This window comes from Azospirillum sp. (genome assembly GCF_035628975.1).
GTDB lineage: Bacteria > Pseudomonadota > Alphaproteobacteria > Azospirillales > Azospirillaceae > Azospirillum.
Genome location: NZ_DASPIS010000054.1, coordinates 1 through 113,880, shown reverse-complemented (window position 1 = coordinate 113,880; position 113,880 = coordinate 1). Strand labels below are relative to the sequence as shown.

The 113,880-nt window shown below is 67.0% G+C and carries 103 protein-coding genes, 4 tRNA genes, 1 pseudogene and 1 riboswitch; of the genes and pseudogenes, 66 read left to right on the top strand and 42 right to left on the bottom strand.

Features of this window, described 5'->3' with window-relative positions; genetic code table 11:
• Positions 1-186: 186 nt before the first annotated feature.
• The 4 genes from VD964_RS12520 to VD964_RS12505 all read right to left on the bottom strand — a co-directional run bounded on the left by VD964_RS12520 (position 187) and on the right by VD964_RS12505 (position 3,309).
• The gene (locus VD964_RS12520) at positions 187-615 is read right to left on the bottom strand and encodes a DUF1489 domain-containing protein (protein WP_324868915.1); all 429 of its coding nucleotides are present in this window, start codon (positions 613-615) and stop codon (positions 187-189) included.
• A 76-nt stretch (positions 616-691) separates the two neighbouring features.
• A complete protein-coding gene (locus VD964_RS12515) occupies positions 692-1,720 on the bottom strand; it encodes an ion channel (protein ID WP_324868914.1) in 1,029 nt (342 codons plus the stop codon).
• A gap of 135 nt (positions 1,721-1,855) precedes the next feature.
• Positions 1,856-2,470, bottom strand: a complete 615-nt coding sequence (locus VD964_RS12510; RefSeq protein ID WP_324868913.1) for a 2-hydroxychromene-2-carboxylate isomerase — start codon at positions 2,468-2,470, stop codon at positions 1,856-1,858.
• Positions 2,471-2,595: 125 nt separating this feature from the next.
• Positions 2,596-3,309 (bottom strand): response regulator, encoded by a 714-nt coding sequence (locus tag VD964_RS12505; RefSeq protein WP_194914381.1) that lies wholly within the window; start codon positions 3,307-3,309, stop codon positions 2,596-2,598.
• Between the two features lie 251 nt (positions 3,310-3,560).
• On the opposite strand from VD964_RS12505, the gene VD964_RS12500 reads away from it, so the two are divergent.
• From VD964_RS12500 to VD964_RS12490, 3 genes are all read left to right on the top strand, one after another.
• Positions 3,561-3,746, top strand: coding sequence for a hypothetical protein (locus tag VD964_RS12500; RefSeq protein ID WP_324868912.1), 186 nt, complete (start codon positions 3,561-3,563; stop codon positions 3,744-3,746).
• Between the two features lie 22 nt (positions 3,747-3,768).
• The gene (locus VD964_RS12495; RefSeq protein ID WP_324868911.1) at positions 3,769-4,020 is read left to right on the top strand and encodes a hypothetical protein; all 252 of its coding nucleotides are present in this window, start codon (positions 3,769-3,771) and stop codon (positions 4,018-4,020) included.
• 111 nt (positions 4,021-4,131) lie between these two features.
• Complete coding sequence (locus tag VD964_RS12490; protein ID WP_324868910.1) at positions 4,132-6,333, top strand: hypothetical protein; 2,202 nt, start codon at positions 4,132-4,134, stop codon at positions 6,331-6,333.
• A gap of 86 nt (positions 6,334-6,419) precedes the next feature.
• Here VD964_RS12490 and VD964_RS12485 read toward each other — a convergent pair whose 3' ends face one another.
• Positions 6,420-8,483 carry a methyl-accepting chemotaxis protein gene (locus tag VD964_RS12485; protein WP_324868909.1) on the bottom strand — a complete coding sequence of 688 codons (2,064 nt, stop codon included), beginning with the start codon at positions 8,481-8,483 and terminating at the stop codon, positions 6,420-6,422.
• A gap of 235 nt (positions 8,484-8,718) precedes the next feature.
• Positions 8,719-8,818: riboswitch (TPP riboswitch) on the top strand.
• On the opposite strand from VD964_RS12485, the gene thiO reads away from it, so the two are divergent.
• From thiO to VD964_RS12460, 5 genes are all read left to right on the top strand, one after another.
• Entirely contained in the window at positions 8,810-9,991 is a 1,182-nt protein-coding gene (gene thiO, locus VD964_RS12480) for a glycine oxidase ThiO (protein ID WP_324868908.1), read from the top strand. It overlaps the preceding riboswitch by 9 nt.
• Positions 9,988-10,197, top strand: coding sequence for a sulfur carrier protein ThiS (thiS, locus tag VD964_RS12475; protein WP_324868907.1), 210 nt, complete (start codon positions 9,988-9,990; stop codon positions 10,195-10,197). The genes thiO and thiS overlap by 4 nt, the downstream gene beginning before the upstream one ends.
• Before the next feature lie 206 nt (positions 10,198-10,403).
• Positions 10,404-11,210 carry a thiazole synthase gene (locus VD964_RS12470; RefSeq protein WP_324868906.1) on the top strand — a complete coding sequence of 269 codons (807 nt, stop codon included), beginning with the start codon at positions 10,404-10,406 and terminating at the stop codon, positions 11,208-11,210.
• Positions 11,211-11,317: 107 nt separating this feature from the next.
• Positions 11,318-11,761 (top strand): PaaI family thioesterase, encoded by a 444-nt coding sequence (locus tag VD964_RS12465; RefSeq protein ID WP_324868905.1) that lies wholly within the window; start codon positions 11,318-11,320, stop codon positions 11,759-11,761.
• Positions 11,762-11,790: 29 nt separating this feature from the next.
• Positions 11,791-12,264: a hypothetical protein gene (locus tag VD964_RS12460; protein ID WP_324868904.1), complete on the top strand. Its 474-nt coding sequence runs from the start codon at positions 11,791-11,793 to the stop codon at positions 12,262-12,264.
• 34 nt (positions 12,265-12,298) lie between these two features.
• Here VD964_RS12460 and mgtE read toward each other — a convergent pair whose 3' ends face one another.
• A complete protein-coding gene (gene mgtE, locus VD964_RS12455) occupies positions 12,299-13,735 on the bottom strand; it encodes a magnesium transporter (RefSeq protein WP_324868903.1) in 1,437 nt (478 codons plus the stop codon).
• A gap of 343 nt (positions 13,736-14,078) precedes the next feature.
• On the opposite strand from mgtE, the gene VD964_RS12450 reads away from it, so the two are divergent.
• Both VD964_RS12450 and VD964_RS12445 read left to right on the top strand, forming a co-directional pair.
• Positions 14,079-14,381, top strand: coding sequence for an STAS domain-containing protein (locus tag VD964_RS12450; RefSeq protein ID WP_310117469.1), 303 nt, complete (start codon positions 14,079-14,081; stop codon positions 14,379-14,381).
• Positions 14,382-14,532: 151 nt separating this feature from the next.
• Entirely contained in the window at positions 14,533-15,246 is a 714-nt protein-coding gene (locus VD964_RS12445) for a phosphatase PAP2 family protein (protein ID WP_324868902.1), read from the top strand.
• Positions 15,247-15,347: 101 nt separating this feature from the next.
• Here the strand turns inward: VD964_RS12445 and VD964_RS12440 are convergent.
• Positions 15,348-15,432: transfer RNA gene (locus VD964_RS12440), tRNA-Leu, on the bottom strand.
• Between the two features lie 162 nt (positions 15,433-15,594).
• On the opposite strand from VD964_RS12440, the gene lipB reads away from it, so the two are divergent.
• Entirely contained in the window at positions 15,595-16,302 is a 708-nt protein-coding gene (gene lipB, locus VD964_RS12435) for a lipoyl(octanoyl) transferase LipB (RefSeq protein WP_324868901.1), read from the top strand.
• Here the strand turns inward: lipB and VD964_RS12430 are convergent.
• The 5 genes from VD964_RS12430 to VD964_RS12410 all read right to left on the bottom strand — a co-directional run bounded on the left by VD964_RS12430 (position 16,299) and on the right by VD964_RS12410 (position 21,055).
• Positions 16,299-16,811, bottom strand: a complete 513-nt coding sequence (locus VD964_RS12430) for a hypothetical protein (protein ID WP_324868900.1) — start codon at positions 16,809-16,811, stop codon at positions 16,299-16,301. The two genes, lipB and VD964_RS12430, sit on opposite strands and share 4 nt — an antisense overlap.
• Complete coding sequence (locus VD964_RS12425; protein ID WP_324868899.1) at positions 16,798-17,667, bottom strand: hypothetical protein; 870 nt, start codon at positions 17,665-17,667, stop codon at positions 16,798-16,800. The genes VD964_RS12430 and VD964_RS12425 overlap by 14 nt, the downstream gene beginning before the upstream one ends.
• 72 nt (positions 17,668-17,739) lie before the next feature.
• Positions 17,740-18,030 (bottom strand): acylphosphatase, encoded by a 291-nt coding sequence (locus VD964_RS12420; RefSeq protein WP_324868898.1) that lies wholly within the window; start codon positions 18,028-18,030, stop codon positions 17,740-17,742.
• Entirely contained in the window at positions 18,027-19,775 is a 1,749-nt protein-coding gene (locus VD964_RS12415) for a long-chain fatty acid--CoA ligase (protein ID WP_324868897.1), read from the bottom strand. The genes VD964_RS12420 and VD964_RS12415 overlap by 4 nt, the downstream gene beginning before the upstream one ends.
• Before the next feature lie 173 nt (positions 19,776-19,948).
• Positions 19,949-21,055, bottom strand: a complete 1,107-nt coding sequence (locus VD964_RS12410) for a serine hydrolase domain-containing protein (protein ID WP_324868896.1) — start codon at positions 21,053-21,055, stop codon at positions 19,949-19,951.
• Between the two features lie 189 nt (positions 21,056-21,244).
• Here VD964_RS12410 and VD964_RS12405 point away from each other — a divergent pair, with 189 nt between their 5' ends.
• Positions 21,245-22,099, top strand: coding sequence for a hypothetical protein (locus VD964_RS12405; RefSeq protein ID WP_324868895.1), 855 nt, complete (start codon positions 21,245-21,247; stop codon positions 22,097-22,099).
• A gap of 22 nt (positions 22,100-22,121) precedes the next feature.
• Here VD964_RS12405 and VD964_RS12400 read toward each other — a convergent pair whose 3' ends face one another.
• From VD964_RS12400 to VD964_RS12385, 4 genes are all read right to left on the bottom strand, one after another.
• Entirely contained in the window at positions 22,122-23,675 is a 1,554-nt protein-coding gene (locus VD964_RS12400) for a SpoVR family protein (RefSeq protein ID WP_324868894.1), read from the bottom strand.
• 65 nt (positions 23,676-23,740) lie between these two features.
• Positions 23,741-25,033: a YeaH/YhbH family protein gene (locus tag VD964_RS12395; protein ID WP_149228036.1), complete on the bottom strand. Its 1,293-nt coding sequence runs from the start codon at positions 25,031-25,033 to the stop codon at positions 23,741-23,743.
• A 144-nt stretch (positions 25,034-25,177) separates the two neighbouring features.
• Positions 25,178-27,124, bottom strand: a complete 1,947-nt coding sequence (locus VD964_RS12390) for a PrkA family serine protein kinase (protein WP_324868919.1) — start codon at positions 27,122-27,124, stop codon at positions 25,178-25,180.
• A 920-nt stretch (positions 27,125-28,044) separates the two neighbouring features.
• The gene (locus VD964_RS12385; protein ID WP_324868893.1) at positions 28,045-28,488 is read right to left on the bottom strand and encodes a response regulator; all 444 of its coding nucleotides are present in this window, start codon (positions 28,486-28,488) and stop codon (positions 28,045-28,047) included.
• Positions 28,489-28,661: 173 nt separating this feature from the next.
• Between VD964_RS12385 and VD964_RS12380 the strand changes: the two genes are divergently transcribed.
• Positions 28,662-29,528, top strand: coding sequence for an NUDIX hydrolase (locus VD964_RS12380; protein WP_324868892.1), 867 nt, complete (start codon positions 28,662-28,664; stop codon positions 29,526-29,528).
• Between the two features lie 277 nt (positions 29,529-29,805).
• Here the strand turns inward: VD964_RS12380 and VD964_RS12375 are convergent, their stop codons facing one another.
• Positions 29,806-30,345: a cytochrome c family protein gene (locus VD964_RS12375; RefSeq protein ID WP_324868891.1), complete on the bottom strand. Its 540-nt coding sequence runs from the start codon at positions 30,343-30,345 to the stop codon at positions 29,806-29,808.
• A gap of 313 nt (positions 30,346-30,658) precedes the next feature.
• Here VD964_RS12375 and VD964_RS12370 point away from each other — a divergent pair, with 313 nt between their 5' ends.
• From VD964_RS12370 to VD964_RS12355, 4 genes are all read left to right on the top strand, one after another.
• A complete protein-coding gene (locus VD964_RS12370; RefSeq protein WP_324868890.1) occupies positions 30,659-31,432 on the top strand; it encodes a 3-deoxy-manno-octulosonate cytidylyltransferase in 774 nt (257 codons plus the stop codon).
• A 32-nt stretch (positions 31,433-31,464) separates the two neighbouring features.
• Positions 31,465-32,331, top strand: coding sequence for a prephenate dehydratase (locus tag VD964_RS12365; protein WP_310117455.1), 867 nt, complete (start codon positions 31,465-31,467; stop codon positions 32,329-32,331).
• A gap of 240 nt (positions 32,332-32,571) precedes the next feature.
• Entirely contained in the window at positions 32,572-32,880 is a 309-nt protein-coding gene (locus tag VD964_RS12360) for a hypothetical protein (RefSeq protein ID WP_324868889.1), read from the top strand.
• A gap of 111 nt (positions 32,881-32,991) precedes the next feature.
• The gene (locus VD964_RS12355; RefSeq protein ID WP_324868888.1) at positions 32,992-33,195 is read left to right on the top strand and encodes a hypothetical protein; all 204 of its coding nucleotides are present in this window, start codon (positions 32,992-32,994) and stop codon (positions 33,193-33,195) included.
• Between the two features lie 4 nt (positions 33,196-33,199).
• On the opposite strand, the gene nudC is transcribed toward VD964_RS12355, so the two are convergent.
• On the bottom strand, positions 33,200-34,108 hold the full coding sequence (gene nudC / locus VD964_RS12350; RefSeq protein ID WP_324868887.1) for an NAD(+) diphosphatase: 909 nt from the start codon (positions 34,106-34,108) through the stop codon (positions 33,200-33,202).
• 187 nt (positions 34,109-34,295) lie between these two features.
• Between nudC and hisN the strand changes: the two genes are divergently transcribed.
• The 10 genes from hisN (at position 34,296) to rpmB (ending at position 46,117) form a co-directional block, all read left to right on the top strand.
• Complete coding sequence (hisN, locus tag VD964_RS12345; protein ID WP_324868886.1) at positions 34,296-35,078, top strand: histidinol-phosphatase; 783 nt, start codon at positions 34,296-34,298, stop codon at positions 35,076-35,078.
• A 34-nt stretch (positions 35,079-35,112) separates the two neighbouring features.
• The gene (locus VD964_RS12340; protein ID WP_324868885.1) at positions 35,113-35,613 is read left to right on the top strand and encodes a hypothetical protein; all 501 of its coding nucleotides are present in this window, start codon (positions 35,113-35,115) and stop codon (positions 35,611-35,613) included.
• Between the two features lie 80 nt (positions 35,614-35,693).
• Positions 35,694-37,559, top strand: a complete 1,866-nt coding sequence (locus VD964_RS12335; protein WP_324868884.1) for an extracellular solute-binding protein — start codon at positions 35,694-35,696, stop codon at positions 37,557-37,559.
• A gap of 73 nt (positions 37,560-37,632) precedes the next feature.
• Positions 37,633-39,498 carry an extracellular solute-binding protein gene (locus VD964_RS12330; protein WP_324868883.1) on the top strand — a complete coding sequence of 622 codons (1,866 nt, stop codon included), beginning with the start codon at positions 37,633-37,635 and terminating at the stop codon, positions 39,496-39,498.
• A gap of 72 nt (positions 39,499-39,570) precedes the next feature.
• Positions 39,571-40,680: a microcin C ABC transporter permease YejB gene (locus tag VD964_RS12325; RefSeq protein WP_324868882.1), complete on the top strand. Its 1,110-nt coding sequence runs from the start codon at positions 39,571-39,573 to the stop codon at positions 40,678-40,680.
• Positions 40,677-41,765 carry an ABC transporter permease gene (locus tag VD964_RS12320; RefSeq protein WP_414637137.1) on the top strand — a complete coding sequence of 363 codons (1,089 nt, stop codon included), beginning with the start codon at positions 40,677-40,679 and terminating at the stop codon, positions 41,763-41,765. Before VD964_RS12325 ends, VD964_RS12320 begins: the two co-directional genes overlap by 4 nt.
• 172 nt (positions 41,766-41,937) lie before the next feature.
• Positions 41,938-43,578 (top strand): ABC transporter ATP-binding protein, encoded by a 1,641-nt coding sequence (locus tag VD964_RS12315; protein ID WP_324868881.1) that lies wholly within the window; start codon positions 41,938-41,940, stop codon positions 43,576-43,578.
• A 98-nt stretch (positions 43,579-43,676) separates the two neighbouring features.
• Positions 43,677-44,675 (top strand): methylmalonyl Co-A mutase-associated GTPase MeaB, encoded by a 999-nt coding sequence (gene meaB, locus VD964_RS12310; protein WP_324868880.1) that lies wholly within the window; start codon positions 43,677-43,679, stop codon positions 44,673-44,675.
• A 212-nt stretch (positions 44,676-44,887) separates the two neighbouring features.
• A complete protein-coding gene (locus VD964_RS12305; protein ID WP_324868879.1) occupies positions 44,888-45,583 on the top strand; it encodes a hypothetical protein in 696 nt (231 codons plus the stop codon).
• A 234-nt stretch (positions 45,584-45,817) separates the two neighbouring features.
• On the top strand, positions 45,818-46,117 hold the full coding sequence (rpmB, locus tag VD964_RS12300; RefSeq protein ID WP_012973047.1) for a 50S ribosomal protein L28: 300 nt from the start codon (positions 45,818-45,820) through the stop codon (positions 46,115-46,117).
• A 321-nt stretch (positions 46,118-46,438) separates the two neighbouring features.
• On the opposite strand, the gene VD964_RS12295 is transcribed toward rpmB, so the two are convergent.
• Complete coding sequence (locus VD964_RS12295; protein ID WP_324868878.1) at positions 46,439-47,017, bottom strand: regulatory protein RecX; 579 nt, start codon at positions 47,015-47,017, stop codon at positions 46,439-46,441.
• 98 nt (positions 47,018-47,115) lie between these two features.
• Here VD964_RS12295 and VD964_RS12290 point away from each other — a divergent pair, with 98 nt between their 5' ends.
• The 8 genes from VD964_RS12290 (at position 47,116) to VD964_RS12255 (ending at position 53,064) form a co-directional block, all read left to right on the top strand.
• The gene (locus tag VD964_RS12290) at positions 47,116-47,919 is read left to right on the top strand and encodes an ABC transporter permease (protein ID WP_324868877.1); all 804 of its coding nucleotides are present in this window, start codon (positions 47,116-47,118) and stop codon (positions 47,917-47,919) included.
• Between the two features lie 139 nt (positions 47,920-48,058).
• A complete protein-coding gene (locus tag VD964_RS12285) occupies positions 48,059-49,216 on the top strand; it encodes an aspartate aminotransferase family protein (RefSeq protein WP_324868917.1) in 1,158 nt (385 codons plus the stop codon).
• Entirely contained in the window at positions 49,213-50,169 is a 957-nt protein-coding gene (argF, locus tag VD964_RS12280) for an ornithine carbamoyltransferase (protein WP_324868876.1), read from the top strand. Before VD964_RS12285 ends, argF begins: the two co-directional genes overlap by 4 nt.
• 245 nt (positions 50,170-50,414) lie before the next feature.
• Positions 50,415-51,350, top strand: coding sequence for an Hsp33 family molecular chaperone (locus VD964_RS12275; RefSeq protein ID WP_324868875.1), 936 nt, complete (start codon positions 50,415-50,417; stop codon positions 51,348-51,350).
• A 115-nt stretch (positions 51,351-51,465) separates the two neighbouring features.
• Positions 51,466-51,729, top strand: coding sequence for a type II toxin-antitoxin system ParD family antitoxin (locus tag VD964_RS12270; protein ID WP_324868874.1), 264 nt, complete (start codon positions 51,466-51,468; stop codon positions 51,727-51,729).
• The gene (locus VD964_RS12265; protein WP_324868873.1) at positions 51,726-52,040 is read left to right on the top strand and encodes a type II toxin-antitoxin system RelE/ParE family toxin; all 315 of its coding nucleotides are present in this window, start codon (positions 51,726-51,728) and stop codon (positions 52,038-52,040) included. Before VD964_RS12270 ends, VD964_RS12265 begins: the two co-directional genes overlap by 4 nt.
• A 103-nt stretch (positions 52,041-52,143) precedes the next feature.
• The gene (locus VD964_RS12260) at positions 52,144-52,740 is read left to right on the top strand and encodes a hypothetical protein (protein WP_324868872.1); all 597 of its coding nucleotides are present in this window, start codon (positions 52,144-52,146) and stop codon (positions 52,738-52,740) included.
• Positions 52,741-52,809: 69 nt separating this feature from the next.
• Complete coding sequence (locus VD964_RS12255) at positions 52,810-53,064, top strand: hypothetical protein (RefSeq protein WP_324868871.1); 255 nt, start codon at positions 52,810-52,812, stop codon at positions 53,062-53,064.
• A 141-nt stretch (positions 53,065-53,205) separates the two neighbouring features.
• Here VD964_RS12255 and VD964_RS12250 read toward each other — a convergent pair whose 3' ends face one another.
• Positions 53,206-55,098, bottom strand: coding sequence for a potassium transporter Kup (locus tag VD964_RS12250; RefSeq protein ID WP_324868870.1), 1,893 nt, complete (start codon positions 55,096-55,098; stop codon positions 53,206-53,208).
• A gap of 297 nt (positions 55,099-55,395) precedes the next feature.
• Between VD964_RS12250 and VD964_RS12245 the strand changes: the two genes are divergently transcribed.
• The 6 genes from VD964_RS12245 (at position 55,396) to VD964_RS12220 (ending at position 62,495) form a co-directional block, all read left to right on the top strand.
• A complete protein-coding gene (locus tag VD964_RS12245) occupies positions 55,396-56,457 on the top strand; it encodes a diguanylate cyclase (protein WP_324868869.1) in 1,062 nt (353 codons plus the stop codon).
• 135 nt (positions 56,458-56,592) lie between these two features.
• Entirely contained in the window at positions 56,593-57,159 is a 567-nt protein-coding gene (locus tag VD964_RS12240; RefSeq protein WP_324868868.1) for a hypothetical protein, read from the top strand.
• 25 nt (positions 57,160-57,184) lie between these two features.
• On the top strand, positions 57,185-57,706 hold the full coding sequence (locus tag VD964_RS12235; protein ID WP_324868867.1) for a hypothetical protein: 522 nt from the start codon (positions 57,185-57,187) through the stop codon (positions 57,704-57,706).
• Between the two features lie 246 nt (positions 57,707-57,952).
• Positions 57,953-61,243: an error-prone DNA polymerase gene (locus tag VD964_RS12230; RefSeq protein WP_324868866.1), complete on the top strand. Its 3,291-nt coding sequence runs from the start codon at positions 57,953-57,955 to the stop codon at positions 61,241-61,243.
• A 131-nt stretch (positions 61,244-61,374) separates the two neighbouring features.
• Complete coding sequence (locus VD964_RS12225) at positions 61,375-61,752, top strand: VOC family protein (RefSeq protein WP_324868865.1); 378 nt, start codon at positions 61,375-61,377, stop codon at positions 61,750-61,752.
• A 23-nt stretch (positions 61,753-61,775) separates the two neighbouring features.
• Positions 61,776-62,495 (top strand): YafY family protein, encoded by a 720-nt coding sequence (locus VD964_RS12220; RefSeq protein WP_324868864.1) that lies wholly within the window; start codon positions 61,776-61,778, stop codon positions 62,493-62,495.
• Here the strand turns inward: VD964_RS12220 and VD964_RS12215 are convergent.
• Positions 62,479-62,895 (bottom strand): DUF2141 domain-containing protein, encoded by a 417-nt coding sequence (locus VD964_RS12215; protein ID WP_324868863.1) that lies wholly within the window; start codon positions 62,893-62,895, stop codon positions 62,479-62,481. The genes VD964_RS12220 and VD964_RS12215 overlap by 17 nt on opposite strands.
• A 99-nt stretch (positions 62,896-62,994) precedes the next feature.
• Between VD964_RS12215 and VD964_RS12210 the strand changes: the two genes are divergently transcribed.
• On the top strand, positions 62,995-63,843 hold the full coding sequence (locus tag VD964_RS12210) for a LytTR family DNA-binding domain-containing protein (protein ID WP_324868862.1): 849 nt from the start codon (positions 62,995-62,997) through the stop codon (positions 63,841-63,843).
• A gap of 6 nt (positions 63,844-63,849) precedes the next feature.
• Here VD964_RS12210 and VD964_RS12205 read toward each other — a convergent pair whose 3' ends face one another.
• Together VD964_RS12205 and tsaD are read right to left on the bottom strand one after the other, a co-directional pair.
• Complete coding sequence (locus VD964_RS12205; protein ID WP_324868861.1) at positions 63,850-64,869, bottom strand: NAD(P)H-dependent glycerol-3-phosphate dehydrogenase; 1,020 nt, start codon at positions 64,867-64,869, stop codon at positions 63,850-63,852.
• Positions 64,870-65,158: 289 nt separating this feature from the next.
• Positions 65,159-66,232, bottom strand: a complete 1,074-nt coding sequence (gene tsaD, locus VD964_RS12200) for a tRNA (adenosine(37)-N6)-threonylcarbamoyltransferase complex transferase subunit TsaD (protein WP_324868860.1) — start codon at positions 66,230-66,232, stop codon at positions 65,159-65,161.
• A gap of 158 nt (positions 66,233-66,390) precedes the next feature.
• On the opposite strand from tsaD, the gene hemC reads away from it, so the two are divergent.
• From hemC to VD964_RS12180, 4 genes are all read left to right on the top strand, one after another.
• Entirely contained in the window at positions 66,391-67,329 is a 939-nt protein-coding gene (gene hemC / locus VD964_RS12195; protein ID WP_324868859.1) for a hydroxymethylbilane synthase, read from the top strand.
• A 26-nt stretch (positions 67,330-67,355) separates the two neighbouring features.
• On the top strand, positions 67,356-68,126 hold the full coding sequence (locus VD964_RS12190; RefSeq protein ID WP_324868858.1) for a uroporphyrinogen-III synthase: 771 nt from the start codon (positions 67,356-67,358) through the stop codon (positions 68,124-68,126).
• 136 nt (positions 68,127-68,262) lie between these two features.
• Entirely contained in the window at positions 68,263-70,059 is a 1,797-nt protein-coding gene (locus VD964_RS12185; RefSeq protein ID WP_324868857.1) for a mitofilin family membrane protein, read from the top strand.
• On the top strand, positions 70,056-71,405 hold the full coding sequence (locus VD964_RS12180; RefSeq protein WP_324868856.1) for a heme biosynthesis protein HemY: 1,350 nt from the start codon (positions 70,056-70,058) through the stop codon (positions 71,403-71,405). The genes VD964_RS12185 and VD964_RS12180 overlap by 4 nt, the downstream gene beginning before the upstream one ends.
• A 178-nt stretch (positions 71,406-71,583) precedes the next feature.
• On the opposite strand, the gene VD964_RS12175 is transcribed toward VD964_RS12180, so the two are convergent.
• The gene (locus VD964_RS12175) at positions 71,584-73,569 is read right to left on the bottom strand and encodes a right-handed parallel beta-helix repeat-containing protein (protein WP_324868855.1); all 1,986 of its coding nucleotides are present in this window, start codon (positions 73,567-73,569) and stop codon (positions 71,584-71,586) included.
• 256 nt (positions 73,570-73,825) lie between these two features.
• Here VD964_RS12175 and VD964_RS12170 point away from each other — a divergent pair, with 256 nt between their 5' ends.
• Together VD964_RS12170 and VD964_RS12165 are read left to right on the top strand one after the other, a co-directional pair.
• Positions 73,826-75,235: a hypothetical protein gene (locus tag VD964_RS12170; protein WP_324868854.1), complete on the top strand. Its 1,410-nt coding sequence runs from the start codon at positions 73,826-73,828 to the stop codon at positions 75,233-75,235.
• Entirely contained in the window at positions 75,232-76,182 is a 951-nt protein-coding gene (locus tag VD964_RS12165) for a glycosyltransferase family A protein (RefSeq protein ID WP_324868853.1), read from the top strand. Before VD964_RS12170 ends, VD964_RS12165 begins: the two co-directional genes overlap by 4 nt.
• Here the strand turns inward: VD964_RS12165 and VD964_RS12160 are convergent.
• Positions 76,121-76,687: an MAPEG family protein gene (locus VD964_RS12160; RefSeq protein WP_324868852.1), complete on the bottom strand. Its 567-nt coding sequence runs from the start codon at positions 76,685-76,687 to the stop codon at positions 76,121-76,123. The genes VD964_RS12165 and VD964_RS12160 overlap by 62 nt on opposite strands.
• Before the next feature lie 268 nt (positions 76,688-76,955).
• Between VD964_RS12160 and VD964_RS12155 the strand changes: the two genes are divergently transcribed.
• A complete protein-coding gene (locus VD964_RS12155) occupies positions 76,956-77,084 on the top strand; it encodes a hypothetical protein (protein WP_256379242.1) in 129 nt (42 codons plus the stop codon).
• Positions 77,085-77,161: 77 nt separating this feature from the next.
• On the opposite strand, the gene pspC is transcribed toward VD964_RS12155, so the two are convergent.
• The 4 genes from pspC to VD964_RS12135 form a co-directional block, all read right to left on the bottom strand.
• Positions 77,162-77,563, bottom strand: coding sequence for an envelope stress response membrane protein PspC (gene pspC / locus VD964_RS12150; RefSeq protein ID WP_149227975.1), 402 nt, complete (start codon positions 77,561-77,563; stop codon positions 77,162-77,164).
• Positions 77,564-77,744: 181 nt separating this feature from the next.
• Entirely contained in the window at positions 77,745-77,972 is a 228-nt protein-coding gene (gene pspB, locus VD964_RS12145) for an envelope stress response membrane protein PspB (RefSeq protein WP_324868851.1), read from the bottom strand.
• 75 nt (positions 77,973-78,047) lie between these two features.
• Positions 78,048-78,719 carry a phage shock protein PspA gene (gene pspA, locus VD964_RS12140; protein WP_014246713.1) on the bottom strand — a complete coding sequence of 224 codons (672 nt, stop codon included), beginning with the start codon at positions 78,717-78,719 and terminating at the stop codon, positions 78,048-78,050.
• A gap of 28 nt (positions 78,720-78,747) precedes the next feature.
• Positions 78,748-78,912, bottom strand: a complete 165-nt coding sequence (locus VD964_RS12135) for a hypothetical protein (RefSeq protein WP_310117418.1) — start codon at positions 78,910-78,912, stop codon at positions 78,748-78,750.
• Positions 78,913-79,090: 178 nt separating this feature from the next.
• Between VD964_RS12135 and pspF the strand changes: the two genes are divergently transcribed.
• Both pspF and aceB read left to right on the top strand, forming a co-directional pair.
• Complete coding sequence (gene pspF / locus VD964_RS12130; RefSeq protein ID WP_324868850.1) at positions 79,091-80,116, top strand: phage shock protein operon transcriptional activator; 1,026 nt, start codon at positions 79,091-79,093, stop codon at positions 80,114-80,116.
• Between the two features lie 91 nt (positions 80,117-80,207).
• Positions 80,208-81,812 carry a malate synthase A gene (aceB, locus tag VD964_RS12125; protein WP_324868849.1) on the top strand — a complete coding sequence of 535 codons (1,605 nt, stop codon included), beginning with the start codon at positions 80,208-80,210 and terminating at the stop codon, positions 81,810-81,812.
• A gap of 61 nt (positions 81,813-81,873) precedes the next feature.
• Here aceB and VD964_RS12120 read toward each other — a convergent pair whose 3' ends face one another.
• A complete protein-coding gene (locus VD964_RS12120) occupies positions 81,874-82,446 on the bottom strand; it encodes a demethoxyubiquinone hydroxylase family protein (protein ID WP_324868848.1) in 573 nt (190 codons plus the stop codon).
• Positions 82,443-82,961 carry a disulfide bond formation protein B gene (locus VD964_RS12115; protein WP_324868847.1) on the bottom strand — a complete coding sequence of 173 codons (519 nt, stop codon included), beginning with the start codon at positions 82,959-82,961 and terminating at the stop codon, positions 82,443-82,445. The genes VD964_RS12120 and VD964_RS12115 overlap by 4 nt, the downstream gene beginning before the upstream one ends.
• A 233-nt stretch (positions 82,962-83,194) precedes the next feature.
• Between VD964_RS12115 and VD964_RS12110 the strand changes: the two genes are divergently transcribed.
• A tRNA-Leu gene (locus tag VD964_RS12110) sits at positions 83,195-83,279 on the top strand.
• 2 nt (positions 83,280-83,281) lie between these two features.
• Here VD964_RS12110 and VD964_RS12105 read toward each other — a convergent pair.
• Entirely contained in the window at positions 83,282-83,698 is a 417-nt protein-coding gene (locus VD964_RS12105) for a metalloregulator ArsR/SmtB family transcription factor (RefSeq protein ID WP_324868846.1), read from the bottom strand.
• 94 nt (positions 83,699-83,792) lie between these two features.
• Between VD964_RS12105 and VD964_RS12100 the strand changes: the two genes are divergently transcribed.
• A complete protein-coding gene (locus VD964_RS12100; protein WP_324868845.1) occupies positions 83,793-84,176 on the top strand; it encodes a rhodanese-like domain-containing protein in 384 nt (127 codons plus the stop codon).
• Positions 84,177-84,212: 36 nt separating this feature from the next.
• Here the strand turns inward: VD964_RS12100 and VD964_RS12095 are convergent.
• Positions 84,213-84,297, bottom strand: a tRNA-Leu gene (locus tag VD964_RS12095).
• Between the two features lie 254 nt (positions 84,298-84,551).
• Between VD964_RS12095 and VD964_RS12090 the strand changes: the two genes are divergently transcribed.
• Entirely contained in the window at positions 84,552-84,731 is a 180-nt protein-coding gene (locus VD964_RS12090; protein WP_014246704.1) for a hypothetical protein, read from the top strand.
• A gap of 63 nt (positions 84,732-84,794) precedes the next feature.
• Here the strand turns inward: VD964_RS12090 and VD964_RS12085 are convergent, their stop codons facing one another.
• Entirely contained in the window at positions 84,795-85,040 is a 246-nt protein-coding gene (locus VD964_RS12085; RefSeq protein WP_324868844.1) for a hypothetical protein, read from the bottom strand.
• Between the two features lie 106 nt (positions 85,041-85,146).
• Positions 85,147-85,932, bottom strand: coding sequence for a competence/damage-inducible protein A (locus VD964_RS12080; protein WP_324868843.1), 786 nt, complete (start codon positions 85,930-85,932; stop codon positions 85,147-85,149).
• Positions 85,933-85,998: 66 nt separating this feature from the next.
• Here VD964_RS12080 and sfsA point away from each other — a divergent pair, with 66 nt between their 5' ends.
• From sfsA to VD964_RS12055, 5 genes are all read left to right on the top strand, one after another.
• Positions 85,999-86,757 carry a DNA/RNA nuclease SfsA gene (sfsA, locus tag VD964_RS12075; protein ID WP_324868916.1) on the top strand — a complete coding sequence of 253 codons (759 nt, stop codon included), beginning with the start codon at positions 85,999-86,001 and terminating at the stop codon, positions 86,755-86,757.
• Positions 86,758-86,813: 56 nt separating this feature from the next.
• Complete coding sequence (gene map / locus VD964_RS12070; protein WP_324868842.1) at positions 86,814-87,623, top strand: type I methionyl aminopeptidase; 810 nt, start codon at positions 86,814-86,816, stop codon at positions 87,621-87,623.
• A 407-nt stretch (positions 87,624-88,030) separates the two neighbouring features.
• The gene (locus VD964_RS12065; protein WP_324868841.1) at positions 88,031-89,392 is read left to right on the top strand and encodes a tyrosine-type recombinase/integrase; all 1,362 of its coding nucleotides are present in this window, start codon (positions 88,031-88,033) and stop codon (positions 89,390-89,392) included.
• Positions 89,393-89,492: 100 nt separating this feature from the next.
• Positions 89,493-89,678, top strand: a complete 186-nt coding sequence (locus VD964_RS12060; RefSeq protein WP_324868840.1) for a helix-turn-helix domain-containing protein — start codon at positions 89,493-89,495, stop codon at positions 89,676-89,678.
• A gap of 129 nt (positions 89,679-89,807) precedes the next feature.
• Entirely contained in the window at positions 89,808-92,117 is a 2,310-nt protein-coding gene (locus tag VD964_RS12055; RefSeq protein WP_324868839.1) for an AAA family ATPase, read from the top strand.
• Positions 92,118-93,425: 1,308 nt separating this feature from the next.
• Here the strand turns inward: VD964_RS12055 and VD964_RS12050 are convergent.
• Positions 93,426-94,127 carry a hypothetical protein gene (locus VD964_RS12050; protein WP_324868838.1) on the bottom strand — a complete coding sequence of 234 codons (702 nt, stop codon included), beginning with the start codon at positions 94,125-94,127 and terminating at the stop codon, positions 93,426-93,428.
• Positions 94,128-94,611: 484 nt separating this feature from the next.
• Between VD964_RS12050 and VD964_RS12045 the strand changes: the two genes are divergently transcribed.
• From VD964_RS12045 to VD964_RS12025, 5 genes are read left to right on the top strand one after another with little or no spacing between them, the layout of a single operon-like run.
• Entirely contained in the window at positions 94,612-96,126 is a 1,515-nt protein-coding gene (locus VD964_RS12045) for a DNA cytosine methyltransferase (protein WP_324868837.1), read from the top strand.
• Entirely contained in the window at positions 96,114-98,849 is a 2,736-nt protein-coding gene (locus VD964_RS12040) for an ATP-binding protein (protein ID WP_324868836.1), read from the top strand. The genes VD964_RS12045 and VD964_RS12040 overlap by 13 nt, the downstream gene beginning before the upstream one ends.
• On the top strand, positions 98,849-101,215 hold the full coding sequence (locus VD964_RS12035) for a Z1 domain-containing protein (RefSeq protein ID WP_324868835.1): 2,367 nt from the start codon (positions 98,849-98,851) through the stop codon (positions 101,213-101,215). The genes VD964_RS12040 and VD964_RS12035 overlap by 1 nt, the downstream gene beginning before the upstream one ends.
• Complete coding sequence (locus tag VD964_RS12030) at positions 101,208-102,200, top strand: PD-(D/E)XK motif protein (RefSeq protein WP_324868834.1); 993 nt, start codon at positions 101,208-101,210, stop codon at positions 102,198-102,200. Before VD964_RS12035 ends, VD964_RS12030 begins: the two co-directional genes overlap by 8 nt.
• Positions 102,201-102,207: 7 nt before the next feature.
• The gene (locus VD964_RS12025) at positions 102,208-102,648 is read left to right on the top strand and encodes a very short patch repair endonuclease (protein WP_324868833.1); all 441 of its coding nucleotides are present in this window, start codon (positions 102,208-102,210) and stop codon (positions 102,646-102,648) included.
• An 86-nt stretch (positions 102,649-102,734) separates the two neighbouring features.
• Here the strand turns inward: VD964_RS12025 and VD964_RS12020 are convergent, their stop codons facing one another.
• Complete coding sequence (locus VD964_RS12020) at positions 102,735-105,569, bottom strand: SEC-C metal-binding domain-containing protein (RefSeq protein ID WP_324868832.1); 2,835 nt, start codon at positions 105,567-105,569, stop codon at positions 102,735-102,737.
• Positions 105,570-106,026: 457 nt separating this feature from the next.
• On the opposite strand from VD964_RS12020, the gene VD964_RS12015 reads away from it, so the two are divergent.
• On the top strand, positions 106,027-106,818 hold the full coding sequence (locus tag VD964_RS12015) for an ADP-ribosylglycohydrolase family protein (RefSeq protein ID WP_324868831.1): 792 nt from the start codon (positions 106,027-106,029) through the stop codon (positions 106,816-106,818).
• Between the two features lie 300 nt (positions 106,819-107,118).
• Here the strand turns inward: VD964_RS12015 and VD964_RS12010 are convergent.
• The 5 genes from VD964_RS12010 to VD964_RS11990 all read right to left on the bottom strand — a co-directional run bounded on the left by VD964_RS12010 (position 107,119) and on the right by VD964_RS11990 (position 112,540).
• Positions 107,119-107,193: transfer RNA gene (locus VD964_RS12010), tRNA-Thr, on the bottom strand.
• 103 nt (positions 107,194-107,296) lie between these two features.
• On the bottom strand, positions 107,297-109,225 hold the full coding sequence (gene recQ, locus VD964_RS12005) for a DNA helicase RecQ (protein WP_324868830.1): 1,929 nt from the start codon (positions 109,223-109,225) through the stop codon (positions 107,297-107,299).
• A 411-nt stretch (positions 109,226-109,636) separates the two neighbouring features.
• On the bottom strand, positions 109,637-110,080 hold the full coding sequence (locus VD964_RS12000; protein ID WP_324868829.1) for a (deoxy)nucleoside triphosphate pyrophosphohydrolase: 444 nt from the start codon (positions 110,078-110,080) through the stop codon (positions 109,637-109,639).
• A 6-nt stretch (positions 110,081-110,086) separates the two neighbouring features.
• Complete coding sequence (argJ, locus tag VD964_RS11995; protein WP_324868828.1) at positions 110,087-111,325, bottom strand: bifunctional glutamate N-acetyltransferase/amino-acid acetyltransferase ArgJ; 1,239 nt, start codon at positions 111,323-111,325, stop codon at positions 110,087-110,089.
• Positions 111,326-111,568: 243 nt separating this feature from the next.
• Positions 111,569-112,540, bottom strand: a complete 972-nt coding sequence (locus VD964_RS11990) for a peptidylprolyl isomerase (RefSeq protein ID WP_324868827.1) — start codon at positions 112,538-112,540, stop codon at positions 111,569-111,571.
• A 447-nt stretch (positions 112,541-112,987) separates the two neighbouring features.
• Between VD964_RS11990 and VD964_RS11985 the strand changes: the two are divergent.
• Positions 112,988-113,880 (top strand): annotated as a pseudogene (locus tag VD964_RS11985) (preprotein translocase subunit SecA); the annotation flags it as partial.

Here is a 113,880-nt window from a genome sequence, read left to right as displayed (position 1 = left end):
GGTCGAAGCCGGAAGATTAAACAGCTAAGCTGCTGTTCTTGCTTCCGTTTCTCCTCCGGCGCCGCGCTGTCGTTCAGCGCCCCGCCGTCGGTGGACCGGGTTATAGGCGCCCTCCCCCAAAACTGGCAAGCGGTTTTTTCGTCGCCCATTGCACTTTTATGTTGGATGACCGGACGGATGGTTTCGTCAGAGCAGGCCGAGCGCCCGCAACTCCGCCGCCATCTCGGCCGGCAGTTCGTCCCCCGACCCGCCCGCGGCGGACAGATCCTGGGGAGCGGCCTCCGCCGCCAGGTACCGCCAGCCCTGGAACGGACGGTGCGCGGTCGGCACCGTCGGGACACGGTCGGCGGCGAGATGCAGGGTGCAGTAGCTCTCCCCCTCCCCGTCCGTATCGGTATCGATGGCGAGGATCGGCTGGCGGACCAGGACGCTGCCCTTGATCACCCAGTAGATCGAACCGCCGGCCAGCAGTTCGTCGCCGCGCTTGGGCAGGCGGCGGGTGTAGACGGGGATGCGGGTCTCACCGCCAACGGTGGTGGCGCGGCGGTCCTGAAGCTCCGCCAGATGGTCCAGATCGCGGACACCGACGGCGAGCTTGATGAGGTGGAGAGGCATGAAGGCTGTGACGTCTCTGACGTGAAGAACGGAAGAGCCCTTAACATAGCGCGCTATGCGCGAATGTCGCCCGCCTTCAGAGAGGATCGTTGCGGTCCTGGCGTCCGACCGGCCGGGCATGGCCGATGATGGCGCTGAAGCCGAACAGAAGCAGCAGCACGCCCATGATGATCTCGACACCGCAGATCAGGCGCACCGGGCCGGACACCGGATGGATGTCGCCATAGCCGACCGTGGCGAAGGTCACGATGGAAAAATAGATGCCCTCGGCGAAGCTGATGTCGCGCCGGACGCCTTCGATCACGAAGTTCGGCTCCGCCATGAAGCGGTCCATGATGGTGTAGATGGCGCCGAACAGGATGATGCAGAGCGAATAGAAGGTCAGGAAGGCGAAGGCCGGCAGGACGAGACGGGACGATTGCTGGAAGAAGCCTTCGAACAGCAGGCCGGCATCGAGCAGGAAGATCGCGATGTCCCGCGACACCAGCGCCACGATGGCGGCGATGGCCGACATGGCCAGCAGGAAGACGGCGCCGACCGCCTGCGCTTCCATGTCCTGTCCCGGCACCAGGAAGGTCAGGGCGCCGATGCCCCAGACCGGCGCCATCCACAGGAAGATGCGGTCGAAATGACCACCCTCCCGCAGCCGCCGCGACATTACGATCCGCCGGATGTCCTCCGCCCGCCACCAGGCGCCGCCCAGGAAGGCGATCAGCGGCAGCACGAAGGCGATCGCCTGGGTCAGCGGGTTGATGTTGTGGAAATTGCTTTCCAGAAAAAAGACGAAGATGCAGGCGTAGACGCCGATGAAATTCGTCAGCGCCAGCGTGAAGAACTGGCTGCCCGGAAACAGGTAGTGGAAGGCGCCGACCACCAGGCCGACCGACCCCAGCAGGACGAAGGTCAGGTTACCCGAGACCGAACGGATCGACAGCGCGATCAGGCCCAGCAGCAATGCCGTCAGCAATGCCCCGCCCAGCCAGGATTTGGAGGCGCCCCGGTTGCCATGGGGGCCGCCGTGGGCCCCGCCATGTGAACCGGAGGGAGCCGCCGCGGGAGACGGGCTGGCCGTCCGGGGACGGCGGTCGGGAACGATCTGGTCCATGGGGCGGCAAACCGGAACTGGAGCTGGCGCCGTCGCCGACGCCACGACGAAAGTCTTACTCCACCGTTATAGCGGTTTGCCCGCCCCAACCGTCAGTGTTTTCCGCAGCTGCGACAAGGTGCGGAGCCTTCGCAGTCACCAGCCGCCGGTGGACAGCCAGCGGTCGACCATGTCGAGCCGGTCCCAGCCCCAGAAGGGCTCGCCGTCGACGATGATGAAAGGAGAGCCGAAGACGCCGCGCTCCACCGCATCGTCGGTTTCCGTGCGCAGCCGATCCTTGACCATGGGGTCCTGCAGCGCCGCCGTCACCGCCGCCCGGTCGATGCCCAGGCTGCCCAGCGTCCGGCCGGCGATCTCCGCCACCGTTTCGGCCGGGCCGATATCGCGCCCTTCGGCGAAATGCGCATGATAAAGCGCGCGGGCCAGCAGCTTCGCCTGCTCGGGATGCTCGTCGGTCAGCCAGTAGAAGGCGCGCGAGGCGGCGACTCCGTTGACCGGGGCCGAGTCGGGGAAAGTGAAGGGCGCGCCGGTCAGCCGGGCGATGCGGCCGACGTCGTGGGTCAGATACTCGCCCCGCAGCGGCTGCTGCAGGTTCGGCTTCATGCCCGTCACCTTGAAGATGGCGCCGAGCAGGACCGGGCGCCAGGTGACGGCGCGGCCATGCTTGGCCGCAAGTTCGTCGATGCGCAGGCTGGCGAAATAGCCGTAGGGCGAGGCGAAGTCGAAATAGAAATCGATGGGATCCGGCACGCGCGTTTCCTCTCCGCTGCTTGATTGGGCAGTTTTGCGGAAAGGCTAACGCGGGCGGGATTCAGCGTCCAGGGGGCGTAGGGAGCATCGGAGGGGAGGATCGCCGTTCCCCGGCCCGGGAGCTGTCAGACCGTACGCACCTTGGCGTCGAAGACATAGCCGGCGCCGCGTTCGGTCTTGATGATGCGGGGTTCCTTCGGGTTCGCCTCGATCTTGCGGCGCAGGCGCAGGATCAGCACGTCGATGGAGCGGTCGAACACCTCCGCCCCGTCGACGCGGGTGAGGTCGAGCAGCTGGTCGCGGGTCAGCACCCGCTGCGGCCGCTTCACGAAGGCGGCGAGCAGGCCGAACTCCGCCTTGGTCAGCTCCACCTCGCGCCCCTCCTGCCCGCGCAGGCGCTGGGCGGTGAGGTCGAGTTCCCAGTTGGCGAACTGGACGACGGCGCGCAGTTCATCCGGGTTGCGCGGCGGACGCGCGTCGTTGGAAACGCGGCGCAGCACCGCCTTGATGCGGGCCAGCAGCTCGCGCGGGTTGAAGGGCTTGGTCAGGTAGTCGTCGGCGCCCAGCTCCAGCCCGACGATGCGGTCGACATCCTGGTCCTTGGACGACAGGATGATGACGGGGATCTGCGATTCGGTGCGGATCTGACGGACGAGTCCAAGTCCGTCGCCATCGGGCAGGCGCAGGTCGCAGACCACGAGGTCGACAGGATCGCCGTCCAGGGCCTGCTTGGCCGACGCGGTGTCGTGCGCCGTGGTGACCCGGTAGCCTTCACCTGCCAGATATGAGGCCAAAAGCTCCCGAATCGGCTCATCGTCGTCGACCGCGAGAATGTGCATGCCTGTTACCTCCCCAAACCTTCTTATCTCACGCGCGAGCGCCACGCAATGCGTTACAACCCCGTAACGGCTGCGGCCGCCTTGCCTTCCGCATGAGTTGGTTGAAATCGCATTCTGCACCGGCGACACAAAATCACCCTTTCACGGACATTAACCAGAAACACGCTGCGGTTTAAATGCCGACCATCGAACAGGGGACGGCCGCCCGCCGCAGGGCGCCGGACCCATGCCGTGATGGGAGAAGCACAGCCATGTCGAACGTCGATCATTGCCTGGAGCGTCTGGCCCTGCTCGACCGCGCCGATCGCCTGCTGAACGAGGTGCGGGTCTATGGACAGCACGGGTCGGTCCGCGAAACGCTGGCGCAGCACCGGCTGCTGCTGGGCGAAGCGAGGCGCCACCTCGACTCGGCGCGCTCGGTCGGCCGGTTCGGCTGACGGACGGCGAGGGACCGCGACCATGCCCGGCTGCAACGCCCCGGCGCCGCTGGCGCCGCCCCAGCGCGCCCCGTCCCCGACCGCCAGGACGGCACGGCGCCTGCCCGCCGACGGCAACCGCCGTCCGGCGCAAGAGCGTTGCGCCCACCATTCCACTCACCATGCAGCCCATCATACGCCCTGCGGACCGGCCGCCCTGCCCCGCCCGGTCGCGCCGGCTCCCGCACCGCTGTGGCATATGATGATGGAACGCTGGCTGGCAGCCACGCCCTGACGGCATCCTGCCTCCCGGCACCCGATCGCCGGGCTGCGACGCTCTCCCTATTCCCGCCCGATTTCACGCCTAAGCCGGTGATCGGGAGTCACAGAAACGGAGAGACCCATCATGACCCGCGCCATCCTTCTCGCCTCCACCGCCCTGCTGATGGCGGCACCGGGCGCCCTGGCGGCGACCGGAGCGGCCAATGGACCGGGTGGCAACGGACCGGGGGGCGGGCAGCTGGCGCTGACGCGGGTCCTGCTGTCCACCGGCGGAGTCGGTTACTTCGAATACGAGGCGACGGTGACCGGCGATGCCGACCTGTCGCTGGAGGTGCGGCGCGATCAGGTCGACGACGTGCTGAAGAGCATCGTGGTCTATGACGACAAGGGCGGCGTCGGCACCATCGGCCTGCCCGGGGCGGAGCCGCTGGACACCGCCTTCCGCGAACTGCCCTTCTCGCCAGGCGACCTGACCTCTCCCGCCGCGCTGCTGAGCGCCATGCAGGGGGCGGAGGTCACGGCCGGCGGGTCGCGCCAGCTGACCGGCCGCCTGATGTCGGTGACCGAGGAGACGGTGCGGCTGCCCGGCAACGACGGCGCCACCGCCACCCGGCACCGGGTGACGCTGATGACCGCCGAGGGCTTGCGCCAGCTGGTGCTGGAGGAGGCCGACACGCTGCACTTCACCGATCCGGCGGTGCAGGCCCAGATCGACAAGGCGCTGTCGGCGGTGGCGGACAATGCCCGGCGCGAGCGGCGGCGGCTGACCGTTCACAGCAACGCGCCCCGCGATGCGCAGGCGAGCGGCGAGCGCCGGGTCCGCGTCGGCTATGTCGCGGCGACTCCGCTGTGGAAGGCGACCTACCGGCTCAGCCTCGGCACCGACGGCGCTGCCGCACAGGAAGGGAAAGCCCAGGATGGGCCGGCACAGAATGGAAATGGCGCGCTGCAGGGCTGGGCGGTGCTGGAGAATCTCAGCGGGGAGGACTGGCGCGGCGTCGACCTGACGGTGGTGTCGGGCAACCCGGTCACCCTGCGCCAGGCGCTCTACACGCCATATTTCGTCGAGCGGCCGGAAGTGCCGGTGGAGGTCCTCGGCCGGGTGCTTCCCAGCGCCGACGAGGGCACGGTGACCCTGGACGATGCCCGCGCGGCGATGCGCCCGCAGGCGGAATCGTCGCGGGCCGCGCCGCCGCCGGCCGCCGCCATGGCCGCTCCCACGCCGATGGCGCCCGCCCCCGCTCCGATGGCCGAGCCGCTGGCGAAAACGGCGCCCTATGGTTCCGCCGCCGGGACGCCGGCCGTCGCCGCCGTCCGCAGTGCCGAGGCCGGGGCCGCCGAGGGAGCCCAGGTGCTGTTCCGCTATCCGCAGCCGGTCAGCGTGCCGAACGGCGGGACCCTGATGATGCCGATCGCCGCGCGCGCCCTGCCGGTGGAGCGGGTGGCACTTTACCAGCCCGCCAGCGATGGCCGCCACCCGCTGGCCTCGCTGCGGCTGCGCAACGACGGCGACACCGCCTTGCCGCCGGGGCTGCTGACCTTCTACGACCGCGCTTCGAAGAGCGATGGCACCGGTGCTGCAACCAGCGCTTATGTCGGCGACGCCCGCATGGCGACGCTGCCGGCGGGCGACAGCCGGCTGCTGTCCTTCGCCGTCGATCAGGCGGTGACCATCGACCGCGAGGAGAAGCCGGGGCGCCGTCTGTCCCGCGCCAGCATCGCCGACGGTGTGCTGACCCTGTCGGTGACCGACCGGCAGAGCACCACCTACACCGTTGCCGGCGCCCCCGACGGTGACCGCAGCCTGATCATCGAGCACCCGCGCCGCCCCGGCTGGGAGCTTGCCGAACCGGCGGGCAACAAGCCCGACGCGACCGCCGCCGCCTACCGCCTGCCGCTGGCGGTGCCGGCCGGCAAGACGGTGACGCTGACCGCCACGCTGGAACGGCCGCGGCAGGAGCGGATCGTCCTGACCGACCTGACGGCCGACCAGATCGCCGCCCGCGCCGACGCGGCCGAACTGCCCGCGGAGGTGCGTCAGGCGCTGACCACGCTGGCCGGCCTGCGCGCCGCCGTCGCCGAGAAGGAGCGCCGCATCGCCGAGCTGGAGCGCGACCGGGCGGAGCGCATCGCCGACCAGGACCGCCTGCGTGAGAACCTGAAGGCCCTGCCGGCCGGCAGCGACCTGCACAAGCGCACGCTGGCGAAGATGGCGGAGGCCGAAAACCGCCTCGACGCGCTGGCCCGCGACCTGACGACCGCCCGAGGCGAAGCGGAGGCCGCCCGCCAGACCCTGCGCGAGCGGGTGAAGGCGCTGGCGATCTGAGGGCACGGCAGTCGCTTGAAGCCCCTCTCCCCTTGCGGGAGAAGGGCTACTCGCGTCCAGAAGTCTCGGCCCCCTCGAGGCACCCCTCAGCCGGCGCGGTCGAGCTGCTTGAGGAAGCTGATGTAGCGGTTGATGTCCTCCATCCGCCGGGCGTGGTCGTTCAGGTCGGACAGGCGGCCTTCGATGGCCCGCTGTGCGCCGTCCACCTCGTCGATGACGGCGTTGATGTCGGTCTGCAGGGCGTGGGCGGCGGTGGCGGCCTCGTCCATGCGGACGCTGGTGTCGTCCAGCTGGCTGCCGACCGAGCGGACGGAGGTCACCACCTGATCGATGGCGCGGCGGGTGTCGCCCAGCGTCTGCTTGGTGTCGTTGGCCAGCTTGCGCACCTCCGCCGCGACCACCGCGAAGCCCCGCCCCGCCTCGCCGGCCCGCGCCGCCTCGATGGTGGCGTTCAGCGCCAGCAGGTTGGTCTGGCTGGCGATGCCGTCGATCACCGACAGAACCTTTTCGATGCTCTTCACCACGGTGGACAGCTGGCTGAATTCACGGACCAGCTCCTCCTTCCGTTCGGCGTGGCCTTCGAACAGGCCGGCATGGCGGGTCAGCGTCGCCTCGATGGCGGACATGGAGCCGCCGATGCGCGCGGCGTAGCTGGCGGTTTCCTGGACGCCGCTGTTCAGCGTGACCAGGGCGTCGAGGTAGCTGTGCATCCGCTCGATCACGCTGTTGCGGATGCGGCTCAGCAACTCAAGCCGGTTGTAGCGGGTGGCGATGAAATAGCTCTGAAACCGGGCGTAATGGACCGGAAAGCGGTCGACCATGTCGTCGGAAAAGGTGGTGCCGGGCGGGACCTCGAAGAACATCAAGGCCGACAGGGTCTGGTTGATGTTGATGCCCAGCAGTTCGCCGAAGGTGGAGAAGCCGGCGGCAGCCAGCCCGTCGAAGGCATGCACCCGCGACAGCTGGTCCGGGTTGTTCAGACGGCGCAGGATGCAGTCGTTCAGGATGGCGCCCACCGGCCGCGGCTTGTCCCGCAGATAGGCGGCGAGGTCGTCCTCCGTCTGGCGGACGAAGTCGGTGGCCTCCACCAGGCACAGCGAATCGCCGGGGTTGACGTCGCAGTAGAAGGCGACCTCCCCCTTCTCGAAATCGAAGCCGGAGATGGAGCGCACGAACAGCTCCCCCTCCATCTCGATGGCGAAGGTGTTCTTGGCGAGCTTGGCCGGAAGCTCCTGCGGCTTGCAGCGCAGCGCCTTGGCCAGCGCGTCGATGAAGCTCACCACCTCGAAGCCGTCGCGATCGATCACGCCGCGCACGATGCGGCGCATCGGGTCGGCGTCCACCACCGCGAAGCGGGTCTGGGTCGGACGGAAATTCTGCGACTTGAAGATGCCGTAACGGATGCCGGGCGCCATCTTCAGGAAGATGGTCAGCGCCGAGTTCTCCAGCACGCGCTGGCCGTCGAACAGGCGGGTGTGGCGGAAGTCCAGCGTGCCGCCGGCCGAACCGCCGATGAACAGGCAGGGGAAATGGCCGGAGCGGTAGACCGCCTCCATGAACCAGCTTTCGCTGGCCGACAGCCCGTCGATGAAGGTCAGCGCCACCGTGTCGTGGCTGTCGACCGCGAAGGGAACGCGGACGCGGTCCAGTTCGCCGCGGATCACCTCCACCCGTGCAGGGACGTCACGGGTCGGCCGGCCGCCGCGCAGATCCTCGCAATGCAGCGGGACGGCATGGATGCTGATCCCCGCGAACAGGCGCGGGCTGAAGGATTGCAGGACCACGCTGTCCCAGCGGTCGCCGGCCTTGCGGTAGAGCGGCTGTCCGTCCGCCGCGCACAGCTCGCCCGCGGTGGAGACCAGCACCAGCTGCGTGGCCGGCGGCAGGGCGGAGCGCACCGCGCGGGCGGTGGCCGCAAAATCGACATGCGGCGAGACGAAGCCGACCACCAGCGCCGGGGCGCCGGCGGCGAAACCCAGCCCGTCCAGTGCCGCGGCGCCGATCTGTGCGGCCGGCAGGCAGAGGCTGCAGATCGGCGCCTCCGCCGGTCCGGCTGCGGCGGTCGCGATGGCCGTATTGCCGGACTCGGCAGCATTCGGAACGGTACCGGAGGCGGCGGTCGCGGAGTCGGAGCGGAAGAAGGACAGCATGGCGGGCGATTCCTCGGACGTCTTGTTTGATTCCGCATGCCAGCCGCGTCGATCGTTTCGCCGACGCCCTGCCACCGGAAATTTTGCGGATAGTTTAGCTCCCGATCGGTGGCTTCGCTCATCGGGGGAACTCCTTATCCAGCCGTGGCATGGGGTCGCACGCCTTGATGGGCCGGGCAGATGGGCCGGGTGCCGATTCCGCTTGTAGGGCCAGCGAAACATTGGCATAAGGCAAACCATAGGCCTGGGGTGCCGTGCGGTGGTCGCGCGGCTGAGAACACACCCATCGAACCTGTCTGGGTAATTCCAGCGAAGGGAGCCGCCGCATGATCCATGCGCCAGATCCGCATCCATTTTCCGTTCCCGATTCCGGAATCCGTCCCTCCGTCGCCGTCATCGGTGCCGGCTGCATCGGCCTTGCCATCGCCTGGAGGCTGGCGTCGGCCGGCTGCCGCGTCGATCTGTTCGAACGGGGACAGGCGGGCCGCGGCGCCACCCATGCAGCCGGCGGCATGCTGGCCGCCTGCGTCGAAACCGAACCGGGAGAGGACGGGCTGCTGCCGCTGACCCGCGCCTCCCAGGCGCTGTGGCCGGACTTCGCCCGCGACCTGGAGGCGGCGAGCGGCATGGCGGTGGACCTGCGCACCGAAGGCACCATGGTCATCGCGCTCAACGCCGACGATGCCGCCAAAATCCGCTTCCTGCACGGTTTCCAGCGCGACCTCGGCCTGCCGGTGGAGTGGCTGGGCGGGGCCGAGGTGCGGCGGCGCGAGCCCTTCCTGCAGCCGGGCGTGGCCGGCGCCCTGTTCTGTGCTGGCGATCATCAGGTCGACAACCGCAAGGTCGCAGCCGCCCTGCAGCGCGCCGCCCTGGCCGCCGGTGCCCGCCTGCATGAGCAGTGCGGCGAGGTGGCTCTGGCGGTGGAGGGCGGTCGCGCGGTTGGTGTGCGTGTTGCTGCAACTCTGCACCGGGCCGACCGAGTGGTTCTGGCCGCCGGGGCCTGGTCGGCCGGCGTGCCGGGCCTGCCGCCCGCCGCGAAGCCGCCGGTGCGGCCGGTCAAGGGGCAGATGGTCTGCCTGCGCATGGACGCCCGTCTGCCGCTGCTGCGCCATGTGGTGTGGACGCCCGGCACCTATCTGATCCCGCGGCTGGACGGCCGTCTGCTGATCGGCGCCACGACGGAGGAGCGCGGCTTCGACGACCGGCTGACCGCCGGCGGCCAGTTCGCGCTGCTGGAGGGGGCATGGCGCGCGCTGCCCGGCATCGCCGAACTGCCGATCGAGGAGGCCTGGGCCGGTTTCCGCCCCGGCAGCCGCGACGACGCGCCGATCCTGGGCGAGAGCGGCATTCCCGGACTGATCCACGCCACCGGCCACCACCGCAACGGCATCCTGCTGACCCCGGTGACCGCCGACGGCATCGCCCGGCTGGTGCTGACCGGCGAGACCGACCCGCTGTTGCGCCCCTTCGCCGCCGACCGCTTCGTTGCGGCGGGAGCCGCCGCATGAGCGCCGTCCTCCGCATCAACGGCCGCGAAGAGCCGCTGTCCGCCGCGTCGGTGGCCGAACTCCTGGCCGCGCGCGGCATCGCCGCAGGCGCGCCCGGCGTCGCCGTCGCCCTGAACGGCGCCGTGGTTCCCCGCCGCCGCTGGCTTGAGACCCCGCTCCAGCCCGGCGACAGCCTGGAAATCGTCCGCCCCATCCAGGGCGGCTGACCCCCTGATCCTCCCTCTCCCGCCCCGCGACACGGGAAGAATCCCCTCTCCCCCCTGGGGAGAGGGTTAGGGTGAGGGGGATGCGCTGCAGGACTTTCCCAAAGGTCCCGCCGTGCACCCCCTCACCCCGACCCTTTCCCCGGGGGGAGAGAGGGGATTTCCCCGGGCTGGTCGCCGAAGGAGAGGGCCTTTGAAAGGCTCCCACCATGCCCCAATCCACCCCCGACACCCTCACCATCGCCGGACGCGGCTTCGGCTCGCGGCTGTTCCTCGGCACCGCCGGCTATCCGAACCAGCAGGTGATGCTCGACGCGCTGGAGGCCAGCGGCAGCGAGCTGGTCACGCTGGCGATCCGGCGCATCAGCCTGGACGGTTATTCGGAAAGCCTCGTCGACGTGCTGGCCCGCGCCACCGCCGGGCGGCCGACCGGCCCGGTCGGGCTGCTGCCCAACACCGCCGGCTGCATGACCGCCAAGGAGGCGGTGCTGACCGCCCAGCTGTCGCGCGAGGCGCTGGACACCCCCTGGATCAAGCTGGAGGTCATCGGCGACCGCGAGCTGCTCTATCCCGACGTGGAGGAGCTGCTGCGCGCGACCGAGGAATTGGTGAACGACGGCTTCGTCGTGCTGCCCTATTGCAACGACGATCCCGTCACCTGCCGCAAGCTGGCCGACCTGGGCGCGGCGGCGGTGATGCCGCTGGGCGCCTTCATCGGGTCCGGCCTGGGCATCCGCAACCCGCACGCCATCGAGACGATCTGCGCCCGCAGCCCGGTGCCGGTGGTGCTCGATGCCGGCATCGGCACAGCGTCCGACGCGGCGCTGGCGATGGAACTGGGCTGTGCCGCGGTGCTGCTGAACACCGCCGTGTCGAAGGCGCGCGATCCGGTGCGGATGGCGGCGGCGATGCGCGACGCGGTCGCTGCCGGGCGCGGCGCCCATCTGGCCGGCCGCATGCCGATGCGCGCCTATGCCGAACCCTCCAGCCCGCAGATGGGCCTGATCGGCAGCTGACGGCGAAGGGGCGTGCCTCTTGCGGTTGTCCAATCGGCCGCTTGATCCGGCGCGGCGGCTGACGCAGGCTGTCGCGAACCGCCCCTCAAGCCGGAGACCTTCCGACCGTGCCCGCCACCTTCGAACCCCGTACCCACGACTGGAAGGCGCGCTGCCTCGCGTCCTTCGAACAACAGCCGATCTGCAGGACGCTCGGCATCGAGATGGCGGCGATGGAGCCCGGCTTCTGCGAGATGCGGCTGCCCTTCCGCGCCGACCTGACGCAGCAGCACGGCTTCTTCCATGCCGGCATGGTCAGCACGCTGGCCGACAATGCCGGCGGCTATGCCGCGCTGAGCCTGATGCCCGCCGGGGCGGAGGTGCTGGCGGTGGAGTTCAAGATCAACCTGATGTCGCCGGCCAAGGGCGACGTCATGATCGCCCGCGCCCGCGTGGTGAAGCCGGGCCGCACCCTGGTCATCACCCAGGTGGAGGTGTCGATGCTGGACGGCGGGGTGGAGAAGGACTGCGCCCTGATGCAGCAGACCACCTTCTGCGTGATGCCGAAATGACGGTCCAACCGGTTCGAAAGGAGTTTCCCATGCTGTCCGCAAACCTGCCGTCCGCCCGCAAGGCCGCCCTTCTGCTGGCCGGCGGCCTTACCGTTTTCGCCGCGGTCTCCACCCCGGCGGAAGCCAAGGATCCGCCCTCCTGTGCCGCCATCTCCTTCCGTCCGCTGCCGACCGGCACCCCGGACGGCGAGCAGGAAACCGGCCTCTACAAGTCGCGCTTCGGCAAGATCGAGGTGAAGGCCGACGTCAAGGGCGGTCTGGCCACCAACTATTACATGGTGCTGAACGGCAAGAAGGTGGACGGCCCGGCCACCCCGCCGAAGTTGTCCGACGCCTGCCTGGAATCCAAGCACGTCAAGCTGCCCTTCGCCAAGCAGGCCCAGGGCGCCTGCACCGGCAGCCGGTTCCGCGTCGTCGTCGACCGATCCGGCGCCAAGCCGGTCGCCGCCTTCTTCGGGCTCCAGGGCGAGGACTGGGCCTACTGCAGCGCCACCACCCTGTAAGGCGCGCCGCTTCCCAGCCATCCCGGGGCTGCGCTCACAGCAGGAACGCCGACGCCAGCCCCAGGAAGGCCAGGAAGCCGATCACGTCGGTGATGGTCGTCAGGAACACCGCGCTGGACACCGCGGGATCGACGCCCAGCTTTTCCAGCCCCAGCGGGATCAGCGCGCCGCTGAGCCCCGCCACCACCAGGTTGATGATCATGGCGAGTCCGATGACGATGCCGATCATCGGGCCGTACCAGACCAGCGCGATCACTCCGACCATCACGGCGAAGATGCCGCCGTTGATCAGGCCGACCAGCAGTTCCTTGCCCACCACCCGCATGGCGTTGGCCGACGACAGCTCGTGCGTCGCCAGCGCGCGGACGACGACGGTCAGCGTCTGGGTCCCGGCATTGCCGCCCATGGAGGCGACGATGGGCATCAGCACCGCCAGCGCCACGATCTGCTCGATGGTGCCCTCGAACAGCGAGATGACGCCCGACGCCAGGAAAGCGGTGGCGAGGTTGACGGTCAGCCAGCCGACACGGCCGCGGGCGATGTCGGCGATGCCGCTGAACACGCCGGTGTCGCCCGACCCGCTCAGCTTGCGCAGGTCGTCCTCCGCCTCCTCGTCGATGATGCGGACGACGTCGTCGACGGTGATGACGCCGATCAGCCGGCCGGAAGGATCGACCACGGGGGCGGAGACCAGGGCATATTGGCGGAACAGGTTGGCGACCTCCGCCCGCTCCATGGTGGCGGGGATCGCGTCGACCTCGCCGGTGACCAGATCGGCGATGCGCACGGCCCGGCGCTGGCGCAGCAGGCGCGACAGCGGCACCGCCCCCACCACCCGGTGCATCGGGTCGACGATGAAGATGTCGTAGAAGTCCTCCGGCAGCGTGTCGGTCGCCGCCCGGACGAAGTCGATGGTCTTGCCCACCGTCCAGAATTCCGGCACCGCGACCAGCTCTCGCTGCATCATGCGGCCGGCGCTGTCCTCGTCGTAGGTCAGGTTCTCCTGCACCAGGGCGCGTTCGGCGTCGGGCAGGTTCGCCAGGATCTGCGCCCGCGTCTCCGCGTCCAGATCCTCGATCAGCTCGACGGCGTCGTCGGTGTCGAGGTCGGCGACGGCGGCGGCCAGCTCCTGCGGTTCGAACCGTTCGATCAGCGCTTCGCGCAGGTCCGGGTTCAGGTAGGACAGCACCTCGCCGTCCAGCTCCGCCGGCAGCAGGTCGATCAGGTCGGCGCGCTCGGCCGGATCGGCCTGCTCGATCAGGTCGGCGATGTCGGCGGCGTGCAGTTCCTCCAGCCGCGCCAGAACGGCGTCGCGTTCGCGGGCGCGCAGCAGGGCGACGATCTCTTCCACGAATTCCGGATCGACGCCGTAGGGACGTTCGTCCTCCGCCTCATGACCCACGGCATGATGTCCATGGGGATGGGCGGCGCTGTCCGGCCGCAGGTCCGGCGTGTGGGGATCGGTGTGCATGCCGGCACCCTCCCTTCGACGATGGCAACGCCCGAATGCCGGCACGGACACCGACGGCACGGCAAAGGCGACGCGGCTCCGCGGCAACGGACGGCAGGCCGGCGGCGTTCGGGGTTTGCGGGTTGTGGAAGGCCTCCGCGCGGTACCATGGTCCCGGCGCAGAGGACGGGAACTGCACCGGCGGGGCGCCCCCGACATAGAGCCGCCGCCCCCGTTTGTCCAGCCCGGTCGGGCAAGGAACGGCCGTTCCCGGTGCTTTTCCCACCATACTCTTGCGCCGCAACAACCCTTCGTGTTCCCATCACGGCGTGCCGCATCATGGGGAGAGGGGCCGGACGCGCCTATGGAGTATGCCTTCACCACCGTCGGCGACCGCGACGGCATCCTGCTGTCGGGCCGTTGCACCTACGAGGACGGCAACCGCTTCCACGACATGCTGCGCGATTGGGACTTTGCCGCCAGCCCGGTGGTGCCGATCGACCTGCGCTTCGTCACCTTCATCGACTCCGCCGCCATCGGCATGATGTTCATCCTGGCGAACCGCTGCCGCGAGGCCGGCGGCCACATCGTCGCCAGCGGCGCCGCTCCCCACATCGTCCGCGCGCTGCGCCGCGCCGCACTCGACCGTTACATCGAGTTCCGCTGAGGGGAACTGCCGCCAGCGGTCCGAATTCGGGGAGGGTGGCACCCCGAACCGCTCCGTTCAGGGCCCGGACGGCGCCTTCGGATGCGCCGTTGACCCGCCTTGTCATAAAACCGCAACACTGGCCGGCACCCCATCCACCCGTGGAGTCGCCGTGGAGACCCTGCATCGTCTCGACCAGACCCTGCTCCTGTGGCTGAACCAGTTTGCGGGCCACAGTGCGGCGCTGGACATGGCGGTGCGCGGGATCGCCAACATCTATCTGATAAAGCTGGGCGTGCTCTGCGCCGCCCTGTGGTGGCTGTGGTTCCGCCGCGACGACATGGAGGGCGGGCGCCGGCTGGTGGTGGACGCCCTGACCGCCGTGGTCCTGGCGGTGGCGGCATCCATCGTGATCCAGGCGGTGATGCCGGCGCGGCCCCGCCCGCTGCATGATGCCGGCCTTGCCTTCGTCCCGCCCATCGGCCAGAGCCGCGAGGCCCTGAAGAACTGGAGTTCCTTCCCCAGCGACAACGCCGCCCTCGCCTTCGCGCTGGCCGCGACCTTCGTCCGCGCCTCACGCCCTTGGGGGTTGCTGGCCTGCCTGTGGGCGGCGGCGATCGTCAGCCTGCCGCGGGTCTATCTGGGCCTGCATTACCCCGGCGACGTGACCGGCGGCGCCCTGATCGGCATCGCCAGCGCCTATGCCACCGCAAGGCTGCTGCCGATGGGCGGCATCCACCGGCTGGCGGCCTGGGCGGAGGAGCGCTGGCGGCCCTGGTTCTACAGCGGCGCCTTCCTGGCGATCTACGAGATGATGGTGCTGTTCGAGGATGTCCGCCGCGCCGCAGGAGGTGCGGCCAAACTGCTGCGCGCACTGATCGGATAGGCGTGGGAAAACGCGGATACGAAAAAGCCCGCTCGGTCTTGCGACCTGCGGGCCTTTCGTCTTTCCCGTATCCCCGGGATGGTCCCATCTGCATGGGAGAGTGGTGCGGTCGAGAAGACTCGAACTTCCACGGGTTGCCCCACAGCGACCTCAACGCTGCGCGTCTACCAATTCCGCCACGACCGCATCAGGCTGGTAGTTCCCGACGTCCGCTTGCGCGCCTCATCGGGTGGAGCGGGTAGATATCAGCTTCCCGACGGTCGATCAAGCGCTACAATCATCGTTCGCGAAGAAAAATTCGGAACGGCCCTCCGGCCGCTCCGCCGACATCGTTAGAGACCGGATCGAATGACCTCCCCGACAAGCCCGCCTGCCAGCCTGTCCGTCAGTCAGCCCATCGAGTGGCGCATCTCCGACGAGCCGGTGCCCTACCCCGACGCCATCGCCGAGATGGAGGCGCGCGTCGAGGCGATCCGCGCCGGCACCGCGCCGGAGATGGTCTGGCTGCTCGAACACCCGCCGCTCTACACCGCAGGCACCAGCGCGCGGGACGAGGATCTGCTGGAGGCCGACCGTTTCCCCGTCTACCGCAGCGGCCGGGGCGGCCAGTACACCTATCACGGGCCGGGACAGCGCGTGGCCTACGTCATGCTGGACCTGAAGGCGCGTGGCGCCGACATCCGCGGCTTCGTCCGCGACCTGGAGGACTGGATCATCCGCACGCTCGCCTCCTTCAACATCAAGGGTGAGCGGCGGGAGGGCCGTGTCGGCATCTGGGTCGACAAGCAGCCCTATGGCGGGCTGAAGGGCCAGGAGGACAAGATCGCCGCCATCGGCGTGCGGGTGCGGCGCTGGGTCAGCTTCCACGGCATCGCCCTGAACGTGGAGCCAGACCTGTCCCATTTCGGCGGCATCGTCCCCTGCGGCATCGCCGAGCATGGCGTCACCTCCATCGTCGCTCTGGGCCAGCTGGTGACGATGGAGGATGTCGATTCGGCCCTGATCGCGGCCTGGCCGGAGGTGTTCGGCGGCGCGATGCGGGGGGAAGACGCCTAGTATTTCTGGAACCCGCCGGCGGCCGGGGTACCGGCCTGATCGCCGGCGGGGTTCACCCGCGGATCCTTGTTGTCCATCGACTGCACGGTGCAGGCGGTCGAATCGCCGTTGCGGAACAGGTAGATCTTCTTCCGGTCCGCCTTCCGGTCGGGATCGTTCAGGTTCAGCCCATGGCCGAAGGCGACGCCCAGCACCTCCCCCTTGAAATAGGCGCGGAAGCGCAAAGGCGTGATCTCGGTGAAGCGCAGGGCGGCGCAATCCCGGCTCAGCTCCTTCTCGAACTTGCCGGCCTTGCGCCAATCCTCCTTGGAGCGGATCGTCATCCATTGCGGCGGCAGCGGGAACTGCACGATGGGCGGCGCGATGGGCAGGGTGGAGCCCGGCTGCGGCGGCGCCTGATGGCCCGGCTCCGTCCGCTCCAGCGCACCGGCCAGCGCCGGAGCGGCGCCCGGCAGCATCAGCCCGCACAGCAAGCCGGCGGCGATGAGGCGCGCCTCAAATCCGGACATCGAACCCACGCTCCCTGATATCGCCGGCCGGCTTTTCCGTCGCCGGCACCGGTTTGGCAGATGCTGCGGTCGCCACGTCTGCCAGCAGCCCGGAGAGCGACAGGGTCAGTTCCAGCGCCCCGCCATCCTCCTCCGGCGCGCCCAGCGGCGACAGGGTCAGCGTGCCTTCCAGCCCCTGCGGCGGCTTCGTCATCGCCTGGGACAACGCCTCCATGACGCGGCCCAGATCGTCGATGGCGACCCGGTCGGTCCCGACCGTCAGCCCCTTCCCCGGCCGGATGGCGGAGCGAAGGACGCCGAGCACGCCTGCCAGCCCCTCCCCCTTTTCCTCCGCCGGCACCCGCGCCAGCATCAGCGCGGCATCGTCCAGCCTCACATCCACTTGCCCGGCGGCGAGGGTGAGGCCGATCCCGCTCACGTCGACCGCCACATCCTGCCGGTCACCCTCCGCCAGCGGCCGCAATTCGCCTGCCCGTCCATCCAGCGCCGCGACGGCAGCCCGGCGCTCCGCGTCGCCGAAACGGGCGACCAGCGCCGTCTCCACGGCATCGGTTCCATCCATGCCGAAGGCGGCCAGCAGCCGGCCCAGGTCGCGGGCCAGCGCCTGGATCGCCGGTTCCAGCCGGTCGGCAAGATCGACGCCCGGCGGTTCGGACGGCCGCGCCGGCGCATCCTCCACCGCCTCCGCCCCAAGGCTGAGGCGGACGGCCGCGTCACGCCCCGGCACGCCCGCGGACTTCGGTGCCGGTGCAGCCGCGGCTCCGCGCGCAGCCTTGCCCTTCGCCTCCGCCGCCTTGGCGAAGACGCCGGTGAGCATTGCCTTCATGCCGGCCACATCCGGCTTCCTTGCGGTCATCCTGGCGGTTCCTCAAACCACGGCGACAGCCAGCATGCCGTCGTCATGGTTAGCGGAACGCTAATGCGGACCTTACGCCGTCGGCCGCTGTTCGAAGCCGGCCATGCCCGGATCCTGCTCCGGTTCGGAGACCACGTCGCGGACGATGGCCGACGGCGGGCCGCGGCGGCAGGCCACCAGCATGCGGTCGACGGCGTCGGCGGGGCCGGCGAACAGCGCCTCTACCGTGCCGTCGGTGCGGTTGCGGACCCAGCCGGTCAGGCCCAGCCCGCCCGCGGTATCGACGGTCCAGCCGCGATACCACACCCCCTGCACCTTGCCCTGGACGCGGACACGGACCGCCTTCCGTTCGGCGCCGCTCATGCGGAACCGCCAGTCGCCGCGGCGGCGTCACGCTTGCTCCGCTCCTCGTCCAGCAGGGCCTTGCGGGACAGTTTTCCGATCATCGTCTTGGGCAGCTCCCGGCGGAATTCCACGAATTTCGGCATCTCGATGGGCGACAGTTTGTCCTTCAGGAAGGCGTGCAGTTCCTCGGCGGTCAGGCTCTGCCCCTCGTCCAGCCGGACATAGGCCTTCACCGTCTGGCCGCGATATTCGTCCGGCACGCCGGCCACCACGCATTCGGCGACGGCGGGGTGCAGGTAGATCGCCTCCTCCACGTTGCGGGGATAGACGTTGAAGCCGCTGCACAGGATCATGTCCTTGATGCGGTCGACGATGGTGGTGTAGCCGTCCTCGTCCATCACCCCGACGTCGCCGGTATGCAGCCGGCCGTCGACCAGCGTCTCAGCCGTCTCGGCCGGGCGGCGCCAATAGCCCTTCATCACCTGCGGCCCGCGGATGCAGACCTCGCCCTTCTCGCCGGGCGGCAGCACCCGGCGCGGCTCCTCCAGGCTGACGATCTCCACGATGGTGCCGGGCAGAGGCAGGCCGATGGAGCCCTTCTTCTCGCTGTGCAACACTGCCGGGTTGACCGTGGCGACGGGCGAGCTTTCCGACAGGCCGTAGCCCTCGACCAGCGTGCAGCCGGTGGTGCGCTCGAACGCCTCCTTCACCTCCAGCGGCAGCGGGGCGCCGCCCGACATGCAGAAGCGGATGGAGGACAGGTCGAACTCCTTCAGGCGCTTGTGGTGGTTGATCGCCGTGTAGATGGTGGGAACGGCGGGGAACAGGGTGATCCGCTCCTTCTGCAGGGTACGCATCACCTGCTCCAGCTCGAAGCGCGGCAGCAGGACGATCTCCGCCCCCAGATGCAGGCCGAAATTCATCACCGCGGTCATGGCGAAGACATGGAACAGCGGCAGCACGCCCAGCATGCGCTCCTGCCCGTCGTCGTCGCCCTCGCCGGGCTTGCGCTCCTTCGCCGCGTACCAGGTCGCGCACTGGATCGTGTTGGCGTAGAGGTTGGCGTGGGTCAGCATCGCGCCCTTCGGCACGCCGGTGGTGCCGCCGGTGTATTGCAGGACCGCCACGTCCTCGCGCGCGTCGATGGCGACCGGCGCCGGCCGGCCGTCGTTGGCGACCAGCTGGGCGAAGGGGATGTGGCGGTCGTCGCGCGGGACCGCGGCGATCTCCGCCTTCTTGGCGATGGGAAACAGCCAGTTCTTCGGGAAGGGCAGGATATCGGCCATGCGGCAGATCACCAGCCGCTTCAGCCCGGTCTCGGCCAGCATCCGCGCCATCTTGTCGTACAGCAGCTTCAGGTCCAGCGTGACCATCAGGTCGATGTCGCTGTCGCCGATCTGGTGGACCAATTCGCGTTCGGCATAGAGCGGGTTGAAGTTCACTACCGTGCCGCCGGCCTTCAGGATGCCGAAGAAGGCGATGACGTAATAGGGGGTGTTGGGCAGGAACAGCCCGACCCGCGTGCCCTTCCCCACCCCGATGGCCTGGAAGCCGCGGGCGGCGCGGTCGACCAGTTGCCCAAGCTCGCGGTAGCTGGTGCGCTTGCCCAGGAAATTCAGGCAGGGCTTGGCGCCATGGCGGGCGACGGCGCCGTCCAGCAGCTCCGTCAGCGGCCGGGCCGGGATCGGCATCGCCCAGTCCACCGTCGGCGGGTAGGAGGCCAGCCATGGATGATCGGGCAGTGTGCGGGCGGCTTCTCCCATGCGCGTTTCCTCCCCAATGTTCGTTTCCGGATGCCGGTTTGCCCCGGCTCCGCCACACCCCGAAGTCTATGCGCCGGAGTGGAGGATTGTCCCCTGGAGAGGAGATGGTTACGCGCAAAGTCCGAACAAGCGGGGGCACCGGCGGGAGATGAACGGAAAGGCGCAAGTGCCCCCTAACGCCCGCCACGCAGCCGGTGCAGCACCTCCACCGCCATCCATTCGGCGAGGTTTCCGTCCTCGCCGTCCAGGAAGACGGCGACGGAAACCGGGACCGGCCCCGGCGTATGATAGGCGACGGGCGTCACCCCCGGACCGCCGCCGGTGTGGCCCCAATAGGGTCCGGCCGCCGGGTCCAGTTCCATCATCAGGCCCAGGCCATAGGACGGCTCCACCCAGGGCCTGCCGGCCATCGGTCCGCCGACCGGCAGGGCATCGCGCATCCGCCGCAGCAGCGCACCGGGCAAATAGTCCTCGGTCAGCCCATGGACCAGCCGGCAGGCATCGGACACCGTCATCGCCACCACCCCATGCGATACCCAGCCGGGATGATAGGCCTTCGCCACCGGTGCGCCGCCGAAGGTCGGGCTCGGCCCGAAGAACAGCCCGTCGAGGTCGGAGCGATCGCGCAGCAGCGCTGCGCTGGACAGGCCGAGCGGGGCGAAGACCTCGCGCGCCAGCATCTCCGCCAGCGGGAGGCCGCCCGCCCGCTCCAGCAGCCGGCCGACCAGCAGGTAGCCGATGTTGGAATAGGCGAAGCTGCCGACCGGCGGTCCATCGGTTCCTCCGATCACACCGCAGCGGGCCAGGAACTCGTCACCGTTCCACGGCTCGCCGCCGGCGGCGACGGCGGCGTGATAATCGGCCCGCCCGCCATAATCGGGCAGCCCGGCCCGGTGCATCAGCAACTGTGCGACGGTGACCGCCCCCGGCCGGCCCGCCAGTTCGGGCAGCCAGCGCTCCGCCGCCCCGTCCAGATCGACGGTGCCGCGCGCGGCCAGCCGCAGCACGGCGGCGGCCAGGATGGTCTTGGTCAGGCTGTAGACCAGGGCACGCCGCTCTGCCGCGTCCTCGACTCCCTTCTCGCCGCGCAGCGCGCGCCGCCGCAGCACCAGCGTGCGCAGTGGCTCCGCATCGGCGCCGCGCCCGCGGAGAATGGCGACCAGCGCGGTGCCGGCAGGGGCCGGGCTCGTGCTCTCCTCCTCCAGCAGGCCGGCCAGGGCGGTTTTCAGCAGCCCCAGGTCCATATCGGCCTTCGCCGCGTTGCTGTCGTCCTTGCCCATCGCCTGCCCGCTCCCGTCCGCTTGGTCCTGCTTGTCGTCACCGATAAGAAGGCTGTTTCGCGGCAAAAGGAAATCCGGTCCGGTCCCACTGGGGCGCCCATCAGGTTGGCCGTTAACCAGAACTGCCGGCTGTCGCCTGCCGGTCACCTGCGCTATCCTTGAGCGACAGCCCCTGTGGAGGGCCGGGCCATGCCCGTGATGGATGCCGACCAGCGCCGTAAACTGGAAGACCAACTGCTCCGCAAGGCGGAGGAGTCGATCCGGAGCCTGCGCCGGGAGGCGGAAACCGGCGACCCCCCCCCCCGCGTCGACTCGCTTGCCGAAGGTCTGGCCGGGCTGCTGAAGACCCGCGAATTCCCAAGCCTGCGCGCCGCCGAGTTCCGCGAACTGGCCCGCGCCATCCAGCGTGGCGCCTATCAGCGCAGCGTCGATTCGCTGCTGGTCCAGGCCGAGCGCTGCGGCCATCGCGGCGACGAGAAGGGACGCAACGCCCTGCTGACCCGGGCCAAGGACCATTTCGCCAAAGCGCTGCGCTTCGGCGCCGACGACGAGTTCCGCCACGGTGTCGAACGGCGCGTGCAGGCGACGCTGATGACCAGCAAGGACGGAGTGGACGACCGCACCAAGCAGGCGGCCAAGCGCAAGCTGGACCAGCATGACGTCGGCGCCAAACCTCCGAACGGCATCGAACGCCGCCGCGCCATCCGCTACATGGACCCCGTCCTGGTGGTGGAAGCGGAGGGCCGGCGCTGCCGGACGATCAACTGGTCGACCCGCGGCCTGCTGGTCGATCTGCCGCCGGAGGACTTCGCCCACGCCGTCGGCGACAAGATGCGGCTGGAGCTGCATTGTCCGGACATACCCCAAGCCGGTGGCCCGGAAACCGCCGGCCACCCGGTCGGCGGCCGCCAGATCGCCCATGTGGTGCGGCTGGATCCCGACCGCCGGGCGGTTGCCCTGTCCTTTCCCGACATCAGCACCGTTGTGCTGGACCTGACGCACGCGATGAAGGAGGCCGGCATCAAACCCGAACCGGAACGATGAGAGACCTCCTTCTCGTCTCCGGTTACACCACGCCGATTCCGCTCGGCGCGGTGACGGCATGCTCCTTCAGGATTGCCTCGGAGATGGCCGACACCTCGATCAGCTGCACCTCGTAGCCCCAGAGGTTGGCGATGTGGCGCAGCACTGCCTTGGCGTCGCTCTCGTCCAGCAGCACGCCGTTGGTGACGCGGTGCTGCAGGATCAGCTTGCGGTCGCCGGCAAGGTCGACGTCGACGATCTGGATGTCCGGCTCCAGATAGCCAAGGTCGTATTGGCGGGCCAGCTTCTTGCGGATGTCGCGGTAACCACGTTCGTTGTGGATGTGATCGACCAGCAGATAGGGGTCTTCCGCGTCGTCGCGCACGCTGAACAGCTTCAGCTTCCGCATCAGGTGCGGGCTGAGATACTGCAGGACGAAGCTCTCGTCGCGGAAGTTGGCCCAGGCCTCGCGCACCGCCGCCATGCCGTCGCCGCGCCCGGCGAGGTCGGGGAACCACTGGCGGTCCTCGTCCGTCGGCTTTTCGGCGATGCGGGCGATGTCCTGCATCATCGCGAATCCCAGCGCATAGGGGTTCAGGCCGGAGAAGCGCTTGTCGTCGAATTCCGGCTGGAACACCACCGAGGTGTGGGAGTGCAGGAACTCCAGGAAGGCGCCTTCGCTGATCTGTCCGGTCTCGTGCAGGCGGCTCATGATCTGGTAATGGACGTAGGTGGCGCAGCCCTCGTTCATCACCTTGGTCTGTTTCTGCGGATAGAAATACTGTGAGATATGGCGGACGATGCGCAGAAGCTCGCGCTGCCAATGCTCCAGCCGCGGCGCCTTCTTCTCCAGGAAATAGAGGATGTTCTCTTCCGGCAATCCCAGCAGCTTCTTGCGCTCTGACACCGATTTGCTGGGCCGCTGGCCGGCGGCCGGCTTCGGCACCGTACGCCACAGATCGTTGAAGGTCTGGTCCTGGTATTCCTGCCGCTCGCGCTCGCGCCGCTGCTCGGTCCGCAGGTCGGAGCGCTTCTTCGGGTATTTGTGCACGCCCTGGCTCATCAGCGCGTGGGCGGCGTCCAGCACCCGCTCCACCGCGGCATGGCCGTAGCGTTCCTCGCAATGCGAGATGTAGGTCTTGGCGAATTCCAGATAGTCCAGGATGCCCTGGGCATCGGTCCATTGCTGGAACAGCTGGTTGTTCTTGAAGAAATGGTTGTGGCCGAACGCGGCGTGGGCGATCACCAGCGTCTGCATCGTCATGGTGTTCTCTTCCATGATGTAGCTGATGCAGGGGCTGGAGTTGATGACGATCTCGTAGGCCAGGCCGCGGTAGCCCTTGCGGTACATCATCTCGTCGCGGGCGAAATGCTTGCCGAAGGACCAGTGCTTGTACATCAGCGGCATGCCGATGGACGAATAGGCGTCGAGCATCTGCTCGGCGGTGATGACCTCGATCTGGTTGGGATAGACGTCGAGGCCCATCTCCTTCAGCGCGATATGCTCGATGGCGTCGTAGACGCGCTTGATCTTATCGTAATCCCACTCGACGCCGTCATACAGCAGCGCGTCGGGCCTGGTGATCACAGCGGTCATTCTCGATCTCCCCCTACCGCCCCGGCCCCCGATATGGGATGGGGCGGTGATTTCCTTATGACCCCTTACGCCCCTGCCTTCTCGCGGGCGAACAGCTCGCGGAAGACCGGGAAGATCTCCCGGCGGGAGCGGACGCGGCGCATGGCCAGCGGGCGTTCCGGGCTCTGCACCTGCTTGTAGGTGCGCCACAGCTCGGTCTCGCGGCCCAATGCCGACAGGCCCATGTTGTGTTCCGCCGCCACCTCGATGTAGGCGAAATACTGGCACATCGGCAGGATGACGTCGCGCAGCAGGGTCGCCGACTTGGCGTTGTCCGACGACATGTTGTCGCCGTCCGACGCCTGGGCGGCGTAGATGTTCCATTCGCTGTCCGGGTAGCGCTCCTGCACCACCTTCTGCATCTCCTCCAGCGCGGTCGACACCACGGTGCCGCCGGTCTCGGTGGAGTAGAAGAAGGTTTCCTCGTCCACCTCCTTGGCCTCGTGGGTGTGCCGGATGAAGACGATGTCGACCGACCGGTAGCGCCGCCGCAGGAACAGGTACAGCAGCATGAAGAAGCGCTTGGCCAGATCCTTCATGTGCTCGGTCATCGAACCCGACACGTCCATCAGGCAGAACATCACGGCCTGGGCGATCGGCTTCGGCACCGATTCGAACCGGTTGTAGCGGACGTCGATCGGGTCGATGAATGGAATGCGGCGGGAGCGCAGGACGATGTGTTCCAGCTGTTCGCGCAACGCCTGGATCTGCTCGGCATCCTCGCCGGCCTCCTCGGCCTCGCGCAGCATCTCCTCCAGTTCGCGGATCTCGTCGCGCTTCGGGCGCTTCAGCGCGATGCGGCGCGACAGGCTGTTCCGCATGGTGCGGACGAGGTTCAGGTTGGCGGGCGACCCCGACACCGAATAGCCGGCCCGCGTCAGCGAGTGCGATTCAGATTGCTTGACCTTCTGCTTCACCAGATCGGGAAGCTCCAGATCCTCCAGGAAGATATCCAGGAACTCGTCGCGCGACAGGACGAAGCGGAACTCGTCCTCGCCCTCGCCGTCGGCGCTGCCCTCGCTGCCGCGGCCGCCACCGCCGCCGTCCGGGCGCTGGATGGTGTCGCCTTCCACATATTCCTTGTTGCCGGGCACGACATAGTCGCGCACCCCGCCCTGGCTGGCGCGGTGGAAGGACGGCTCCCGCACCCCGCCGGCGGCGATCGTCACCTTCTCGCCGTTCTCGATATCCTGGATGCCCCGTTTGCCGGAGGCGTCGCGGACCGCCTTGACCACCTGCTCCTTGGCACGGCGCAGGAAGCGCTGGCGGTTGGCCAGGCTCTTGCCCTGCGGGTTCAGGCGACGGTCGATGATGTTCATCAAGGGGCTGGCCCTCCCACCCGTTTCGTCACGCGGCCTTCAGACTTCGACAGCACTCTATGACAGTGGGGTTGCCGCGGGGCGTTGCAACACCCTGCCCCGCGGCAATTAAGCCCCTCGGTCCATTGCCTCAGCCGACTGGCTTCAGCCCGCCTGCTTCACCCGCATGTACCACTCGACCAGCCGGCGAACCTGCCGCTCGGTGTAGCCGCGCGTCATCATGCGCGAGACGAACTCGGTGTGCTTCTTCTCGGTCTCGCCGTCCTTCTTCGAGCCGAAACTGATCACCGGCAGCAGATCCTCGACCTGGCTGAACATCCGCTTCTCGATGACCTCGCGGATCTTCTCGTAGGAGGTCCAGGACGGGTTGCGGCCGGAATTCGCCGCCCGCGCGCGCAGGGCAAATTTGACCACCTCGTTGCGGAAGTCCTTCGGGTTGGCGATGCCCGCCGGCTTCTCGATCTTGGTCAGCTCCTGGTTCAGCAGTTCGCGGTTCATCAGCTGGCCGGTGTCGGGATCCTTGAAGTCCTGATCTTCGATCCAGGCATCGGCATAGTCGACATAGCGGTCGAACAGGTTCTGGCCGTAGTCGGAGTAGGATTCCAGATAGGCCTTCTGGATCTCGTTGCCGATGAACTCGGCATAGCGCGGGGCGAGTTCGGCCTTGATGAACTCGACGTACTTCTTCTCAGTCTCCTCCGGGAACTGTTCGCGCCGGATCGCCTGTTCCAGCACATACATCAGATGCACCGGATCGGCCGAGATCTCGGTCGAGTCGTAGTTGAAGGTCGAGGCGAGCACCTTGAAGGCGAAGCGGGTGGAGATGCCGCCCATGCCCTCGTCGACGCCGCCCTGGTCCTTGTACTCCTGCATCGACTTGGCCTTGGGATCGGTCTCCTTGACGCTTTCGCCGTCATAGACCCGCATCTTGCTGTAGACGCTGCTGTTCGGATGCTCGCGCAGGCGCGACAGCACCGAGAAGCGGGCCAGCATCTCCAGCGTCGCCGGCGCGCAGGGTGCCGTCGCCAGATCGGAGGTATTGACCAGCTTCTCGTAGATCTTCTGCTCCTCCGCCACCCGCAGGCAGTAGGGGACCTTGATCACGCAGATGCGGTCGATGAAGGCTTCGTTGTTCTTGTTGTTCTTGAAGGTCTGCCACTCCGCCTCGTTGGAGTGGGCCAGGATCACGCCCTGGAAGGGGATGGCGCCGATGTTCTCGGACCCGACATAGTTGCCCTCCTGCGTCGCGGTCAGCAGGGGGTGCAGCATCTTGATCGGGGCCTTGAACATCTCGACGAATTCCAGCATGCCCTGGGTCGCCCGGTTCAGGCCGCCGGAGAAGCTGTAGGCGTCGGGATCGTTCTGGCTGTAGATCTCCAACTTGCGGATGTCGACCTTGCCGACCAGGGACGAGATGTCCTGGTTGTTCTCGTCGCCCGGCTCGGTCTTGGTCACGCCGATCTGGCGCAGCTTGCTGGGGTGAAGCTTCACCACCTTGAAGCGGTTGATGTCGCCGCCGAACTCGTCGAGGCGCTTGACCGCCCAGGGGCTCATCAGCCCGGTCAAGCGGCGCTTGGGAATGCCGAAGCGTTCCTCAAGCTCGTCGCCGATCTCGTCCGGGTTGAACAGGCCGAGCGGGCTTTCGAAGATCGGGCTGATCTCCTTGCCGGCCTTCAGGACGTAGATCGGGCACTTCTCCACCAGCGACTTCAGCCGCTCGGCGAGAGAGGATTTGCCGCCGCCGACCGGACCCAGCAGGTAGAGGATCTGCTTGCGCTCCTCCAACCCCTGCGCCGCGTGCCGGAAGAAGCCGACGATCCGTTCGATCGTCTCCTCCATGCCGTAGAACTCGGAGAAGGCGGGATAGACCTTGATGGTCCGGTTCATGAAGATGCGGCCCAGGCGCGGGTCGCGGGCGGTGTCGACCACCTCCGGTTCGCCGATGGCGGCCAGGATCCGTTCGGAGGCCGAGGCGTAGGACATGGGGTCGTCGCGGCACAGCTGGAGATAGTCCATCAGGGACATCTCGGTCTCGCGGCGGGTCTCGTAATTCTGCGTGTAGCGCGTGAACAGTTCGTCGGCCGGGAACATTCGTCGCTCCGTCTTATCTGGTCCGATGCGCCGGGGCACCGCCGGTGGCTGCGGCGGCAGGCCGCGGCGCATGCCGCGATCCATGGGGCACTCCAGGGAAGAAGCGGACCGCGCGGGGTCCGCAGCCTCCCCGCTCAGCGGTAGAAGCCAGCGGTCTGGTGTAAGGAACGGTCCTGTGAAGGCCGGGAGCCGTCCGTCCTGCGACGCGGCAACCCCCGAACGAGTCATTTTTGAATGTAATGCTCCACCTAGAGCTTTCCAGGCACTCAGGCTCCATAGCCGGAAAGCCCGCTGTGGAGCCGGCCTCTGCCATAGGACCTAGGTCCCACGGCCAGTGTTGGTGCGGCGAGCGCACCTGCTCAACCAGCGCGCGCATTGACGGCGCGCGCGGAAGGTTCGGCGCAAGAAGAAAGACAGTATCGGAGAGAGACGGCGTGAAACCGGCGGCAATCGTCGTTGCCCGTCCAGTCGGGGAGAGTAGCCCTTCGAGATTCGACCCGTTGCGGTTCGATCGGGCGCTCTTGATCACGCCATCGGCCTCCTCAGGAAAGCGCGCCGCCTCGACCAAGCACGGCGCAGGGACTTACCGTCGATGCTGAGCTCCAAACCTTAACAAAATCCCGCAAGGGGAATTGCGGTCGGCCTCATCGCATGGCCGGGGCTCCGCAACACCTCTTAGAGATCATGTTGCGTCCCAATCGTCCCCATCAACAAGGCGGAAATTGGGTGATGATGGGGCACCCATTGGGCGCGGTGGAAGGTTACCGTTCGATTGCCGAACTATTTCAAGCACTTGGCAGGCATGCCACAGAATGGGAAATTTTTAGGCATGGCCGGCGCCGGCCATGGACTGCCGCCGAAGCGGGCAATCGCAGGTCGTAAAGCGGACTTTCGGACAATAGCCGTCAGGCGGGCAACCGTCAGACCGGCAGCGCCGCTCTCATCCCATCGGACAGCGCGACGCGCAGGCTGGCCGGGGTGACCGGTTTGGCCAGGACCAGCGCGGCGCCGCTGGCGCGGGCCGCCGCTTCGCGGTCGCAGTCGACGCGGCCGCTCATGAAGACGACCGGCAGGGAACGGCTGCGGGACTCGGGGCTGGCGCGCAGCGCACGGACGAAGCCGAAGCCGTCCATCGGCTGCATCTCCACATCGCACAGCACCAGATCGGGGGCATGGGCGGCCACGGCGGCCAGCGCCGATTCGCCGTCGGCGGCCTGATGCACCGCCCGGACGCCCAGGGTGCCGAGCATCTTTGCCAGCACCATGCGGGTGAAGGATTCGTCTTCGACCACCAGGACGGACAGGGCGCCGAAGGGCGTCTCCGTCTCCTGCGCAGCCGCGCCCTCAGCCGATCGGTCCGCCACCACGCCCCGCCCTTTCGCTGCGCGACCGCCCGGCGGCCGGCGCCGGGAGTCATTTCGTCTCTGAACCTGTGTACGATGGCAACCAGAGCGGCGCAAGATGTCCGAATCACGGAGCACGGAGTGCCCAGGATGAGCGGTTGCGCCGCCGCCCGAGCCCGATTTAGATGGAAACCATGAGCTTCCTCGATCACATCCGCGCGTGCAACGCGCACGACCTGTCCGGCTTCCGCCCCTTCGAGCTGGACGGCCATACCGTGGGCTGGGTGCGTCATGCCCTGGCCGAAGCGTTGCCGGACGTCGATCCCGGCTTCGTCGTCACCCCCGACCGGCTGAGCATCGCCCCGGAGATCCGGGATTTCGAGGCGCGCTCGACCCTGCTCGACCATGCCGCCGCCTATCTGGTCGAACAGGGAGCGGTGAAGGCGCTGCGCGGGGAGTACTACCCGGTCCTGCCGCGCTGGGGGGCGGAACCGCTGGCCCGTCTCGACCGCGCCGCCGTCGGGGCCTTCGGCATCGAGGCCTATGGCCTGCACATCAACGGCTTCGTCCGCGATGAGGCCGCTGGCAATGGAGCCGGCGGGCTGCTGCTGTGGGTCGGCCGCCGCGCCCGCGACCGGGAGGTGGCGCCGGGCCAGCTCGACAACCTGATCGCCGGCGGCCAGCCGATCGGCCTGACGCTGGCCGAAAACCTGGAGAAGGAGGCGGCGGAGGAGGCCGGGCTCGATGCGGAGACCGCGCGGCGCGCCGTGCCGGTCGGCGCCATCAGCTACACGATGGAAACTCCGGCCGGGCTGAAGCGCGACCGCCTGTTCGTCTACGACCTGGAGCTTCCGCCCGGCCTGACCCCGGTCAACACCGACGGCGAGGTGGAGGTCTTCGAACTCTGGCCGCTGGACAAGGTGGCGGAGTCGGTGCGCGGTACCGGCGACTGGAAGTTCAACGTCAACCTCGTGGTGACCGACTTCCTGATCCGCCACGGCTGGCTGACCCCGGAGAACGACCCCGACTATCTGGAGATCGCCTGCGGCCTGCGCCGATAGGCGGAACGGCCCTGTCGGCAATTGTCCGATACCATCCCGTAACCGACGCCTTCCCGAATCCGTCGTCATCCCCGCGAAGGCGGGGATCCAGGAAGCTCCGCCGTTCAGCAGCCGGGTCGGCTGGATTCCCGCCTTCGCGGGAATGACGGTCGAAGAGGAAAGTCGTCGGCTTCCGATGGACTTCGGCGCCCTCGGTTCCACCGCAGCCCAAACAAAAGGCCCCGCCCTCCTGCGAGAGCGGGGCCTTTCTCATGTGCACTTGCCTTGCCCCAGGCCCTTACTGCGGCAGCGGCTGCGGGCTGTCGGCCAGCGAGCGCAGATAGGCGATGACGGCGGCGCGGTCGTCGTCCTTCTTCAGGCCGGCGAAGGTCATCTTGGTCCCGGGGGCATAGCCCTTCGGGTCGTAGAGGAACTTGTTCAGCTCGTCATAGGTCCAGCTGCCGCCGGTCTTCACCAGGGCGTCGGAATAGCTGAAGCCCTGGATGTGGCCCTTCGGACCGCCAAGGATGCCGTACAGGTTCGGGCCGACCTTGTTCGCGCCGCCCTTGTCGAAGCTGTGGCAGGCGGCGCAGGCCTTGGCGACCTTCTGGCCGTTCTCCGGGCTTGCGGCGGCGAGCAGGGGGGCGATCGGCGCCGGGCCGGTGGGAGCGGCACCCTTGTCGCCGGCAGGTGCGGCCCCCTCGGGAGTCGCGACGACGTAGACACTCTTTTCCAGCGGCTTCGAATGAACCAGCACCTTGGACGCGAATCCGGCCAGCATCGCGATCAGCCCGGCCAGCAGCACGGCGCCGAAAATCTTGTTCCACTCCATGCTCATTGATGAGCCCCTTTTTTCCCTAATTTCAGTGCACTCGGCGTTTCTCCCGCCCGCGGCTGAACGCGCCGCGGTCACCATAGCCCGCGGTCCAAAGCTTGTCATAGCCCGGCGGACCGCGAAAAAAGGTCGCATACAAATTTGTCGCAGTCACCAACCTCTTAATTTACTTGCGCATTACGCTGCATCGCAAAACGCCCCCCTTTCGGGTCATACCGGCACTTGACGCCGCACCGGCGCCCGTGTTTCACCCGCGGCACACCCCTCCGGCCCGCCCTTGCGGACCCGATGCCCTTTCCTCCGGAGCTTCCGCGCCATGCCGACCGCCTCCAGCCCCACCCGTCCCGCCAACCCGATCGTGGTGATCCCGGCGCGCATGGCCTCCACCCGGCTGCCGGGCAAGCCGCTGGCCGACATCCTGGGCGCGCCGATGATCGTCCATGTGCTGCGCCGCGCGATGGAGGCGGCGATCGGCCCGGTGGTGGTCGCCTGCGCCGAGCCGGAGATCGCCCGTGCGGTCGACGCTGCCGGCGGCACCGCGGTGCTGACGCGTCCCGACCATCCCTCGGGCTCCGACCGCATCTTCGAGGCGCTGCGGCTGATCGACCCGGAAGGGCGGCACGACGCGGTGGTCAACGTACAGGGCGACCTGCCGACCATCGAACCGGAGAGCGTGCGCGCCGTGTTCGCGCCGCTGGCCGACCCCGCGGTCGACATCGCCACCCTGGTCGTGGAGATCACGCGGGAGGAGGAACGGACCGATCCCAACGTGGTGAAGGCCGTGCTGGAGCTGCCGGCGGGATCCCGGCAGGGACGCGCGCTCTATTTCACCCGCGCCACCGCGCCGACCGGCGACGGGCCGCTCTACCACCACATCGGTCTCTACGCCTATCGCCGGGCGGCGCTCGAGCGTTTCGTGTCGCTGCCGCCTTCGGTGCTGGAACAGCGGGAGCGGCTGGAGCAGTTGCGCGCGCTGGCCGACGGCATGCGGATCGACGCGGCGGTCGTTGACGCGGTTCCGCTGGGTGTCGATACTCCCGCCGACCTGGAGCGCGCCTGCGCCCTCCTGTCCGCCCGCCAGGGCGGCTGACGCCTTCACGATCCGCCGGGGGAACTCCGTCCATGCCCACGTCCAACATCATCGCCTTCCAGGGCTTCCCCGGCGCCTATTCCGACCTGGCTTGCCGCAACGCGCGGCCGACCATGACGACGATGCCCTGCGCGACCTTCGAGGACGCCTTCGCCGCGGTGCGCGAGGGGCGGGCATCGCTGGCGATGATTCCGGTGGAGAACTCGATCGCCGGCCGCGTCGCCGACAACCACTATCTGCTGCCGGAAGGCGGCCTGCACATCATCGGCGAGCATTTCCAGCGGGTGAACCACCAATTGCTGGCGCCGAAGGGCGCCACGCTGGACAGCATCAAGACGGTGCGCAGCCACATCCAGGCCCTGTCGCAGTGCCAGACCGCCATCCGCAGCCTGGGCCTGCAGGCGATCAACCACGCCGACACCGCCGGTGCGGCGCGGGAAATCGCCGCGATGAACGACCCGCGCCATGCCGCCATCGCCTCCTCGCTGGCGGCGGAGATCTATGGGCTGGACATCCTGAAGAGCGGGATCGAGGACGCCACCCACAACACCACCCGCTTCCTGATCCTGGCGCGCGAGCCGAAGCTGCCGGCGTTGGGGTCCTGCAAGACGATCACCACCTTCGTCTTCCGCGTCCGCAGTGTGCCGGCCGCGCTGTACAAGGCGATGGGCGGCTTCGCCACCAATGGCATCAACATGACCAAGCTGGAAAGCTACATGGTCGGCGGCCACTTCACACAGACGCAGTTCTACGCCGACGTGGAAGGCCATCCGGACGAGCGTCCGCTGCGCCTCGCCCTGGAGGAACTGGACTTCTTCGCCCGCGAGGTGAAGATCCTCGGCGTCTACCCGGCCAATCCCTTCCGCTATCAGGAAAGCCAGCGCGTCGGCGAGGACTGATCCCCTCCCGCAATGCCGCAAGTCTTTTCGCACCCGCGGCCAAGTCGCGCGTCATTCCGCCGCAGCGACGCGACTTAGCCATGGCCGCACCCGGCGGGTGCTGGGCAAGATTAGCGGAAGTTGTTATACAATGAAGACCGGCAAGCACCGGCTTCATATGCTTACAAATACAACAAAACACCACGGCGGCTGACGGGTGAAACCCCGCCGACGGCCATGGCGCCACGGATGGAGGTTGCCATGCTCACGATGGACGATTGTTTGGGCCTCGCGAACCTGGAGGCGGAGGAGGTGGCACAGATTGCCGCCCACGAACATCTCCCCTTCATGACCGCCCTGGAAAAGGGCGCCTCTCTTCTGGTTGAGCCCTGGGGCGACGCAGCCGTCCGCCAGATGGTGTGGGACAACCTGTGCAGCGCCGACCGCCGCCATGCGGCAGAGGCGGCGTCGCTGATGGCGCTCTACAACGACACCTGCACCCGCCACCCCAACCCCTTCGACCGCCGCACTTCCCCGGTGCGCGCCGCAGGACCGCAGCGGCGGCATTGATGAGGGGACCCCAGCGAATGATGGAACCGCGACCATTCGACCGTTGAACGAACGGACGGCACCAATCATCTTATACTCTGTTCTGATGGCAAGGGACCGGAGTTACGCCTCATGACCACGATGCAGAGCGAAGTCTATGAGGCGTTCCGGTCCATCGATGTGCCGGAGGACAAAGCCGTGAAAGCAGCCGCAGCCCTCAGCAAACGGGACGACGATGTCGGCGGGCTGAAGTCCGACATGAACCTCATGAAGTGGATGCTTGGCTTCGTCCTTGCCTTTCAGATCGGCATCTTCGTGAAGCTGTTCATCCACTGATCCCTCACCCCTCCGCCATCCATTCCCGGATCAGGCGGTGGGCGATCGAGTCGGGACGGGCGAGGCGGAAGGTTTCGTCCGGCGTGTGGGTGCGCAGGAACTCGCGGTCGAACCAGCGGGCGCTTTCCAGCTCGTCGTTGCCGGTGTCGATGTCGAGGTTGGTGGCCCGCGCGGTGAAGCCCAGCATCAGCGACGATGGAAAGGGCCAGGGCTGCGACGAGCGGTATTGGATGTCGGTCACGGTCAGCCCGACCTCCTCGAACACCTCGCGGGCGACGGTGTCCTCCAGGCTTTCGCCCGGCTCGACGAAACCGGCCAGCACCGAATGCATGCCGGGCGGGAAGCGGCTCTGGCGGCCCAGCACGACCCGGTCGCCGCCGTCATGGACCAGCATGATCACGGCCGGGTCGGTGCGCGGGAAATGGTGGGTGGCGCAGTCGGGGTTGGTGCAGAGCCGAACATGGCCGCCCTCCGCCGAGGCGGCCGGAGACCCGCAGACCCCGCAGAAACGGTGGCGGGCGTTCCACCACACCATGCCGCGGGCGTAGGCGCACAGAGCCGCCTCACCCTCCGGCATCAGCGGGCCGGCGGCGCGCAGATCCTCGAAGCGGCCGAGGCCTTTCAGCGCGGGCAGAGCGTCCGGTTCCTCCACGATCGACAGGTCGACGGCGAAGAGCGGAGCGCCATCCTCCATCAGGCCGAGGAAGATCGGCACCGCGTCCAGCCCCTCGGCAGGCAGCAGCACGGCGCGCGGCGCATCGTCCGGGCCGGCGACGAAGCTCTTGGTCTGCCAGACCGGCAGGACGCGGGATGCGGGAGCGAGCCAGGCCTCCGTCAGCCAATCCTCGTCCTTGCGGCGGAGGGAGGCGCGGTCGATCGGCGTGGCGGCGTAGATGTTGGGTCGGTTGGTCATGGCCGATGGAGGCTGCCACAAGCCGTGACGGGCGGAAAGCCCCGCCTTAAGGCCAGTTGCCCCCAGACCGGTCGTTCTGCGGCGGTTCCGCCCCCGGCAGCGTGGACGGGGCGCTTTCGGGTTTCCGGGGCGGGCCCACGCCGTTAGGATGCGGCACTCATACCGACAGCAGCTTCAAGGAGCGACCATGACCGAACCCTGCCCCGCCCCGATGGTGGCGCTCGCCCAGCGGTTGGCCGACTCCAGCGGCAGCGTGGTCCGCCGCTATTTCCGCACCCCCGTCGCCATCGACGACAAGGCCGACGCCTCGCCGGTTACCATCGCCGACCGCGAGGCGGAGCATGTCATCCGCACCATCATCGAAAGCCAGCGCCCCGACGACGGCATCTATGGCGAGGAGCACGGCACCAAGAACCTGGACGCCGAATGGGTGTGGGTGATCGACCCCATCGACGGCACCAAGTCCTTCATCACCGGCCGGCCCATCTTCGGCACGCTGATCGCCCTGCTGCACCGTGGCCGTCCGGTGATGGGCATCATCGACCAGCCCATCGTCGGTGACCGCTGGATCGGCGTCGAAGGCCGGCCGACCACCCACAACGGCCAGCCGGTGCGCGTGCGCCCCTGCCCCGGCGGTCTGGGTGCGGCCATGTTCGGCACCACCTCCCCCGACCTGTTCCCCGGCAGCGATTACGAGGCCTACCGCCGTGTCGCGGCCAAGGTGAAGACCGCCTCCTATGGCGGCGACTGCTACACCTACGGCCTGCTGGCGTCGGGCTATTACGACCTCGTCGTCGAATCGGGGCTGAAGCTCTACGACTTCGCGGCGCTGGTGCCGGTGGTGACCGGGGCCGGCGGGCTGATGACGGATTGGGAGGGCAAGCCGCTCGACGCCAACTCCAGCGGGCGGGTGATCGCCGCCGGCGACCCGCAGACCCACCAGGACGCCATGAAGGTTCTGGCTGGCTGATCCTTCGCTGTTAAACGTCTGTTTGGAATTCGAAATGACCACCATCGCCCCGCCCACCCGTTCCGTCTTCGAAACGTCGCCTGAAAAGCTGCGGCCATTCCTGGAGGGATTGGCGGCGCGGGTGTCGGGCGGGTCGAACTGGCTGGTGCGCAAGAAGACCGTCTGCGACCTGCTGCTGGGACTAGACGCCTTCTTCGCCCTGCCCGCAGCGGAACGGCAGGCCCTGATGAGCGACGAGGCCACCCCGGCGGAGAGCATGGACGCGGACGGCGGTCCGGAGGATTTCCGCAAGGTCCTGCCGCTCTATGTCGGGGCGATCCTGGAACGGCTGAAGGAGACGGCCATTGCGTCTCCGGAACAGGCCGCCATCTACCTGCTGTCCATCCATCCCGAACATCAGGCGGCGGCGGAGGGCTGGATGCTGGCCGACCCGCGCAACGGGAAGTCGGTGCGCAAGCTGATGCGGACCGACCGCCGCTATCGCCAGTTGATGGACCGCATGGCCGACCATTGGCGGACCGCACGAAGCAGCTGAGTCTGGAGCGGAATTGCGCTTGACCGGGGCGCGGACGTGGCAATCTAACCAGAACGCCCGCTCCCGACACAGGATTGCCGATGCGCCGCCTTCTCGCCGTTGCCGCCACGATCCTGACCCTCGCCGCGCCGGCCGCCTTCACCTCGGCCGCCTTTACATCGGCCCAGGCGGCGACGAAGACCGTCACCGCGCTGAAGCAGTTCGGGGAGCCGCAGTTCAAGCCGGACTTCACCCATTTCCCCCACGTCAATCCCGACGCGCCCAAGGGCGGGTCGGTCGGGCTGGCCGAATCGCAGCCGGGCACCTACGACAGCCTGAACACGCTGATCCTGCGCGGGGTGCGGCCGCGCACGCTGGGTCTGATCTCCGACACGCTGATGGTCGGTTCCGGCTGGGAGCTGGACGCCGCCTACGCCCATATGGCGGAAAGCGTGGAGGTGCCGGACGATTACGGCTGGGCGATCTTCACGCTGCGCCAGGGCGCCCGCTGGCATGACGGCACGCCGATCACCAGCGCCGACGTCGTCTTCACCTGGGACGCGATCCAGGCCCATGGCGCACCCTTCATCAAGTCCTTCCTCGACCACACCGCCAAGGTGGAGGCGCTGGACGAGCGCCGCTTCAAGATCACCCTGACCGGCACGGGGGAGATCAAGCCGATCATCGACTTCGCCGTCACCTTCGCGCCGCAGCCCAAGCACTGGTGGACGGCGCAGGGGCGCGATATTTCCAAGACGACGCTGGAGCCGGTGCTGGGCAGCGGTCCCTACCGGATCAAGACGGTCGATCCCGGCCGCTCCATCACCTACGAGCGGGTGGCCTACTGGTGGGCGAAGGATCTGCCGACCGCCCGCGGCTTCTACAATTTCGACACGGTGAAGGACGACTTCTACCGCGACGACGATGTGATGTTCGAGGCGTTCAAGGCCGGCGCCTATGATTTCCGCGGCGAATACCGGGCGCAGCGCTGGACCACCGGCTATGATTTCCCCGCCGCAAAGGACGGCCGCGTCCTGAAGCTGGAGGTGCCGAGCGAGCTGCCGCTGGGCGCCCAGGGCTACCGCCTGAACACCCGCCGCGACAAGTTCGCCGACCCGCGTGTGCGCGAGGCGCTGACCCTGCTGTTCGACTTCGACTGGATCAGGAAGAACATCCTGTACGGCCAGTACAGCCGCACGCTCAGCAACTTCCCCAACTCCGACTTCGGGGCCAAGGGTCCCCCCGGCCCGGCGGAGTTGGCGCTGCTGGAGCCCTTCAAGCCTCAGCTGTCCGAGCGGCTGCTGACCCAGCCCTTCACCCTGCCCAGCACCGACGGCAGCGGCAACAACCGCGCCCAGGTGCGCGAGGCGACGCGCCTGTTCAAGGAAGCCGGCTGGGAGACCCGCAACGGCAAGCTGACCAACGTGAAGACCGGCGAGGTGATGGCGATCGAGTTCCTCGACGGCACCGGCGCGCTGACCCGCGTCACCCAGCCCTACATCGAAACCCTGCGCCGGGTCGGCATCGACGCCACCCTGCGAATCGTCGACACCGCCCAGTATCAGGCGCGGTTGGACGAGTTCGATTTCGACGCCATCGTCGTCAATCTCAGCTTCTTCACCCCGCCGGGCACCGAACTGCGCGGCTATTTCGGCTCCGCGGCCGCCGGCATCAAGGGATCGGCCAACTATTCCGGCATCCATGACCCGGTGGCCGACGCGCTGATCGAAAAGGCGCTGGCGGCCAAGGATCTGGAGCAGGTGCAGGCCGCCACCCGCGCGCTCGACCGCGTCCTGCTGTGGGGCTTCTACATGGTGCCGCAATGGTACAACGCCGAAAGCTGGATCGCCCACAAGGCCTGGCTGGCCCATCCGACGGTCTGGCCGAAATACGATCAGGACTATCGCAGCACGAATTTTCCGGCGACTTGGTGGGTCGATGCGGCTGGCAAGGCAGCGCAGCCTTGATGACGCCCCATTGAGGGGCTAACTCCATCAGACTGAACAGTTTTTGGACAACAATCGAGGGAGGGGACCGGGCATGACTTGTCGGATGCGGTGGCTGGGCACCGGCGTGACGGCTGCGATGACGGGGACGGCAATGGCGGCGCTTCTGCTGCTGGCGGCACCCGTCGCGGCGCAGGAAAAGGGCAGCCACGCCCTGGCCCTGCACGGCAAGCCGAAATACGGGCCGGACTTCCAGCATCTCGACTACGTCAATCCCGACGCCCCGAAGGGCGGCGAGGTCAAGCTGATGTCCTTCGGCGGCTTCGACAATCTCAACCCCTTCATCCTGCGCGGACAGGCCGCCGCCGGCGCCGGACTGGTGTTCGAAACGCTGACCACCAGCAACGGCGACGAGGCGATCACCGAATACGGGCTGCTGGCCGAGACCATCCAGGTCGCCGACGACCGCAGCTGGGTCGCCTTCACCCTGCGCCCCCAGGCCCGCTTCCACGACGGCAAGCCGGTCACCGTCGACGACGTGCTCTGGAGCTTCGACACGCTGCGTGAAAAGGGCCACCCACTCTACCGCACCTACTATGCCGACGTGACGAAGGCGGAGAAGACCGGCGAGCGTACGGTCAGATTCTCGTTCCGGAATGGCAACAATCCCGAGCTGCCGGTTATCATGGGCCAGTTGCCGGTTCTGCCCAAGCATGCCTTCGCCAACCGCGACTTCGCCACCACGACGCTGGAGCCGCTGGTCGGCAGCGGTCCCTACAAGGTCGTCGACGTGCAGCCCGGCCGCGCCATCACCTACGAGCGGGTAAAGGACTGGTGGGCCAAGGATCTGCCGATCAACCGCGGCCGCTACAATTTCGACCGCATCCGCTACGACTATTACCGCGACCTCGACGTGGCGTTCGAGGCGTTCAAGGCCGGCGCCTATGATTTCCGGCTGGAGAATTCGTCGAAGAACTGGACCACCGGCTACAATGTCCCGGCGGTGCAGAACGGCCAGATCGTCAAGGAGGAGCTGAAGCACGAGGACCCGCAGGGTATGCAGGCCTTCGCCTTCAACATCCGCCGCCCGATCTTCGAGGACCGGCGCGTGCGCGAGGCGCTGAATTACCTGTTCGACTATGAATGGACGCGCGCCAACCTTTCCTATGGCCTCTATCAGCGCACCAAGAGCTATTTCGCCAACACCGAACTGGCGGCGACCGGCCTGCCCTCCCCCGCCGAACTGAAGCTGCTGGAGCCCTTCCGCGGCCAGATCCCCGACGAGGTGTTCACCAAGCCGTACGAGCCGCCGAAGACCGACGCCAGCGGCAACATTCGCGGCAACCTGCGCACGGCGCTGGGCCTGCTGAAGGAAGCCGGCTGGGAGTTGAAGAACGGCAAGCTGGTCAATGCGCAGGGCCAGCCCTTCCGCTTCGAGATCCTGCTGGTGCAGGCCGACATGGAGCGCATCGTCCAGCCCTTCGTCCGCAATCTGGAGCGCGCCGGGATCGAGGCGCAGATCCGCGTGGTCGACAGTGCACAGTACCAGAACCGCACGGATAATTTCGATTACGATATGATCATCGAGCGGTTTGCACAGTCATTGTCGCCCGGCAACGAACAGCGCGATTACTGGGAATCGTCGCGCGCCGACCAGCCCGGCAGCCGCAACGCGATCGGCATCAAGAACCCGGCCGTCGACAAGCTGGTGGAGACGTTGATCGCCGCCCCCGACCGCGAGGCGCTGATCACCGCCACCCGCGCGCTGGACCGCGTGCTGCTGTGGAACTGGTACGTCATTCCGCACTGGCACGACACCGTCTATCGCGTCGCCTATTGGAACCGTTTCTCCCATCCCGCGGTTGCCCCGAAATACGGCCTGGGATTCTCGGACAGCTGGTGGGTCGATGCGGACAAGAACGCCAAGCTCTCCAACAGTGCGCGCCGTACGGGCCCCTGATACATAGCCGGGACACAAAACCGGGCTACACTGCGTCACCTTAGAGGATTGGGGAGGGTCGGGACACCCGCGATGCTGGCCTACATCATCCGCCGCCTGTTGCTGATCATCCCCACCCTGTTCGGGATCATGGTGATCAATTTCCTGATCGTTCAGATCGCCCCCGGCGGCCCGATCGAGCAGATGATCGCCCGCGTCCAGGGCACCGCGGTGGAGGCGACGTCACGCATCGGCGGCACCGCCGGCGGCGACGCCAACACCGCCCAGCGCCAGAACCAGACAGCCGGGGACAGCGGCGGCAAGTATCGCGGCGCCCAGGGCCTGGACCCCGCCTTCATCAAGCAGCTGGAAAAGGAGTTCGGCTTCGACAAGCCGATCCACGAACGCTTCATCCACATGATGTCGAACTATATCGTGTTCGATTTCGGGACCAGCTACTTCCGGGACCGCCGGGTGGTCGATCTGGTGCTGGAGAAGATGCCGGTGTCGATCTCGCTCGGCATCTGGACGACGCTGATCGTCTATCTGGTCTCCATTCCGCTGGGCATCGCCAAGGCGGTGCGCGACGGCCAGCCCTTCGACGTCTGGACCTCCGGCGTGGTCATCGTCGGCTATGCCATCCCCAGCTTCCTGTTCGCGGTGCTGCTGATCGTGGTGTTCGCCGGCGGGCGCTATCTCGACTGGTTCCCCTTGCGCGGGCTGGTGTCCGACAATTGGGGCGACCTGCCCTGGTACAAGCAGATTCTCGACTATTTCTGGCACATGGCGTTGCCGGTGCTGTCCATGGTGATCGGCGGCTTCGCCGGCCTGACCATGCTGACCAAGAACTCCTTCATGGAGGAGATCGGCAAACAATACGTCACCACCGCGCGGGCCAAGGGCCTGACGGAAAAGCGCGTGCTGTACGGCCATGTCTTCCGCAACGCCATGCTGATCGTCATCGCCGGCTTCCCCGGCGCCTTCATCGGCATCCTGTTCACCGGCGCCATGCTGATCGAGGTGATCTTCTCGCTGGACGGGCTGGGGCTCCTGGGCTTCGAGGCGGCGATCAACCGCGACTATCCCGTGATGTTCGGCACGCTCTATTTCTTCACGCTGCTGGGGCTGATCATGAATCTGGTCGGCGACATCACCTATGTGATGGTCGATCCCCGCATCGACTTCGAATCGCGGAGGGTATGATGACTCCGCTGACCCGGCGCCGGCTGGCCAATTTCAAGGCGAACCGCCGCGGCTTCTGGTCCTTCTGGATCTTCCTGGTGCTGTTCGTCCTCTCGCTGGGGGCGGAGTTCATCGCCAACGACAAGCCGCTGCTGATTGAATACGAGAACCAGTATTACTGGCCGGTCTTCCAGACCTACCCCGAGACCACCTTCGGCGGGGAGTTCGAGACGGAGACCGATTACCGCGACCCCTATGTCCGCGACCTGATCCAGGCCAAGGGCTGGATGGTCTGGCCGCCGATCCCCTACAGCTACCGCACCATCAACTACAACCTGCCGGTCCCCGCCCCCGCCCCGCCGTCGGCCGACAACTGGCTGGGCACCGACGACCAGGGGCGCGACGTGGTGGCGCGGCTGATCTACGGCTTCCGCATCTCGGTGCTGTTCGGTCTGGTGCTGACCGCCTTCTCCTCCGTCGTCGGCGTGGCGGCCGGCGCGGTGCAGGGCTACTTCGGCGGGCTGACCGACCTGTTGTTCCAGCGCTTCATCGAGATCTGGCAGGGGCTTCCCACGCTGTTCCTGCTGATCATCCTGGCCAGCGTGGTGACGCCGACCTTCTGGTGGCTCCTGGGGCTGCTGCTGCTGTTCTCGTGGACGGCGCTGGTCCATGTGGTTCGGGCGGAGTTCCTGCGGGCGCGCAACCTGGATTACGTGCGCGCCGCCCGCGCGCTGGGCGCCGGCGACGTGACCATCATGGTGCGCCATGTTCTGCCCAACGCGATGGTGGCGACGCTGACCTTCATGCCCTTCATCCTCAACGGCTCGATCACCACCCTGACCGCACTGGACTTCCTGGGATTCGGCCTGCCGCCCGGCTCGCCGTCGCTGGGCGAACTGCTGGCCCAGGGCAAGGCCAACCTGCAGGCGCCGTGGCTGGGCCTGACCGCCTTCTTCGTGCTGGCGATCATGCTGAGCCTGCTGATCTTCATCGGCGAAGCGGTGCGCGACGCCTTCGATCCGCGCAAGACCATCGCCCAGATGTCAACGGCGATGCCGGGAGAGGCCGCAGCGGCGACGGCTGCGCGCAAGGAGGCGGCGGAGTGATGATGCTGGATGCCCCCTCCCTAACCCTCCCCCGCTTCGCGGGAGAGGGGACTCCGCTGCATTTTCCCAAAGCTCCTGCCCCCTCTCCCGCAAGGCGGGGGAGGGATGGGGAGGGGGCACCCGCGATGCACCTTCCGCCAACGAAGAAGGCCCAACAGCCCGAGAGCCCGACATGAGCCTGATGCCCCCCAACCCCGACCTGCTGTCCGTGCGGGGCCTGCGCGTCGATTTCCGGTCCGGTGCCGGCGCGACGCAGGCCGTGAAGGGCGTGTCCTTCGACATCCAGAAGGGCGAGACGGTGGCGCTCGTCGGCGAATCGGGCTCCGGCAAGTCGGTGACGGCCCTGTCGATCCTGCAGCTGCTGCCCTACCCGATGGCGCACCACCCCGCCGGCTCGATCCGCTTCCGCGACACCGAGTTGCTGGGCGCCGAGGAGAAGACCCTGCGGCAGGTGCGCGGCAACCGCATCGCCATGATCTTCCAGGAGCCGATGACCTCGCTGAATCCGCTGCACAGCATCGAGCGGCAGATCAACGAGACCCTGTTCCTGCACAAGCGCCTGTCGACCGGCGCCGCCCGCGCCCGCACGCTGGAGTTGCTGCGCCTCGTCGGACTGCCCGACCCGGAAAGGCGGCTGACCGCCTATCCGCACGAACTGTCGGGCGGCCAGCGCCAGCGTGTGATGATCGCCATGGCGCTGGCCAACGAGCCCGACCTGCTGATCGCCGACGAGCCGACGACGGCGCTGGACGTCACCATCCAGGCGCAGATCCTGGCGCTGCTGAAGGATTTGCAGAGCCGCTTCGGCATGGCGCTGCTGCTGATCACCCACGACCTGGGCGTGGTGCGCAAGATGGCGGACCGCGTTTGCGTGATGAACCAGGGCGAGATCGTCGAGCAGGCCAAGGTCGACGACCTGTTCATCCGCCCGCGCCACCCCTACACGCAAAAACTGCTGTCGGCCGAACCGCGCGGCAACCCGCTGTCGCCGCCGGAAGATGCTGCGGAGGTGATGGCCGCCGACAAGCTGAAGGTGCATTTCCCGATCAAGAAGGGGCTGCTGCGCCGCACCGTCGGCCATGTGAAGGCGGTGGACGGCGTCGACGTGGCGGTCCGCCGTGGCCACACGGTCGGTGTCGTCGGCGAATCGGGATCGGGCAAGACGACGCTGGGCCTGGCATTGCTGCGTCTGCACGCCAGCCAGGGCGCGATTCGCTTCGACGGCACCGACATCCAGGGCTGGCAGCCGAAGCGCCTGCGCGGCTTGAGGCGCGAGATGCAGATCGTTTTCCAGGACCCCTATGGCAGCCTGTCGCCCCGCCTGTCGGTCGGCCAGATCATCGGCGAAGGGCTGGGCATCCACGGCATCGGCGACCGCGGCGAGCGCGAGGCGATGGTCGCCCGCGCGCTGGAGGAGGTCGGGCTGCCGCCCGAAGCCCGCAACCGCTACCCGCACGAGTTCTCCGGCGGCCAGCGCCAGCGCATCGCCATCGCCCGCGCCCTGGTGCTGAAGCCGAAATTCGTCGTGCTGGACGAGCCGACCTCGGCGCTGGACATGTCGGTGCAGGCGCAGATCGTCGATCTGCTGCGCGACATCCAGGCCCGCCACAACCTCGCCTACCTGTTCATCAGCCATGATCTGCGGGTGGTGCGGGCACTGTCCAGCCACGTCATGGTGATGAAGGACGGCAAGGTGGTCGAACAGGGTCCGACCCAGCGCATCTTCGAGGACCCGCAAGAGGAGTACACCCGCGCCCTGCTCGCCGCCGCGCTGAACCTGGAGGCGGTGGAGTCGCCGGCGGTGCGGACGTGAGTTGCGGACGTGAGTTGCGGGCGTGAGGCGGAGGCTTTATCCCGAACCGCTCCCTCGGGTAGGGTAGCCCTCCCCTCGCACTGACCGACGCCGATCCCATGACCGACACCGCCCCGCAAGACGCCGCCCGCCTCGCCGAAGCCGTCCGGTCGGGGGACCGGCGGGCGCTGGCGCGGGCGATCACGCTGATCGAATCGACGCGCGCCGACCATCGCGCCACCGCCGACGCGCTGCTGGCGGCGCTGCTGCCTTACACCGGCAACTCGGTGCGACTCGGAATCTCCGGCGTGCCGGGGGTGGGCAAATCGACCTTCATCGAGGCGTTCGGGCTGCATGTCATCGGGCTGGGGCACAAGGTCGCGGTGCTGGCGGTCGATCCGTCGTCGCAGCGCACCGGCGGCTCGATCCTGGGCGATAAGACCCGCATGGTCGATCTGTCGCGGGAGGCCGACGCTTTCATCCGTCCCTCCCCGGCAGGTGCGACGCTGGGCGGCGTGGCCCGCCGCACGCGCGAGGCGATGCTGATCTGCGAGGCCGCCGGCTTCGACGTGATCGTGGTGGAGACGGTCGGCGTCGGCCAGTCGGAGACCGCGGTCGCCGACATGGTCGACCTGTTCATGCTGCTGCTGCTCCCGGCCGGCGGCGACGAGCTGCAGGGCATTAAGAAGGGCATCGTCGAGCTGGCCGACCTCGTCGTCGTCAACAAGGCCGATGGCGACCTCGCCGCCACCGCCCGCCACACCGTCGCCGACTACCGCCACGCTCTGGCCCTGCTGCGCCATGGCGACTGGCGGGTGCCGGTGCTCAGCTGCTCCGCCGTGAAGAAGGTGGGGATCGACACGGTGTGGGACACCATCGGCGAGCACAAGGCCCTGACCGAAGCCAATGGCGCCCGCGCCACCCGCCGGGCGGAACAGGCCCGCGCCTGGCTGTGGAGCGAGATCCGCGAGACGCTGATCGACCGCTTCCGCGCCCACCCCGCCGTGCGGGCCGATCTGGCGCGACTCGAGGAGGAGGTGACCGCCGGCACGACCATCCCGGCGGCGGCGGCACACATTCTCCTGGGGCGCTTCCTCGACCAAACAGGCGGCGCATAACCCGTTCAGCTTATGTTGCACCGCAACAAATTCGTTGCGCCGCACCAACCGTAGGGCTATTCTGCATCGGGCGGGAAAGGGGCGGCGTGCGCCGATTCGACCTTGTCGATCAGCGTCTGTCGCTTGGGCCGGGGTGCCCGCGGTCTCCTGGGGTTACGCCGGAGCGGCCTTTCCGTTTCCGCCAATGTGCCTTTTCTACGGGAGACAACGCCATGACCGCTCAGCCGACCCCCGCCGCCGTCCTGACCCTGCTCAAGACCAACGCCCAAACCACTGCCGCCAAATCCGCGCGTGTCGCCACCTTGGTCCAGGACGGCTACCGCCGCTGGTTCGACGGCGTGACCGCCTCGGTCAACGACGCCAGCCGTCTGGCCGCCGGGCTGGGCAAGGCCCGCACCCCTGCCGATCTGGCGGCGCTGCAGCGCGACTGGCTGTCCACCACCCAGGCCCGCGTGACCGAGAGCGTGCAGGGCTTCCTGGACGTCTCCACCAAGATCGCGGCCGAGATCACCACCCTGCCGGCTCCGGCCGCAGACGCGGCCCCGGTCGCCGCTCCGGCCCCGAAGGCCGAGGTTCCGGCGCCCGCCCCGGTGACGGTCGCCGCCCCGGTGGTCGAGATGCCGAAGGCCGAAGTTCCCAAGGTCGAGGCCCCCGCTCCGGCCCCGGTCGTCGAGGCCCCGGAAGCTGCTCCGGAGCCCGCCCCGGTGAAGGCCGCGGAGACCGCTCCGGTCGCCGCCGCCGCCGCCGCCAAGCCGGTCGAGGTTTCGGTCGAGACGCTGGTCGAGGCTGTGAAGGCCGAAAAGGCTGCTCCCGCAGCCCCCATCGCTGCCGAAGCGAAGGCTGCGGCCAAGCAGGCGCCCCGCCGCGCCGCCAAGCCGGCGTCGAAGACCTCCACCGCCGTGAACTGACACCTGTCAGGGACAAGGCATTTAGAGAAAGACCGGACGCGGCGCGTCTCTTCGGCAGATCGAAGAGGCCGCCGCGCTTCGACTCTCCACATTCCCGCGACGACTCAGGTTTTGATGGGTTCATCGCGGATCCCGGCTTGACGACGGCGCTTTTGTTCGACTATATAGCGGCCTCCTTCGGGCGGCAGGCCGTCCGTTACCGGGTTTCATTTGCTAAAGTAAAGGATCAGTCCGATGGCACGTCGGTGCTCCGTGACCGGCAAGGGCACGCAGTTTGGCAACAACGTCAGCCACGCCAACAACAAGAATCGCCGCCGCTTCCAGCCGAACCTCCAGGAAACGTCGCTGCTCAGCGACAGCCTGGGGCAGCTGGTGCGTCTGCGCCTCTCGGTGAACGCGATCCGCTCGATCGAGCACAAGGGCGGCCTCGACGCCTTCCTGCTCGACGCGAAGGACGCCGTGCTGAGCCTGGATGCCCGTCGCATCAAGCGCCGGATCTCCAAGGCCCAGGAGAAGCAGCAGGCCGCGGCCTGATCGCTTCCCGGCATCTGGGGCGCGTTTGGTGTGCTGAAGCGGAGCGCTTGCCGCTCCGCTAGCGAGATTTAGGACGCGTACAGGACGATTCCGACTCCCGGTAAGAGAGCGGCGCGCGACATCCGAAAGGGTGCCGCGCGTTTCGTCGTTTCCGGGGTTGGGTGCTGTTGCGGTTGCCCCCTCCCCATCCCTCCCCCGCCCTCGGTCGGCCAAAGGCCGATCCGATCGCGGGAGAGGGGGTAGGAGCTTTGCGGAGGTGCGGCGGAGTTCCCTCTCCCGCGAAGCGGGGGAGGGTTAGGGAGGGGGCAACCGGGCGAGAATTCACTCCCCCAACACCTCCTCGGGGTCCTCCGCATCCACCACCCGCCGGGCGATCTCATACCCGAAGCCGGCCCGCCCCAGCGCCGCCATATCCTTCTCGCGGTGCGCCTCGCGCTGTTCCGGCCGGCGGTAGGGCCCCAGCCGCCGCCGCTTCGCGAGCGCCAGCGCCGCGGTCAAATCCAAATCCGGCCCGACATCCTCGCGCAGGCTGTCCAGCGCCTTGTCGGCCTCGTCGCGGCCGATGCCCTTCCCGGCCAGCTTCTGCGCGATCAGCCGGGTGGAGGCGCCGCGGCGGTGCAGGCTCTCGGTCCGCATGCGGGCATAGGTCTCGTCGTTCAACAGGCCGCTGCGGACATAGCGGGCCAGCAATTCGTCGATCCAGCGGGCGCCCTCCTCGCGGTCGGTGCCGTGGGCCTTGGCCGACAGGTCGACCTTGCGCATCAGCACCCGGCGCAGGTTGGCGGTCGAACTGGCGAAGCGTTCCAGATAATGCAGCGCCGCGTTCTCCAGATACTGCGGCGTGACGCGCCTGGGCGGCTTGCGGGCCGGCGAAGATGGGCGCTTGTCGTCGGTGTTCATGGCAGTTCCTTCGGCGGCGCCGGTTGCCGGATGGGCGGGCGGCACGTACAGTCCGTGGCCTTATTCCGGCCGGTTCCCAACAGGCAGATCGTGACGCGATGACCCTTCCCCTTCCTCCCATGCCGCGCAACGTCGGTTCCGTCAACTGGATCGGCCTGTGGACGCTCTACGCACGCGAGGTACGGCGCTTCGTCAAGGTGCACCAGCAGACCGTCTGGGCCCCGGTGGTGACGACGCTGCTCTATTACGCGGTGTTCGCCCTGTCGCTCGGTTCCGCCGTGCGGATGGTCGGAGAGACGCCCTATCTGCAATTCCTGGCGCCCGGCCTGATCATGATGGCGATGGTGCAGAACGCCTTCGCCAACACCTCCTCCTCCATCGTGATCGCCAAGGTCCAGGGCAACATCGTCGACATCCTGATGCCGCCGCTGTCGCCGATGGAGCTGGTCAGCGGCTTCGTGCTGGGCGGCGTCACCCGCGGCATCGTGGTCGGCCTGGTGACCGGGCTGGCCATCTGGGCGGTGATCCCAATGCACATGCCGCATCCGGGCTTCGTGCTGTTCCACGCGGTAATGGCGTCGATGCTGCTGTCGCTGCTGGGTCTGGTCGGCGGCGTCTGGTCGGAGAAGTTCGACAACATCGCCGCGGTGACCAACTTCGTGGTGACGCCGCTGTCCTTCCTGTCCGGCACCTTCTATTCGGTCGACACCCTGCCGCCGGTCTTCTGGTGGATCGCCCATTTCGACCCGTTCTTCTACATGATCGACGGCTTCCGCTATGGCTTCATCGGCGTGTCCGACGGGGCGCGCTGGCTGGGCGTGATCGTGATGCTGGGGGTGAATGCCGGGCTGTGGTGGCTGGCCTGGCGCATGTTCAAGACGGGCTACAAGCTGAAGGCGTGAAACACCGGAAAGTCTTGCGTCTTTTCCGCCCTATCCGTTGACAGAACCGATCGATCTTCGGATATTTGCCGTTCCCGGTGGCCAGCCATGGCCGCCGGATTTTCCTTTTTGGGAGACCAAAGCCGTGATCCCCGTCGTTATGCCCACATACGCCCGCGCCGACATCGTGTTCGAGCGTGGTCAAGGTCCGTATCTCTACGCGACCGACGGGCGACGATTCCTCGACTTCGCCGCCGGCGTCGCGGTGAACGCCCTGGGTCACGCGCATCCCTATCTGGTGGAAAAGCTGACCGAGCAGGCGAACAAGCTGTGGCACACCTCCAACCTGTTCCGGGTCGCCGGGCAGGAGAGCCTCGGCAAGCGCCTGACCGAGGCGACCTTCGCCGATACCGTGTTCTTCACCAACTCGGGTGCGGAAGCGTGGGAATGCGGCGCCAAGGCCGTCCGCAAGTACCACTATGACTCCGGCAACCCGCAGAAGAACCGCATCATCACCTTCGAGCAGGCCTTCCACGGCCGCACGCTAGGCGCCATCTCGGCCGCCAAGCAGGAGAAGCTGGTGCATGGCTTCGACCCGCTGCTGGACGGTTTCGACCAGGTGCCGTTCGGCGACCTCGACGCCGTGCGCGCCGCGATCACGCCCGCGACCGGCGGCATCTGCGTCGAGCCGATCCAGGGCGAGGGCGGCATCCGCGCCGGCTCGGTGGAGTTCCTGCGCGGCCTGCGCGCGCTGTGCGACGAGCATGGCCTGCTGCTGTTCCTGGACGAGATCCAGTGCGGCATGGGCCGGACCGGCAAGCTGTTCGCCCATGAATGGGCCGGCATCACACCGGACGTCATGTGCGTCGCCAAGGGCATCGGCGGCGGTTTCCCGCTCGGCGCCTGCCTGGCGACGGAACGTGCGGCGTCGGGCATGACCGCCGGCACCCATGGCTCGACCTATGGCGGCAACCCGCTGGCGACCGCCGTCGGCAACGCCGTGCTGGACGTCATGCTGGCGCCGGGCTTCCTGGACGGCGTGCAGAAGACCTCGGCCTATATGCGCGGCCGCCTGGAGGAGTTGATCGCCAAGCATCCGGCGATGTTCCTGGAACTGCGCGGCCAGGGCCTGATGCTGGGCCTCCGGCTTGGCCAGCCGGTGGGCGACGTGGTGGCGAAGCTGCGCGCCAACGGCCTGCTGTCGGTTCCGGCCGGCGACAATGTGGTGCGGCTGCTGCCGCCCCTGAACATCGGCGATTCGGAAGTGAACGAAGCCGTCGGGATTCTCGACCGGACGGCGCAGGAGTGCGTGGGATGAGCGGCGACAACACCAACACGGCCAATAACGGCGTTCGGCATTTTCTCGACATCGACCGGATGGACGGCGCCACGCTGCGCCGCCTGCTCGACCATGCCGTGCGCATCAAGGCCGACCTGAAGAAGGACCGGCTGGCCCATTCCACCCTGCTGGCGGGCCGTTCGCTGGCCCTGATCTTCGAAAAGCCGTCGACCCGCACCCGCGTGTCGTTCGAGGTCGGCATGCAGCAGTTCGGCGGCAACGTCGTGGTGCTGAAGCCCGACGACATGCAGCTGGGCCGCGGCGAGACCATCGGCGACACCGCCCGCGTGCTGTCGCGCTTCGTCGACGCCGTGATGGTCCGCACCACCGGCGAGGAGCGGGTGCATGAACTGGCCGCCCATGCCAGCGTGCCCATCATCAACGGCCTGACCGACCAGACCCACCCCTGCCAGATCATGGCCGACCTGATGACCTTCGAGGAGCATCGCGGTCCGATCAACGGCCGGACCGTCGCCTGGATCGGCGACTGCAACAACGTCGCGGTCAGCTGGGCCCATGCGGCAGTGCGTTTCGGCTTCGAGATGCGCCTCGCCTGCCCCACCGTCTACGGCCCGTCGCCGGAGCTGCTGGCCTGGGCGGAGCGCGAGGGCACCGGCCGTCTGGTCGTCACCGAATCGCCGGAAGAGGCGGTGCGCGGGGCCGAATGCGTCATCACCGACGCCTGGGCCTCCATGCACAACACCGACGTGGACGAGCGCGCGGCGATCCTCAGCCCCTATCAGGTCAACGAGGCGCTGATGGCGCACGCTCATCCCGAGGCGCTGTTCATGCACTGCCTGCCGGCCCACCGGAACGAGGAAGTGACCGACGGCGTGATCGACGGCCGCCATTCGGTGGTCTGGGACGAGGCGGAAAACCGCCTGCACGCCCAGAAGGCTATCCTCGGCTGGTGCATGGGCGTGCTGGACTGAGGGAGCGTTCTGCCCCCTCCCTATCCCTCCCCCGCTCACGCGGGAGAGGGAACTCCGCCGAATTTCCGCAAAGCTCCTACCCCCTCTCCCGCGAAGCGGGGGAGGGATGGGGAGGGGGCAGAACTCCCCACACCACAGGCCACCCCCATGCATGGGTGCCCTGCCGGCCTTGATTCGGCCCTTCCTCACCCCGATCTTCGGCCCTACGCCTATATCGCCGGTCTCTGTCTTAAGGAATCCGCCCTATGGACGATCCGTCCGTCCGCCCGCTCACCGATGATTTCGTCCTGCCGTTCCAGATCGAGGCGTCGCGCCTGCGCGGCCGCGTCGTCAAGCTGGGGCCGGCTATCGACGAGATCCTGACCCGCCACGACTATCCGCCCACCGTCGCCCGCTTCCTGGCGGAGACGGCGACGCTCGCCGTGCTGCTCGCCAGCATGCTGAAGTACGAGGGCATCTTCACGCTCCAGACCAAGGGCGACGGGCCGATACGCCTGATGGTGGCCGACGTCACCTCGGTCGGCGACGTGCGCGCCTATGCCCAGTTTGATCCGGAAGCACTGGCCAAGGCCGAGCGGGACGTCGATATCGCCCCGGCCGCGGCGCTGCTCGGCAAGGGCTACATCGCCTTCACGGTGGACCAGGGTCAGGACACCGACCGCTACCAGGGCATCGTCGAGCTGTACGGCAAGACGCTGACCGACTGCGTCCAGCACTACTTCCGCCAGTCCGAGCAGATCGACACCGGCCTGACCGTCTCGGTCGACCGCGAGGTGAAGCCGGACGGCACGCCCGGCCAGTGGCGCACCGGCGGCATCATGGTCCAGCGCCTGCCACAGGAGCAGGGTCTGGTCGCGTCCGACAAGGAAGACGACTGGCGCCGCGCCATGGTGCTGATGGCCAGCGTCACCGGCGACGAGTTGCTGTCGACCGACCTCGCCGCCTCCGACCTGCTCTACCGCCTGTTCCACGAAGACGGCGTGCGGGTCTACGAGGGCCATGCGCTGCGCTTCGGCTGCCGCTGCTCGCGCGAGCGGGTGGAAAACATGCTGCGCAGCCTGCCCCGCGAAGAGGTACAGGAGCTGAAGATCGACGACGGCCGGGTCGAGGTGACCTGCCAGTTCTGCTCGACCGACTACCACTTCACCGACGCGGATCTCGACCGCGTGTATGGCGCGTAAGCAGTGTGAAGATGGCCGGTGCCGACAGGTGCCGGCCGTCCGCTTGCGCTCCCCGCCCGCCTCCCCCATACTCTATGTCAATCCTTGACATACGATCTTCATGGGGATGACGGCGATGGCGACCAACGTGCATCTCACCCCGGAATTGGAGCGGTTCGCCCGCGACTGTGTCGAAGGCGGGCGTTACAACAATGTGAGCGAAGTGGTGCGCTCCGGCCTGCGGCTGTTGCAGGAAGCCGAGGAGCGGCGGCGGACCTTCAACGTCATGCTGCTCCAGGCCGAATCCGAAGCTGATCGCGACGGCAGCATCGCCATCGACGATGTCCTTGCCGAAGCCGACGCGATCATCGACTCCCACAGCGGCTCCCGCGGCCGATGACCACAGCGCTGCTGTCGCCGGCGGCGCGCCGCGATTTGCTGTCGGCAATCCGATGGATCGCCCAGGACAATCCCGGCGCCGCCCGCGCCTTGCGCGACACCATTGCCCGGACCGCGCAACGCATCGGCACTCATCCCCAGGTCGGAGTGCCCCGCCCGGACTTGGCCGCCCCGCCCTACCGCTTCGTCAGCCTGACCGGCTTCCCCTACATTGTCGTCTACAACGCCGAACGTCATCCGCCGCTGATCGTCCGCATCCTTCACGGCGCCCGCGACCTGCCGGTCGTGCTCGGCGATCTCCCGGACGGTTGATGCAGCCCGGAAGACGTTCACCGGAATGGGTGTGATGCACCGGCCTGCCTTGCCGGCTATAGTGCCGCCCCTTTGTCCAACTTCTCCCTCACCCGGAGCCCCCATGCTGTCGCGCCGCTTTGCCCTTGCCGCCGGAACGGCCACCCTCCTGCTTGCCGCCTGCCAGAGCACGCCGCCGCGGCCGGCGCCGCGTCCCGTCGATTTCTCCAATTTCGGACCGATCGTGCTGAATGCCGGCACCATCGACGTGGTCGACGCCTATCGCCCGATGGGGGCCAAGCATGTGGAGGGACGCTCCGCTGTTCCGCCAGCCGAGGCGGTGCGGCGCTGGGCGGCGGAGCGGCTGCAGGCGGCCGGCGGGAGTGGGCGCGTGCGCGTCACCATCCGCGACGCCAGCATCGTCGAGGTGGCGCTGCCCACCAAGAAGGGCATCACCGGCTATTTCAGCAACGATCAGGCCCAGCGCTATGACGGCCGGATCGAGGTGGAGATCACCGGCGAGGTGCCGGACACCGGCAATGGCGGCTTCCGCGGCGTGACCCGTTCCACCGTCACCCATTCCACCACCGTGGCGGAGAACATCTCGCTGGCCGACCGCGAGGCTACCTTCCTCGACATCACCCGCCGGATGATGGACGACCTGAACGCCCGGCTCGACGCCGGCATCCGCAAGGATCTGGCGCCGATGGTGCGGCGGTGACCTCTTTATAGGACTTGGCCCGGCCCTTGCGATGGGGCACCCGACGTTTCGTCAGAACGGAGAGTGCCCATGCCGAAATTCGACCTCTACGTCGTCCGGCCGCCGGAGGGATCGGCCACCGTCACCGCCATCCCCGAGGAAAAACAGCAGGCGTCCCAGGCGGCGCTCCGCAACCTCAGCCGCTCCGGCTGCGTGGTGAAGCCCTTGGGCGGCATCGACCTGTCCTTCGTCAAGAAGTCGGAGGCGCAGATCAAGCTGGAACTGGCGGTGCGGCAGATGTTCGCCGCCTCCGCCTACAAGCCGCCGGTGTCGATTGTCTGGTGATGGGCGTCTGGTGATGGGCGTCTGGTGATGGGCGTCCGGTAGCGGCCAAGGTGAACGGCCTTCGGGCGGGGGCGGAAGAAACTGCCCCCGCCCGCCGTCCCGGCGCCATGGCGCGGCAGACTCTGCCGGGCCGAATCCGCCCTATATCTCAAGCTGCATGCCCAGCTCGACCACGCGGTTGGGCGGGATGCAGAAATACTCCGACGCGCTGGTCGACAGCTTCGACAGGAAGATGAACAGCGGTTCCTGCCAGCGCGGCAGTCCAAGCTTGCCGTGGCTGCGGATCAGCGTCTCGCGGCTGACGAAATAGGTGGTTTCCATCGGCTCGAACGGCAGACCGGGAATCCGCTTCGTCTCCAGCGCCTGCGGGATGTCGGGTTCGTCCTTGAAACCGAAATGGACGATCAGCCGGAAGAATCCGGCGGACAGAGCCTTCAGTTCAAAGCGCTGCTCGTCCGGCACATGGGGCACGTCCTCGATGTCGACGGTCAGCAGCACGACCCGCTGGTGCAGCACCTTGTAGTGCTTCAGGCTGTGCAGCAGCCCCGGCGGCAGGCCGCGCGGGTTGCCGGTCAGGAACACCGCGGTGCCCGGAACCCGCTGCACCGAGCCGGTCTTCAGCCGCTCCACCAGCAGGTCGAAGGGCAGCGCATCCTCGGCCAGCCGCTTGCGCACCACCTCGCGCCCGCGCCGCCAGGTCGCCATCAGCAGGAAGACTGCCGCGCCGACCACCAGCGGAAACCAGCCGCCCTCCTCCACCTTCACCAGATTGGCCAGGAACAGCGCCATGTCGACGGTCAGGAACACCGCCAGCGCCAGCACCGCCTGCCACAGCTTCCAGCGGCCGAGCGAGCGCGCGACCTTGTAGGCCAGCAGCGTGGTCGCCACCATCGTGCCCGTCACCGCGATGCCGTAGGCGGCGGCGAGGTTGCTGGAGGTCTGAAAGGTCAGCACCAGCATGAGAACGCCGGCCAGCAGCAGCCAGTTCAGCTGCGGCATGTAGATCTGGCCCTTCTCATGCTCCGAGGTATGCATCACCTCCATCCGCGGCAGATAGCGCAGGTGCATCGCCTGCAGCGTCACCGAATAGGCGCCGGAGATCACCGCCTGCCCGGCGATGATGGTCGCCGCGGTCGCCAGCAGCAGAAGCGGCACCTGCGCCCAGTCCGGCGCCAGATGGAAGAAGGGGTTCTCGATCGCGTCCGGTTCATGCAGCAGCAGGGCGCCCTGGCCGAAATAGCACAGCAGAAGCGACGGCAGCACCAGCACGTACCACGCGATGCGGATCGGCTTGCGGCCGAAATGGCCCATGTCGGCATAGAGCGCTTCCGCCCCCGTCACCGCCAGAACCACGGCCCCCAGCAGCAGGAAGCCGTGCCAGCCATGATTGAACAGCATCTCCACGGCATGGCCGGGCCAGACGGCGGCCAGGACGCCGGGATAGCGCACGATCTGCCACAGCCCCAGCACGCCCAGCGTTATGAACCAGACCAGCATCACCGGCCCGAACAGCCGGCCAACCTTCTCCGTCCCGAAGCGCTGCAGCACGAACAGCCCGATCAGGATGGTCAGGGTGATGGGGATGACGTAGTCGTCCAGGGCGGGGGCCACGACATGCAGCCCCTCCACCGCGCTCAGAACCGAGATGGCGGGGGTGATCAGGCTGTCGCCGTAGAACAGCGAGGCGCCCATCACGCCGATGGCCATGACGACGCCGGTGCGCCGGTGCCCCGGCCGCATGCCGCGCAACGCCAGCGCGGTCAGCGCCAGGATGCCGCCTTCGCCCTGGTTGTCGGCGCGCATGACGAAGACGACGTATTTCACCGTCACCGTGATGATCAACGCCCAGAAGATCAGCGACAGCACGCCCAGGATGACCTCCGGCACCAGCGGAAAGCCGCCGCCTTCGGTCAGGCATTCGCGCAGCGTGTAGAGCGGGCTGGTGCCGATGTCGCCATAGACGACACCCAGCGCCCCCAGCGCGAGCGCGCGCAGCTTCGCCGCATGCTCCCGCCCATCCATGCCTGCTTCCATAACCAGGTCCGCTCCTGTCCCGTTTAACCGCGTCCGCAAAGGACCGCCGCCGGCCGGCCCGGCACATCGTCCGGACCGATCATTGGCATACGCACAGCCATGCCTAAGGTGGCTCGCGGTGGCCGCGCAAGCACCGAATGGCGAAACGCGCCGCCGGCCGGTCCGATCCCATGCCAGTTACACCCTTTCGGTGGTCCATTCCCATGCGACGGAGCGCGGCACTCGGCACCGTTGCATCCGGAGCGCCGACATGCTTCCATTCATACGTGTACCGCGCGGAGCTCCGAGCCGGCAGCCATGTCCAACGATTTCCTGTTCGCCTCGGACGAGTCCCCCGCAGCACCGCTCCCGGACCGATCCGACTCCGACACTCCGGATCCTCGCTCCCCGCCCTGGCTGGTGCTGGTCGCCGATGACGAGCCGGAGGTGCATGCCGTCACCCGGCTGGCGTTGGCCCGCCTGCGCTTCCGCGGCCGTCCCGTCCGCCTGCTGGACTGCACCAGCGCCGCGGAGGCGGAGCGCATCCTGCGGGAAACGCCCGGCATCGCGGTCATCCTGCTCGACGTGGTGATGGAGACGGAGGATGCCGGCCTGCGGCTGGTCCGCACCATCCGGGAAGATCTGGGCAACCGGGCCGTCCGCATCGTCCTGCGCACCGGCCAGCCCGCGCAGGTCCCGGAGGAGGACCTCGTCCTCGCCTATGAGATCGACGGCTACACCGCGAAGACGGAGCTGACCGCCCGCCGGCTGTTCACCAGCGTGGTGACGGCGTTGCGCGCCTACGCTGCCCTCGAGGCGCTGGAGGGGCAGCTCGCCGAGCGCACCCGCGCGCTGGAGGAGGCGACCGTCCGCCTGAACCGGCTGGCGGTGCTGGATCCGCTGACCGGCGTGTGGAACCGCCGCCGCTTCCTGGAACTGGCGGCGGCGGAACTGGCGCGGGCGCGGCGCTATGGCCGGCCGCTGACGGTCTTCCTGCTCGACCTCGACGGGTTCAAGGCGGTCAACGATGCCCATGGCGACGCCGCCGGCGACGCGGTGCTGCGCGCGGTGGTGAAGCGGATGCGGGCGGCGCTGCGCATCTCCGACCATGTCGCCCGTTCCGGCGGGGAGGAGTTCGTCGTGCTGCTGCCGGAGACCGACTCCGCCGGTGCCGCCGTGGTGGCGGAACGGGTGCGCGCCGCCCTGGCCGGCAGCCCCATCGTCGTGGACGACCGCGCCATATCCGTCACCGCCAGCATCGGCATCGCCCACTGGCTGCCCGGCGAACCCGGCGTCGAACAGACCCTGCACCGCGCCGAGCGGGCGCTCCAAGCCGCCAAGCAGGCCGGCCGCAACCGGGTGGAACGCGCGGCGGGATAGCCGGTCCGATCCCGGCATTGGGGTGTTTCATGTGAAATATCGTTACAGCGCGGCGATTGAACGGCGGGAAGCTAGGGGTTACTCCTATCGTTGGAGGCATCCATCCGGATGTTGCTCCCGATCAGGGGTTCGCACATGTGGCAGGACTACGGCAACGCGCTCATCTCCGCCTTCGGGCTGGCGGGCCTGGGGTTCGGCATCGGCAAGCTCGTCATCGTGCTCGGTGAGCGCGCCATCGAGCGCCGCCACGGGTCGGAGGGGGTGCGCGACGTCATCGCCCGCCGCGCCAAGATGGAAACGAAGTTCGAAGCCCGCCGCGCCGACCGCATCCGGGAGCTGAAGGAGCTTGACGGCACGGTGGAGGACGTTCTGCGCCGCCGCAAGGTTCTGGAACGCCAGATCGAGGACTCGCGGCAGTCCGGCGAACGGCTGGTCCGCCTGATCGGCGAGGAGGTCCACGGAAGCCCCTGCTATGTCGCGATGGTCGTGAACAAATATGTCGGCACCGGCGCCGCCCAGCAGAGCCAGCATGCGCTGGTCGACCCCACCTGGGCCCAGCCGCAGATGATCGAGGTGTGGGCGCGGTCGATGGCGGAGGCGCGGACGGAGATCGAACGGCGCTACCCCCCGGCCTTCGGTTATGCGGTGACCCGGATGCAGGAGTTCCTGTCCGCCGATGCTCCCGTCGCCAAGGCCGGTTGAGATCCGGTTGAGATAAGGACGCGCCATGGACAGCATGCCCTACATCTTCGCCGGTCTGGTCGGCCTCGCCTCCCTGTCCGTTTCGATTCTGCTGGCCATGCGCCGGCTGAAGACCTCGGAGGAGCGGATCGCCAACGCCGTCTCGCGCAAGCAGGCGCAGGTCGAGCGGATCAAAAAGGTCGCCCGCGTCACGCTTCAGCAGGCCCGCGATCAGCGCGACGCCCGCCGCCGCAAGGCGATGGCCGAGCTGGGTTGCGAGGATCTGGAACAGCGCCTGAAGGCCGCCGGTGCCGCCGACCGCCGCATCTATGTGCTGGACGACCGCCGCACCCAGAAGGACCAGGGCTGGCTTCTGCGGGTGGTCAACATCGAATACGGCGCCCGCGTCAACGCCAACCTCACCCCCACCGCGCTGGACAGCTGGAAGCGCGGCCGCCGCTTCCTGGTCTGGGCGCTGGACGAGAAGAAGGCCCGCGAGAAGGTCCACTCCCGGTTTCCGGAGAACAAGGGCTTCACGGTCATGGGCGTGGAGTCCTATCTGGGGTGAAGTGTCGGCTGACGATGCCCCTACCTAACCTCCCCCGCTCTCGGTCGACCGAAGGTCGATCCGATCACGGGGGAGGGACTGCCGCCGCCCTTCCAAACAAGCACTTACCCCCTCCCCCGCCCAGCGGGGGAGGGTTGGGGTGGGGGCAATCGAAGCCACCCCTCCCCGCCACAATAATGACACCAATCCCATTTCCGGACTATCATCCCCGCGCGCACCCATCCGCCAGCGCCGGGGAGCCTTGCCATGATCCGTTACGCCGAACTGCAGGTCGCCACCAGCTTCAGCTTCCTGGAGGGGGCGTCGCACCCTGACGAGCTGGCGCTGACCGCGGCGGCGCTCGGGCTGGCGGCGGTGGGGGTGACGGACCGCAATTCGCTGGCCGGCGTGGTGCAGATGCATGCGGCGGCGAAGAAGGCGGGCATCCGGGCGCTGATCGGCTGCCGGCTGGACCTGACCGACGCCGACAGCCTGCTGGCCTACCCGACCGACCGCGCCGCCTATGCCCGGCTGTCGCGGCTGCTGACGCTGGGCAAGATGCGGGCGCCGAAGGGGGAGTGCTTCATCGCCCGCGCCGACGTGCTGGCCCATGCCGAGGGCATGCTGTTCCTGCTGCTGTCCCCCGACCGGCGCGACGAGTCGTTCCTGCGCGAGCTGCGCGCCTGGCGCAGCGGACTGGCGCGCGGGCAGCTCTATCTGGCGGCAAGCCACCGCTACCAGGGCGACGACGGCCGCCGGCTGCGCTGGCTGGCCGGGCTCGGGGAGGCGGAGGGGGTGCCGCTGGTCGCCACCAACGACGTGCTCTATCACGGCGCCGGACGGCGGGCGCTGGCCGACGTGATGACCTGCATCCGCCACCACACCACCATCGACGAGGCCGGCTGGCGGCTGTCCGCCAATGCCGAGCGCCACCTGAAGCCAGCCGTCGAGATGGTCCGCCTGTTCCGCGACCACCCCGACGCCGTCGCCCGCAGCCTGGAGATCGCCGAAGCCTGCCGCTTCTCGCTGGACGAGCTGCGCTATGAATACCCCGACGAGGTGGCGGAGGGACGCGACCCCCAGGACACGCTGGTCACCCTGACCTGGGAGGGCGCGGCAAAGAAGTATCCGGACGGAGTCCCCGACAAGGTCCGTGCCGCGGTCGAGCATGAACTGGCCCTGATCGGGGAGCTGCGCTACGCCCCTTATTTCCTGACCGTCCACGACATCGTCCGATTCGCGAAGGGCCAGGGCATCCTGTGCCAGGGGCGGGGCAGCGCCGCCAACTCCGCCGTCTGCTATTGCCTGGACATCACCGCGGTCGATCCCGCCCGCTTCGACCTGCTGTTCGAGCGCTTCATCTCCGCCGCCCGCAACGAGCCGCCGGACATCGACGTCGATTTCGAGCATGAGCGGCGCGAGGAGGTGATCCAGTACATCTACAAGAAGTACGGCCGCGCCCGCGCCGGGCTGACCGCCACCGTCATCCGCTACCGCGCCCGCGGTGCCTTGCGCGAGGTCGGCAAGGCGATGGGGCTGTCGGCCGATCTGGTGGCGCGGCTGACCGGCTCGATCTGGGGCTGGAGCAGCCAGGGTGTGGACGAGGAGCGCGCCCGCTCGCTCGGCGTCGATCCCGACGACCCGAGGCTCAGGCGGACCCTGGAACTGGCGCAGGAGCTGATGGGCTTCCCCCGCCACCTGTCGCAGCATGTCGGCGGCTTCGTCATCACCCGCGGCCCGCTGTCCGACCTCTGCCCGGTCGCCAACGCGGCGATGAAGGACCGCACCACCATCGAATGGGACAAGGACGACATCGACGCGCTGGGCATCCTGAAGGTCGACATCCTGGCGCTGGGCATGCTGACCTGCGTGCGCAAGGCCTTCGACCTGATCGAGCAGGTGCATGGGCAACGCTGGACGCTGGACAGCCTGCCCAAGGAGGACCCGGCGGTCTACGACATGCTCTGCCGCGCCGACAGCCTGGGCGTTTTCCAGGTCGAAAGCCGCGCGCAGATGAGCATGCTGCCCCGGCTGCGCCCGCGGGAGTTCTACGATCTGGTGATCGAGGTCGCCATCGTCCGCCCCGGTCCGATCCAGGGCGGCATGGTCCATCCCTACCTGCGCCGCCGCAGCAAAGTGGAGCCGGTAACCTACCCGATGCCGGCGCTGGAGCCGGTCCTCTACAAGACGTTGGGCGTGCCACTGTTCCAGGAACAGGCAATGAAGGTCGCCATGGTCGGTGCCGGCTTCACCGCCGAGGAGGCCGACCAGCTGCGCCGCGCCATGGCGGCCTTCCGCAAGACCGGAAAGGTCCAGCTGTTCCACGACAAGTTCATCGCCGGCATGACCGCCAACGGCTGCGACCTCGCCTTCGCCGAACGTTGTTTCCAACAGATCGAGGGCTTCGGCGAATACGGCTTCCCGGAAAGCCACGCCGCCAGCTTCGCGCTGCTGGTCTATGTCTCCGCCTGGATCAAGCGCCACCACCCCGCCATCTTCGCCGCCGCCCTGCTGAACAGCCAGCCGATGGGCTTCTACGCCCCCGCCCAGATCGTCCGCGACGCGCGGGAGCATGGCGTGGAGGTGCTGCCGCCGGATGTGAATGTGTCGGGATGGGATTGCGCGCTGGAGATTGCTGAACAATCCCTTCTCCCCCCCGCTCACGCGCAAACTTCGTTTGCGCTGACGCGACAGGCGGACCACAGGTCCGCCGAAAGCGGGGAGAAGGTTAGGATGAGGGGGTTCGGCGCAGCCGAAGAGATCCTCGCCACGCATCCCCCTCACCCCGACCCTCTCCCCGGGGGGGAGAGGGGGAAAAGCCCAAGCCTCCGCCTCGGCCTCCGCCTCATCAAGGGCTTCACCGAGTCGCAGGCCGACGCCCTCGTCCTGTCCCGCGCCGGCGGCTACCGCGATCCCTACGACCTGTGGCGCCGCGCCCGCCTGCCGGTCGCGGCCCTGGAAAAGCTGGCGAAGGCCGACGCCTTCCGCTCCGTCGGGCTGGACCGCCGGGCGGCGCTGTGGGCGGTGCGGGCACTGGGCGACCAGCCGCTGCCGCTGTTCGCGCGGCTCGACGGTCCGATGGCCGAGGAACCCGAGGCTCCGCTGCCCGCCATGGCGCTGGGGGAGCATGTGGTGATGGACTACACCAGCTTGGCGCTGTCGCTGAAGGCCCACCCGCTGGCCCTGCTGCGCGATGGCCTGCCCGGCATCACCCCGGCGGAGCGGCTGGCCCGGACGCGCGACGGCCGGCGGCTGACCACCGCCGGCCTCGTCCTGGTGCGCCAGCGGCCGGGCAGCGCCGAGGGTGTCGTCTTCATCACGCTGGAGGACGAAACCGGGGTCGCCAACCTCGTCGTCATGCCCGACGCCTTCGAGACCTTCCGCCGCCCGATCATGACCGCGAGGCTGATGGCCGCCACCGGCCGGGTGCAGAACCACGAGGGGGTCGTGCATCTGCGCGTGGAATCGCTGCTCGACCTGACCCACCGGCTGTCCGAACTGACCGGCGAGGACCGGCCTGCCGCCGGCTCTTTCTCCAAGGGCCGCAATTTTCATTGAAGGGACCGGCCATTTTAATTCAGCCAACCGATTGCTCCTGACATCACGCTGTCAGGAGGGGGTGTGCTATCAAGAGGGCGTGCCGGCACGAACCACGAACATCCCTTCCCCACATGTCAGGAGCCCGTTCCATGAACAACCCGCATGTCGCCACCTGGTTCGAAATTCCCGCCGCCGACCTCGCCCGTGCCGTGCGCTTCTACGAGGAGGTCTTCGCCACCAAGATGGTCCAGGAGCCCTGCCCCAGCGGCATGAAGATGGCCGTCTTCCCGGCCGACGGCGAGGCCGTGAAGGGCTGCCTGATCGAGCACGAGTCGTACAAGCCCAGCGCCGACGGCACCATCGTCTACCTGAACGGCGGCGACGACCTGTCCGCCCCGCTGGCCCGTGCCGAGCGGGCCGGCGCCACCATCGTCATCCCGAAGACGCTGATCACGCCGGAGATCGGCTATTTCGCCCAGCTCATCGACAGCGAGGGCAACCGCGTCGGCCTCTATTCGATGCACTGATCCCGCTGCCCTGAGCCGCTTCCATGCGCCGCGCCGACCGCCTGTTCCAGATCGTCCAGCATCTCCGCAAGGGGCGGCTGGTGACGGCTGCCGAGTTGGCGCGCTGCCTGGAGGTGTCGGAGCGCACCGTCTACCGCGACATGCGCGACCTCGCTTCCTCCGGCGTGCCGGTGGAGGGCGAGGCCGGCGTCGGCTATCTGCTGCGCGACGGCTACGACCTGCCGCCGCTGATGTTCACCCGGGACGAGGTGGAGGCGCTGGTGGTCGGCGCCCGCCTTGCCCGCGCCTGGGTCGGCGGCGCGCTGGCCGATGCCGCCGCCCGCGCGCTGGACAAGGTGGAGGCGGTGGTGCCGGAGGCGAGGCGGCGCGAGTTGGCCGACAGCCGCGTCTTCGTCCCCGACTTCTCCTTCCCCGCCCCCTTGCGCGAGCGGATGGACGTGCTGCGTTGCGCCATCAACGCCAAGCGCGTCGTGCTGTTCGACTACCGGCGCGAGGACGGCACCCATTCCGCCCGCGCGGTCCAGCCGCTGGGCCTGTTCTTCTGGGGCCGCGTCTGGACGCTGGGCGCCTGGTGCGAACTGCGCGAGGAGTTCCGCAGCTTCCGCATCGACCGCATGGAGACCCTGATGGCCCTGGAGCGCCGATTCGACGAAATCCCCGGCCGCGGCCTGGAGGACTATCTCGCCCGCTGGCGCGAGGAGGGCTCATGCGCGGGGGTGAGCCCTCTCACTCCACCAGCTTGATCTCCGTCGTCGCCACGCCCGACGCGCCGACCGGCACCGCATAGTCGTCGAAGCTCGGCGGGCCGAAGCTGCCGCGGGCGGAGCGGCTGAAGCCGTGCGGTTCGGCGGGGATGCCGAACAGCCCGGTGGCGAGTTCCCCGTTGTTGTCCAGGTCCTGGAAGGCGATCAGCCCATAGCGCCCGGCCGGCAGGTCGGGGAAGACCGCGACCAGATCCGTCCCCACCGCCGCGGCGAAATAGCCGGCGCGCGGCGCCTTCGCCGCCTGGGCCTCGGCGCTGTCGAACAGCGCGATCATCATCTTGCCCTGATTGGGCTTGACGTTGCGGACGGTTGCGCGAAGCTCCCCGGCGGCGGCCGTACCCGCGGTTGCCAGCACCAGCAGCGTCACCGGGGCGATCATCCTTGCGAACCTACGGCTTGCAAACCAACGCGCGAACCAACGGCGTGCCTTCATTCCCCGATCCTTCCTGGCGGTTTCCGGCCGGCCGGGCACCGCGCGATGCGTGACGCGACCATGCCGGACGGCGCCGCCTCCACCCCGCCCGTTCCTTATGGGCGGCGCATGCTGCGCCGGCACCTGCCGCTGCTGGCGGGCTCCATCCTAGCATTGGCTCTGCTGGGACCGTTCGGCACATTTCGCGAAATGGGGTTTCTCTCGCGGCTTGCCTATTGGGGCGGACTGATCACCACCGGCTGGTCGATGTTCGAGATGGTGGTGTTGATCGCCCGCCGGATCCTGCCGAATCTGGAGCGCACATGGCCGCTGATGCTGGCCGCGGCCTTCCTGACCGTCGGCGTCCTGCAGACCCTGGTGGTCGCCCTGCTGGAAAACCGGCTGCGCGGCCAGGATTTCCTCACCCCCGCCGGACTGGCCGAGCTGTTCGGCTATGTGCTGGTCATCACCACCCTGGTGGCGGCCCTGCCGGTGTGGCTGGAGTTGCGGGAGCAGGGCATCGTCGGCCACCGGCCGTCCGCCCCGCCCGAGTCTCCCAGCGACGGCGGCCCGCCCCCGCCCCGTCCCGCCTCCTTCCTCGACCGCATCCCGGGGAAGCTGGGCCGCGACCTGCTGGCGCTGGAGATGGAGGACCATTACGTCCGCGTCCACACCGCGCTGGGCAGCGACCTGATCCTGATGCGCATGCGCGACGCGGTGGCGGAACTGGCGGGCATCGACGGCCGGCAGGTCCACCGCTCCTATTGGGTCGCCGCCTCGGCGGTGACGGCGGTGGAACGCAAGCCGGACGGCAAGCTGTCGCTGCGGCTGACCAACGGCCTGCTGGTGCCGGTCAGCCGCACCCATGCTCCGTCGGTGCGTGCCGCCGGCTGGGTGGAGAAGGCCGTCTCCTAAACGCCTCTAAACACCCTCTCCGCGGAAGGGCCGCGACAACAGCCCGTCGATGGTCTCGTCCAGCCCCGCGCCGCGGTTCAGGATGGCGTCGACCGCACCGCAGATCGGCATGTCGACGCCCAACTTCGCCGCCAACCCAACCACCGCGGCGGCGGTGTAGACGCCTTCCGCCACCGACCGGCGCACCGCCAGGATCTCGGCCAGCGCCTTGCCCTCGCCCAGCGCCGCCCCAAGCGACATGTTGCGCGACTGCAGGCTGGAGCAGGTCAGCGTCAGGTCGCCCAGGCCCGACAGCCCCATCAGCGTCTCCGCCCGGCCGCCGAGCGCCAGCGCCAGCCGGGTGATCTCCGCCAGCCCGCGGGTGATCAGCGCGGCCCGGGCGTTGTCGCCCAGCCGCCGCCCCTCGACCACGCCGCAGGCGATGGCCAGCACATTCTTCACCGCCCCGCCGATCTGCGAACCGACGACGTCGTCCGAGCGGTAGGGCCGGAAGGTGCGGCTGCCCAGCGCGGCGACCAGCGCCGTGCCCAGCGCCTCGTCGGCGCAGGCCAGCGTCACCGCCGTCGGCAGCCCGCGCGCCACCTCGGCCGCGAAGGTCGGGCCGGACAGGATCGCCACCGGATTGCCGCCCGGCAGGGAGGCCGCGACCGCATCGCTCATCAGCGCGTGGCTGTCCAGCTCGATCCCTTTGGCGCAGACGACCACCGGCGCGCCCGGCTTCAGCAGCGGCGCCATCCGCGCGGTGACGCTGCGCGCATGCTGGGCCGGCGACACCAGCAGCACCGCGTCGCAATCGCCGAGATCGGCGAGATCACCGGTGACCCGCAGTGCGTCGGGCAGCGGCACGCCGGGCAGGTAATCGCGGTTCTCGCGGCGGATGCTCATCGCCTCCACCACCGCCGGCTCGCGCGCCCACAGCAGCGTCTCGCGCCCGGCCCGCAACGCCGCCAACGCCAGCGCCGTTCCCCAGGCGCCGCCGCCGACGACGCCGATGCGGTTGAGGGGGGAGGAGGGCACGGCACTCATGGGAGTTCACTCACGCTGACAAAACGATCACCAAAGCGATCACGCCCCACCCTCCCTCTCCCCCCCGCTTTCGCGCAAACGAAGTTTGCGCTGTCGCGGCAGGCGGACCAAAGGTCCGCTGAGAGCGGGGAGAGGGTCGGGGTGAGGGGGATGCATGGGGAGGATTTAGAAGAAATGCAGCAGCGTCGCGCGTCGAACAGAGCCACGCCGCGCATGCCCCTCACCCTAACCCTCTCCCCGGGGGGGAGAGGGGACATCACCGGGGAGAGAGGGAATGCAACCATGCGCTTCACGCCTTCACCCCCGCCCCGACGCCTGCGCGCCCGATCACCGGCGCGGCGGTGGGGTCCAGCGGCCAGCGCGGGCGGGGGGCGAAGTTCAGCGGGTCGCTCTCGCCCAGCCGGAAGCGCTCGATTCCGGCCCAGGCGATCATCGCCGCATTGTCGGTGCACAGGCGCAACGGCGGGGCGACGAATTGCATGCGCTGCTTTTCCGCCAGGGTCGACAGCCGGCTGCGGATCGCCTTGTTGGCGGCGACGCCGCCGGCGACCACCAGGGCGCCGCCCTGCGGATGGTCCTCCTTGAAGCCGCGGATGGCGCGGGCGCAGCGGTCGGCCAGCACCTCCGCCACCGTCGCCTGGAAGGCGGCGGCGAGGTCGTCGCGATCCGTATCCGACAAGACACCGCCCAACTCCTCCACATGCCGCCGCACCGCGGTCTTCAGCCCGGAGAAGGAGAAATCGCAGCCCGGACGGCCCAGCATCGGCCGCGGCAGTTCGAACCGCGCCGGCTTCGTGGCGCGTGCCGCCGCCTTCTCCACCAGAGGCCCGCCGGGATAGCCCAGCCCCAGCAGCTTGGCGGTCTTGTCGAACGCCTCGCCCACCGCGTCGTCGATGGTGGTGCCGAGCCGGCGGTAGCGCCCAACCCCCTCCACCGCCAGAAGCTGGCAATGGCCGCCCGACACCAGCAGCAGCAGGTAGGGAAAGGCGACGTCGTCGGTCAGCCGCGCGGTCAGCGCGTGGCCTTCCAGATGGTTGACGGCGACGAAGGGCAGCCCGCGCGCCGCGGCGATGGCCTTGGCGGTCATCACGCCGACGATGACGCCGCCGATCAGCCCCGGCCCGCCGGTCGCCGCCACCGCATCCAGGTCGCCGAAGCCGATCCCGGCCTCAGCCATTGCGCGGCGGATCAGCCCGTCGAGATGTTCCAGATGGGCGCGGGCGGCGATTTCCGGGACGACGCCGCCATAGGGCGTGTGGTCGTCCAACTGCGACAGCACGACGTCGGCGCGGATCTCGCGCGCGTCGGTGACGATTGCGGCGGCCGTCTCGTCGCAGCTCGTTTCAATTCCAAGAACGATCATGGCGCCAAACTAGCCGCCTTGGCCGTCCGGGTACAGGATGGAGTTGCGCGCACGCGGGTGCGAGAAGCCGGGCCCGTGAAATTTGATCAGCCTCAATCTTATGTATGAGGGGCAGACGAATCCTTGCAAAGCTGCGCGGATCCCCTAGAACACGCCCTATGACGACCCACCCGCTCCGTATCGGGACGCGCGGCAGCCCGCTGGCGCTGGCGCAGGCCCATGAAACCCGCGACCGCCTGATCGCTGCCCATCCGCATCTGGCCGCCCCCGGCGCCATCGAGATCGTCGTCTTCAAGACCACCGGCGACCGCATCCTCGACCGCACCCTGGCGGAAGCGGGCGGCAAGGGCCTGTTCACCAAGGAGTTGGAAGAGGCGCTGTTCGACGGCCGCGCCGACCTCGCCGTCCATTCGATGAAGGACGTGCCGACCCAGCTTCCCGACGGGCTGGAGATCGCCACCCTGCTGCCGCGCGAGGATCCGCGCGACGCCTTCTTCGCCCGCTCCGGCAGCGGGCTTGCCGACCTGCCCGCCGGATCGGTGGTCGGCACCGCCGGCCTGCGCCGTCAGGCCCAGGTGCTGGAACTGCGTCCCGACCTGAAGATTTTCCCCCTGCGCGGCAACGTGCAGACCCGGCTGTCCAAGCTGGACGCCGGCGAGGTCGACGCCACCCTGCTGGCGCTGGCCGGCCTGCGCCGCCTCGGCCTGACCGACCGCATCACCGCGGTGCTGGAGCCGGAGACGATGCTGCCCGCGGTCGCCCAGGGCGCCATCGGCATCGAGATCCGCAGCGACGACGATGCTACCCGCGCCCTGCTGGCCCCGCTGAACTGCGCGGAAACCATGGTCCGCGTCACGGCGGAGCGCGCGCTGCTGGCCGCGCTGGACGGCTCCTGCCGCACCCCCATCGCCGCGCTGGCGGTGCTGGACGGCGGCGACCTGCATCTGCGCGCCAAGGTGCTGTCCCATGACGGCCGGACCATCTTCCGGGCCGAGCGCCGCGGCAAGGCGGCCGACGCCGAGTCGCTGGGTGCCGACGCCGGGGCCGAGATCCGGGTGCAGCTGCCGCCCGATTTCTTCGCCGCCGCGCCGCACTGATCCCCACTCCCGGCCGAGTTTTCCGCATGACGGGAAAACAGCCCGACCCCTCTTCCCCGCCCCGCCGTACGCGCCTTCTCGTGACGCGTCCGGCGGAGGATGCCGAGCCGCTGGTGCGCCGACTGGCGGCGCTCGGCTTCGACGCCGCGGTCGAACCCATGCTGTCGATGGCTTGGCTCGACGGTCCGGAACCGGATCTGTCCGACGTACAGGCCCTGCTGTTCACCAGCGCGAACGGCGTACGCGCCTACTCCAAACGTACGAGCCGCCGCGACCGTCCGGTGCACGCCGTCGGCGACGCCACGGCACGGGCGGCGAAGGCGGCCGGCTTCGCAGAGGTCGACAGCGCCTCGGGCGACGTGTACGCGCTGGCCGACCGGGTGCGGTCCTTGCGCGATCCGTCCGCCGGTACGCTTCTTCATGTGGCGGGAAGCAAAGTGGCGGGCGACCTTGCCGGGCTGCTCGGAGGCTCCGGCTTCACGCTGCGCCGCAGCGTGATGTACGATGCCGTACCCGCGCTAACCCTGTCGGACGATACCGCGACATTTTTGCGTACGTCGGCACTCGACGGCGTGTTGTTTTTCTCTCCCCGTACCGCGGTTTCCTTTGTTAGGCTGCTGGCCGAGGCGGGGCTGGTCGACTGTTGTCGTACGGTCGATGCGTTCTGCCTCAGCCCCGCGGTCGCGGAGGCTGCTCGTGCGTACGGCGACGAGGGAGTGACGCCGTGGCGAAGCGTACGGGTGGCGGCCAGACCGGAGCAGGACGCCCTGCTCGATCTGTTGCCGGTCGCCGGGTAACCCCGGCGCGGTCCGGCCGTACGGCTTACACCCCGGGGTCCTTCCGGGTGGGTACGTCAGCCGTACGGGGGACGAGGGGGACCGGTCAGGGGGCTGTGACGTTAAGACGAACAACAGCGAACCGAAGGTACAGCCCATGACCTCTCGTCCAGGCTCCGAACGCCCCGGCACCGACCGTGACGGCGACGGCGCCAGCACCGGCAATGCGGCGGTCGACCGCATCGTCGAACGTTTCGGCGGCATCCGCCCCATGGCCCACAAGCTGGACACCCCGGTGACGACGGTGCAGGGCTGGAAGAAGCGCGGCGCGATCCCGCTGGCCCGCCATGCCGACCTGCGCACCGCCGCCGCCAAGCACCGCATCAAGCTGGACGACGCCGACCTGGACGCCGCCACCCCCAGCGAAGACCGGCCGACCGACGCGGCATCGGCCGCGCTCATCACCCCCGCTGACGCGGTTCCGGTGGTAGAGCCGGTGCCGACCGCCTCCCCCGCCGACACCATCCCCGCCGACACCATCCCCGGCGCCGACACGCCGACCCCGGCATCTGGCCTTGGGGCATCCGGCCTTGGGACGACCGCCGGCCCGGTGACCGAACTGCAGTCCTCCGACGCCCTGATTCCGCCGGCCACGCCGATCGGCGCCACGGACAGCCTGTCCGACACGCCGAAGTCCGAAACGGAGAAGGCGGAAGACGCGAAGGCCGATCCGTTCAAGTCGGACGCCGCCAAGCCGGACACCGCAGCCGACGGGCCGAAGACGACGGCCTCCAGCTGGACGCCGTCCGGCACCACCGGCAGCGCCGGTTACAACCGTGCCGATTCCGAGCCGGCCCGCCCGACCATCGCCCCGACGCCGTCCTACATCGACGAGCCGCGCTCCGGCAGCGGCTTCGCCACCGCTCTGTCGGTGGTCGCCCTGCTGGTCGGTGCAGCCGCCCTGTCGGCGCCCTGGTGGGGTCCGGCCCTGCCCGGCTGGCCGTCGCCGGCCGCCCCTGCCCCGGCCCAGTCTTCCGCCGCCGCTCCGGCCGACCCGGCGCTCCGCGCCCAGATCCAGCAGATCGTCGACCGCGTGGGCAAGCTGGAACAGCGCCCGGCCGCCGCGCCCGGCAATGGCGGCAACGGCGAAGCCGCCGCCGGCCTCGCGGCGCTGACCCAGCGGATCGACGCGCTGGAACAGCGCCCGGCCGCCGCCGCGCCCGATACCGGCGTCGCCGACGCCCAGAAGGCACTGGCCGACCGGCTGGCCGCGCTGGAACAGAAGGTCTCCGCCGCCGCCGGCAACGCCCAGGCGGCGCAGGAGCTGCGCGGCGAGGTCGACTCGCTGAAGCAGCAGGTCACCAGCGTCAACCAGGCGGTGACGCAGCGCCAGGATGCCGCCACCGCCGCCCAGGCGCTGGTGCTCGCCGCCGGGCAGCTGCGCGCCTCCCTGTCGGGCGGCCAGCCGTTCCAGCAGGATCTGCAGGCGGTCCGCGCGCTCAACATCGCCGATGCCGGCGTGACCCAGCCGCTCGACGCCGTGGCGCCCTATGCCGCCAAGGGCATTCCGACCCGCGCCCAGCTGACCGACCGGTTCGAGCCGCTGGCCGGCGAGATCGTCCGCGCCGACATCCGCGGCGAGGGCAACGGCTGGATCGACTCCGCGGTGGGCAAGCTGTCCACCCTGGTCACCGTGCGCCGTGAAGGCGGCGGGGTCGTCGGTACCACCAGCGATGCAGTCGTCGCCCGTGCCGAGGCCGCGCTGAGCGAGGGCAATCTGGCCAAGGCGGTGGAGGAGCTGTCGACCCTGCAGGGTCCGGCCGCGCAGACCGCCGGCCCGTGGCTGGCCGACGCCAAGGCGCGTCTGGCCGCCGATCAGGCCGCCCGCCAGCTGAACGACCGCGCCATCGCCCTGATGACCACCGCCGCCGGCGGGAAGGGGACGGCCCAATGATCCGCGCCCTCTGGTTCCTTCTGAAGGTCGCGGTCGTCATCGCCGCCGCGATCTGGCTCGCCGACCGCCCCGGCACCGTCAGTGTCCACTGGCTGGGCTATGCCGTCGAGGCGCCCTTCTGGGTCGCCCTGCTGGTCACGCTGGCGGCGCTGGGCATCGCGGCGCTGGGCTACCGCCTGCTCCGCGGCCTGATCCGCACGCCGCAGCGCCTCCGCCACCACAGCCGTGCCCGCCGCCGCGAACGCGGCTACCGCGCCCTGACCCAGGGCATGGTGGCGATCGCCGCCGGAGACGCGCCGACCGCGCGCAAGATGGCGCGCAAGGCCGACGGGCTGCTGAACGAGCCGCCGCTGACCATGCTGCTGTCGGCCCAGGCCGCCCAGCTGCAGGGCGACGAGCGCGCCGCCAAGCAGTATTTCGAAGCGATGCTGGAGCGGCCGGAAACGGCCTTCCTCGGCATGCGCGGGCTGCTGACCCAGGCGATCAAGTCGGGCGACCGGGTGGAGGCGCTGACCCTCGCCCGCAAGGCGCGCGGGCTTCAGCCCAACACGCCCTGGCTGCTCGGCACGCTCTATGATCTGGAGGCGCAGGCCGGGGACTGGGCCGCCGCCGAAGGCACGCTGCAGCAGGCGATCCAGGCCGGGGCCATCCCGACCGAAGAGGGCCGCCGCCACCGCGCCGTCCTGCTGCTGGAGCGCAGCTTCGAGGCGGAGCGTCGCGGCCGTGCCGATTCCGCCCTGTCGCACGCCCAGGCGGCGCACGACATGATGCCGGGCTTCGTCCCCGCCGCGGTGCGTCTGGCCCGTCTGCAGCTCGCCGCCGATCGGCCGAAGCCGGCCGCCAAGGTGGTGGAGCGGGCGTGGCGCCAGTCGCCGCATCCGGAACTGGCCGAGATCTACCGCGGCCTGGTGTCCAGCTACGACCCGCTGGCCCGTGTCCGCCTGTTCCAGAAACTGGTGCGCCAGGCCCCGGATTCGGCCGAATCGCATCTCGCCGTCGCCCAGGCCGCCATCGAGGCCCAGCTGTGGGGCGAGGCGCGCCAGCACCTGAACCGCGCCATGGAGATCGGCCCGACCCGCCGCGCCTATCGCCTGATGGCCGAGCTGGACCGCAGCGAGCGCCATGACGAGGATGCGGCGAAGGACTGGCTGGCCAAGGCCGCCGACGCGCCGGAGGATCCTGTGTGGACCTGCAACTCCTGCGGGGCGGTCAGCCACAATTGGGGCGGGCTGTGCGGCCATTGCGGCGCCTTCGACAGCCTGACCTGGAAGGCCCCGACGGTCGCGGTCCCGGTGATGGAGCCGACCGACGTTCCCCCGGCGCTGGCCCGTCCGGCGACGGCGTAGGGGATAGTTCGCTGAAAGCCCCCTCTCCCCCAAAATCCCCTCTCCCCCCCGGGGAGAGGGTTAGGGTGAGGGGGGCGCACGGCGAGGATTCTCGAAAATCCACCCTTGTGCATCCCCCTCACCCCGACCCTCTCCCCAGGGGGGAGAGGGGGATTCCGCGGCGGGAGAGGGTTTTTTACTACCGCATCCCCTCCGGCCCGACGCGGTCCAGCGGCAGTTCCTTTTTCGCCAGCAACCGGTCCAGCAGGCGCCCCCCAGTGGAGGAGTTCGGGGCCGGTGGGGCGGCGGCCCTGGCGAGACCGGCCGTTCCGGCGCCGGGCACCGACGCCTCGAGCTGCGTGTTCTCGACCTTGTATTCGCCGCCGGTCAGGCTGACGACGACCTGCTCCTTCGGCGATGGAGCGGCCACCACGTTGTCGTTGGCGACGTTGCCGTGCATCAGGCCGTTCCTGCCGGCGCTGGGCACCCATTCCAGCCGCAGGAAGCGGTCCTTGGGGTCGGTCATCAGGGTGATGTTGTCCGACACCCGATTGTTGTCGCCGCCATGCAGGAAGATCGCCGCGGCGCCGGTGTTCTCCAGCAGGTTGCCCTGCACCGTCACGCCGCTGGTCATGTCGTCCAGATAGATGCCGAACCCCTTGTAGCGGACCAGCCAGCGCCCCTGCGCATCGGTGGCGAGGCCGCCGGTGTCGCTGATGTCGTTGAAGCGGACGATGCTGCGGGTGTCGTTGCCGCTGCGGCCCAGCATCTCGATGGCGCCGGCATCGGCGGTCTGGCGCGCGGTGTCGCGGATGCGGTTGAATTCGATGACGTTGTCGCTGTTCACCGTCTGCGGGTTCCAGTTCTTCACCGAAATGCCGTAGCGCGCCGCCCGCCGGATGTCGTTGTGGGCGATCAGCGTGTTGCGGATGCCCGCCGCCATCACCCCGCCGCCGAAGAACCGCACCTCGCCCACGTCGCTGATGCGGTTGGCAAGGACGCGGTTGTCGCTGCTTCCCGGCGCCAGGAAGATGCCGGAACGGCCGAGATGCTCCATCCGGTTGCCCGACACCTCGCTGCGCGTGGCGCCGTCCAGCGTGACCGCGGTGCCGACCAGGGCAAAGCGGTTGCCGGCGATGCGCAGGCCGCTGCCGCCCTTCGCCAGCACGGCGCTGCCGTCCCACGGCACGTCGGTGAAGGTCAGCCCCTCCACCGTCACGTTGCGGGCGTTCTCCAGCCGGAGAAGATTGGCGGTCCTCGCCACCACCAGTTCCGCCCGCCCGCTGTCGAGCCCGGTCGGCGGCTTCACCAGCAGCCGCTTGGCTTTGGCGTCCCAGGCGAACTCGCCCGGCCGCGTCAGGAAATCGGGATGGCCGAGCAGCCGCACGGTGGAGCCGTCGCGGTAGGGGTACTGACCGTCGGCGCCGAAGCTCAGCAGCCCGTTCGGATCGGCGGACGCCACCCCCAGCAGATCGTCGGACAGCCGTTCGCGGTCCAGCGCCTGCGCCCGCACCCCCGGCCCGGCCCAGCCGGCCTTCAGCATGCCCGGCGGCACCTGCATCTGCCGCTTGGATCCGGGGCTTTTGGAATTGGGGCTTTTGGAATTGGGGCTTTTGGAATCGGGGCTTTTGGCGTTGGACTGCACCGCTTTGGCCGGGAACCAGCCGCTGCGCGGGTCGCCGGGGTCGAAGTCGCCGCTGCGCGCGGCGTCCAGCCGCTGCCCGCCGCCAGGGCCGCCGCCAGAACCGCCAATGGAGACGTCCAGCCCCGGATCGCGTGCCAGCGGCGCCGACAGCACGCCGTTCGCCAGCTGCGCACCACCCACTGCCTCACCGCCCGACAGAATCGGCTGCTCCCCCTCCACCGCGGTCAGCCGCAGCCCCGGCAGCGAGCTGTCCACCACCAGCGGCGCCGCCAATCGGTAGGTGCCACCATGCAGCCGCACCGTCGCCGGTCCGCCCCCCTTGGCGGCGGCCAGCGCACGGGCCGGGGTGGCGAAGGGACCGTCGCGCCCGTCCGCCGAGGGCTGGGACAGGCGGCCCGACCAGCGGTCGTTCCCGGTGGGCGACACGTAAAACGTCGTCTCCGCCGCGACCGCCATCGCCCATCCGGCAGGCAGCAGGACCGCGCAGATCGCCAGGATCCGGGCTGCGCGGCTCCAGGACTCAGGGTGGGAACGGGGCATGAAGAAAGCTCCTCCGTTGCGACAGACCTTCCGCCGAAGGGGGGAGACTGACCCAGGCCAGCCGCACCGGCAAAAGCGCGAAGGGGGTGTGCGGGTGCGAAGGGGCCACGCCCTCTGCACCCCTGCCCGGCCGGGACGGGACGTATAGGCTGGCTTTTCATCCTAGCCTGACCGGCCGGTCGTACCCGCTTGCCCGCGGAGCGTCCCGATCAGGCGGGGGCCGGAAGCGAAGCCTACAACCGGGGACGGGTTGCCGATGATCGAAATGGCGCTGATCGCGCAGGTCCTGGTGCTGGTGCTGGTGATCGCGGTGTTCCTCAGCACCGGCAGCGCATCGATGTTCCATCCGCTGACGCTGTACCTGATCTTCCATGCTCTGGTCTTCGTCATGCGGCCGATCCTGGTCCACACGCAGAATTTCAACGACGTCTGGCTGTTCATGGGCTTCTGGCCCAGCGAGCAGCAGTTCGTCATGACGCTGGTGGTCAGTTCGGTCGGGCTGGTCGCCTTCGCCGCCGCCTGCGCCTGGGCCGGGATGGTCCGTCCCGACTGGACCCCGAACGGGGAGCCGGCGCCGTCCTTCAGTTTCGACCGCGTCGACGTGGTGGCCTTCCTGACGACCGCGGCGCTGCTGGGGCCGCTCGCCATCTATTCGGCGATCCAGCGCCAGGGCGGCGCCAGCTTCGACGGCACCGGCGACGTGCAGATGGAACGCGATCCGCTGACCGGACAGCCGATCTACACCAACACCACCGGCTACATCGCCGAAGCCCATTCGATGGGCCTGCCGCTGACGCTGGGGCTGATCTGGATCTGCCGGTTCCACCCGCTGTCCTTCATCCCCTTCGGCGCCTTCGTCGCCTACCGTGCCTATCTGGGCTGGGGCCGCTGGGCGATCATCATGGGCATCCTGGGCCTGGTGCTGCTGATGCTGTACCGCACGCGCACCAAATGGTTCCGGCTGTGGCATGCCTTGGCCGCGGTGCCGGTGCTGGGGCTGTTCACGCTGCTGGGCAACAACCGCGACGCCTTCCGCGACGTGCTGGCCGGCGATGCGCCGCCCTCGGTCCTGCTGAGGTTCAACGGCGGCAGCGGCGGCGGCCGGGCGATCGACGCGCTGGCCGGCCAGGATCTCGCGAACTTCGACTTCCTCGCCTACATCCTGTGGGTGGTGCCGAAGCAGTCGGCCACCTACACCTGGTTCACCCAGTACCTGCAGCTGTTCACCGAACCGATCCCGCGCCTGCTGTGGCCGGACAAGCCGGTCGGCGCGCCGGTGAAGTGGGTGGACCTGAACGACTACGGCGTCTTCTACAACCTGACCACCTCGCTGCCCGGCGACGGCTGGATGAGCGCCGGCTGGATCGGCATGATCGTCACCATGGTGATGGTCGGCCTGATCCTGGGGCGGCTGCACCGCTGGTTCTGGACCGACGGGTTCCGCAACCGCTACGCCGTGCTGTTCTATTGCGCCTTCCTGCCGCTGTGCCTGCAATGGTTCCGCGACGGCAACATCACCATCGTGAAGTTCGGCTTCTTCTCGCTGCTGCCGATCCTGCTATGGATCGGGCTGACCCGCGCCCTGCGGGCCTGGGGGATCCTGGAGGACGACCCGCTGCGTCCGGTGGTGGCGCCGCCCAATCTTGTCCGAAGGGAGCCGTCATGACGCTGACCGTCAGCGCCGTCATCGCCACCTACAACCGCGGGCCGGAGCTGCGCATCGCGCTGACCCGGCTGATGAACCAGACCACCCCGCCGATGGAGATCATCGTCATCGACGACGGCTCCACCGACGGCACCGGCGCGATGATGCGGGCGGAGTTTCCCACCGTCCGCTACGTCCGCCAGCCGCACAACGGCGGGCTGATCCTGGCCCGCAACTTCGGCTTCGTGAACACCACCGGCGACTGCATCCTGTCGGTGGACGACGACAGCTGGTTCGAGGATCCCGACGGGCTGGCACGCTGCGTCGCCTATCTGGATGAGAATCCGGAGGTCGCCGCCGTCGCCTGCAACATCGAGACGCGCGACGGGCTGGTCTATTTCCCCAAGGGGGCCGCCCCCTTCGATGTGCCCTGGTATGTCGGCTGCGGCCATCTGCTGCGGCGCAGCGCGGTCGAGCGGGTCGGCCTCTACATGCCCGAACTCTACCGCCAGGGGGAGGAGAAGGACCGCTGCCTGCGGCTGGTCGGCGCCGGTTACCGCGTCGTCGCCCTACCCGACGTCATGGTCTACCACGACAAGAGCGAGAAGGGCCGCAAACCGGGGATGGAGCGCTTCTACAACCACCGCAACGACCTGATCCGCGAGGTGGCGCGCTGCCCGTCCTCCCTGATGGCGTGGCGACTGGCGCGCAGTTGGGCCGGCAACAGCTGGAAGAACCTGCGCCACGGACCGCGGATGACCGACCTGAAGGTGCTGCTGGCCTTGCCGCAGATCGTCCGCATCGGACTGAAGCACCGGGCGCCGGTGGGCGTCGAGGCCTACCGCCGCTGGCTGCATCTGGCGAAGACCGCGGCCCCGGCCAGCGCTCCTCCTGCGGAAAAGCCCGTCAGCCGGGCTGCATCCCGCCCAGTTGCAGCAGAACGGCCCAGCCCAGCACGATCAGATTGACGGTCAGCGTCATCGCCATGCCCGGCGCCCGCGCGAAGGGATGCACCAGATAGCCCGCCCAGAACAGCAGCCGCCCCAGCACGAACAGCCCTGTCGCCACGACCGCCGCCCCCAGCGAGGGCTGCGGCAGGGTGGCGACCAGGGCGGCCAGCGCCGGCACGAAGATGGCGGACTGCTCCACGCTGTTCGCCAGCACCCGCTGGGCGACGCGCTGGCCGCGCGATTCGGGGTCGTCGACCGGGTTGAAGGCCTGGGTGCGGCCGCGCATCGCCATCACCCCGACGACCATGCCGAACAAGACAAGCGCCGGCCAGACCGCCAGCCGCGCCCACAGCCCAATCCGCGCGCCCGGCGCGTTGACGCCCATCGGCGGCGCCACCAGCGACAGCAGCAGGACGAACAGCAGCGCCGTCACCACCATCGACGCCCCGTTCAGCATAAGGGCGCCGCGGACCAGGGACTTGCGCCTGCGGGGGGCGCCTTGGTGAAGGCTGCTGTCGGACATCGGGGCGGGGCTCCGTCAAAGGGCGGGGATTCGACAAAGGCGCCGGTCCTTCCCATCTGGAAAGGATGGCACCCTGTTCCTTCGACCAATAACGGCCCAGCCCGTGATTTGGATCAAGGTCCGGGAGGGGCGGCAGGTGTTCGATGACGAAGTCTAGTGGGGGCTGCCCCGATGGGACAGATGTTGTCAGCCTCTCTTTTCGCTACCATGTTGTAACCATCTGCTTCACCATGTGGGTGAACGCGGCGATCTCGATGGTGGAGGGCCTATGATGGATCTCGTTCTGCTCGGTGGTGCGGTGGCGACGGCTGCGGCGTTGGCCGGTCTGATCGCCACGATGCCCACCCCCAAACCGATCCCGATCCGCGTCCGCGACCGGCGCCGTCAGCGTCGCTGACGTCACCGGCTTCACGACGTATTCCGATTGGGCGTTTCCCGATGGGGTGTTTCCCGTCGGGACGACAGCACTGCAACTCAGCGGTCCAGGTCGCGGATCGCGCGGTTCAGCTCGAACTCCTTGGAGGCGACGTAGGCCTCCATCCCGACGATGCGCTTGTCCATGTCGCGGAAGCGCTGGGTCAGGCCGGCGAGCGTCCGGTCGGGCTTGGTCGACACCGTCCGCCAGAACGCCTCTTCCTCGGCATCGCGATACAGCTGCGCCGGACGCACCGGCAGCACCAGCAGCGCGATCACATAGGCGATCACCAGCGGGACCGAAAAGAAGAACAGGGCGAACAGCATCGCCAGCCGGACGACCATCGGCTGCACGCCGAAATAATCGGCGACGCCCGTGCACACCCCGCCCAGCACCCCGCGCTGCGGATCGCGATAGAGCCGATGCGGATTCGGCGAGTCGTAGAAGGACGTGCGGTCCATGGCGGCCTCGTTCCTTTCGTTGAGTTTCGGGTTGGGTGGGAGAATGTCGGCTTCGAATGCCCCCACCCCATCCCTCCCCCTCTTCGAGGGAGAGGGGGCAGGAGCTTTGCTGGAGTTCAGCGGAGTTCCCTCTCCCACCAAAGGTGGGGGAGGGTTAGGGAGGGGGCATCCGCCGAAACCCTCACACCTTGTTGCGCCAGTTCGGCGCCTCGGCATCCAGCACGCGTTCCAGCGTATGGACGCGGGCCTCCAGCCGGTTGGAGATCTCCCACAGCTCGGCCAGCAGCCGTTCGTCCTGCGCGGAGAGCCCGCGCTGCGACCGCCATTTGGTGATGTAGTGGAAGACGATCCAGACCGGCGCCACCACCACCATGAACAGCACCGCAAGGACGAAACCCAGGAACCCCATGGTCGTCGGGCCTTCTTATTGTCGTGAGGGGAGTGGGCGGGGCGTCACCGCCCCACCCCGGCACCAAGGCAAGGGTCAGCCGTTGCGCCGCGCCGCGATGCGGGCCTTCAGCGCTGCCAGATCCTCTTCGACCTTGTGGGAGGCTTCGAGTTCCGCGATCTCTTCGGTCAGGCTCTTGGTGCGGCCGACGTCGTAGGCCTCGACCCGGCCCTCCATCTCGTCCAGGTTGCGTTCGACCTGCTCGAAGCGCGACAGGGCGTCGTTGATGCGCTCGTCATGCAGGACGGTGCGGACCTTGACCCGGTTGCTGGCCGTCTGGGTGCGGGCGACCAGCGCCTTCTCGCGGGTCTTGGCGTCGGTCAGCTTGGCCTGCAGGCGGCCGATGTCCTCGTTGGCCTTGGACAGCGCGGCTTCGACCTGCACCAGCTGTTCGGCCAGCGCGTCGGCCTGCTCGGCGACCTTCGACTTGGCCATCAGGGCGCCCTTGGCCAGATCCTCGCGGTCGCGGGTCAGCGCCACCTCGGCCTTGCGGTCCCACTCGTCGCGCTCGCGGTGGAGGTCGGCGACGCGGCGTTCGATCTCCTTCTTCTCCGCGATGATCTTGACGGTGGAGGAGCGTACCTCGACCAGCGTGTCTTCCATTTCCTGGATGATCAGGCGGATCAGCTTCTCCGGCTCCTCGGCGCGGTCGAGCAGGGAGTTCAGGTTCGACTGCACGATGTCGGTCAGGCGCGAAAAGATGCTCATGGTCGGTGTCCCGTTTATCAGCAGCGTATCAGCCGAGGATGGCGCCGGCGACGATGCCGGCGAAGAAGAACAGCCAGCTTTCGACCGGCCGGGTGGCGAGATAGTTGCGCACGCGCCGCATCGTCGGGCGGCTCTGCGCGGTGTTGAAGCGGTCACCGCCATAGCGGCGGCGGAAATCGCTGAAGTCGCTCATGCTTGACCTCCTTACCATGCCGCTACTATCGCAACCGGCGTGCCAAACCGGCCAGACGCCCATTAAGCTATTGTTATTAAAAGATTTTTTCCTTGAGCTCGAGGATGCCGCCCCGCTTGCCGCATCGCTGTTTCAACGATACGATCGCTTAATCGGCGATTGAGTGACGAAATACGCGATGCAAGCCGCCCCTCCCTCCCTGCTTGGCGAATCGCCGGTCTTCCTGGCGACGCTGTCCCATGTCTCCCGGGTGGCGCCGCTGGAGCGGCCGGTGCTGGTGATCGGGGAGCGCGGGACCGGCAAGGAGCTGATTGCCGCCCGCCTGCACTATCTGTCGCAGCGGTGGGATCGCCCCTTCGTCAAGGTGAACTGCGCCGCGCTGCCCGAATCGCTGCTCGATTCGGAGCTGTTCGGGCATGAGGCCGGGGCCTTCACCGGCGCCACCCGCCGGCAGATCGGCCGGATCGAACAGGCCGATGGCGGCACCCTGTTCCTGGACGAGATCGCCACCGCCTCCCCCGCCGTTCAGGAAAAACTTCTGCGCGCCGTGGAGTATGGCGAGATCGAGCGGGTCGGCGGACGGACCGCCACCGTCGATGTCCGTGTGGTGGGCGCCACCAATGCCGACCTGCCGGCGCTGGCCGCGGCGGGGCGCTTCCGCGCCGACCTGCTGGACCGGCTGGCCTTCGACGTGGTGACGCTGCCGCCGCTGCGCGCCCGGCCCGACGACATCCCGCCGCTGGCCGAGCATTTTGCCCTGGGGATGGTGCGCGAGTTGCAGCGCCCGCTGTTTTCCGGCTTCACCGCCGCCGCGCTCGACCGGCTGCGCGCCCATGACTGGCCCGGCAATGTGCGCGAACTGCGCAACGCGGTGGAGCGCTCGGTCGCCGCCGCCGAGAGCGACGAGCCGCTGGACCGCATCATCCTCGACCCCTTCGATTCGCCCTGGCGCCCGACGGCGGCGCCGACCGCCCGTCCAACTCCAGAGCCGGTCACGGACACCCCTCCGCCGGCAGTCCCCGCCTTCGACGGCGGCATCCTCGATCAGGTCCGCGCCTTCGAGGCCGCCAAGCTGCGCGAGGCCCTGGAGCGGAACCGTTTCAACCAGCGCCAGACCGCCGAGGCGCTGGGGCTCGGCTACCACCAGCTTCGCGGCATGCTGAAGAAGCACGGGCTGATCCCGACACCCCCTCTGCGACCATAGGCCGTCCCCAGGTTGCGCCTGTACCGTGCTATACCGGTCGCTCAACCGTCGAGAGAGCGGTTCGTCACGATACGGGAAGGGGAGCAGCACGATGGCCACCAGCATGCCCAGCCTTGAGATCCGCGGTCCGATGAAGCCCGGTTTCGAGGAGATCCTGACGCCGGAGGCGATGGCCTTCCTGGCGGAGCTGGAGGGTCGCTTCGGGCCTGAGCGGCTGCGGCTGCTGGACGTGCGGACCAAGCGCCAGGCGCTGCTCGACAAGGGCCACAAGCCGGATTTCCTGCCGGAAACCCGCGCCATCCGGGAAGCCGACTGGACCATCACCCCGCTGCCCGTCGACCTGCTCGACCGCCGGGTGGAGATCACCGGGCCGGTCGACCGCAAGATGGTCATCAACGCGCTGAACAGCGGCGCCAACGTCTTCATGGCCGACTACGAGGATGCCACCTGCCCGACCTGGACCAATCTGGTCGAGGGGCAGATCAACATCCGCGACGCCGTGCGCCGGACCATTTCCCACGAGGATCCGGCCAGCGGGAAGAAATACCGCCTCAGCGACAAGACCGCAGTTCTGAAGGTCCGCCCGCGCGGCTGGCATCTGGACGAGAGCCATGTGCTGATGGAAGGCGAGCCGATGTCGGGCGCGCTGTTCGATTTCGGCCTGCATGTCTTCCACAATGCCAAGGAGCTTCTGGCCCGCGGCAGCGGCCCCTATTTCTACCTGCCCAAGCTGGAAAGCCATTTCGAGGCGCGGTTGTGGCGCGAGGTCTTCCTGGTGGCGGAGGAATACCTGCACCTGCCCCACGGCTCGATCAAGGCGACGGTGCTGATCGAGACCATCCTCGCCGCCTTCGAGATGGACGAGATCCTCTATGAGCTGCGCGAGCATTCCGCCGGTCTGAACTGCGGGCGCTGGGACTATATCTTCAGCTTCATCAAGAAGTTCCGGAAGGACCCCGCCGCCGTCATGCCCGACCGGGCCGAGGTGACGATGGCCACCCCCTTCCTGTCGGCCTACAGCCAGCTGGCGATCAAGACCTGCCACCGCCGCGGCGCGCCGGCCATCGGCGGCATGGCCGCCTTCATCCCGGTCAAGGGCGATCCGGAAGCCAACGAGGTCGCCTTCTCCCGCGTGCGGGCCGACAAGGAGCGCGAGGCGTCCAACGGCCATGACGGCACCTGGGTCGCCCATCCCGGTCTGGTGCCGGTGGCGCGCGAGGTGTTCGACGCCTACATGACCACGCCCAACCAGATCGCCCGCAAGCGCACCGACGTGACCGTCACCGCCGCCGACCTGCTGGCGGTGCCCGCCGGGCCGAAGACGGAGGCCGGTCTGCGCAACAACGTGGCGGTCGGCATCGGCTATATCGAGGCATGGCTGCGCGGACAGGGCTGCGTCCCGCTGTTCAACCTGATGGAGGACGCCGCCACCGCAGAGATCAGCCGCACCCAGGTCTGGCAATGGGTCCACACCGGCACGGCGCTGGACGACGGACAGGCCGTCACCCTCGACCTCGTCGACCGCGTCATTGCGGAGGAGCTGTCTGCCTGGAAGGAGCGTGTCGGCGCCGATGCCTATGCCAAGGGCCGCTACGCCGACGCCGCGTCGTTGTTCCGCGATCTGGTCGCGCGCGAGGACTTCACGGAGTTCCTGACCCTGCCGGCCTACCAGCGCGTGGTGGCGGAAGGGGCGTAAGGTCCTTTTCGGGGAGAGGGGGCGGCCGGCCCCCTCGGACCCGCCAACCCAGACCCGACCGTCAAATCCTCTCGGCCACCCAGATCACCGCGCGCGTGCCGGCCTTGATCGCCGCCGAAAGCACCGGATAGCCGGCCGCGAGTTCCGCCTCGTTGACGATGCCGATGTCGCGGTGCTCGACCTCCTCCGCCTGGAACTTGCGGATGCTGTCGGCAAGCTCCTGATCCTCGGGGCCGAGGTGCTTCAGCTGCGCCTCGTAATGCTCCTCGATCACCTCTTCGACGGCGACGGTGCAGGCCATCGCCGCGCGTTCGCCGAGGATCGCGGTGCCGGCCCCCAGCAGGAAGCCGGTGACATGCCACAGCGGCTGCAGCAGGGTCGGCCGCACGCGGCGGCGGTTCAGCTGCTTTTCGAAATACTGCAGATGGACCAGCTCCTGCTCCGCCATGTGGCGCAGGGTCTTGCCGTGGCGGCCCTTGCCGATGACGGCGATCTGGCCCTCGTAGATGCGTTTGGCGCCATATTCGCCGGCATGGTCGACGCGGACGATGCGGGCCAGCCGGTCGCGCCGCGGCAGGTCGCCGGGCAGCGCGCCATGTCGCGAGATGGCGTTCGGAGAAGTCGTTTCGCTCACAGTGCAGTCCTCGACACCGGGGTGCGGATGTAGGCGGTGCGTGCCGCGACGAAGGCGTAGGCCGCCAGCGCCAGCGAGATCGCCACGTTGTAGCCCGCCATGGAAATGCCGAACAGCGACCAGGCCACTTCGTCACAGCGGGTGACCGGCGCCGCCATCACCTGCGCCCGCAGCGCCTCCAGCGAATTCGCCGGGGCCGAGCCGCCGCAGGACGAGGTGCCGGCCCACCAATGCTGCTCCACCCCGACATGATAGGCGGCGATGCCCGCACCGGCCAGCAGGGCAAGCCCGCTCGCCACCAGCAGCGCGTCGCCCAGCCCTTTCCAACGGCGGAACAGCCAGGTCACCAGCCCGAACACCATCACCGCCACATAGGGCCAGCGCTGCATGATGCAGAGGATGCAGGGCTGGTAATCCAGCACGAACTGGAAGAACAGGGCCGACAGCAGCACGCCCGCACTGGCCAGGGCCAGCAGCAGCGCGGCAATGCGGGGATCGTCGAAGATGCGGGACATGAGGGGTTTGGTCGTCATGGCCGACAAGGTAGCGCGTGCGCGACCGTTCGACCAGCCGTCCGCGACGCGCGCACCGCCCCTGCGACGGCATGGCAGGGGCGGCACCCCCGCCGGGGAATAAGCACGGCCATGGCAGCGTCCCCGAAGCAGGCAGGCGGGGGATCGGGCTGGCGACAAACGGCGTTCTTTTGCACTTTCCGTTTCCGGACTGTTGAGTTAGAAGAGGCGTCGCTGCGGGCGTGGTGAAATTGGTAGACGCGCCGGACTCAAAATCCGGTTCCGCAAGGAGTGTCGGTTCGAGTCCGACCGCCCGCACCACCTTATTCCGACCGGACTCCCGGTCCTGACCGGCAATCCGCCGTCCCCTCTTCCATTACCGAATCGGTCACGGCATCCGCCACAGCGGCACCGCAGGACGGTGGGCGCTCGCCGGACGAGTGCGGCGGTTGGCAGAACAAGTCGGCCAACACCTCTATGACAGCCGTCACCTCCCGGCTTGCGATCGAGTAGAAGATCGTCTGCGACCTTCGCCGCGTGCGGACCAGCCCGTCGGCGCGCAAGCGCGCCAGATGCTGCGACAGGGCCGACTGGCTGAGCCCGACGATCTCGCCCAACTGGCCGACGCTGCGCTCCCCCTGCCCCAGTTCGCACAGGATCAGCAGGCGCGCCTCGTTGGACAGCGCCTTCATCAACTTGGCGGCGGGCCGCAGCCCCGGAGTCAGGATGGACGCACTCATTGACACTAAATTAGAAACTACTAATTTTATGGTCAAGGGTTTTCCCGGCGTCCGCCCTGCCCGACCAACCGTCTCGATTCAAGGCAAACCGACCATGTCCCTGTGCACGCTGTTCCGCCGCCTGATCCCCACCGCCCCATCGGCCGACCGCAGCGGCGCCGGTCCCATCCGCCAGGTCGACCCAGCGACCGCCATCGAGTGGCAGGCCAGCGGCCAAGCGGTGATCATCGATGTCCGAGAAGCCCATGAACATGCCGCCGGCCATATTCCCGGCGCCATTCTGAACCCGCTGTCCTCTTTCGACCCGTCGCGGGTACCGACCGACCCGGCCAAGCATCTGGTTTTCCATTGCCAAGGCGGCATGCGCTGCGGCCCCGCCGCCGAACGCATGGTGGCCGCCGGCCACACCGGATCCATCAACCGCCTGCGCGGCGGCTTCGCCGCCTGGGTCAATGCCGGGGGTCCGGTGGAACGCTGATTGTTGATATGGAAGAAGGCCGGACTGCAATGAAGATGGTGCGGGCGGCGGGACTCGAACCCGCATACCTTAGGGTGAGGGATTTTAAGTCCCTTGCGTCTACCGGTTTCGCCACGCCCGCGCCCCAGACTCCGCCATCATAGGCCGGTCAGGCGACCGGATCATGACGGCAAAGCTCATGTCGACGGAGCGGCCCCGCGCTGCCCGCGCAGATTGCATACTGCGATATGCAACGCACCGTTCCGTGGTCATGACTTAGACAATCGCGGGGCTGCGGGTCAAGGGGCCTTCGCAAAACCGCAGGCATTCCCATATCGAAGGAAGCGCAACTGCGGGACAGGCCCTGAATAGGGCCGGGCAAAGGGAGGACGCGGCGTGAGCGAGACGAACTGGCTGTCGCTGGTGGCGCTTCTGATGGTGGCCGTTCTGGTGGTGCCGGCCGCCCTTCGCCGGAACCGCGGGGTCGTGCTTCGCAACGCGGCACTCTGGCTGGCGGCGATCGTGGCGCTCGTGTGGATTTATGACCGCTTCGGACCGTTCGGCGCCAACTTCTGAGCGCAGCCTTTCCGAACGGCCAGCTCGCAAGTTGCCTCTAAGGCTCCCAGGGACCAGAGCGCTTCAGGGACGGGTGTCCTCGTTCATCGTCATGATGCCGATTCCCATCGACACGCTGCCGAAGGTCAGCATCAGGCCGGCATAGAGCATGATCGTCGCGGTGATCCCGTACTCGCTGCTGCCGATCAGCGTCGCCAGCTTGGCGACGTCGAACCACAAGAGACCGGTCGCCAGCACCACCGCACCGGCGACGCCCGCTGCCAGATGGCGCAGAAGGAACAGCAACGCCGCTTTCTCAAAGCTCTTCATGGCGGAGCCTCCCGGCAGACGCGGTTTGGATGATGGGAGGCTAATATAGGACCGAATCGGTCCGGGACAATCGATCCGCCGACATAGCTGCGGTCATAGCGCCGCATTACCCTTTCGTACCAACCGTGACGGTCGGCGTACCGCCCAGACGGCGAATGGTGGCCGCCAATTCATCGGCGGCCGCCATCACCTCCACCTCGTCGGTGCCGCGCAGAACCAGGCTGACGCCGAAGAAGCCGTTGCGGAAATAAGGATAGCTGCCGATCTCGAGATTCGGATGGCGATCCTGCAAGTCCGACAGATCGGCGGCGATCACTCCCTCCCCCAACTCGCACGCCACCGTGCGGGCATGCAGCGCCGGTCCGCCGGCCAGCCGCGGCAGGATGCCGTCCAGCATCGCCCGCATGATGTTGGGCACGCCGGCCATGACGAAGACGTTGCCGATCTGGAAGCCGGGCGCCTGGCTGATCGGGTTGTCGATCAGGATGCCGCCGGCGGGGACATTGGCCATGCGCAGCCGCGCCTCGTTGAGTTGGCCGGCGGCGTAATGGCGTTCAAGCCGGGATACCGCTTCCGGATTGCGCTCCAGCGCCACGCTAAAGGCCTTGGCGACGCAGGCGGCGGTGATGTCGTCGTGGGTCGGGCCGATGCCGCCGGTGGTGAAGACATAGGTGTAGCGGGCGCGCAGGGCGTTGACCGCGGCAACGACCTCCTCCTCCACATCCGGCACCACGCGGGCCTCGCGCAGCCGCACGCCGATCTCCGTCAGCTTCTCGGCGATGTGGCCCAAATTGGCGTCCTTGGTGCGGCCCGACAGGATCTCGTTGCCGATCACCAGGACGGCGGCGGTCGGATTTGCTCCGGTCGGGGTTGCGGCGGTCTCGGACGTCATGGCGGTGCGGGTCTCCGTGGAACGCTCTTGTCGAGCGGGAAGGCCAAGGGTAGCGTCGCCGCCAAGATGCGCTTTCCCACCCCCCTTCTTCAAGGCCGCCTGATCCGCCGCTACAAGCGGTTCCTCGCCGACGTCCGGTTGGACGGGGCCGACGCCCTGCTGGACGGGGTGGAGGTGACGGCGCATGTCCCCAATTCCGGCAGCATGATCGGGCTGGACATCCCCGGCTCCGCCGTCTGGCTGTCCCACTCCGACAACCCGAAACGCAAGCTGGCCTACACGCTGGAGTTGGTGGAGGCCGCCGCCCCCTGGGGCGAGGGTCTGGTCGGCGTCAACACCGGCCATCCCAACGCGCTGGTCGCCGCCGCGATATCCGCCGGCATGATCCCGGAACTGGCCGGCTACGACCGGCTGCGGCGCGAGGTGAAATACGGCCGCAACAGCCGCATCGACGTGCTGCTGGAAGACGATCCGGCCAAGCCCGGCTCCCGTCCGCCCGCCTATGTCGAGGTCAAGAACGTCCACCTCCGCCGCCCCGACGCCCCTCATGGTGACGCCGCCGAATTCCCGGACTGCGTCACCGCCCGCGGCGCCAAGCATCTGGAGGAGATGGCGGCGATGGTGGCCCAGGGCTGCCGCGCGGTCATGCTCTACCTTGTCCAGCGCGGCGATTGTTCCCATTTCCGCACGGCGGGCGATCTCGATCCGACGTATCATGACGGTCTGCGCCGCGCGCTGGATTCGGGAGTGGAGGCGCTGTGTTGGTCTTGCGCGATCACGCCCGAATCGATTGAATTGGACCGGCCGCTGCCGATCCGGCTTTAGGGCCGCGGCGGGTTTCGGCATCGGGCTTTCGGTTACTTGGCATAGGGGCTTTCGTCTTGGAACAGGATCACGTCGAATCCAACCGCGTCCGTCTTCATGGTCCGGAGGGATTCGAAGGCATGCGCAAGGCCGGCCGGCTGGCCGCGCTGGCTCTGGACTACATCGTCTCCTATGTGCAGCCGGGCGTCACCACGGGCGAACTCGACCGCCTGCTGGAGCAGTTCATCCGCGACCATGGCGGCATCCCCGCCCCGCTGGGCTATCGCGGCTTCCCGCGCGCCAACTGCATTTCGGTCAACCATGTCGTCTGCCACGGCATCCCGGGCGACAAGCGGCTGGTCGACGGCGACATCCTGAACATCGACGTCACGCCGATCGTCGACGGCTGGTACGGCGACAGCAGCCGCATGTATCTGTGCGGCGATGTCGGCGTGAAGGCGCGCAAGCTGGTGGACGTCACCTATGACGCGCTGATGATCGGCATCGCCGCGGTGAAGCCGGGCGCCACGCTGGGCGACATCGGCCACGCCATCCAGACCTTCGCCGAGTCCCACCGTTTCTCGGTGGTCCGCGATTTCTGCGGCCACGGCGTCGGCCGCGTCTTCCACGAGCCGCCGTCGGTCTTGCATTACGGCAAGCCGGGCGAGGGTCTGGTCCTGAAGGAAGGCATGATCTTCACCATCGAGCCGATGATCAACACCGGCCGCCCCGACGTGAAGATCCTGGGCGACGGCTGGACCGCCGTGACCAAGGACAAGTCGCTGTCCGCCCAGTTCGAGCACTCCATCGGCGTGACCGCCGACGGGGCGGAGACCTTCACCCTGTCGCCGGCGGGGTACACGAAGCCGCCTTACGCGGTGGAGTGAGACCGAAGGGCATTATGGGGTGAGTGGCGGGCGCCGTGTCGGGGGATGCGGCGCCCGAGTTGTTTTTGGCAACCGCCAAGCACTCGATTGACCAGCGCCCGAACTGACAACACCGCAACAACCCCGAAACGAGCAAGGGCTCGGCAATTGCTTGCCGAGCCCTTGAAGAAACTGGTGCCGCAACAGGGATTTGAACCCCGGACCTACTGATTACGAATCAGACAACGTCAGTCAAGCCCAAGCTTGCGGAAGCACGTTTGCGATCGTTTTAGCTACCTACTTTCAACGACTTGGCAGGCAAGCTCCGTTCTCTGAGAATGCTTGGAACCTCCCCAGATCGCTGCACGTTGCGACCTGGGTGCGACCTAGACTGGGTCAAGGTCGCACTTAGCGATAGGAACCAAGTCATGCCGAAATTGACCAAGAAGCTGATCGACGCGACGCCGACCCCTCAACCAGGATCGAAACCGCTCATCCTGAACGACAGCGACGTGAAGGGCTTGAGCATTCGCATCATGCCCACCGGCCAGCGGAGCTTCATGCTGTATTACCGCACTGCCAGCCACAAGGAGCGGCGCCCGAAGCTCGGCGATTATCCGATCCTGACCCCTGAGAAGGCCCGTGACATCGCTCGTGACATGCTCGCCGAGGTGCGACGGGGCGCCGACCCTAGCCTCCAGCGCCAGGACGAACGCAAGGCGGCAACCCTTGCAGAGTTCGCCACACGGTTCATGGCCGAGCACACGGATGCGAAGCGGAAAGCGCGCACGGCCGAGGAGTACCAGCGCCTCCTCGACAAGCACATCCTGCCCGCCTTGGGAAAGCAGCGCGTAGCGGACATTGACCGAACCGAGGTGACCAAGCTGCACCACAAACTTCGAGCGACCCCTTACCAAGCGAATCGCGTGTTGGCTGTCCTTTCCAAGATGTTCAACCTCGCGGAACGTTGGGGTGTGCGTCCAGACGGCACCAACCCTTGCCGGCACGTTGAGAAGTATGCGGAACGCAAAGTCGAGCGCTTCCTGTCTGACGTCGAGCTGCGGGTGCTGGGCGAAACGCTGACGGCGATGGAGGAGGAGCGCACGGCCCCGACCACCGCGATCGCCGCCGTACGCCTGCTGATCTTTACCGGCTGCCGACTGAACGAGATCGTCACGCTGCAGTGGGAGCATGTGGACCTCCCAAACGGCTGCCTGCGCCTGCCTGACAGCAAAACGGGCGCCAAGCTCGTCCACCTCAACGCACCTGCCCGCGACGTCTTGGCGAAGTTGCCACGGCAGCCCGGCAACCCGCATGTTGTTGCCGGCTTTACCGAGGGCGGCCACCTCCAGTCTATGGAGAACATCTGGCAGCGCATCCGGATGCGAGCGACAGTGGCGCTATGGGAAGCGTATCCGGAAAGCGCACCCGGCAAGCTGGTGGTGGACCTCAAGACCCGCCTTAAGTGCCAGCCTGCTCATACCGAGGTCGCCGCAGAAGCGTCTGCGGTGGGGATCAAGCTTCCCGTGGGGTTGACGGATGTGCGCCTTCACGACCTCCGCCACAGCTTTGCCAGCGTTGGCGCGGCGGCAGGCATGGCGTTGCCGATCATCGGCAAGCTGCTGGGGCACACGCAAGCCGCGACGACCCACCGGTATGCTCACCTCGCGGCCGATCCGGTACGCCGAGCAAACGACCTGATTGGGCGACGCCTCGCGGAAGCGATGTCTGCCCAAGAACAGCCGAATGTGGTCGAGGTTGAGTTCCAAGTGACCAATTCCAGCAGATAGCAACTATCGAATTCGGTAACTCTATAAATCCGCTCACGTGGGACGACCTGCGAGCAAGCTCGGGAGAGCATGAGGCATCAACAGCTTCGAGGATGGCCCCATGTCCATGTTGAACGAGCAGGAAGCCGCCGCCCTGCTGAATCTCTCTCCCAAGACTCTGACTCGTTGGCGATGGAAGGGCATCGGTCCGGCCTTCGTGAAGGTCGGAGCTCGCGCCGTACGTTACCGTGAAAAGGACCTTCATTCTTTCCTTGAAACGGGTCTGCGCAACACCACCGAGTCCTAGAAAACGAGTATCCCGGCGGGCTTCCGCTCGTCGGGATTATTGCTTTTCTCCCCGTGACCCAATGCTGGATGCGTTCATCGATATGAACGATCGCAAGTCTACGCTAATTCTTGAGCCCGCGGAGGCAAGATGCCAGACGGCGAAACCTTCAAATTTGAAGATTTGGACTTGACCGATGTTACGCCTGCTACGTGCTATGTACCAAATCTTCCGTTAGTCAGAGCGTATGTTGAAACGCTCCATCACCGTGCCTCGACCATCCGGCACGATGGCAAGTTGGTCGCGGCGAGCTACGGCGAGCAGCCGGATGGGCGATTGTTGCCACCAATCGTCGGCCACTTTTCCGTCGGCGCGGTGGACGCCATGGTCGAGTTCATCATGGACTTGTCGGATGAGCCGCACCGGAACGTCTATGCCAGCTTGGCAGTCTTTCGGCCCGACCTTCCCTCAGGGAAAAAGGGGGGTGAGGCGGATATCGTAGCATCGCTCGGCCTCGTCGCCGACTTCGATGACTTGAATGCGGCGGGATACCGCGATCGTCTTCCGTTGAACCCCGACTGTGTACTGGAGACAAGTGCTGGGCGGTATCAAGCCGTTTACTGGTTCGGCGTGCCTGTCATGCCTGACAAGGCTAAGGCGCTGGCGGTTGCTCTGAAGCAACGCTGTGGATGCGACCACGGCACTGCCGACGTTTCCCACGTCTGGCGCATCCCCGGCACCTACAACTGGCCGAACCGCAAAAAGCTGAACGACGGTCGTCCATCGCTGCCCCAGCGGGTACGGTGGCACGAAGAGTTGGACGATCACAGCACTGAACCCGAGGACCTGAAGAAGGCACTTGGCTTCAGCGACGCGCGCAACATCGCGAACGCCATGGCGCCCTTCATGCCCGACCGCCTTGGCATGGCGTCGCTCATTGATACTCAGCGCGATGTGCCGGCGATCATTTCCCAATTGCCGGATTGGTTGATCCGTGAAATTACGACGGGTAGGACGGCCAAGCAGGAGAGAAGCGGTGAGAACGACCGAAGCGAGGCTGTCCACCACGTAGTGGCCGAATTGAGGGAGCGGGGCTGTCCCCCAAGCGACATCGTTGCCGTGATTGCAGCGCATCCGGCCGGTATCGGCGAGCGGTTCAACGGTGACATGGTGCGGATTGTCGCCGACGTATCACGTTGCTTCCAAAAGGGAGAGGCCAGCGCCGGCTCGCTCAAGGCAACCGTCGCCGATTGGGGCGCCTCCGAGCTAGGCGTCCCCGCTATTTCGGCAGCCACGGCCTCAACCATGATCCAGGCATGGCCAGTGGAGCCGTTTGCTCCCGAAAACCTACCGCCGCGGTGCTGGGTTTACGGGCACTTCTTGTCCCGCGGCAACGCCTCGATGCTCACGGCCGATGGAGGTGTCGGCAAATCTCTCAAGGTGCTCATCATGGCGGTCAGCATCGCTTCTGGACGCGACCTCTTGGGCGTGGGAGTGAAAGAAGTTGGGCCAGTCTGGCTCGTCAGCATTGAGGATGACGAGGATGAGTTGCGCCGTCGTCTTGCTGCGGTGCTCAATCATTACAGCATGTCGTGGAACGATCTGAACGGGAACTTGCATTGGACGACGTTCTATAACAGCAGGTTTCTCGTGGCTCATCGCGACCGCAACGGCAACATCACCATCGTTACGCCTCTGGTCAACGACGTGATCGCGGAAGCCCAGCGCATCGGCGCTGTCGCTGTTATCGTCGATCCCTTGGTCGAGACGCATGCAGCAAATGAGAATTCTAACGAGGAGATGGCCGTAGTGTTGAGTGCCTACCGCCACATCGCGCGCGGCGCCAATTGCGCGGTTTGCGTGGTCCACCACACCTCGAAGGCCAATGCTGGTGGTACAGAAGGAGTTAACCACATGGGGCGAGGGGCTGGATCAATCACTGCCTCCATCCGTCACCAAGCAAGTTTGCTGCCGACGGATGCAGAGACAGCAAAGAAGTACGGCCTGAGCGACGGGGAGCGCCTTCGGTTGGTCCGTTTGGTGGAAGGAAAGAACAACCAAGCCCTGAGCGGCGGAGTTTACTGGTTCCGCAAAGTTACCATCGTCCTGCGCAACGGAGATACGGTAGGCGTTCTTGAGCCGTTCGACATAACGCAGCTTGAACACGAGCGCCGCCGTGAACGCGAACGGGCGGCAGAGCCTGAGTATCGCAACATCGCCGAGATTATCGCACGGGCCATGATTGGGTCCGAGACGCGGATGGGAGATATGGTTGGTATCGTCTGCGATGCTCTCGGTGTTAAGGAACGCACTGCAGGCGAGCGAATCACCGCGTCCATCCCGCTGGCGCCTGGAGTGCGCGAGGTTTGCATCGATGGAACAAACTACCGCCTTTGGCGGCGAAGGGAGGGCAGTCACGCGAAAGCGCCGGTGACTATCGTCAAGGTAGAAAATCCGTAATGATGCAGCCTTGTACAAAGCAGACCGGCGTAACGCTGCATCAAAGGCCTCCAGCCATTTATTGGCAGAGGGAGGAAGCGATGCAGCAGATGTAACGGTTGTGGTCCTGCATCGCGCCCAAAAGCCTATAGAAGCCAACGGATGCAATGATGCAGCAGATGCACCCCTACGGGGCGAACGGCTGCGCTGCATCTTGCCGCTCGCCTGACGTAGAGCGCCCAAGCCGCGCTGCGCAGCGCCTCGTATTCTGCGGTAGCCTCACAAGCAGCTATGGAGGACGTTATCTAGCGTGAGGACCCACGCCTGAAGTCCTCCGGCGCCTGAACGTCGGTAAACACGCCACGAGCCGACATGAGATTGTACACAACTCAAGATTTTTGCGTTCATTTTTTGTTGATTGGCCCGTTATGCATTAGCTCTCAGACCTAATAGCGACGTGGGCCTGGGTTGGTGCACACTTAAGGCCACTAACCCGGTTGCGACTGCAGGGGTTCCTTCACTTTGATCTGCCTGCTCAGTCACCAGATCTATGTGTAGGAAGCGATAAGAGCGCTCGTCCAAGACCACAGAGCTCCATGCACGGACATGCTTGGGCCAAGGGCGACAATCGTTGGTCTCATACCAACCAGGAAGGCGGCTGTGGATTGGCCGCTGCGATGTTAGGGACACCACCGGGATGGCAGGGCAATAGTTCCATCGCAAGATGCACCCCACCATGGTGGTGAAGTATGCCGAAAAAGGCTGGGGAAATGTACTTTTCATGTGCGTTGCAGAACCCACTTCACTGGAGACCAGTGGAGGTGGCTCATGGCAAATGATCACGACGCGCTCTGGAAGGCGGTTGAAACGTTGCAACGAGATGTCGCTATGCTCAAAGCTGAGCGCGACGGTACTCCACGGAGTCGCGCGCGAGGACTCTTGAATTATGCCCGAATGACTTTCGAGACACGGGACACGGCGCACGCATGGTTGTTGCGACCGTGCAGCCACCTTGGGGGTAAAACACCACTAAACGCTGCCTTAGAGAGCCGCGAAGGCTACATATCAGCCTGTGACGTGTTGGGATGTAAGCTGCCGGACCGCATGGAGAGCGAGAAGGAACTCGATATCCTTCTCGCTCGCAAAGACACCTGTATGCCAAAAGTCCCCGATGAACACAACTGGCAGCCCTAAAAGCTGCGCAGCGTTGAAATTCGAGGATTGTCGGCTGTATTTCCGCACATACCTTTAGATAGGAGCATTGCCGTAATACGTAATTCTTTGTTGGATGCACCAGCAACTCTCCCCATACCGCATTCAACAGGCGCTTTACGTGATATCTTGCGTCGCTTGCTTGATCTTCTGGCGGCGCTCCCATGTGCGGATGCGATGGCAATTGGCGCAGACAACCTCGCAAAGTGAGATCTCGCGTTTCGCCTTGGCGTAGGACCGACATTCACCGACGTTGATGGATTTGCCAGTCATGACGTGGTCGAACTCCAGCGCAGCATGATGCCCACTGTATCCGCAATCGGCGCAACCGCGTTCGAGCTTGTAGGCCCTGAGCCATTGCGCTAAGCGATCTGTAAACCTGCGCTGAATGGTAAGCAGTTTCTCCCGTCCTTCGGGAGTAGAGCGCATCCGCGCCTTCTCCTTAGCTTGGAAGTGTGGGTCCTCCAGAATCTTACGCTTGTACCAACGGCGGCTTGCCTCTCGGCCTTTTTCCGGATTCAACGCTTTGGCTTTTCGGGCAGTCTCGCGCGCATATTCCCTAACATGGTCGATGTTCCTCTGACGCCATTCCGCGATGTACTCCCGTCGCTTGGCTCGATCTCGCTCTAAATCCGCGGGTGAAGTTTTTGCAAGATACTCTGCCCGCTTTCTTCTCTTATACTCACGATGGTATTCTCGACTTTCCTCACGACGCTGAGCTATCTCCTCAGGCTTCATGGCTGCTCTCCGCTTCTTTTGGTACTCACGCATATATGCGTTCTTCTTTTCACGCTTCTGCTCTTCCGTTAGATCCGTCATTGCGAACTCCTTAGCTACCGAAACCAAACCCACGAAAAGAACGATCGGTTTTGATCGCCTTCAGGTTGTCAGATCTGCAATCAGTAGGGGCTGGGTACCTGTCTGTCCGAGGAGATTTGTCTGGGCCACCACGTTCAGACAGTGATCTCTGGCGCACCTAGAGTTTCCAAGCTGGGCAGAGCGCTAGTCGAACCATCCCATATGCGATGCAGCGTCACAGCGCGACGACCGCTTTCGTGGTTCACAATCAGACGGTCACCTAGGTGTATGAATCTTCCCACCCCCAGCTGGATGGATCAGGTTGCGCTCCTCAAGGCCGGCGCATTACCTTGGCCTACGCAGAGCATTGCAACCGCATTTAGCTCGACGCCAAACTTAGATATCACAGGGTATTTCATTTCATGCGAGAACAGGACGAATGGTTGCATCTATAGCAATGCGCCGTAAAATCCTGCGGCTGAGAAGCGGGGAGCCACCGCGGTTGATGGACCTGTTCGCCGGGTGCGGCGGGATCACGCTCGGTTTCGTCACGGCAGGGTTTGAGCTCGTCGCATCTGTGGAATCGGACCCTTGGGCAGCCGAGTCCCATGGTGCCAACTTTGCGGCCGTCAGCCGCGGAACGAACCGCGAGGCCTACCACAAGGCTTACGACATCACGCGGGAGACGCCCGCGTCGGTCTTCCGCGACCTGGGGATCAGCGGTCCCGTGGACGAGCAGGTGGACGTGCTGGTTGGCGGACCGCCTTGCCAAGCGTTCGCACGTGTCGGCCGCGCCAAGCTCCGCCACGAGGCCTACCGTCGGGATGAGGACGATGCCGACATCGCCTTCCTCGTCGACGGCCGGGTGAACCTCTGGCAGCGGTACCTGCACTACGTCCGTGAGACCAAGCCCCTCGCGCTCCTTATGGAGAACGTCCCAGACATTCTGAACCACGGCGGACGGAATGTTGCCGAGACAGTGTCCGAGCACCTCCGGAGGGAAGGCTACAGGGTCCGCTACACCCTCCTGAACGCCTCCTGGTTCGGCGTCCCGCAGACAAGGGAGCGAATGTTCCTTATTGGCGTGCATGAGGATCTAGACGAGGACGTTGTTTTTCCCTCGCCGACTCATTTCTCCGTCCTTCCTATCGGGTACGAAGGAACCCGTGCGACGGCCCGGAAGCTGATCAACGCGACGCACGGGGACATCGAGCACAGCCATTGCCTGATCAGTGACCCGTCCGAGAAGGACGACCTGCCGAAGGCCACGACGGTCGAGAATGCCTTCGCCGACCTACCTCCGATTCACGCGCTCGACCTTCTAAAGAGCGGGAAAATTGCGCGCGGACGCAAGGACCCGTCGGAGCCGATGCGCTACACGTCCGCCATGCCGACGTCCGCGTGGTCAAGGCTGATGCGGGAGTGGCCGCTGTTCGCCGCCTCAGACTACAGCACGGGTCACGTGATCCGTTACCTACCGCGCGACTACAAAATCTTCCACTTGATGGAAGAGGGCTGGCAATATCCAGAGGTTTGGCGCTTTGTCGAGGAAAAGCGCCGGCAACTCATAGAGCAGCGCTGGGCGTCCGGGGAAGCCAAGGACGATGACGAGATGCAGGCGTTTATTAAGGAATGGACTCTGCCGTACGACCCTGGGAAGTTCCCGAACAAGTGGTGGAAGCTTCGCCGGGACAAACCATCGCGCACCCTTATGGCACATCTGGGCAAGGACTCGTACAGCCACATTCATTACGACAGCGAGCAGGCCCGCACCATTTCCGTCCGGGAGGCGGCCCGGCTGCAATCCTTCCCGGACGGGTTCGTTCTGCGCGGGAGCATGAACCCCGCCTTCAAGCAGATCGGCAACGCGGTGCCTCCGCTGGTCGCCTACACCATCGCCATGACAATGCGGCCGATCATTGGATGCCGGCCAATGCCGGACATCTGTCGCGAACTGCTGGCCGAGGACAGTCAGTCGTTGCCGGCAACCGAGGGGAGTGGTGAGAAATGCGTTTCCTGATCCTACGCATCCTGACTCACAGCGAACTCGGAATGTTCCATGAGTACCGCCGCCAGGGGAAGGAAGGGTCCAAGCAGCGTGCCTTGAACTTCGACTGGGACGTCGTCGACCGTGTCTTCCCGGCGGCCAAGGATTCCGACCGAATCGAAATGAACCTGCTGTACGACACCGATCAAGGGGTGGGGTGCGCACAGCAGTGGCTAAAGCGCCAAGAAAAGAACTGGCGACTCGAAGGCAATTGCCCAAAGGACAGATGCTACCACTTCGTCGAACCGGGTTGCCTGTTCGCCATGGAGATCGACGCCGGCACGGTACCGAGCGCCGGTGCGTGGGCGGTGTTCCCAGTAGATCATCCTGTGACGGCGACCATACTTGCCGACGGTGAGAGCTGTCGGCTCGCAAATTCGGCAATGATCGCACTGCATGACGAAGAGGGCGCACGCACTTGGGGTGTGCTCAGCAAAGCGCGCCCGGATCTTTTCACTTTGCACCAAGGGAACTCATTCGTGCCTCGGCCTGTGGTAGACACCATTCACCGCCTCGACCCTCAACTCCTGAAGCTCAACCCGGAGAATGAGCGCACTTACAGCGCCGACAGCCCGCAAAACCTATCCTTGCGCCAAAGCATAATGGCGCATGGAGTTCAAAGCCCGTTGCGCGTGTACGAGGACGGCACGGTTGAAGATGGAAATCGGCGATTATTCAACGTAAATTTACTTTCTGACGAAGGGCATCGTATCAATGATGTGCCGGTCATTTTTGTTCAGCACCCAGATAGTGTCGCTGAAGGTGTCATTCGGCGAATCAACTTGAACGAGGCCCAGCAGTTCACCCCCATTGAGCAGGCAAGAGCGTTTCAGAAGCTACGAGCCGCTGGTATGAACAATTCGCGGATTGCCTCCAAAACACCTTTCACTGCGATGCACGTTGGCAACATGCTAACGTTGTGGGACGCTGGTGAGGACGTTCATAGGTTAGTGGAAGACGGCAAGATCAGCGCGACCACAGCCGTAGACACTATTCGCTCATTTGGAGTTGACGTTGTCTTCGAGGCTGTTTCCCTTGCTATAAAGCAGGGGAAATCAAAGGCTACAGCGTTTCATGTGAATTCTGTTTTAGCTAATCGAAATATCATTGCGCAGATTGACCAAGATAGATTTGATGATAACGGCGAGGAGATGCTGATTGAGATATCTCCAATTAGAGAAGCCAATTCTGGAAGCGGTAATACGCGAAGCCCCAGTACGATGGCTTTGCTCAACGACCAGCTGAATGGGGTGCAATTGGCCCCCAATCCCGCAAGACTGGTGAAGATCCTCGCGTCGGTCGGCCACACGTTGCCGTCTGCTGTCGCAGACTTGGTGGACAACGCGATCAGCGCCGATGCCACCGAGATCGCGATCACCTTCGGGCGGCCGGATGGTGGACATGGACGCTGGATGAGCATTGCCGACAACGGTGACGGCATGGACGGCGCTAGGCTGGCGGAGGCGATGCGGATCGGCAGCGACTCCGAGTATGAGGGGAACAGCCTTGGAAAGTACGGTTACGGCCTGAAGGGCGCATCGTGGTCCCAGGCCAAGGTCTTCACCGTCGTGACCAAACGGGAGGGCGCACCCCGGCACCACCTGACCTGGGATGTCGACAACATGGACGGATGGATCGCCAAGTCGACGCCTCTGGAGCCCTGGGAGGAGGAGGTGAGCGCTCTCAGTGGCCATGGGACAGTGGTCCTCTGGAAGGATATGCGCCCGCCCCATGCCATGCCGACAATGCGTGGGCTGGACCCGTACTCCACCGAGGTGATGCTGCTTGAGCGGCACCTTGCGCTCGTCTTCCACCGCTTCCTTGAAGGCAAGGCCGTGGGGCGGAAAACTGTGACTATCACCATCAACGAAAAGCGTGTCGAGCCAAACAACCCGTTTGGCCATCCGCTTGCCTCGGCATACGACGCAAAGACGATCCGCATCCCAACCGGAGACGAGGATGGTCGCGTCCTGGTGCAAGCGTACCTGCTTCCTTCCGAGGATGAGATTGGCGACTACCACGCGCCCGATGGACAGGAGGTCGTCAGCCGGGCAATCGACCTAATCGGGCTGCATGGCAAACGCACAGAAACACAGGGCCTGTTCATCTACCGCCACGACCGCCTCATCAAATGGGGTGGTTGGCACCAGATGTGGAACACCAACGATGAGAAGACGAAGCTGGCACGCGTCATCGTCAACTTCGATAAAGTGCTGGACGACGCATTCAAGATTAATATCAGCAAGCAGATTGTTCAGCTTCCTCAACAGCTTCAGGCTGAAATCAAGAAGGTCGCTGAAGTCGCGCGTCGGGACAGCCAGCGGAAGTACCGGAAGCGGACTCCCACACCGCGGCCGACGCCAGCGGCGGGGCCGGGAAGCGGTAGCAATAGGCCAAACGTGCCTGGAGGCGACGTCGTGATGCCGACGCCCACGTCGTCGTCCACGACTACGCCCCCCACACCATCCCGGCGGATCGCTGTCAAGCCCGTCAAGACGGAGAAGTTCGTCTGGAAGGTGACGAGGGGGATGACCGGGACGCTCGACGTCCAGGTCAGCGAACTCGACCCAAGCCTCTCCGCGCTGGTCCAACTGATCCGCGACAACTCCGACGCCGTCGCTCACTTGGCGGGTTTCCTTGGTGGCTTGGACGAGGTAGATGCCCAGAGTCGGCTGATGGCTAGGAAGAGCAATTGATGGGCACGGTCCGCATCGTGGGGGCCGTGCCGCCGCAGCCCGTATGGACTGATCGCCTTACCTCGGGGTCCTGGTACCACTGGGAGCGGCTGGAGGGGCTTCTCCGGGGCGGTAGCAAGTGGGAGTCACAACAGGTCGACTCGGTCGCAGCCGAATCGCTTAGGGTTCTGCGGCATCTCGCCGATCCCCAACGGAAAGCCCCGTTCCAGTGCCGCGGCCTTGTCGTGGGCTATGTCCAGAGCGGCAAGACAGCGAACTATACAGCCGTCGCTGCGCGCGCCGTCGACGCGGGATACCGCATCGTCATCATTCTGTCCGGCATCCACGATTCCCTTAGGAACCAGACCCAGAATCGTCTGGAGCGCGAGCTGACGGGCCACCAGCTAGGCGGCCTCCCTCCGGCGAAACGAGGACGAGAATGGATCGCATTGACAACCCCGACAGAGGATTTCAAGGAGCAGGATGTCCGCATTCTCCAGTCTCCAGCACCGTTCCTGGCGGTGGTCAAAAAAAACGTCTCCGTACTGGCTAAACTGGATCGGTGGCTCGAGTCGGCTGAGCGCTTCCTGGAGGATATGCCTGTCCTGCTCATCGACGACGAGGCTGACCAAGCGTCCATCAACACCAAGGGCAACCGCCTCCCTGACCCAGCAGTGGGTGACGAGGAGGACGGCGACGAGAATGAGGCGCCGTCAAAGACAAATGCCCTCATCAGGTCCATACTGACCAGGACGTCCAAGGCCGCCTACATCGCCTACACGGCGACGCCGTTCGCCAACATCCTGATCAACCCGGAGGCGGTTGACCGTCGCGTGGGCGAGGACCTCTTCCCCAAGGATTTCGTCATCCAGTTGCCCCGTCCGAACGGCTACACGGGAACCGAGGAGCTGTTCGGCGTGTCCGCCCAGGGCCGTGACGTCTTGCGGATAGTTTCCGAAGAGGACGTCCGGGCACTGCGCGCGCCACGCCGGCGGAGGACGGCCGAGGTCGTCGTCAACAGCGATGACAACGCGCTGCCGGCGTCTTTAGCGGACGCGCTTGTCTCGTTCTGCTTGGCCGGGGGCGTGCGGTCGCTCCGCCCGGGGCTATCCGGCAAGGCTCACACGATGCTCGTGCACGTCAGCCAGCGGACCGCTGACCAGGAACGCATCGCCAACGCAATCCGCGACCAGTTGGAGCTGTGGCGCGAGGCCGAGCGGCAGGGGCAGCGGCTCGAGGCTGTCCTCGGCCCAGCCTGGGAGGCTATGAAGGCCGGCGTCGAGGCCCCTGCCGCCGACGACGAGGTGATCCGAGCCTCGATAGTTGTCCTCCGTCAAGTCGTCGTCCTGGAACTGAACAGCGTCACGGGCGAGAACCTTGAGTATGACGAGAAGCCCGGCCGACACATCGTCGCGGTCGGGGGAAACCGCCTCTCTCGCGGGCTGACCCTTGAGGGGCTGACGCTCTCCTATTTCCTCCGGACGGCGTCCATGTGCGACACCCTGCTGCAGATGGCGCGCTGGTACGGGTTCCGCCGCGGCTACGAGGACCTCATCCGCATCTGGACGACGGACGGAATCGCCCGATGGTTCTCAGAACTCGCGCTCGTTGAGCAGTCACTGCGGGACTCCATCGTCACCCTTGGACGCGCAGGGCGTAGGCCCGACCAGATGGCCATTCGGCTCCGCGCCCACAGCGAGCTCCTGCTGACGGCGCGCAACAAGTCCAGGACGGCCCTGTCCCAACAGGACTCCTGGTCCGGCGAACACCCGCAGACAGTCCTGCTACCGCTGTCAGACCGGGCTAAGCTGTTGGCCAACTGTGCCCTGGCGGAAGGGTTTATCGCGGAGGTCACGCCGTCGTTAAGGCGCCACGGCGGTTTGCTGGCGCGCGACGTCGCGCCCGAGACAGTGTGCGGCTTCCTTCGCTCTTACCGGATCCACGAAGACATCGTTGCGTTCCGCAGCGACCTCCTCGCCGACTGGATCATGGGACGGGCGGCGACGGGAGAACTCGTCGACTGGTCCGTGTTCGTCGCATCGCCGGAGGACGGGCGCCTAGTCATCCTCGGCGGCCGGGAGGTCCGTCTCGTACGCCGAAAGCGCGTCAGCAGCGAGAGCATCGGCATCCTGTCCGACCCGCGTCACGAGGGCGTCGACCTATCGGGAGGGCCGGACGCCTACCGACGGGAAAGTGGCGCCTACGACGCCGAGGCCATGCGCGCGGCAAGGCCTTCCACTCAGGGGCTTCTGATAGTCTACCCGCTAGACCCCGAGTACCTTGGCGTGCCGCAGCCGGACCCAATCATCGCGCTCGCCCTCAGCCTTCCGCGGACATCCGACGCGGGCACGACGTGGATCGTGAACGGGGCGCTGTCCAATGGTTGACGGGCCCACCCCCCAGCAATGGGCCGAACTTCGGGCTAAGCGCCCTGTAAGCGAGGACGCGCTGGCCACCCTCGCGGTCACCGTCGACGGGAGAGAAACGCCACTTTCCATCGGCATGGATCAAACGGGCAACCTCTATCTCCTGATCCCCATCCGGCGCGGCCCGGCAGGGGCGCCACCACCGGACCTGAACGGCCTGAGGGTCCGCCACCGCCTGTTGGAGACGGGGGAGGTGATCGAGCTTTCTGCCCCACCGTCGCACGAGTCAGTCTTCTCCCCATTCTGCCGCGAAGTCGCCGACGCCATCGTCGTCGAGTGCCGGGAGCCATGGGCGGCGGTGGCCGCGACCGTCCGGAATTGGCAGTCGGCTTGGCGACCGCTGCGCCCCGCCATGGACAAGACGGTTCAGGTTGGCCTCTTCGGCGAGTTGCTGGTGCTCCGCTCCCTCATGATCCCGGTCCTCGGCCCTGCCGCCGTGGACCAGTGGAGCGGCCCAGACTCCGAGCGGCACGACTTCGTGGGCAGGCGCCTACACCTGGAGGTCAAGACCACGCGCAAGGGCAGGCCAGAGCACGAGATATCCCGTCTGGACCAACTGCGCGTTCCCGAGGGACGCCAACTGCTGTTCGTGTCGGTTCAGCTTGAGCAGTCTGCCGGCGGCGGCGAGACGCTAGCCACCCAGCTCGACTCCACTGTAGGCGTGCTGCGCGCGGACGCCGCCGCGTTAGACACCTTCATGATGAAGATGGTAGATATGGGATGGTCGGAGGAGATGCGGAACTCTGGCGAACTTCTGCGGTTCTTTGTGCGTGGTGCGTCCGTCTATGCTGTGGACAACGACTTCCCGCGGCTCCCTGACGACTTCGCGCCACCTTCGGGCGTCGTATCGGTCAAGTACACGATAGACTTGGCGAACCTGCCCGAACTGGACTTCGACGAAGCCACGGCGCTTGTCAGAGACGCCAACCCGGGATACACATCGTGAACGCCTGATGGCCAGGACGCGGAAAGGACGCAAGCCAAAGCCCCCTCCGCTGTCCCGATCGGAGATGATGGCTCGCATCAAGGGAAAAGATACCGTCCCAGAGTTGACGGTGCGCCGGGCCATGTGGGCAGCCGGTCTGCGCTACAGGCTGCATGACCGGCGTCTTCTAGGTCGTCCAGACATGGTACTCCCCGCGCGACGTGTCGCGGTTTTTGTCCACGGATGCTTCTGGCATTGCCACGAGGGCTGCCCCAATTTCAGGATTCCCAAGACCCGAACAGAGTGGTGGGCGGAGAAACTAGCCCGCAACAAGGCTCGGGATGCTGAGGTGTGCGCCGCTATCGAAGCAGCTGGGTGGCAGCCGTTCATTATATGGGAATGCGAGGCAAGTCGCCCGGACTGCTTGGCCGGCCTTGTGGAAAGACTGAAAAATATACCATGTCGGTAAAGGAACCTTTCGTTCGCGTCAGAGGAAGTGAGCACTTGAGGCGGAAATGCGAACGTGAGTTACTCATGACGCCACAGTGAAACCCGCTACACGCCGTGGCACCGCTTGAACTTCTTGCCCGAGCCGCACGGGCAAAGCTCGTTGCGACCCGGCCGCTTACCAGATCGCACCGACTCCCGCATCCAAGGCGGCGTCACCTGCGGCACCCTGAGCTGCGATGGTGGGCCGTGACGTCGCAGCTCGGCGATCAGGCGATGCTGTGTCATGAGCTCTTTCTGACCAGCCTCGCTCATCCCTGGATGATAGGGCAATAGCCGTGCCATCTCTGCGTCGGCTTCGTCCCATGCACCACAATAAGCCAGAACGACCGCATACTGACTCCTCACCGGAATCATGTGGCCGGCCAACCTTAATCCCTGCACAAGTGGCAGCAGGTTCCGCTCTATCAGGTCGCGCGCGCCTTGGAAGTCATTGCGGCCGCAGAACTCGTCGACAAGTTCCTGACCGACGCGCAGCATGGAATCTGGCGCGTGGGCCAATTGGTAGAACTTGAGCGCGTGAATGCGGCCGAACGGCGACACGCCACCCTGTGCGGTAATCGCTTGCGCATGAAGGTCCAATGTGTCGGCAAGGTGCTTCAAGTCGTCGACAAGGCCGGGTCGCTCCGGCAATAGGGGCCTGAGTTCGTCGGCGTTGCGGCCGAACACCAACTCCGGATCAATCCCGAGCGCATCATAATATTCGGTAATGAGCCGGCCTGTTTCGGCCGTCGTCCTCTTAAATTCCCCCAACCTGAAGAAAGCATTAGCGACATTATAGCGGAAAATCCGATCATATTCCGGCTGCTTCGGTACGCGCGGACGCATTTCCTCAATGGCTGCGGCGACAGCTTCACCATTGCTTTTCTGCGCGAGAGCAAGCATCCGCTTCATCGCCCAGTTGAGCCAAAGCTGGTCGCCGATGCCGTGTCGTTCAATCAGGCGCCCCATCGTTCCGAGACGTTCCAGCGCCCGTTCGGACTTACCTTCCCGCAGGTCATTGAAGATCAACCCATCGAGTGCTCGACAACGCTGCTCAGGATCTCCGTCTCCTTCGGCGGTGCGGACCAGGAAAGGTTCGATTTCTGGCCATACTCCCATCTCATGAAAAAGCTCGTCGGTCGCAAACTCGACGAGCAGCGTAGCCCTCCCGACCTGACCGAACAGCCGTATGAGGAGCGACAGCTTGCCCAGGCTCCAATCCTCCTGGATCGACGCGACGATCACGTCGGCAAACACCCTCCTGACCCGCTCTACTTCGGCTGGTCCAAATCCGATAAGATGTCGTTGCGTGACAAGGCGCATCGCATCGTGGACCTTCAGCCGATCACCGCCGAACAACTCCATCGCACCGGTGGCAGGAAGCCCGCGGAGCCGGCGCGCTACTTCGACGTCATCAAGCGACAGCGAATCCCGGAGAACGGCGCGAGCTTCACTTCCAGAGATCGGGACGTCCGCGATTGAAAGCACTGAGAGAATGTCCCTCAGTTCTGGCGTTGCAGCGGCGAATGTCCTTTCCAGGATTATCTCCTGGGCCGTCTCTACGATGTGTGTCTGTGCTTCCAACTCGGTGCACAGAGCGGCCAAGTCGCCGTCGTACTCGGCCTGAGCGATTGATAATGCATTCTGTACGTAATAGGGCAAAGCCCCAGTGAGCCGGCGCAACCGCTCGCACGTAGCGAAGTCCGCGCGGCAACACCGCTCCTGCGCCTCAGCAGCGACAGCATCGGCATCCCATCCTTCCAGCCGCTCGGCCTTGACGTCGAGCATGATCTGAAGCTCGCGGACGGCTTCGCCCGGATGGCAAAGAAGCAGTACACGTAGCCATGGCACCCGAGAAATGAGAGCCAGGAGGTCGGCCGGGGGAAGACGGTGTGCGTTGTCCAGCACCAGCGTCACGCGTTCACCGCGCACCTCCATCTGACGCCCGAGCGCCTGGAGCAGGTCGAGCCCTGAGGCGCCGGGCAACAGCACCTCGCCCAGCCGCCCGCCCTTCGAACCCAACCAGCGGGCGGCGAGCTCGCGCGCCAGTGACATCGCAAGAGCCGGGCCGGGCGTATCGCCAACGTCGAAATAGGCTAGCTGCTCAGGAGTCTGTTGTGCCGCCGCTGCCGCCCATGCAGTCTTGCCGGCACCGGAGTAGCCAGCGACGATCCGCACCGGTGCGTCGGACACCAGCGACGGCTCACCTTTCTGCGGGCGGTAGACAGCTGGCGGCGCTGGAAAGTCTTGGAGTTGCAGGACAAGCTGCTCGAACAGGACTGGCAACTCTTCCGCCGTGAAACGGTGGTTGGTCCGCGGCGGCGTGCCTGACGCAGCCAGCATGACCTGTCCCGCCAGCTTCCAGACCAAAGTTTCCGGGACGAGCAGCGCGTGCGGGAGCGAGTCCGCTAAGAAGCTGCAGCGCTCAATGGCTTCCGCGATGTCCATCGCAGGCTTCGGCACCACAACTCGCGGCCCGCCCTCCATGCTGGGCCAATGCAGCTCCACATCCTTCGGCCAGCCTGGGCCTCTCAACATCGCGGCTAGCGGGCCGTTGGGCGCCGCATTGGAGGCGATTACGAAGTAGGCATCACCAGAACGTGACTTATTGGTGTGCTCGGCTCGGATCTGTGCGAACCGGGCCAATGCATCATCGACGTCGGCCCGAGCGAGGGCACCTACGCGGGTCTTCACCTGGACGTAGATGCAACCTTTATCCGTCTCAAGCTCAATGTCCTCGTCGCTCTCCACCACGACGGCTCGGATGCCAGAGGGACCTGCGAGCAACAAGCACCACACTGCGTAGAGGTGCTGGTAAAGGAACCCCCGGTGGACTGCTTCGATGCGGCGAAGCTGCCTTGGATCGAGGGTTCGCGGAACGGCGGCATCGATATCGAGCACAGTGACTCCGGGTATGAGCGACAGTTGGAGCGCAGGTTATGAACCGCGTGGTTGCCCAGATTGCCTAGGTGATGGAAGTCCATGCCCCTAGGGGGCAGCACCTTTTGGTCCTAGAGCCCGCACAGAAAATCGATATGCGCTTCAGCGGGAAAGGTCCAGGTTCTGGCTCTTGCGGCAGCGAGCTGAGCCAACACCTCGCCAAACTGCCATATCTTTTAGAGGCAGCCATTAAGGAGTAGTAGCGAGATGCACTCCGACTGCATGGCCAATCGGACAGGCCAGAGTTCTTTGATTGCGAGGAATACGCAGTTTGACGATGTGATGGGTACGTGCATTTATGATATACAATCTATGATTGCAATAGATGGTAGGAGAGCGGCCATCGTGAGGAAAACACCTTCGCTGCGTAGGATAGTCTGCGCTTGAGGAAAGGCGCAACGATGTGGAGGCAAGAGGCATGAAGGGCGCGATCATTGGGGACATCATCGGCAGCGTCTACGAGCGGTCCAATATCAAAACCAAGGATTTCCCACTGTTCGCAACGGACGCCGACTTCACGGACGACACAGTTTGCACTGTGGCTCTTGCCGAGTGCATCCTGGATTGGGGAGATCCAAGCGCCTATCTGCGCCGCTGGGGCAGGCGTTACCCCGATGCTGGTTACGGTGATCGCTTCAGCGAATGGCTTTGGGCCGAGCAACCGGAACCATACGAGAGCTTCGGCAATGGTGCGGCCATGCGGGTATCGCCCTGTGCGTGGTTGGCCCCTACGACCCAAGAGGCACGGTCACTCGCGCGGGCCGTGACGCAGGTCACCCACAATCATCCCGAAGGCATGAAGGGTGCACTGGCGGTCACGGACGTGATCCGGCTCGCTCAGCGAGGAATTCGGCCGGAGGTCATTCGTGCCCGCGTTACCGAGCGCTACCGCTATGACTTGACATGTAGCGTAGATGATATCCGCCCCAGCTATGCTTTCGATGTCACCTGCCAGGGCACCGTACCGCCGGCCATAGTGTGTGCCCTGGAAGCCACTGGGTTTGAGGACGCGATCCGCAATGCGATCAGCATTGGCGGGGATAGCGACACGCTAGCGGCCATTACCGGCAGCATCGCCGAGGCTATGTTCGGCGTTCCGGATGCGCTGTGGGTTGAAGCTGAAGCTTACCTGCCAGACGACATACTGGCCGTGTTGGAGCGGTTCTCCGATGCACTTACCGGACGTTTCGCCGGGGGTGCGAACCGTTGACGGACGAGGGGAGGTAGGCGGCCCGATGCATGCGGCGGCGGCGGAGGGGGCCGCCCCCACCCCCAATGATGCTGTTGCCTTACCCAGCGTGCAGACTAGGCCTATGATCGATGCTGACCACTTCACTATGTCTGGCAAACAAGATCGATTGTGACAGCGTCAGATGCGTCCAAAGTGGTTTGGAGCTGGATTGCTGGATTTAATTTTCTGTTGCGACCTGGGTGCGACCTGGAGCGGATAGGAGCTCTCGGTCCGGATATGGAAAGGCCCCGAAAGGCGTTACCTTTCAGGGCCTTAGAGTGGTGCCGCAACAGGGATTTGAACCCCGGACCTACTGATTACGAATCAGTTGCTCTACCCCTGAGCTACTGCGGCGTCGTTGTGGCGCGGAACATAGCGAGGTGCTTCGCGGGATGCAAGCGGTGAATTTCGGAAAAATCGACCGCCCGCTCTCAAGCCTGCCATGCACCCGAAAACCTCATCCGTGCTGCCGGATCACCTCCAGGAAGGCGTCGGCGTAGCGTTCCAGCTTGCGCCCGCCCACCCCCGGCAGATGGGCGAAGGCGGCGTGGTCGCGGGGGCGCTGGGCCACCATCTCCAACAGCGTGCTGTCATGGAAGATCACATAGGGCGGCACGCTCTGCGCCTTGGCCAGCGCCGTGCGGCAGTCCTTCAGCGCATGCCACAGCGCGTCGTCGGCCGCAGACAGCGCACCGCGGGCGCCGGAGCGCGACACGCCCTCCCCGCTCGCTCCACCGCCGACGGAGCCGCCCCGCGCGGTGTGGCGGCGCAACGCGTCGTGGACGCCGCGGCGGCGTTCCAGCACCGGGTCCTTGCGCAGCTTGACCACCCGCTGCCCCTTGATGACGGCAACCCCGGCATCGGTCAGGCGGAAGCCGCCATAGCCCTCCAGATCGACGGTCAGCAGCCCGGTCGCCACCAGCTGGCGATAGACCGACTGCCATTCGACCTTCGACAGGTCGGTGCCGACACCGAAGGTCTTCAGCCGGTCATGCTGCTGCTGGATCACCTTCTCGGTGGCATTGCCGACCAGCACGTCGATCAAATGGCCGGCACCATAGCGCTGCCCGGTGCGGTAGACCGCCGAAAGCGCCTTCTGCGCGGCGATGGTGCCGTCCCAGGTCTCGACCGGGTCGAGGCAGGTGTCGCAGTTGCCGCAGGGCTCCGGCAGCGTCTCGTTAAAATAGTTCAGCAGCACCTGACGGCGGCAGTCCGACGTTTCGCAGAAGCCGAGCAGGGCCTCCAGCTTGCCACGCTCCACCCGGCGGTGGCTGTCGCCGGCTTCCGATTGCTCCAGCATCTGGCGCAGCATCACCACGTCGGCCATGCCGTAGGCCATCCAGGCGTTGGCGGGCAGGCCGTCGCGGCCGGCGCGGCCGGTCTCCTGGTAATAGGCTTCCAGGCTCTTGGGCGGGTCGAGGTGGCAGACGAAGCGGACGTTCGGCTTGTCGATGCCCATGCCGAAGGCCACCGTGGCGACCATCACCAGACCCTCGCTCTTGATGAAGCGGTCCTGGTTGGCCTCGCGCGTCTCGGCCGGCAGCCCGGCATGGTAGGGCAGAGCCTCGCGGCCCTGTTGATTCAGCCAGGCGGCGACCTCCTCCACCTTGTTGCGCGACATGCAATAGACGATGCCGGCGTCTTCCGGATGGTTTTCGCGCAGGAAGGCCAGCATCTGCTGGCGCTCGCTCTTCTTCGGCACCACGCGGTAGGTGATGTTGGGCCGGTCGAAGCTGGACAGGAAGACGCGGGCGTCGGTCAGCCCCAGCTTGTCCTTGATCTCGGCGCGGGTCTGCACGTCGGCGGTGGCGGTCAGCGCGATGCGCGGCACCATCGGGTGGCGTTCGTGCAGGATCGACAGCTGCAGATATTCGGGGCGGAAGTCATGCCCCCACTGCGACACGCAATGCGCCTCGTCCAGCGCGAACAGCGCCAACCGGGTGCGGTCGAGCAGGTCGAGGAAGCGCGGCGTCACCAGCCGTTCCGGCGCGACATAGACGAGGTCGATCTCGCCCTGCACCATCGCCCGCTCGACCTCCCGCGCTTCGGCCGGCCCGAGGGAGGAGTTGAGGAAGGCGGCGCGCACGCCCAGTTCCCGCAGAGCCGTCACCTGGTCGCGCATCAGGGCGATCAACGGCGAGACGACCACCGTCACCCCGTCGCGCACCAGCGCCGGGATCTGGTAGCACAGCGACTTCCCGCCGCCGGTCGGCATCAGCACCAGCGCGTCGCCGCCGCGCACCACATGGTCGATGATGTCGGCCTGCTGGCCGCGGAAGGAGTCGTAGCCGAACACCGTCCGCAGCGCGTCGAGCGCCGTGGCCGGCCGTTGACCGAGGGCATCGTCCGACGCACCCGGGTTGCTGTAGGAAAACAACGAATCCACGCCGATGCGGTTCAGGAAAGTGGTGCCGGAGATCCGGCTTGTCGTCTCAACGCCCCATCATGTGGCACAGATCGCCCGCCGGGCAAAGCCGCAAAGGGACACGCCCGGGAACAAAGGTCGGACCTGCTCGGGCACCACCACACATTGGTGTGAAACAGTGGCGCCCGCTCATCGTCCGCGTGTAAACTGAAAACGGCGGATGGATGGTCCATCCGCCGTTTCAGAAGGAGGAAGGTGGCATGAAGAAGATGCCGTTCTTCCCGGTGCTCCGGTGGCGGAGATGGCGGATCGAAATCCGCTTGATCCACCGCTAAGCATCGGGAGCGTGCCGGCGGGTGCTGCAACACCCGCCGGCCACCTCCGAAAAATATACAGCCGCGCGGCCCGATTTTCAACGCGCGGTATCGGCCCCTACAGCAAATCGCGCAGCATCGCCACCAGCGGCACGTCGGCCGGCGGCATCGGGTAATCGCCCATCCGGTTCGGGTAGACCCAGGCGAGCTTCTGCCCCTCCTGCGGCCTCACCTCGCCCTCCCACACCCGGCAGACATAGAGCGGCATCAGCAGATGGAAGCTCTCGTAGCTGTGGGATGCGAAGGTGAAGGGGGCGAGGCAGCTGGCCGCCGTGTCGATGCCCAATTCCTCCTTCAGCTCGCGCACCAGGGCTGCTTCCGGCGTTTCCCCGGCATCGACCTTGCCGCCTGGGAATTCCCACAGCCCCGCCAACGACTTGCCGGGAGGGCGCTGGGCCAGCAGCACGCGCCCGTCGGCATCGACGAGCGCCACCGCGACGACCATCAGCACCGGCAGCGAGCCGCGAGCAGGGGTGGAGTTGGGATCGAAACAGGCGGTCACGGCTGATCAGCTCCGATAGCTGCCGTTGATGTCGATGTAGCCGTGCGTCAGGTCGCAGGTCCACACCTTCGCCGTGCCCTTGCCCAGGCCGAGGTCGATGTCGATGTCGATCTCCTTGCCCTTCATGTGGGTGGCGACCGGCGTCTCGTCATAGCCCGGGACCTCCATCCCGTCGGCGCAGATCAGGGTGCCGCCGACGGTGATCTTGATCAGGTCGCGGTCGGCGCGCTCGCCGGCGCGGCCGATGGCGGCGACGATGCGGCCCCAGTTGGCGTCCTCGCCGGCCACCGCGGTCTTGACCAGCGGCGAGTTCGCCACCGTCATGCCGATCCGCTTGGCGGCGGCGTCGCTGTCGGCGCCGCGCACGGTGATGGCGATGAACTTGGTCGCCCCTTCGCCGTCACGCACCACCTGCAGCGCCAGATCGAGCAGCAGATCCTCCAGCGCGGCGCGGAACTCCGCCAGCTCGGCGGCACCGGCGCTCGACACCGGGGCGTTGCCGGCCTTGCCCGTCGCGAACAGCAGCAGCGTGTCGCTGGTCGAGGTGTCGCCGTCGACCGTCACGGCGTTGAAGGTGCGCTCGGTGAATTCCGACAGCATGTCCTGCAGCGCGGTGGCGGCGATGGCGGCGTCGGTGAAGACGAAGCCCAGCATCGTCGCCATATCCGGCGCGATCATGCCGGATCCCTTGGCGAAGCCGGCGATGGTCACCGTCGTCCCGCCGATCTTGGCGGTGCGTACCGCGCCCTTCGGGAAGGTGTCGGTGGTCATGATGGCGCGGGCGGCCTTCTCCCACGCGGCGGAGTCGGCTTTGAGGGTCGGCGCCATCGGCGCCAGGCACTTGCCGATGGCGTCGGCAGCCAGCGGGATGCCGATCACGCCGGTCGAGGCGATGTAGACCTCATCCGGGGCGCAGCCGGCCAGTTCGGCGGCGGCGCTGACGGTCGCCTGCACGGTGGCGTCGCCCGCCTTGCCGGTGAAGGCGTTGGCGTTGCCGGCATTCACCACCACGGCGCGGGCCGAGCCCTTGGGCAGGCTGTCGCGGCACCAGATCACCGGGGCCGAGCAGGTCAGCGACCGGGTCAGCACGCCCGCCACGCTGGTGCCGGGATCCAGCACGGCCAGCAGCAGATCGTCGCGGCCCTTGTATCGGATGCCGCTGTTCGCCGTGGCGATGCGCACGCCCGCGATGGGCGGCAGCGTCGGGAAGCTGGCGGGAGCCAAGGGGGAGAGGGTCGTGGCCATGGAGGGAGTTCCCGTGGTGGGGAGTGGTGGTGGCGTGGTGGAGGCGTGATGAGAATGAGAAAGCCTCAGGCCCCCTCCCTAACCCTCCCCCGCCCTCGGCCGGCCGAAGGCCGGTCCGATCGCGGGAGAGGGAATTGCCGCCGCTCCGCAACCAACTCCCTCTACCGCCGCAGGCGGGGGAGGGAAGGGGCCCATGCGTCAGCATGGGAAGGGAGGGGGCAACGGGGGCCTGAACGCCTGACCTTACTTCTTCGCCGGCTCCGCCGGAGCGGCGGGCGTCGCCGGGGCCGGGGTCGCCGGGGCGGCGGCCGGCTCTTCCTTCGGCATCGGCGAGCCGTCGAGCTGGAAGGTCTCGATCGTCGCCTTGCCGCGCAGTTCCTCGACCAGCGCGGTGACGATGTCCTTCGACAGCGTCTGCTCCAGCTGCGGCTTCACCTCGTCCAGGGTCGGCTGCGGCTGGGTGCGCTTATCCTCGACCTTGATGATGTGATAACCGAACTGGGTCTTGACCGGCTCCTTGCTGATCTCGCCCGGCTTCATGGCGAAGGCGACGTTGGCGAAGGGCTCGACCATCGCGTCCTTGGTGAAGTAGCCGAGGTCGCCGCCCTGGGCCGCGGCGGCGGCATCCTTGGACTTCTCCTTGGCCAGCTTGGCGAAATCGCCGCCCTTCTTCAGCTGGGCGATGATGGCCTTGGCCTCGTCTTCCTTCTCGACCAGGATGTGTGCGGCCTTGACCTCCTCCTGCGCCGGGTTCTCCTTCAGGAAGTCCTGATAGGCCTTCTGCGTCGCCTCAGGCGTGATGCGGGCCTTGATCTCCTTCTGGATGTAGGCGCGCTGCACCGCGCGCTCCTCGGCGCGCTTGATCTCGTCCTTCACCTCGGCCGAATCGGCCAGACCGGCCTTGTAGCCGGCCGAGGAGACCAGCTTGCCGCTGACCAGCTGGTCGATCACCGCCGGATAGATCATCTCGATCGGCATCTGCTGCACCTGGGGCGGCAGCTGCGAGACCATGCGGGAGACGTCCGACTTGCGCAGCTCCTCGCCGTTGACGCGGGCGACCACCGGATCGGCCGGAGCAGCCGGGGTGGCCGGAGCGGAGGCGGCCGGGGCAGCCGGCGCGGGGGTGGCGGGAGCCGGCGTCTGGGCATTGGCGGCCAGCGCGATGCCACAGGCGGCAACCGACAGGAGCGCGGTGCGGAACACTCGTTGAACCATGGCGTGTCTGTTTCCTTCCGGCGGATGCTTCGCAACAAGAGGGCGGCCGATGGGTCGGAGCCCCGGTTCGCATGGCCTGCGGCATCGGAGCCATCCGCCGCTCCGCGCCCGATTCCGCAGGGGATTAAGCATGGCTAGCCCGCGCGGGGCAAGGGGTGCGCTTGGGTTCCGTCCGGGATGCCGTTGCGGATCCGGAGCCCATGAGCCTCCCCAACGACCTGTGCCTCGCGTCCGGCAATACCAGCCCCGAACCGTCCCGTCAGCCGCCTTCCCGCTTTCTGGACGCGATTTCATGGTTCCGTCATGCCCGCAACGGGGCGGGCGGCGCCGTTGATGATGCCGCAGGGGGGCTCCACCTGCCCGGTCTCGTTGACAGGGCCTTGCCATAGTCCTATGTGAGACCCGTCGATAGACTGGCCCGCATTCCGCTTTACTCCCGAGGTTTTCATGTTCGGCGCTCTCGCCCGCAAGATTTTCGGCACCGCCAACACGCGCGCGGTCAAGGCGCTGCACAAGACCGTGGCTCAGATCAACGCGCTGGAGCCGTCGGTCGCGGCGCTGACCGACGACCAGCTGAAGGGACGCACCGACTGGCTGCGCGACCGGCTGGCCAAGGGCGAGACGCTGGACGACATCCTGCCCGACGCCTTCGCCACCGTGCGCGAGGCGGCCAAGCGCGTGCTGGGCCAGCGCCATTTCGACGTCCAGCTGATGGGCGGCATGGTGCTGCACAGCGGCAAGATCGCGGAGATGCGCACCGGTGAAGGCAAGACGCTGGTCGCCACGCTGGCCGTCTACCTGAACGCGCTGGAAGGCAAGGGCGTCCACGTCGTCACCGTGAACGACTATCTCGCCTCGCGCGACAGCGGCTGGATGGCCCGGGTCTACGGCTTCCTCGGCCTGACGACCGGCTGCATCGTGCACGGGCTGGACGACGACGAGCGCCGCGCCGCCTATGCCGCCGACATCACCTACGGCACGAACAACGAGTTCGGCTTCGACTATCTGCGCGACAACATGAAGTTCCGGCTGGAGGAACTGGTCCAGCGGCCCTTCAACTATGCCATCGTCGACGAGGTCGACTCGATCCTGATCGACGAGGCGCGCACGCCGCTGATCATCTCCGGCCCGTCCACCGACTCGTCCGAGATGTATGTCCAGGTCGACCGGCTGATCCCGATGCTGGTGGCCGAAGATTTCGAGAAGGACGAGAAGCACCGCACCGTCAGCTTCACCGAAGCCGGCCAGGAGCATATGGAGCAGCTGCTGGGCCAGGCCGGGCTGCTGAAGTCGGGCGGGCTCTACGACATCCAGAACGTGGCGCTGGTCCACCATTCGCA

Coding starts and splice junctions, on each gene's coding strand:
- VD964_RS12500 (WP_324868912.1), top strand. CDS start 3,561: ATGTCGAACGTCGATCATTGCCTGGAGCGTCTGGCCCTGCTCGACCGC.
- VD964_RS12405 (WP_324868895.1), top strand. CDS start 21,245: ATGCCCGTGATGGATGCCGACCAGCGCCGTAAACTGGAAGACCAACTG.
- pspC (WP_149227975.1), bottom strand. CDS start 77,563: ATGGACCGCACGTCCTTCTACGACTCGCCGAATCCGCATCGGCTCTAT.
- VD964_RS12185 (WP_324868857.1), top strand. CDS start 68,263: ATGACCTCTCGTCCAGGCTCCGAACGCCCCGGCACCGACCGTGACGGC.
- VD964_RS12430 (WP_324868900.1), bottom strand. CDS start 16,811: ATGTCCGGATTTGAGGCGCGCCTCATCGCCGCCGGCTTGCTGTGCGGG.
- VD964_RS12155 (WP_256379242.1), top strand. CDS start 76,956: ATGATGGATCTCGTTCTGCTCGGTGGTGCGGTGGCGACGGCTGCGGCG.
- hemC (WP_324868859.1), top strand. CDS start 66,391: ATGACGACCCACCCGCTCCGTATCGGGACGCGCGGCAGCCCGCTGGCG.
- VD964_RS12340 (WP_324868885.1), top strand. CDS start 35,113: ATGACCACCATCGCCCCGCCCACCCGTTCCGTCTTCGAAACGTCGCCT.
- VD964_RS12460 (WP_324868904.1), top strand. CDS start 11,791: ATGCTGTCCGCAAACCTGCCGTCCGCCCGCAAGGCCGCCCTTCTGCTG.
- lipB (WP_324868901.1), top strand. CDS start 15,595: ATGACCTCCCCGACAAGCCCGCCTGCCAGCCTGTCCGTCAGTCAGCCC.
- VD964_RS12230 (WP_324868866.1), top strand. CDS start 57,953: ATGATCCGTTACGCCGAACTGCAGGTCGCCACCAGCTTCAGCTTCCTG.
- VD964_RS12190 (WP_324868858.1), top strand. CDS start 67,356: ATGACGGGAAAACAGCCCGACCCCTCTTCCCCGCCCCGCCGTACGCGC.
- VD964_RS12210 (WP_324868862.1), top strand. CDS start 62,995: ATGCGTGACGCGACCATGCCGGACGGCGCCGCCTCCACCCCGCCCGTT.
- VD964_RS12470 (WP_324868906.1), top strand. CDS start 10,404: ATGCCCCAATCCACCCCCGACACCCTCACCATCGCCGGACGCGGCTTC.
- VD964_RS12135 (WP_310117418.1), bottom strand. CDS start 78,912: ATGAGCGACTTCAGCGATTTCCGCCGCCGCTATGGCGGTGACCGCTTC.
- VD964_RS12255 (WP_324868871.1), top strand. CDS start 52,810: ATGCCGAAATTCGACCTCTACGTCGTCCGGCCGCCGGAGGGATCGGCC.
- VD964_RS12025 (WP_324868833.1), top strand. CDS start 102,208: ATGGCCAGGACGCGGAAAGGACGCAAGCCAAAGCCCCCTCCGCTGTCC.
- VD964_RS12115 (WP_324868847.1), bottom strand. CDS start 82,961: ATGTCCCGCATCTTCGACGATCCCCGCATTGCCGCGCTGCTGCTGGCC.
- VD964_RS12490 (WP_324868910.1), top strand. CDS start 4,132: ATGACCCGCGCCATCCTTCTCGCCTCCACCGCCCTGCTGATGGCGGCA.
- VD964_RS12275 (WP_324868875.1), top strand. CDS start 50,415: ATGGACGATCCGTCCGTCCGCCCGCTCACCGATGATTTCGTCCTGCCG.
- argF (WP_324868876.1), top strand. CDS start 49,213: ATGAGCGGCGACAACACCAACACGGCCAATAACGGCGTTCGGCATTTT.
- VD964_RS12040 (WP_324868836.1), top strand. CDS start 96,114: ATGCGTTTCCTGATCCTACGCATCCTGACTCACAGCGAACTCGGAATG.
- pspA (WP_014246713.1), bottom strand. CDS start 78,719: ATGAGCATCTTTTCGCGCCTGACCGACATCGTGCAGTCGAACCTGAAC.
- VD964_RS12205 (WP_324868861.1), bottom strand. CDS start 64,869: ATGAGTGCCGTGCCCTCCTCCCCCCTCAACCGCATCGGCGTCGTCGGC.
- aceB (WP_324868849.1), top strand. CDS start 80,208: ATGGCCACCAGCATGCCCAGCCTTGAGATCCGCGGTCCGATGAAGCCC.
- VD964_RS12285 (WP_324868917.1), top strand. CDS start 48,059: ATGCCCACATACGCCCGCGCCGACATCGTGTTCGAGCGTGGTCAAGGT.
- VD964_RS12365 (WP_310117455.1), top strand. CDS start 31,465: ATGCCCACGTCCAACATCATCGCCTTCCAGGGCTTCCCCGGCGCCTAT.
- rpmB (WP_012973047.1), top strand. CDS start 45,818: ATGGCACGTCGGTGCTCCGTGACCGGCAAGGGCACGCAGTTTGGCAAC.
- VD964_RS12305 (WP_324868879.1), top strand. CDS start 44,888: ATGACCGCTCAGCCGACCCCCGCCGCCGTCCTGACCCTGCTCAAGACC.
- VD964_RS12485 (WP_324868909.1), bottom strand. CDS start 8,483: ATGCTGTCCTTCTTCCGCTCCGACTCCGCGACCGCCGCCTCCGGTACC.
- VD964_RS12225 (WP_324868865.1), top strand. CDS start 61,375: ATGAACAACCCGCATGTCGCCACCTGGTTCGAAATTCCCGCCGCCGAC.
- VD964_RS12085 (WP_324868844.1), bottom strand. CDS start 85,040: ATGAAGAGCTTTGAGAAAGCGGCGTTGCTGTTCCTTCTGCGCCATCTG.
- VD964_RS12375 (WP_324868891.1), bottom strand. CDS start 30,345: ATGAGCATGGAGTGGAACAAGATTTTCGGCGCCGTGCTGCTGGCCGGG.
- VD964_RS12355 (WP_324868888.1), top strand. CDS start 32,992: ATGACCACGATGCAGAGCGAAGTCTATGAGGCGTTCCGGTCCATCGAT.
- nudC (WP_324868887.1), bottom strand. CDS start 34,108: ATGACCAACCGACCCAACATCTACGCCGCCACGCCGATCGACCGCGCC.
- pspB (WP_324868851.1), bottom strand. CDS start 77,972: ATGGGGTTCCTGGGTTTCGTCCTTGCGGTGCTGTTCATGGTGGTGGTG.
- pspF (WP_324868850.1), top strand. CDS start 79,091: ATGCAAGCCGCCCCTCCCTCCCTGCTTGGCGAATCGCCGGTCTTCCTG.
- VD964_RS12175 (WP_324868855.1), bottom strand. CDS start 73,569: ATGCCCCGTTCCCACCCTGAGTCCTGGAGCCGCGCAGCCCGGATCCTG.
- VD964_RS12295 (WP_324868878.1), bottom strand. CDS start 47,017: ATGAACACCGACGACAAGCGCCCATCTTCGCCGGCCCGCAAGCCGCCC.
- VD964_RS12335 (WP_324868884.1), top strand. CDS start 35,694: ATGCGCCGCCTTCTCGCCGTTGCCGCCACGATCCTGACCCTCGCCGCG.
- VD964_RS12315 (WP_324868881.1), top strand. CDS start 41,938: ATGAGCCTGATGCCCCCCAACCCCGACCTGCTGTCCGTGCGGGGCCTG.
- VD964_RS12515 (WP_324868914.1), bottom strand. CDS start 1,720: ATGGACCAGATCGTTCCCGACCGCCGTCCCCGGACGGCCAGCCCGTCT.
- VD964_RS12320 (WP_414637137.1), top strand. CDS start 40,677: ATGATGACTCCGCTGACCCGGCGCCGGCTGGCCAATTTCAAGGCGAAC.
- mgtE (WP_324868903.1), bottom strand. CDS start 13,735: ATGCACACCGATCCCCACACGCCGGACCTGCGGCCGGACAGCGCCGCC.
- VD964_RS12370 (WP_324868890.1), top strand. CDS start 30,659: ATGCCGACCGCCTCCAGCCCCACCCGTCCCGCCAACCCGATCGTGGTG.
- VD964_RS12330 (WP_324868883.1), top strand. CDS start 37,633: ATGACTTGTCGGATGCGGTGGCTGGGCACCGGCGTGACGGCTGCGATG.
- VD964_RS12505 (WP_194914381.1), bottom strand. CDS start 3,309: ATGCACATTCTCGCGGTCGACGACGATGAGCCGATTCGGGAGCTTTTG.
- VD964_RS12415 (WP_324868897.1), bottom strand. CDS start 19,775: ATGGGAGAAGCCGCCCGCACACTGCCCGATCATCCATGGCTGGCCTCC.
- VD964_RS12520 (WP_324868915.1), bottom strand. CDS start 615: ATGCCTCTCCACCTCATCAAGCTCGCCGTCGGTGTCCGCGATCTGGAC.
- hisN (WP_324868886.1), top strand. CDS start 34,296: ATGACCGAACCCTGCCCCGCCCCGATGGTGGCGCTCGCCCAGCGGTTG.
- argJ (WP_324868828.1), bottom strand. CDS start 111,325: ATGGCCACGACCCTCTCCCCCTTGGCTCCCGCCAGCTTCCCGACGCTG.
- meaB (WP_324868880.1), top strand. CDS start 43,677: ATGACCGACACCGCCCCGCAAGACGCCGCCCGCCTCGCCGAAGCCGTC.
- VD964_RS12105 (WP_324868846.1), bottom strand. CDS start 83,698: ATGAGTGCGTCCATCCTGACTCCGGGGCTGCGGCCCGCCGCCAAGTTG.
- tsaD (WP_324868860.1), bottom strand. CDS start 66,232: ATGATCGTTCTTGGAATTGAAACGAGCTGCGACGAGACGGCCGCCGCA.
- VD964_RS12235 (WP_324868867.1), top strand. CDS start 57,185: ATGGACAGCATGCCCTACATCTTCGCCGGTCTGGTCGGCCTCGCCTCC.
- VD964_RS12395 (WP_149228036.1), bottom strand. CDS start 25,033: ATGAACATCATCGACCGTCGCCTGAACCCGCAGGGCAAGAGCCTGGCC.
- thiS (WP_324868907.1), top strand. CDS start 9,988: ATGAGCGCCGTCCTCCGCATCAACGGCCGCGAAGAGCCGCTGTCCGCC.
- VD964_RS12160 (WP_324868852.1), bottom strand. CDS start 76,687: ATGTCCGACAGCAGCCTTCACCAAGGCGCCCCCCGCAGGCGCAAGTCC.
- VD964_RS12165 (WP_324868853.1), top strand. CDS start 75,232: ATGACGCTGACCGTCAGCGCCGTCATCGCCACCTACAACCGCGGGCCG.
- VD964_RS12400 (WP_324868894.1), bottom strand. CDS start 23,675: ATGACCGCTGTGATCACCAGGCCCGACGCGCTGCTGTATGACGGCGTC.
- sfsA (WP_324868916.1), top strand. CDS start 85,999: ATGCGCTTTCCCACCCCCCTTCTTCAAGGCCGCCTGATCCGCCGCTAC.
- VD964_RS12250 (WP_324868870.1), bottom strand. CDS start 55,098: ATGGAAGCAGGCATGGATGGGCGGGAGCATGCGGCGAAGCTGCGCGCG.
- VD964_RS12360 (WP_324868889.1), top strand. CDS start 32,572: ATGCTCACGATGGACGATTGTTTGGGCCTCGCGAACCTGGAGGCGGAG.
- VD964_RS12495 (WP_324868911.1), top strand. CDS start 3,769: ATGCCCGGCTGCAACGCCCCGGCGCCGCTGGCGCCGCCCCAGCGCGCC.
- VD964_RS12100 (WP_324868845.1), top strand. CDS start 83,793: ATGTCCCTGTGCACGCTGTTCCGCCGCCTGATCCCCACCGCCCCATCG.
- VD964_RS12425 (WP_324868899.1), bottom strand. CDS start 17,667: ATGACCGCAAGGAAGCCGGATGTGGCCGGCATGAAGGCAATGCTCACC.
- VD964_RS12325 (WP_324868882.1), top strand. CDS start 39,571: ATGCTGGCCTACATCATCCGCCGCCTGTTGCTGATCATCCCCACCCTG.
- VD964_RS12410 (WP_324868896.1), bottom strand. CDS start 21,055: ATGGGCAAGGACGACAGCAACGCGGCGAAGGCCGATATGGACCTGGGG.
- VD964_RS12170 (WP_324868854.1), top strand. CDS start 73,826: ATGATCGAAATGGCGCTGATCGCGCAGGTCCTGGTGCTGGTGCTGGTG.
- VD964_RS12065 (WP_324868841.1), top strand. CDS start 88,031: ATGCCGAAATTGACCAAGAAGCTGATCGACGCGACGCCGACCCCTCAA.
- VD964_RS12380 (WP_324868892.1), top strand. CDS start 28,662: ATGAGCTTCCTCGATCACATCCGCGCGTGCAACGCGCACGACCTGTCC.
- VD964_RS12060 (WP_324868840.1), top strand. CDS start 89,493: ATGTCCATGTTGAACGAGCAGGAAGCCGCCGCCCTGCTGAATCTCTCT.
- VD964_RS12265 (WP_324868873.1), top strand. CDS start 51,726: ATGACCACAGCGCTGCTGTCGCCGGCGGCGCGCCGCGATTTGCTGTCG.
- VD964_RS12035 (WP_324868835.1), top strand. CDS start 98,849: ATGGGCACGGTCCGCATCGTGGGGGCCGTGCCGCCGCAGCCCGTATGG.
- VD964_RS12420 (WP_324868898.1), bottom strand. CDS start 18,030: ATGAGCGGCGCCGAACGGAAGGCGGTCCGTGTCCGCGTCCAGGGCAAG.
- VD964_RS12390 (WP_324868919.1), bottom strand. CDS start 27,124: ATGTTCCCGGCCGACGAACTGTTCACGCGCTACACGCAGAATTACGAG.
- VD964_RS12030 (WP_324868834.1), top strand. CDS start 101,208: ATGGTTGACGGGCCCACCCCCCAGCAATGGGCCGAACTTCGGGCTAAG.
- VD964_RS12450 (WP_310117469.1), top strand. CDS start 14,079: ATGGAGTATGCCTTCACCACCGTCGGCGACCGCGACGGCATCCTGCTG.
- VD964_RS11990 (WP_324868827.1), bottom strand. CDS start 112,540: ATGGTTCAACGAGTGTTCCGCACCGCGCTCCTGTCGGTTGCCGCCTGT.
- VD964_RS12240 (WP_324868868.1), top strand. CDS start 56,593: ATGTGGCAGGACTACGGCAACGCGCTCATCTCCGCCTTCGGGCTGGCG.
- VD964_RS12270 (WP_324868874.1), top strand. CDS start 51,466: ATGGCGACCAACGTGCATCTCACCCCGGAATTGGAGCGGTTCGCCCGC.
- VD964_RS12045 (WP_324868837.1), top strand. CDS start 94,612: ATGGACCTGTTCGCCGGGTGCGGCGGGATCACGCTCGGTTTCGTCACG.
- VD964_RS12215 (WP_324868863.1), bottom strand. CDS start 62,895: ATGATCGCCCCGGTGACGCTGCTGGTGCTGGCAACCGCGGGTACGGCC.
- VD964_RS12220 (WP_324868864.1), top strand. CDS start 61,776: ATGCGCCGCGCCGACCGCCTGTTCCAGATCGTCCAGCATCTCCGCAAG.
- thiO (WP_324868908.1), top strand. CDS start 8,810: ATGATCCATGCGCCAGATCCGCATCCATTTTCCGTTCCCGATTCCGGA.
- VD964_RS12260 (WP_324868872.1), top strand. CDS start 52,144: ATGCTGTCGCGCCGCTTTGCCCTTGCCGCCGGAACGGCCACCCTCCTG.
- VD964_RS12055 (WP_324868839.1), top strand. CDS start 89,808: ATGCCAGACGGCGAAACCTTCAAATTTGAAGATTTGGACTTGACCGAT.
- VD964_RS12180 (WP_324868856.1), top strand. CDS start 70,056: ATGATCCGCGCCCTCTGGTTCCTTCTGAAGGTCGCGGTCGTCATCGCC.
- VD964_RS12290 (WP_324868877.1), top strand. CDS start 47,116: ATGACCCTTCCCCTTCCTCCCATGCCGCGCAACGTCGGTTCCGTCAAC.
- VD964_RS12245 (WP_324868869.1), top strand. CDS start 55,396: ATGTCCAACGATTTCCTGTTCGCCTCGGACGAGTCCCCCGCAGCACCG.
- VD964_RS12015 (WP_324868831.1), top strand. CDS start 106,027: ATGAAGGGCGCGATCATTGGGGACATCATCGGCAGCGTCTACGAGCGG.
- VD964_RS12080 (WP_324868843.1), bottom strand. CDS start 85,932: ATGACGTCCGAGACCGCCGCAACCCCGACCGGAGCAAATCCGACCGCC.
- VD964_RS12050 (WP_324868838.1), bottom strand. CDS start 94,127: ATGACGGATCTAACGGAAGAGCAGAAGCGTGAAAAGAAGAACGCATAT.